Source organism: Nocardioides marinquilinus, assembly GCF_039543705.1.
Classification (GTDB): domain Bacteria; phylum Actinomycetota; class Actinomycetes; order Propionibacteriales; family Nocardioidaceae; genus Nocardioides; species Nocardioides marinquilinus.
On record NZ_BAABKG010000003.1, the window covers coordinates 450469 to 564013 of the forward strand.

The window sequence follows — 113545 nt, forward strand, 5'->3', positions numbered from 1 at the left end:
CGCTGACCGCGGGCATCGCCCACGCCACCATGATCGCGGTGGTCAGCACCCCGCGGCCCCACGGGCCCAGGCGCAGCAGCAGCAGCGCCACCAGGGTGCCGACCACCACGGTGAGCACGACGCACACGACCGCGAAGACCACCGTGTTCGGCAGCGCCGTCTTCCACAGCAGCGGGTCGCCGAGGATCTCGCGGACGTTGTCGAGGCCGGTCCAGTAGAACCCGCCCTCGCGCAGCTCGCGCAGCCCGAAGTCCTGGAACGCCAGGGTGACCACCCAGACCAGCGGGTAGATCAGCAGCGCCGCGAGGACGGCAAGCGCGGGCGCCAGCAGCGCCCACGGCAGCCACCGCGGGGTCAGCCGCCCGCCCCCGGCCCCCCGAGACGGGGCGGGGACGGTCGGCTCGTCCTGGGGCTCCGGTCCCCGCGGCTGCGGGGCCACCTGCTGGGTCGTCATGACCTGGCTGCGCCTCTCTGCGTCCACCCGCCGGCGTCGTCGGTGACGTGACGGCGCGACGAAACTGCGGGTTGTGGGCTGAACCTTCGTAGGAGAACCGGCAGTTTCACCACTTACGTGGTGAAACTGCCGACCCTCAGTCGCCGCGGCTGAAGATCTGGTCCATCTCGTCGGCGGCGGCCTCGGAGGCCTCGGCCACCGTCGCGTCGCCGGAGAGGATGGACTGGAGCATCGCCGAGATCGTCTTCTTGCCCTGCACCTGGCCGTACAGCGGCGTCACCGGCACGCTCTTGCCGGCCTCGGAGGCCTGCTGGGCGAACGGCGCGACCAGCGGGTCGCCCTCCTCCTGGGTCTTCTCGAGCAGCTCGTTGGTGCCCGGGAAGTAGCCGGTCTGGTCGCCCCACTTCTGCGCGAACTCACCGGTGCTCATCAGGCGCACCAGCGCGAAGGCGAGGTCGGGGTTCTCGGTGCTGTTGAAGACGCCGAGGTGCGAGCCGCCGAGGAAGGACGGCGAGAGCCCGCCGTCGGGGCCGGGGATCGGGAAGGCGCCGATCTTGCCCTCGAGGTCGGGGTTGGCCTCGACGAGCGCGGCCGGCGTCCAGCTGCCCGAGATCATCATGGCGACGTCGCCGCGCGAGAAGGCGTCGGACAGGTCGGCCTCGTCCCAGGTGGTGGCGGCCGGCGTCGAGAAGCCGTGCTCGGTGGCCAGGCCGGTGTAGAACTCGATGCCCTCCTGGGCCTCGGGCGAGTCGATGGTGCTCGTCCACGAGTCGCCCTCCTGGACCGCGAGGTCGCCGCCGTTGCCCCAGATGAAGGGGTCGAGGCCGTACTCGCTGTCGCCGGGCACCGGGAAGGTGACGAGGTCGGGGTCGGAGGCCTCGATCTTCTCGCCGACCTCCACCAGCTCGTCCCACGTGGTGGGGGGCTCGACGCCGGCCTTCTCGAACACGTCGGTGCGGTAGACGACCGAGCGGACGCCGGCGTACCAGGGCATGCCGTAGAGCTCGCCGTCCACCGTGCCGGCCTCCTTCAGGCCCTCGACCAGGTCGCTGTCGAGCCCGGCCTCGCTGACGGCGCTGCTCAGGTCGACGAGGCCGCCGGCGTCGGCGAACTCCGGCGTCCAGGTGGTGCCGACCTCGGCGACGTCGGGGGTGGAGCCGGCGGCGATGGCCTTGACGAACTTGTCGTGGGCGTCGGCCCACGGCACGTACTGCACGTCGAGCGTCGCGCCCGTCTCCTCCTCGAAGGCGGCGCCGAGCTCGTCGAAGTAGGGCTTCGCGTCGGGGTTGGTGCCCTCCATGATCCAGACGCTGAGCTCCTTGCCCTCGCCGTCGAGCGCGCTGCTGTCGGCGGTGGCGTTGTCGATCTCGGCGTCGTCGTCCCCGCCGCCGGTGCCGCCGGCGCAGCCCGACGCGAGCAGGCCCAGCGCCGCCACGGCGACCAGCACTCTTCTCTGCCTCATCCTGGGTTCCTTCTTTCCTGGGTTTCCTGGGTCACAGCGGCACAGCGTCACTGCGGTGAGGGGGTGTTGACGGGTGTGGAGCGGTCCCGGGCGGCCCTAGGCCGGCGGGAAGATGTCGACGACGATCCGGTAGCGGTCGCCGCGGTAGTAGGAGCGCACGAACTCGGCGACGCGGCCGTCGGCCACCCGCGAGGTGCGCTCGAAGCAGAAGACCGGGTCGCCCGGCGTGACGCCGAGCAGCTCGGCGTCGCCGGGGGCGGCCAGCGCCGGCTCGACGGTCTGGGTGCCGGCGACCACGGGGTTCTCGAACCGGGTCGCGAGCAGGTCGTAGTACGACGCCCCGTCGAGGTCGGCGCCGGTCAGGCCCGGCACGAGCGTGGTCGGCACGTGCAGGTCCTCCAGCGCCATGGGGACGTCGTCCGCGAGCCGCAGCCGGCGCACGTGCAGCACCGCCGTCTGCGTCGGGACGCCGAGCACCGCGGCCAGCATGACCCCGGCCGGTGCGGTGCGGGTCGAGACGGTGCGGCTGTCGGGGCGCAGCCCGCGCGCCCGCATGTCGGCGCTGAACGACGTCGCCGCGAGCCGCTGCGAGACGACCTGGCCGCCGTCGTCCCGGCCGGCCTTGAAGGTGCCGGCACCCGAGCGGCGCACCAGCCGACCGTCGTCGACGAGACCGTCGAGGGCGCGGCGCAGCGTCATCCGCGCGACGCCCATCGACTGGGCGAGCACCCGCTCGGCCGGCAGCAGGTCGCCGGGGCCGAGGTCGTCGAGCAGCCGCTCGAGGTCGACGCGCAGCTGCTGCTGCTTCGACCCGGAGGGACGGGCGAGCCCGTCGACGGCGGTCATCGCAGCCTCACCGGCCCCGCACGAGGGTGCTGACGGCCTTGCTCTCGCGGTGCGCGCGGTCGAGGGCGGTGACGACGTAGGTGGCCGGGCCGGTGCCGCCGGCCGGGCCGCGCCACGACGGGCCCTCGGTGGTGCCGAGCAGGTGGGTGGCGTCGGCGAGGTCGCACGCGCCGACCCCGCGGCCCGGCAGCCGGTAGACGGCGTACCGCTCGCCCGCCTTGCCCGAGCCGCGCCAGGTCAGGCGCACCTGCTGGCCGCGGCGCTCGGCGTCCAGGCGCTTGACGGCCTTCGGGGCCGTGCCGGGCACGCCGGCGGTCACCGGCAGGAGGGCCGGGCGCTGGTAGTGGTCGAACTGGACGAGGTCCATGTGGCCGAGGCGGTTGGCGCGCACCTGCTTGGCCGAGAAGTAGATGTCGCCGTCGACCTGCGGGTGGTCGCGGTTGAAGAAGAGGTGGTCGGTCATCTCCTCGGGGTCGCGCCAGGCGGGGTCCTGCACCGGCTCGACGCCGACCTTGTAGGTGGCCTGCCCGACGTAGAGCTGCACGTCGGTGCCCGTCACCTGCTCGGACCACCACGGCACGAGGACGCCGTAGTCGGCCGCCGCGAAGCCGATGTTCCAGTAGACCTGCGGCGCGACGTAGTCGATCCACTCCTCGCGCACCCAGCGACGGGTGTCGGCGTAGAGGTCGTCGTAGGTCTCGGCGCCCGCGGTGGTGGCCGAGCCCTGCGGGTCGGTGGCCTGGTTGCGCCAGACGGCGAACGGGCTCACGCCGAACAGCACCCAGGGCTTGGCACGGTGGATGCGCTGGTTCAGCCCCTCGACCAGCCGGTTCACGTTGTCGCGGCGCCAGTCGGCCCGGCCCTCCGGCGTGTCGGGGAAGCCGCCGCCGTAGGTGGCGAAGGTGGCGTCGTCGGGGAACGGCGTCGTGCCGACCGGGTAGGGGTAGAAGTAGTCGTCGAAGTGGACGCCGTCGATGTCGTAGCGGCGCACCGCCTCCATGATCACGTCGGTGGTCAGCTGACGCACCTGCGGCAGGCCCGGGTCGTAGTAGAGCTTGCCGCCGTACTCGACGACCCATTCGGGGTGCTGCGCCGCCGGGCTCTCAGGGTCGAGCGCCGAGCGGTCGGTGGTCTGCGAGACGCGGTAGGGGTTGAACCACGCGTGCAGCTTGAGGCCGCGGGCGTGGGCCTCGCGCACGGCGAACCTCAACGGGTCGTAGCCCGGGCCGGTGCCAGCCTCGCCGGTCAGCCAGGCCGACCACGGCTCGAGGTCGGAGGGCCAGAACGTGTCGGCCGTGGGCCGCACCTGCAGGACGACGGCGTTGAGCCCGCGGCCCACCGCCTCGTCGAGGTAGCGCACCAGCTCGGCGCGCTGCTCGGCCGCCGGCAGCCCGGGCGCCGAGGGCCAGTCGATGTTCGAGACCGACGCGATCCAGTCGGCGCGCAGCTGGCGCTTGGGGTGGTCGGCGTCGGTGGCGCAGCCGGCCGGCGCGGCCCTCTCCTGCTCGACGTCCTGCTCGACCTCCTGCTCGACGCCCCCGGGGACGTCGTCACCGTCGCTCCCGCCGGGGCCGGAGGCCGCGGCGGGCGAGAGGAGCGCCGCGGTGACGGCGGCGGCGAGGCCGGCCGCACAGGCGGCGGGCCACGAGCGGGATCGGGCGGGGCGGGGCAGGCGCATGGGGTCGTCTCCGAGATAGACCAATGGGCTAGCCCAAACCTCTACTCCCTCAGGGTGTGATGTCAACACCCTCGTCCGCCGCGCCGGCCGGCTGCGGCTCGTCGAGCACGGTGCGCGCGGTGGCCGCGCAGACCTCGGCCCAGGGCGTCGGCGCGAGACCGAGCTCGCGCTGCGCCAGGCTCGAGTCCATGACGTAGGGCCGGGCGAACTGGTGCTCGGTCTCGCGCATCTCGCGCAGGAACGGCACCACGACGCCACCGAGCGAGAGCATCGCTCGCGGCCACGCCCGCACGGTCACGGGCTCGCGGCCGGAGGCCCGGCACACGTCGGCCACCGCCTGGGCCTGGGTGACGGCGGGGTTGGACGGCGCGTGCCACACCCGGCCGTGGGTCTCGGGGCGACCGGCGACCGTCACGAGGGCGCGGGCCATGTCGCGCACGTCGGTGAAGGTGTGCGGCACGTCGGGCCGGCCGAAGACCCTGACCGCCTTGCCCTTCAGGGCGCGCCCGGCGACCACGGGCACGTGCGCGTTGGTGACGCCGGGGCCGAGGTAGTCCGACCCGCGCACCTCGACGGCCCGCAGCCGGCCGGCCTCGTGGGCCGAGCGGGCGTCGTCCCACATCTGCGCCCGCAGCCGGCCCTTGCGGCCCTCGGCGGCGTCGGGCATGCCCTCGACCATCGGGCGGTCGACCTCGCCGTAGGGGTAGAGGCACGAGGCGGTGACCAGCACCGTGTCGGTGCGCTCGGCCGCGGCCAGGAACGCCGCCGCCACCGGCGGCCACCAGGTCGGCCATACGCCGTACGACGGCGGGTTCACGCAGTTGTAGAGGGCCTCCGCTCCCCCGTCGGCCGCGACCAGCGCGGTCAGCGCCTCGGCGTCACTGACGTCGAGCGCCACCCGCCGGACGCCGTCGATCCCGGGCCCGCGCCCCGACCGGCTCACCAGGACGACGTCCGCCCCCGACTGCCGCGCCACCAGCTCGCGCGCCGTCGCCGTGCCGACCGGTCCGGACCCCACCACCACGTGCCTGCTCATCCGACTGCTCCTTCGTCTCATAGGTAGCGAGAGCACTGCTCTCGTTTCCCAGCATGCGCCGGCGCAGTACGAAAAGCAAGAGCAGTGCTCTCTTTCGCGACTGGTGCTCTCGCATGCGGCATGATGGAGGCATGACCGCACAGACCGCCCGCGCCACCGCCCGCGCCGAGCTGACCCGCGACATCCTCGCCAGCGCGGCGGCCCAGCTGGCCGAGACCGGCCCGGCCGCCCTGTCGGTGCGGGCCGTCGCCCGCGACCTCGGCATGGCGTCGTCCGCCGTCTACCGCTACTTCCCCAGCCGCGACGCCCTGCTGACGGCGCTGCTCGTCGACGCCTTCGACGACCTCGGGGCGGCCGTCGAGGACGCGGAGGCCCGGGTGCGCCGCGGAGACCTGCGGCGTCGGTGGCGGGCCGCCGCGCACGCGGTGCGCGACTGGGCGCGCGAGCACCCGCACGAGTACGCGCTGGCCTACGGCAGCCCGGTGCCGGGCTACGCCGCGCCCACCGACACCGTCGAGCCGGCGATGCGCGCGGCCCGGGTGGTGCTCGGCGTCGTCGCCGACGCGCAGGCCGCCGGCCGCTCCCCCGCCGCCGGCCCCTCGCGCGTCGCCCGCGGCGAGAAGGCCGCCCTCGAGCCGGTGGCCTCACTGGTCGACCCGCCGCTGAGCCCGGCGTACGCCGTCCGCGGCCTGATGGCGTGGTCGGCCCTGCTGGGCCACGTCTCGCTCGAGCTGTTCGGTCACCTGCACAACGGCGTCCTCGACTACGACGAGCACTTCGCGACGCTCGTCGACCAGCTGGCCGCCGACCTGGGCCTGCGCTGAGTCAGCCGCCGGCGCGCGGCTGCGGGTCGTGCGGGTGCGCGGGGTCGGCGGCGAAGGCCCGCTCGTAGATGTCGTAGACGACCCATGCCTTGGCGTTGTTGTAGAGCATCCCGTCGGTGAACCCGCGGGCGGCGACGCCCCGCTTGACCTCGGCGTAGAGGTCGCGGTCGTCGTCGTGGGTGCGCAGCCAGTCGCGGAAGGCGACGTGCCGGCGCGGCTCGACGGCGTCCGGGGAGAAGACGTGCACGTTGGCGCGGGGGTCGTGGCCGCGCAGGCAGCGGTGCTGCTCCCACTCGGGCTCGCGCACGCGCAGGTCGAACCCGGCCGCCTCGAGGTCGGGCAGCCAGGCCGGCTCGTCACCGGAGTCGGCCACGACGAGGTCGACGTCGATCACCGGCTTGGCCGCGAGCCCCGGCACCGAGGTCGACCCGACGTGCTCGACGCTCAGCGCGCGGCGTCCCAGCGCCGCGGTCAGCTGCTCACGCACCCGCTCGAACCACCGCGGCCACTCCGGGTCGGGCGCCACCACCGTCACCGGCTCGGGCCGGTGCTCCCCCGTCCGCGCCGCCGCGATCTCCGCCTCGTCCGGCACCTCGAACGGCCGCCACCACGGATGCGTCACCACGCCCCCCACCCCACCACGCCGACCCGTCGCTCATGAGTGACGGGTCAGCGTCAGGTTCGTCGACCCGTCAGACATGTCCGACGGGTCAGCGCGAATCCCACGGCGACCCGTCAGACATGTCTGACGGGTCAGCGTGCGTAGGGGGTGAGCAGCTGGTCGACGGGGGCGTGGTCGTCGGTGAGGACGTCGGCGCCGTCGAGCCAGGCGTCGAGGGCGTCGTCGCCGGCGAGCACGCCCCAGTCGAGGTCGCGGTCGGTGAGGCCGGCGGCGAGCGTGGCGGTGTCGAGGGGGCGGTCGGACGCCGCGACGACCAGGTTGCCGCCGTCACCGGTGCCCTCGCCGCCGGCCGCGACGGGCAGATCGACGAGCGGCGCGGTGACCACGACGTGGTCGAAGGCCTCGCGCAGGGTGGCGACCTCGGCGCGCGCGAAGCCGAGCGGCGTGTGGTCGATCAGGTTGGCGACGTACACGCCGTCGTCGGTCAGCACCCGGGCGATCTCGTCGACCGCCTCGAGGGTCGTCAGGTGCCACGGGACGCTGACGCCGCCGAACGCGTCGCCCACCACGAGGTCGCGGCTGGCGTCGTCCAGGCGGCCCAGCCCGAGCCGCGCGTCCTCCACCCGGACCTCGATGCCCTCGCCGGTGCGCAGCCCGAGCCGCTCGCGGTCGACCTCCACGACCCCGCCGTCGATCTCGGAGACCACGCTCGAGGAGCCCGGACGGGTGACGTCGAGGTAGCGCGGGAACGTCAGCCCGCCGCCGCCGAGGTGGTAGGCCACCAGCGGCTCGCTGCCGGGGTGGGCGACGTCGGTGACCGAGGCGACCGCCCGCACGTACTCGAACTCGAGGTGCGTCGGGTCGGCGAGGTCGACGTAGCTGTGGCGCAGGTTGTCGAGCACCAGCGTGCGGCCGCCCGGGCGGTCGGGGTCGGCCTCCACCTGGGCGCAGTGGTACGTCGTCTCGGCGTCGCACGAGCCCGGTCCCACCGCCGAGGCGAGGCCGGCCGCCACCACCACGCCGAACCCGGCGGCCGCGCGGCGCCAGCGCCGCCGGTCGACCTCGACGAGCAGCCCGGCCAGCACCAGCAGCGCCCCGAGCCCGAGCAGGATGACGCTCACCGGCACCAGCGAGACCAGCACGTAGCCGGTGAGCACGGTGCCGGCGATCGCGCCGACCGTGCCGATTCCCGACAGGCGCCCGACGACCGTGCCGGTCTCCTCCAGCGACGACAGCACCAGCTTGGTCACCATCGGCGTCACGGCCGACAGCAGCGCGCCCGGCACGATGATCACGACCGCGGCGAGCAGCAGCGTGATGCTCGGGTCGCCCGCCGAGCCCACCGTGCGCACCAGGAACGGCATCGCCGCCACCACCGCGCCCGAGACGCCGAGCAGCGGTCCGAGCGCGCGGCGCGGGTCGGTGCGGTCGGCGGCGCGACCGCCCCACATCGAGCCGAGCGCGATCGCGGCGAGCGCCGTCCCGATCACCAGGGTCGTGGTCTCGAGGGTCAGGCCGAGGTAGGGCGCGAGCAGCCGCAGCGAGACCAGCTCGACCACGAGCACCGCGGCCGAGGAGCCGAAGACCAGCGCGGAGGCGACGACCGGACGCAGCCCGCCGGCAGCTCCCGCGGCGTCTGACGCAGCAGGCTGGGAGGGCTCGGGCACGTCGCGATCATCGCGGACGCCGCCAAGGTGCGGCCCCGGCCCGCGGTGCCTCGGGGGGCCCAGCGGGGCCTAGCGGGGCGCCAGCACCCGCCGCAGGAACGCGGCCTGCACCGCCACCGACTCCTCGAAGACGGCACCCTCGTAGAGGTCGAAGTGCCCGCAGTCGTACGACGCCACCTCGGCCCGGCCGCCGATGCGCCGGGCCACCTCGCGCACGGCCGCGGCGGGGGCGATCTCGTCGCGCTCGGCCACCACCAGCAGCGCCGGGCACCGCACGCGGTCGGCCACCCGCACCGGGCGGTTGCGCGCGACCCGCGGCACCCCGCGTGCCGCCATCTCGTTGCGGAACGTCGGCCCGGTGAGCCGCTCGAACGCCGTCGCCCCGGCGCCGGTCATCAGCGCGGTCGAGCCCGTGGCTCCGAACAGCGCGAGCGTGCGCGGCGGACGGCGCAGCGCGGCCCGCGCGAGGTCGCCCGCGACCGCCCCGGCCACCTTCGCGTGGTGCGCCGCCCGGGTGCGCGCGCTGCCCGGCCCGGGCGCGACGCCCCGGCCGGTGAGCGCGGCCAGGCCGTCCATCGCCGCGCCCTGGCTCACGAGCGCGGCCACCCGGGGGTCCTCGGCCGCGACCGCGACCACGTGCCCGCCCGAGTACGAGGTGCCCCACAAGGCGACGCGGTCGGCGTCGACGTCCTCGCGCGCCCGGACCGCGGCCAGCGCCGCGTGGTAGTCCTCCCGGTGGCGGCGGTGGTCGACGTCCTGCCGCAGGCCGCCCGGTGCCGAGCCCGACCCACCGAAGCCGCGGTAGTCGAAGACCAGCACGTGCAGCCCGGCCGCCGCGAACCGTCGCGCGAACGGGAGCAGCCCCGAGTCGCGGGTGCAGCCGAACCCGTGCGCCATCACGACCGCCGGTGTGCCGGCCGGCCCGGCCAGCCCGTCGTCCCGCGCCGGCAGCCACCACGCCTCGCAGCGCATGCCGTGGCTGTCGAAGCTCACCGTCTCCACGGGGCCGAGCATGCCGCACCGGGGCTCGACGCCGTCGCACCGTTCGGGCAGCGTCGGGCCCATGAGTCGCTTCGTGCTGGTCTGCGGGATGAACCACGGCGGCTGGTGGTACGAGCCGCTCGCCGAGCGGCTCGAGGCGCACGGCCACACCGCGGTGCCGCTGACGCTCACCGGCCTCGAGCCGACCCCCGACCACGCCCGCACGATCACCCTCGACACCCACGTCGCGGACGTCGTCCGCGCGGTCGACGAGACCGCCGAGCCCGGCGTGCGTGACGTCGTCCTCGTCGGACACAGCTACGGCGGGCTGCCGATCACCGGCGCGGCCGACGCGCGGGCCGACGTCGTCTCGGCGCTGGTCTACCTCGACGCGTTCCTGCCCGAGGACGGCGACTCCGGATGGGCCCTGACGAACGACGACGAGCGCGCCTGGTACGTCGCCGACTCGCGTCGCCTCGGCCACGCCGTCGACCCGCTGCCGTTCTTCGACGAGCGCGCCCGCCCGCACCCGGTCGCCACGCTGCACCAGGCGCTGCGGCTGACCGGTGCCTGGCGGTCGGTGCCGACCAAGGTCTACGTCGAGGCGCTCGACTGGCCCGGGGAGAGCCCGCACCGGCAGAGCATCGACCGGGCCGCCGCCGATCCGCAGTTCGTCTGCCACGCCTGGGACACCCGCCACAACGTCATGCACGACGGCCCCGACCGCGTTCTCGCGCTGCTGCGCGGGCTGGTCTGACGCACCGCGCAACGTTCGCGCAAAACGCGGACAGCCGCGTGGGGCGGGCCCTACTCTCGCGCCGACGCCGACGTGGGGTCGGCCACCACCGAGAGGCTCCCTCGTGCGCGTTGCCCGCTCCCTGCTGCTCCTGCTCGTCTCCCTCCTCGTCGTCTCCACCGGCACGGTCGTCGCCGGCGCCGCGACGTCCCCGCGCCCCATCGGGGCCGTCGACGCCGTGGCCGACACCGCCCGCCCCGCCGGTCTGACCATCAAGCGCGCCAAGCCCGGCCTGGTCGTCACCGGGCAGAGGGTCGGCTTCCTCGGCACCGCACCGAAGGCCAGCGCCGGCCGGCACGCCGTCCTGCAGCGCCGGGTCGGCAAGCGCGGCGCCTGGGTCGTCGTCGCGCGGCCGAAGGTCGCGAGCAACGGCACGATCGCGACGAAGGCCGGGTCGACCGGCGTGGGCACCAACAGCTGGCGGCTCACGCTCAAGACCGGCCGGACGACCCTCGTCTCGCCGGTGGTCACCCACCGTGTCTACGGGTGGTTCTTCCTCGCCGACCGCGACCCGGTCCAGAGCGTCCGCTTCACCGAGGACAGCGTTCGCATCGGCGGCAAGTCGCACCCGAAGTCGGTGCGCAACAGCTACGACTTCTGGTGGGAGAGCGAGCCGTGGGCCGAGTGGAACCTCAGCTACCGCTGCGTGAGGTTCGAGGCCGAGATCGGGCTGACCGACGACTCGGTCAGCGATGGCCAGGTGGGCTTCGTGGCCGCGCTGGACGGCGCACAGACGGACTTCGGCACGAAGACCATCGGTCTGCCGACCCACGTCTCCCTCGACACCACCGGGCGTCTGCGCCTGCGCCTGACCGACCAGTACGTCTCCGGGCCGACCGGCTCCGGGCAGGGCTACTTCTGGGGCGCGTGGGGCAGCGCCCGCGTCCTCTGCGCGGGCGACCCGGGCTGAGCCGCGCTCAGCGCGTGGTGCCGTAGGCGCCGCGGAAGTACAGCAGCGGCCGGTCGGCCTCGGTGCCCACGAGGTCGAGCACACGGCCGATGACCACGTGGTGGTCGCCGGCGTCGTGCACGGCGTGCACGGCGCAGTCGACGTGACCCAGCGTGCCCGGGAAGGTCGGCGAGCCGGTGGCCGCGGACGGCGTCCAGTCGAGGCCGGCGAACTTGTCGGCGCCGCGGCCGGCCATGACGTCGGAGAGGCCGCGCTGGTCGGCGGCGAGCAGGTTGACGCAGAACCGGCCGGCGCGCTCGATGAGCGGCCAGGTGCGCGAGGTCCGCGCCGGGACGAAGAGCACCAGCGGCGGGTCGAGCGAGACGCTCGCGAACGCCTGGCAGGTCATGCCGACCGGCCGGCCGTCGGCCATCGCGGTGACCACGGTGACGCCCGAGGCGAAGCGGCCGAGCACGTCGCGGAAGCGGCGGGCGGCGGCGAGGGCCGCGACGTCGTCCGGGCCGTCGTCCGGACCGAGGTCGCGGTCGAGGTCGCCGAGCCACGAGCTGAGGCCGCCGGGGGTCTCCGGCTCGCGGGCGTGCGACACGACGTCCACGCTAGGGCCTGGCCACCCAACCCCGACGTGTGGCCCGGGCCACGGTCGCCGACACGGATAGGTAAGGCTTGCCTTGGTAGGGTGCCGTTCCATGAGGAGCGTCGCGATGCAGGTCTTCCGCGCCACGGTGGTCGAGGTGCACGACCTCAGCCCGGCCATGCGGCGCGTCGTCCTCGGCGGCCCCGGCCTGGCCGGCTTCGAGACCACCGACATCGGCGACGAGTACGTGCGTCTGCTGTTCCCCGAGCACCCGGACGGCGAGCCCGTCCTGCCGGCCGTGGTCGACGGCAACCTCGACTACGGCTCCATCGACCTCGACCGGCTGCGCACCTACACCGTGCGCGACCACGACCCCGACGCCGGCACCGTGACCATCGACGTCGTCGTCCACGAGGGCGGCGTCGCCGCCGGCTGGGCGCGGCAGGCGCGACCGGGCCAGGTCGTCGGCATCAACAGCCCCACCGGCATGTACGACCCGCCGGCCACCGCCACGTGGCAGCTGCTCGTGGCCGACTACGCCGCGCTCCCCGCGGCGCTGCGCATCGTCGAGGCCACCCCCTACCTGCGCACCCGGCTCGTCGCCGAGGTCGCCGACGAGACCCACCGCCTGCCGCTGCCGGTGCACCCCGACCTCGAGGTCACCTGGCTCACCGGCGGCAACGGCGCCTCGCCCAGCTGCCTGGACGACGTCGTCCGCGCCGCCGGGCGCCCCGACGGCGAGGGTTACGTCTGGGTGGCCGGCGAGTCCAAGACCCTGCGCGGGGTGCGCAAGCACCTGCGCCGCGAGCTCGGCCTCCCCGCCACCGCCTACAAGTCGGTCGGCTACTGGATCGAGGACGCCGAGCGCTGGCGCGAGCGCTACGCCGCCCTCGACGACGCCACCCGCGCCTCCCTCGAGGGCATCTGGGCCAGCGGCCGCGACGAGGAGGAGATCGTCGACGAGTACGACGAGCGCCTCACCGCCCTCGGCCTCTGACGGAGGCCACCTGGTCTCGAGGCTCGGCCGTGGCCGGCCTCGCACCTCGACCATCGAGATGCGGGGTGACGGTGGTCGAGGTGCGAGGAGCCCTGGCGACGAGCCTCGAGACCACTCGCCCGGCACGTGTCCGTCCGCTCAGGGGTGCCCTTCGACAGGCTCGGGGTCCGTGTGGTGCGGTTCGCGTGATCGTTGCGGGGTCTCGACGACGGCCTCGCGCAGACGCTCGGCCTGCTCGACCACCGGTGGTCGTCCGCCGCGGCGTCACCCGAACGCGACGCCGGTGAGGTCGGCGGACGCCGTCCAGAGGCGGGCGGCGTCGGCCTCGTCGCGCAGGGGCTTCCACAGGGCGGTCTCGCCGGGGCGGCCGCCGATGCCGCCGAGACCCTGGGGGCCGTAGAACCGGCCGTCGCCGTCGGGCGCGGTGGCCGCCATCAGCGCCGGCAGGCCCGCCGACTCGACGGTGCCGACGACGATGCCGCGCCGCGACATCCAACGGATCAGGCGCACCTCGCGGGTGTCACCGGTGCGGCCCAGCTCGGGGCGGGCGGCGAGCAGGCTGGTGGGCGCGACGCCGGGGTGCGAGACCGCGCTGGTGATCCCCCAGCCGGCCGCGGCGCTGCGCCGGCTCAGCTCGAGCCCGAACAGCGCGCAGGCCAGCTTGGACTGCCGGTAGGCGGCCATGCTGTCGTAGTCGCGCTCCCAGCCCAGGTCGTCCCAGTGCATCTCGGCGCCGCGGGCGGCCACGCTCCCCTGGCTCACCACGCGCGCCCGGCCGGCCCGCAGCAGCGGCAGCAGGCCGGCCGTCAGCGCCCAGTGGCCGAGGTGGTTGGTGCCCAGCTGCAGCTCGAACCCGTCGGCGGTGACCTGCCGCTCGGGCGGGTTCATCAGCCCGGCGTTGTTGACCAGCACGTGCAGCGGCTCGCCGTCCTCGCGCAGCCGGGCAGTGAGGGCGCCGACCGACTCGAGCGAGGCGAGGTCGAGGTCGTGCAGCACCAGCCGCGCTCGGGGACGGGTCTCGCGGATCCGCGCCACCGCCGCCTCGCCCTTCGCCCGGTTGCGCACCGGCAGCAGCACCTCGGCCCCCGCGCCGGCCAGGCGCTCGGCGATGCCGAGGCCCATGCCGTCGCTGGCGCCGGTGACGAGCGCACGTCGTCCGGTGAGGTCGGGGAGGGGGAGGTCGTACGTGCGTGGCATGGGGTGCTCCGGTTCGAGAGATGGGCGGGACGTCGTCCACGAGGCTGCCGGACCCGGCCGGGCTCAACCACGGCCTGACGATCCGTGGTTGCGCGGTGCGAGGCACGCGACGATGGGGGCATGGCGATCGACCGGGCCGGACTGGCCTCCTTCCTGCGGGTGCGACGCGAGGCGCTGCAGCCCGAGGACGTCGGCCTCCCCCGCGGCCACCGCCGCCGCACCACCGGCCTGCGCCGCGAGGAGGTCGCCGCACTGGCCCACATGTCGACCGACTACTACTCCCGCCTCGAGCGCGAGCGCGGCCCGCAGCCCTCGGAGCAGATGGTGGCCGCGATCGCCCAGGGCCTGCACCTGACCCTCGACGAGCGCGACCACCTGTTCCGCCTCGCCGGCCACCAGCCGCCGGCCCGCGGCGCGAGCGGCGACCACGTCGCACCGGGCATGCTGCGCATCCTCGACCGGCTCGCCGACACCCCCGCCGAGGTCGTCACCGAGCTGGGCGAGACGCTGCGGCAGACGCCGATGGGCGTCGCCCTCGTCGGCGACCTGACCCGCCACACCGGCCCCGCCCGCAGCATCGGCTACCGGTGGTTCACCGACCCCGCCGCCCGCGAGCTGCACCCGCCGGAGGACCACGCGTTCTACTCGCGGCTCTACGCCTCGGGGCTGCGCGGCGTGATCGCCCGGCGGGGCCCGGAGTCGAAGGCGGCCCACCTGGCCGACCTGCTCACGCGGCGGAGCGCGGAGTTCCGCGAGGTGTGGGCGGCCCACGAGGTCGGCGTCGCGCCGCGGGAGGTCAAGCGCTACCGCCACCCCGTGGTCGGGCCGCTCGAGCTGAGCTGCCAGGTGCTGCAGGACCCCGTGCAGTCGCACGCGCTGCTCGTCTACACCGCACCGCCGGGCACCGAGTCCCACGAGCGGCTGCAGCTGCTCGGCGTGGTCGGGGCACCATGACCCCATGGCCCTCGAGCTCCCCACGCTGACCACCGCGCGGCTGCGGTTGCGCCCCGTCACCGCCGCCGACGCCGGCCCGCTGTTCGCGCTGATGAGCGACGCGCACGTGCTGCGCTTCTGGGACTCCCCACCCTGGACCGACCCCGCCCGCGCCGACCGGTTCGTCACCGCCTCGGCGTCGATGGCCGAGGAGGAGGACGGCGTCCGCCTGGCCGTCGACGACGCCGACGGCTTCGCGGGGTGGATCGTGCTCGGCGGCTGGAACCCGACCTACCGCAGCGCCTCGCTCGGGTTCGTCCTCGCGGCCCGCACCTGGGGCCGCGGCTGTGCCACCGAGGCCGCGGGCGCGCTGCTGGCGTGGGCCTTCGACGTCCTGCCGCTCAACCGGGTGCAGGCCGAGGCCGACACCCGCAACGCCGCCTGCGCCCGGGTGCTGCAGAAGCTGGGCTTCCGCCTCGAGGGCACCCTGCGCGAGGACTGCGTCGTCGACGGCGTCGTCAGCGACTCGTGGGTCTTCGGGCTGCTGCGCCGCGAGTGGACGCCGCCCGGCCGGCACGTCGTGGCCGCACAAGGGAGGGCACAAGTCCGTTAGCTCCACCCGCGCACCGCACCGTGGCGCGGTGCACGAAGTGAGGCGGGGGACTTTCGCCATCCCTTGTGCACACGGTCAGCCCGTCCGGCCGGCCGGCCGGTGCCTAGGCTGCCGCCGTGGGCGAGCGGGGGTCGATCTGGCACCAGCCGGGGATGGCGCCGCTGATGGCGATGACGTGCGCGGGGTTCTCCGGGTACGCGCTGCTGCTCACCGTCGCACCGCTGTGGGCGGTCGAGGGCGGGGCGAGCACGGCCGGTTCCGGTCTCGTCAACGGCGTGCTCCTGCTGGCCACGGTGCTCACCCAGGTGCTGGTGCCCCGCGCCCTGCTGAGGTTCACGTGGGGTCCGGTGCTCGCCTGCGGCCTGGTGCTGCTCGGCGTCCCGGGCGTGGCGATGTCGCTGAGCGACGACCTCGGCGTGGTGCTGGCGCTCTCGGCGGTCCGCGGCACCGGGTTCGGCGTCCTGACGGTCGCCGGGAGCGCGGCGGTCGCGGCGCTGGTGGGCGCGGAGCGACGCGGGGAGGCCATCGGCGCGTACGGCCTGGCCGTGGCGGCGCCGAACCTCGTCCTGCTGCCGAGCGGACCGTGGATCGCGGAGCACGTCGGCTACGGCGTGGTGTTCGCGCTCAGCGCCCTGCCCCTGGTCGGTGTCCCCGCGGCGGTGCGTCTCGCGTCCGTGCTCCGGCTCGACGCACCCGACCTGCACCCCGGTGCCACCGACCCGCACGACCCGGGTCCCGCGCCCTACCGACGGCTGCTCCCGCCGATGCTGCTGCTGCTGGCCGTGACGCTGGCCGGCGGGGCGGTGATCACGTTCACGCCCCAGATGATCGAGAGCACCTCCGTCGCGGCGGGGGGCCTGTTCGTGATGGGACTGTCGGCCGCGCTCGCCCGGTGGCGGATCGGGGCGATCGCCGATCGTCACGGTCCTCGACGCTTCCTCGTGCCCCTGGTCATCCTCACCGGCGCCGGTATGGCGCTGGTCGCGTGGTCGGTCGCGGGCCCGGGCGACGTGCGCGTCGGGGTCTTCCTGGCCGCCATGCTGGTCGTCGGCCTGTGCTACGGCGGCCTGCAGAACCTGACGCTCCTGGTCTCGTTCTCCGCCGTCCCACGCCGGCACCACAACACGGCCAGCGCGGTGTGGAACGTCGGCTTCGACGCCGGGACGGCGCTGGGCTCGGTGGCCGTCGGGGTGCTCGCGGGCCTCACGTCCTTCGCGACGGCGTTCCTCGTGGCCGGCGCGATCGCGGTGGCCACGCTCCCGCTCGCGGTCCGGCGTCCGACCGTCGACGCGACGCCAGCAAGAGGGGCGGACCCGGTCGACGGGGCAGGGCCCCGAGGGCCCCGACGGCCCTGACGGCCGGTGTCGTCGACCCCACCCTTTCGGTACTGCAGCGTTGCGCAACTGCTTGGTAGCGTAATGGTCGTGAGCACGACGACCACCGCCGCACGGCCGGGCCGCAAGCCCGACCGCGCGCTCGACGAGGCGCTGCTGCAGGCCACGATCGACGTCGTGGTCGAGGTCGGCTACGAGCGCACGACGATGGACCTCGTCGCCCAGCGGGCCGGGTCGACCAAGTCGGCGCTCTACCGCCGCTGGCGCAGCAAGGGCGCGCTCACCCTCGACGCGATCTCGATGCTGCAGGCCCCCGAGACCGACCTCGAGACGCTCCCCGACCACGGCTCCCTGCGCGCCGACCTGATGGCCCTCACCGAGCCCTACGAGACCGAGGCGGGCCGGGTGAAGCTGCGCCTGATGGCCGGCCTCGCCTCGCTGCTCGACCAGGAGCCCGAGCTCACCGACGCGATCGAGCGGCTCGTCGTCACGCCCTGGATCGAGGTCTGCCGGCGGCTGATCGAGCGGGCCGTCGAGCGCGGCGAGGCGGCCACCGACGACCCCGCCACGGTGGCGCGCGTCGTCCCGGCGATGACCTCGCACCGGCTGCTCGTCGAGCGGGGCGCCGTCGACCGCGTGTTCTTCGTCTCCCTCATCGACACCGTCGTGCTCCCGGCTCTCAGACCGAGCCCCTAGCCCACCTCCCCCACCGCATCCCGCGAACGTCCCCGCGACCTCGGGTCGTACCAGCCTGCCCGCGCACGCCCGCACGGGCCGACACGAGAGGAAGTCATGTCCACGACCCCGTCCACCATCCTGGTCACCGGCGCCACCGGCAGCATCGGCCGCGCCCTCGTCGACCGGCTCACCCGCCCCGACGTGGCCGCCGCGGCCGCCGACGCCGCGCACCCGTACGCCGTCCGCGTGCTGGCCCGGCGTCCCGACCAGGTCACCGCCTTCGCCGAGCGCGGCATCGACGCCGCCCTCGGCAGCCTCGACGACGTCGCGAGCCTCGAGCGGGCGATGCAGGGCTGCGACCAGGTCTTCCTGCTCGCCCCGGTGACCCCCGACATGGAGCAGCTGGCCCGGCAGGGCATCGACGCCGCCCGCAGCGCCGGCGTCCGCCACGTCGTCAAGGTCTCGGCCTCCGACGCCCGCACCGACTCCCCCGTGCCGTGGGCGGCCGCCCACGCGCGCACCGACGAGCACCTGCGCATCAGCGGCCTCGAGCACACCGTGCTGCGCGCCACCGCCTTCATGAGCAACCTGCTCGACCTGTCCCCTGCCCTGCGCCGCGGCCTCCTGCCGGGCACCAGCGGCGCCGGCGCCACCACCTGGATCGCCCCCGAGGACGTCGCCGTCGCGGCCGCCACGGTGCTCACCACCCCCTCGCGCCAGGGCGGCGCCCGCGAGGCCGGCGCGATGCACCTGCTGACCGCCACGCCGTCGCTGTCGTTCCCCGAGGTGGCCGAGCAGCTGACGCCGGCGCTCGGACGCCGGGTGCGCTACGTGCACCTGCCGCGCCCGTTCATGTACCTCGCCACCCGCCTCGGCGGCTCCTCGCACTGGGAGGCCCGCGGGCTGGTGCGCCAGTTCGCCGACGTGGTGCGCCACACCGCCGACGGCGTCGGCGACTACTCCACCGCGCTCGCCGAGCTGATGGGTGAGGAGCCGACGAGCATCGCCGACTACGCCCGCGCGCACCTCGCCGACCTCGCGCCCACGCACGCCCGGCGCCGCTCCACCCTGGTGCCCGGCACGTCGTCGCACTGACGGCGGCCGCGCTGCGCCCACCACCGTGCCGTCGGTGCCGACCACCTAGGTGCGGGTCGTGCCGGTCACCTCGTCGAACCGCTCGAGGTCGTCGGCCAGCGCCGCCGTGCCGCCGCCGTACTCGCCGTCGGCGAGGGCAGCGAACCGGGTGGCGGCCGCGAGGCGCTCCTGGTGCAGGTCGACGGCGCGGTTCTCGGCGTAGGACCGCAGCAGCGGCACCGCCAGCAGCACGAGGACGGCGGCCGCGGTCGAGACCGTCAGCACGAGCAGGTGGCGCCTCACGGCGGGCTCGTAGCGACGTCCGGGCCGTCCGGGCCGTCCCGGCCGTCCGGCGCCGCCACCGGTAGCCGACCCCGCGCACCGTCTCGACGACGCGCTCGCCGACCTTGGCCCGCAGCGAGCCGGCGTGCATGTCGAGGGTGCGCGAGGCGCCCACCCCAGGTGGTGTCCCAGGGCCGGTCGCTCGTCGACGGCCACGACGCTGGGCATGACCCAGGTCGCGTGGCACTCGTCACGCGGGAGGCTCTACGGAGCCTTTACAGACCCGGCGGCCTGCGGGCCGGAGACGAGAGCAGCCGGGCCGGTGGGCCCGCCCTTGGACGTCGGTCGAGGTGCGGAGCTGTCGTTCAGGAACCGGCCGGTCCGAACCCGGTCGAGCGGATCAGCCTGGCCGGCACCCCTCCCACGACGGCGTGCGGCGGCACGTCCTTCGTCACCACGGCGCCGGCAGCCACGACGGCTCCGTCGCCGATCGTCACGCCGGGCAGCACCGTCACCGCCGCCCCCAACCACACGTGGGATCCGAGCACCACGGGCGCCGGGACCATGTCGGCTCGCTTGTGCGGATCCATGGCGTGGTTGAGCGTCGTCAAGGTGCTCCCGTGACCGATGAGGGAGCCGTCGCCGATGGTGATGCCGCCGGTGTCCTGGAACCTGCACCCGATGTTGATGAACACACCCCGACCCAGGGTGAGGTTCTTGCCGAACTCGCTGTAGAACGGGGGGAAGACCGTCACCGACTCGTCGACGGCTCGGCCGGTGAGCCTGCCGAGAAGGGCTCTCACTCGTTCGGGCGTGTGGTAGCCCGTGTTCAGCTCCGCCGTCACTCGCAGCGCTTCCTGGGCCGCGCCGTGCATGAACGCGTGCGCCTCGGAGCCACCTTCGATCACGGAGCCGCGGACGACGTGGTCCAAGAAGGACGAGAGGTCCATCAGTCCCGTCCCTCCCGTGGGCCTCGGGTCTCGACGACGGCGGTGACAGACCCGCCCAGCTCGGCGATCTCCTCGGCGGCGTCGCCCTCGAGACGACCCAGCACCACGATCCCGGGGTAGTACGACTGGTCCCCGTAGTAGAGGACGAGGTCGTTGCCCGGCGCATAGTAGCCGACGTCCCCGACGTCGGGATCGGCCCCTTCGGGCTGACCGTCCAACGACAGCGGAGCCGCGAGCCGTCCCGTCTTCTCGACACCATCGTGGTCGCGCATGTCGATGGTCGCCGGGAGCTGTGCCAGGAGGTCACGCGCCGCGGCGCTGTCCGTGAGCGTGGCGTGGAACCGCCGGCCGTCGATGGTGATCTCGATGTCCATCGTGTTCCTCTGGCTGCTGGTCGGTGCTGTGGCTTCGACGGGCCCCGTGCTCGGCCGACCGGTCCCGGCGGACCCCGGACTGCTGGGTGGGCCGGCGGCGACGCTCGTGCGCTCGGCCCGGGAGTCGTCCGCGGCACATCCGGCGAGGCCGAGGACGACCGGGACGAGGCCCACGACGAGGGCTGGGTGCCGCACGTCGGATCGTGCGCGGGACGCCCCCTCAGCCGCGGTCATACTCGTCATCCGTGACGTGGTCGAGCCACGTGACCACCTCGCCGTCCTCGTCGGCCTCCTGCATGGCGAGGTGCGCCATGAAGCGATCGGCGGTGGCACCGTGCCAGTGCTCCTCACCAGGCTCGATGACGACGACGTCGCCGGGTCGGATCTCCTGCACGCCGCCGTGACGGGTGGCGACCAACCCGATGCCGTCGGTGACGTAGAGGGTCTGACCCCTGGGGTGGTGGTGCCACGCCGTACGGGCACCCGGTGCGAAGCGGACGTGCGCGCAACCGATCGCCGACTGCTGATCGGGGTCTCGCACCGCGTCGATGAACACCGTGCCCGTGAAACAGTCCGCGGGTCCGGAGGCCGTGCGTCCCTCGCTCCTGGTGAACCTCATGCCGACACCTCGCCGAGGTCGCTCACCTTGACCAGGGCCTTGATGGCGCGACGCTCGTCCATGGCTGCGTAGCCCTCGGCGATGTCGTCCAGCGCGACCGTCAGGTCGAAGACCCGGCTCGGGTCGATCTCGCCCCTGAGAACCGCCTCGACCAGCTGCGGCTGGTAGGAGCGTGCCGGCGCCGGCCCGCCGCGCGTACCGACGTTGCGGAAGAACGGCACGGTGGCGTCGACGGTCGCGTCGTGCGGGATTCCGACACGACCGACGACAGCCCCCGGCTTCGCGATAGCGAAAGCGGTGTCGGTGGCGTCCTTGCCACCGACACACTCCATGACGGCGTCGGCGCCGTAGCCGTCGGTGAGGCCCTTGAGCTGCTGGACAGCCTCCTCCCCACGGGCGGTGATGATGTCGGTGGCGCCCCATTCGCGCGCCAGGGCGTGGCGGGACTCGGTCGTGCTGCCGAGCACGATGATCCGCTCGGCGCCGAGCCGCTTCGCCGACAGCACTGCGCACAGGCCGACCGCGCCGTCACCGACCACGGCGACCGTGTCGCCGGAGGTGACCTCGGCGCTGACCGCAGCGTGGTGACCGGTGGCCATGACGTCGGTCAGGGCCAGGAGGGAAGCCAGCGTCTCGTCGTCGAAGTCCGTTCCGGGGATCCTGACCAGGGTGCCGTCGGCCTGCGGGACGCGGACGAACTCGGCCTGACCGCCATCGTCCTCGCCACCCTGGCCGAAGACGCCGCCGTGGATGCAGGCACTGTGGAAACCGGCCGTGCAGATCTCACACGTGCCGTCACTCCACGTGAACGGCGAGATGACGAAGTCGCCCACGCTGAGGTCGGCCACGGCGTCACCGATCTCGTCGACGACCCCGATGAACTCGTGGCCGATGCTGCCGTGAGGCAGGTCGGAGACGCCGCGGTAGAACCAGAGGTCCGACCCGCAGACGCAGGCCAGCACGACGCGGAGCACCGCGTCGGTCGGCTCCTTGATGGTCGGCTTGGGGCGCTCCTCGACCGTGATGGTGCCCTTGCCGTTGAAGATTGCCTGCTTCATCGTGATGTGTCCTCCTGTTGATGGCGCGACTCACCGGCGGAGCCGGATGCCCGGTCCGCTCGCGGCGCCCTTGGTTACGTGGTCCTGGTCCGCTTGAGCTCGTCGGCGAGGACCCGCGCCTCGCCCGACAGCAGCTCGGTCCGGTCGGCGTCGCCCGCCTCGACGGCCTGCCAGTAGTCGATCTTGAGCTGCACGTACCGACGGCGGAGCGCGATGTGCTCGAGCTCCTGGGCGAGCCGCTGGTCCTGGGCGGCGAGCAGCTCGACCTGTTCCCCGGCAGCAGACGGTCCGAGCCGGCCGTTCGCGACGTAGGTGCGCATGTCGCTGACAGACATGCCGGTCGCGGCCAGGCAGGCCACCCACATGATCTGATCGAGGTCACCCTCGTCATAGACCCGGTGCTTGCTGCTCTCACCCCGTCCGACGGGCGAGATGACGCCGCTGGCCTCGTAGTAGCGGAGCGTGCTGGCGGGGAGACCGGTCAGCGCTGCCGCTTCCTTGATCGAGTAGGTGGATCGGGTGGTCCGTGCTGTCACTCCATCCACTATGCGAACTTCAAGTACTTGAAGTCAAAGGTCTCGTGGGTCACACGCCGGTGGTCGACAGCCGTTCTGGACCCATCGTGACCCTGACCGGGTCCACGCACGGGAGGGGTCGGCACACGGGCGGACAAAAAAGCGCTCAGGTCTCCCTGAGCGCCGTTCCTGATGATCTCCCCGTGGTGGCCCTGCTCGATGCGGCTCTGCACACGCAGAGCCCGAGTGGAGCCACCGTGGTGGAGCTGAGGGGACTCGAACCCCTGACCCTCTGCATGCCATGCAGATGCGCTACCAGCTGCGCCACAGCCCCGTGCTCAGCCGCCTCGCGGCGACTCGCCGTACTGTAGCCAACGCCGTCCGGGCACGTGAAATCGGATCCCCTTCCGGGGCTCAGGGGGCGTGGTCGGCGGCGGTGCGGTTGTAGGCCTGCAGACGCAGGCGGCCGCCGTGGGTGTCCTCGGCGAGCACCACCCAGCCGGTGTTGGCCAGGCCGCGCAGGGAGTGGAAGACGTCGTCGGGCCAGCCGAGCAGGGCGCCCACCGCGACCCGGATGGCGCCGCCGTGGCTGACCGCGACGCCGGTCTCGCCCGGGGCGAGCGCGGCGAGCAGGTCGCGCATGGCGGCCACGGTGCGCTCGCGCAGCTGCGCGGTGGTCTCGGCGCCGGGGGCGACGTCGTAGACGCCATGCCTGAACTGCGCGAACTCCTCGGGCGCGAGGACGGCGTACTCGGCGTGGGTCAGGCCCTCCCGCTCCCCCAGGTGCACCTCGCGCAGCCGCCGGTCGTAGGTGACCGGGAGCCCCGTGGCCGCGGCGAGCGGGGCGACGGTCTCACGGGTGCGCTGCAGGTCGGAGCACCAGATCAGCGTGGGCTCGAGCGCGGCCAGCACCGGCGCGACCCGGGCTGCTTGGGCACGCCCTTCGTCGTCGAGGTCGACGTCGATCTGGCCCTGCACGCGCAGGGCGTGGTTCCAGGCGGTGCGGCCGTGGCGCAGCAGGACGAGGGTGCGCCCCTCGCTCACCGCTCGTGCGAGACGACGTCGGCGGGCAGCTCGATGGTCGGGCAGTCGCGCCACAGCCGCTCGAGGGCGTAGAACTGCCGCTCCTCCTCGTGCTGGATGTGGACGACGATCTCGCCGTAGTCGATGAGCACCCAGCGGCCGTCGCGCTCGCCCTCGCGGCGGTTGGGCTTGGCGCCGAGGTCGCGCAGCCGGTCCTCGACCTCGTCGACGATCGCCTTGACCTGGCGGTCGTTGCTCGCCGAGGCGAGCAGGAAGGCGTCGGTGATGGCCAGCTGATCGCTGACGTCGAAGGCGATGATCTGCTGGGCCAGCTTGTCGCCGGCCGCGCGGGCGGCGGCGACGACGAGCTCGACGGCGTGTTCGGTGGCGGTCATGTCGGCTCCAACCTAGCCGGGTCCTCGTAGAGCCGGTGCTTGTGGATGTACTGGACGACGCCGTCGGGCACCAGGTACCAGACGGGACGGCCGAGCCGCTGGCGCTCTCGGCAGTCGGTCGAGCTGATCGAGAGCGCCGGCACCTCGATCAGGGTCAGGCGTTCTGACGGGATGGCCTCGACCACGGACGGCGTCAGCTGGGCGCCGGGCCGCGTGCAGCCCACGAAGTGGGCGAGGTCGAAGAGCTGGTCGGCGTCGCGCCAGCTGAAGATGTCGGCCAGCGCGTCCGCGCCGGTGATGAAGAACAGGTCGGCGTCGGGCAGCTGCGCCGACAGGTCGCGCAGCGTGTCGGTGGTGTAGGTCGGGCCCGAGCGGTCGACGTCCACCCGCGAGACCCGGAAGCGCGGGTTGGACGCCGTGGCGATCACCGTCATCAGGTAGCGGTGCTCGGCGGCCGAGACCTCGCGGTCGGACTTCTGCCACGGCTCGCCGGTGGGCACGAAGACGACCTCGTCGAGGCCGAACCAGCTCTGCGCCTCGGACGCCGCCACGAGGTGCCCGTGGTGGATGGGGTCGAAGGTGCCGCCCATGACGCCGACACGGCGCCGTCCCGGGACGGCGGGGGTGCTCACGGGAGCCGGATCAGCTGTGCTCGCGCCCGCCGCCGAACGCGACCAGCCCGCCGAGCAGCGCGAGCAGGATGCCGAGCGCGATCAGGCCGAAGACCCAGGCCGGGACGGCGGGGTCGCTGTGCTCGGCGCCCTCGGACGCGGCGAGGGTGGCGGACGCGGCGAGGGCGCTCAACGACATGTGCCCAGGGTATCGCCCGGATAGGTTGCCGCGGTGCCCGACCTCGACGCCCTGCGCGACGCCTACGACGACCAGCTGCGCGACGAGGCCGAGACGCCCTCGGCGATCGCGGTCACCCGGCTCGGGCCGCTGCGGATGGCGACCTTCGGCGGCGGTCGCGGCTTCATCACCTACCGCCGGCTGGACGCCGTCCCCGACGGTGGGTTCGAGGCGCTGGTCGCGGGGGCGCTCGAGCACTACCGCGCCGACCCGGTGATCACGCGCGTGGAGTGGAAGACCCGCGGCCACGACCATGCCCCGGGCCTGCACGAGGCGCTGCTGGCCGGCGGCTTCGAGCCCGACGATCCCGAGTCCGTGATGATCGGCGAGGTGCGGCTGCTGGCCGCCGACGTCACGCTGCCCGACGGCGTCACGCTGCGCCGGGTCACCGAGGAGCACGACGTCCGCGCCATGTGCGCGATGCAGGACGAGGTGTTCGGCGGCTCACCGAGCGACGACTACGCCGACGCGATCGTGCGCCGGCTGGCCCGCGACGACGGCATGGAGCTGTGGGTCGCCGAGGCCGACGGCGTCATGGTGAGCGCCGGGCGCATGGAGCCGGTCGAGGACAGCGACTTCGTCGGCATCTGGGGCGGCGCGACCCGCCCGGAGTGGCGCGGCCGCGGCATCTACCGCGCCCTCACCGCCGAGCGGGCGCGCTCCGCGATGGCCCAGGGCAAGACCTACGTGCACAGCGACTCCACCGAGTTCTCCCGGCCCATCCTCGAGCGCGCCGGGCTAGTCAAGGTCACCACCACCACGCCGTACGAGTGGCGGCGGGAGGGCTGACGCGGGCGCAGGAGTCACCGGATCACCGGTGACTCCTGACGTTCTCGGCCGGTGCAACGGCCGAGAACGTCAGGAGCCGGCTGAGAAGGCTGGCCCAGCGAGGCCCGACATCAATGCAAGGCGACGTCGGCGCCGAGGAACAGCAGCCCGAACCGCAGCGAGCGGCCGAGGAAGACGGTGGGCAGGAAGACCCACATCGGCACCCGCAGCAGTCCGGCGACGGCGGCCATGGCGAGCAGCGGCGGGATGCCGACGAACGCCGAGACGAGCATGAGGGCCCCGGAGAAGACCGGGCGGCCCTCCATGCGCGCGCTCCACCGGTCGTAGAACGGCTGGATCTTCGAGCCGGCGAGCTTCTTCTGCGCCCAGTCGGACTGCACGCCGCGGCGGGCCGCCTCGTACCAGATCACCTTGCCGATCGTGGCGCCTGCGCCGGCGGCGATGCCGAGCGAGACGGCCGCTGTCGTCCCGGGCCGGGCGGCCGCGCCGCCGATGATGAACGCCTCGATGGGCAGGAACGGCAGCAGGGCCGAGGCGATGCTGAGGCCGAACATGCTCAGCCAGAGGATCACCACGGGTCGACTACCGGCGCGCCTCGGTGGGCTGGACGCCGACCGCGGACGCCGGCTCCGCGGCCGGGCGGGCCGGCACCGGCAGCCCCATCTGCAGCAGCCAGCGCAGGCAGACGCACTTGAGCGTCAGCAGCGCGAGCGCCACGACGAGCCCCAGCCACCACCAGCCGGTGACGAGCAGCAGCACCGCGAACAGCGAGCTGTTGACCGTCTTGGCCGGGATCGACCAGTTCCAGCGGTACAGGCGCCGGTCGACGAGGTAGAAGTAGTTCGGGCTGCGGATCGGCCAGTAGAGGAAGGCCAGCGACAGGAAGAAGTCGATGACCATGAACTCGAAGAGGTAGACCGCCACCGGCAGCAGCATCGACGGCTCGAGGTAGGCGAAGCCGAGGTAGAACGCCGCGCAGTTGAGCCGGTCGCACAGCATGTCGACGACGCCGCCGATGCGGGTCTCGCAGTTGCGCAGGCGGGCGTAGAGGCCGTCGAGCGAGTCGCCGGCCCAGTAGACGACCAGGCCGATGACCAGCAGGGTCAGCTCGTGCTGCCAGGCCCCGACCAGGCAGAGCGTGAACGAGGAGATCGTGCGTACGAAGGTGATGACCGTCGCGCCGGTCCAGAGCCGCTCGACCGCAGGGTCGATGTAGGGGTCACGCGCCGGCACGCCGGAACCCTACTCGGCGCGGCCCGGCGTCCGTGCACGGCCGGCCGGAGGCCCCCGGTGCTCGTCGCACCTCGGCCAGCACGGTGGGCCCGCCACGGTGGTCGAGGTGCGAGGCCGGCCACGGCCAGGACGACGCGACCGTCCGCGGCGACGGCCGGGCCCTTCGACAGGCTCAGGGTCCGTCGGTCCAGCTCGCCTCGACGGCCCGGCCCCCACGGTGGTCGAGGTGCGAGGCCGGCCATGGCCGAGCCACGAGACCCCGCCAGGACGACGCGAACGTCCGCGCGCCGACGGCCGGCGTCAGGGACGCACGTGGCCGTCGCCGGTGACGACGTACTTGGTGGAGGTCATCTCGGGCAGGCCCATGGGGCCGCGGGCGTGCAGCTTCTGGGTGCTGATGCCGATCTCGGCCCCGAAGCCGAACTCGCCGCCGTCGGTGAACCGGGTGGAGGCGTTGACGACGACGGCCGCGGCGTCGACGGCGGCCACGAACCGGCGGGCGGCGGCCTGGTCGCGGGTGAGGATCGCCTCGGTGTGGCCGCTGGAGAACCGCCGCAGATGGGCGACCGCGGCGTCGAGGTCGGCCACCACGGCCACCGAGATGTCCATCGAGAGGTACTCGGCGGCGTGGTCGTCGTCGGTGGCGGGGACGACGCCCGGCAGCCGCGCCGCCGTCTCGTCGCCGTGGACGACGACCCCGGCGTCCTGCAGGGCCGTCACGAGCCGCGGCAGCAGGGTGTCGACGAGGTCGGCGTGCACCAGCAGCGACTCCGCCGCGTTGCAGACGCTGGTGCGGTGGGTCTTGGCGTTGAGCACCACCTCGACCGCCTGGTCGGGGTCGGCCGCGGCGTCGACGTAGACGTGGCAGTTGCCGACGCCGGTCTCGATGACCGGCACCGTCGACTCCTCCACCACGCTCTGGATCAGCCCGGCCCCACCGCGCGGGATCAGCACGTCGACCAGCCCGCGGGCCCGCATCAGCGCCTTGACGGTGTCGCGGCTGTCGGCCGGCACCAGCTGGACGACGTCGGCCGGCAGCCCGGCGCGGGCCACCGCCTCGCGCAGCACCTCGATGATCGCCGCGTTGGACGACGCCGCGCTCGCGCTGCCGCGCAGCAGCACCGCGCTGCCCGCCTTGAGGCAGATGCCGGCCGCGTCGGCGGTGACGTTGGGGCGCGCCTCGTAGATCATCCCGACCACGCCGAACGGCACCCGCACCTGCCGCAGCTCGAGGCCGTTCGCGAGCGTGGAGCCCCGCACCACCTCCCCCACCGGGTCGGGCAGGCCGGCGACCTCGCGCAGCCCCTGCGCCATGGCGGCGACGCGGTCGTCGGTCAGGCGCAGCCGGTCGACGACGTTGGCGGGGGTGCCGGCGTCCTCGGCGCGGGCGACGTCGTCGGCGTTGGCGGCCAGGACATCGTCCGTGGCGGCGACGAGCGCGTCGGCCATCGCGTGCAGCGCGGCGTCCTTGGTGGCCCGGGTGGCCAGGGCGAGGTCGTGGGAGGCCACCCGGGCCCGCGCGGCGAGGGCGCGCACGTCGTCGTCGGTCGTGGTCACGGCCCGAGCCTAGGACGGCGCCCTTCGCCCGCCGGGTCGGTGGCAGGCCCCTGAGACGGGGTCAGGATGGGGGCATGCCGGTGTGGCTCGAGGCGGGGTTCTGGGGATTGATCGCGGGCGGCGCGCTCGTGGTGGGCGCCGCCGTCGCCTGGTTCGTGCGGGTGCCGCGGCCGGTGGTGGCCGGCGTGATGGCCTTCGGCGCCGGGGTGCTGATCTCGGCGCTCGCCTTCGACCTGGTCGCCGAGGCCGAGGAGGGCGGTGGGCTGGCCGCGACGGCGATCGGCCTGGTGGCGGGTGCGACGGCGTACGTCGGGGCCAACGTCGCGCTCGCCCGGCGCGGGGCCCGGCACCGCAAGCGGGCCGGCGACGAGCAGCCCAGCGAGGACGAGCAGTCGGGCAGCGGCACCGCGATCGCCGTCGGGGCGCTGCTGGACGGCGTCCCGGAGTCGGTCGTGCTCGGCCTGTCGCTGCTCGGCGGCAGTGGGGTCGGGGTGCCGGTGCTGGCCGCCATCGCGATCTCGAACCTGCCGGAGGGGCTGTCGAGCACGGCCGGGATGCGCACCAGCGGACGCAGCGCCCGCTACGTCTTCGGCGTCTGGGGTGGCATCGCGGTGGCCAGCGGCCTCGCCGGGCTGCTCGGGTGCCTGCTGCTGCAGGACGCCTCGGGCGCCACGATCGCCGTCATCACCGCGATCGCGGCGGGCGCCATCCTCGCGATGGTGACCGACACGATGGTCCCGGAGGCCTTCGAGACCGCCCACCTCGGCACCGGCCTGATCGCCACCCTCGGCTTCATCGCGGCGTTCGCCATCCACCGCGCCTGAGCTCCGGATAGATCGTTGCCCGGTCAACGTGGGACGCCGCCCCCGACGTCGATGGGGTAACGATCTGTCCCGGCACGGGGACAGCGCGAGGGCCGGCCGACCTCGACGGTCGACCGGCCCTCGTGAGCTGGTGCGGGTGGAGCGGTCAGCCCTTGCGCTGCGCGACCTGCTCGGTGGCGGCCGGGAGGACCGTGGACAGGTCGCCCACGACGCCGAAGTCGACGAGCTCGAAGATCGGCGCCTCCTCGTCCTTGTTCACCGCGACGATGGTCTTCGAGGTCTGCATGCCGGCGCGGTGCTGGATGGCGCCCGAGATGCCGTTGGCCACGTAGAGCTGCGGCGAGACGGTCTTGCCGGTCTGCCCGATCTGGTAGCTGTGGGGCACCCAGCCGGAGTCGACGGCGGCCCGCGAGGCGCCGACCGCGGCGCCGAGCGCGTCGGCGAAGCCCTCGACCGGCGCGAAGTCGCCGCCGGTGCCGCGGCCACCGGCGACCACGATGGCGGCCTCGGTGAGCTCGGGGCGACCGGTCGACTTGCGCGGCTGCGAGGCCACGATCTGCGCGGCCTTCGCCCGCTCGGAGATGGTCGGCGTGAACTGCTCGACCGTGCCGGCGCCGGCCCCCTCGGTGGGGTTGGCCGAGTTGGGCTTGACCGTGATGATCGGCGTGCCGTGGGTGACCTTCGCCGCGACCGTGTAGTTGCCGGCGAAGACGCTCTGGGTGGTGGTGCCGTCGTCGGCGACGTCGACGGCGTCGGTGATCAGGCCGGAGCCGAGCCGGACGGCGAGGCGGGCGGCGATCTCCTTGCCCTCGAAGTTCGAGACGACCAGGACGCCGCCGAGGCTGTCGGCACCGCCGGCCTGCTCGGCGATCTGCTGCAGGGTCTCGACCTTGGGGGCCACCAGGTAGCCCTTGGTGGCGGCGTCGTCGACGACGTAGACCTTCTCGGCCCCGAACGCCTTGACGCGCTCGGCGGCGTCGCCGGCCTTGTCGGCCGGACCGATGTAGACCGCGGACGGCTCACCCAGCTTCTTGGCCAGGGTGAGCAGCTCGAGGGTGGGCTTGCTGACGGCACCGTCGACGTGGTCGACGAGGACCAGGACCTCGGACATGACTGTTGCTCCTCGCCTTCTCAGATGAACTTCTTGGACGCGAGGAACTCGGTCAGCGCGGTGGCGCCGGAGCCGTCCTCGTCCTTGACGATCTCGCCCGCGGTGCGCGGCGGCCGCTCGGTGGTCTCGGTGACCTCGCTGTAGGCGACCGAGAGGCCGACGTCGTCGGCACCGAGGCCGAGGTCGGCCAGCGAGTAGGTCTCGAGCGGCTTCTTCTTCGCCGCCATGATCCCCTTGAAGGAGGGGTAGCGCGCCTCGCCGGACTGGTCGGTGACCGACATGACCAGTGGCATGGTGGCGCCGATGACCTCGGTGGCGGTGTCGCCGTCGCGCTTGATGCGCACCTGGTCGCCCTGGGTCTCGATGACCGAGGCGAGCGTGACCTGCGGCAGGTCGAGACGCTCGGCCAGCATGGCCGGGACGACGCTGCCGGCGGCGTCGGTGGACGCCATCCCGCACATCACGAGGTCGACGCGGCCGTCGCCGAGCGACTCGCCGACCTTCTCGACCGCCTTGGCCAGCACCAGCGAGGTGCCGAGGTAGTCGGAGCCGGCGATGGCGTCGTCGGTGACGTGGACGCCCTGGTCGGCGCCCATCTGCAGCGCCTTGCGGACGGCGTCGACCGCCTTGTCGGGGCCGACGGTGAGCGCGATGACGGTGACGTCGTCGGGCGCGTCGGCCTTCTCCTTCAGCTGCAGCGCCTGCTCGACGGCGTACTCGTCGAGCTCGGAGAGGAGGCCGTCGACGCCGACGCGGTCGACGGTGTTGTCCTCCTCGAAGCGCCGGTCGGCGGTGGCGTCGGGGACGTGCTTGACACAGACGAGGATGTTCAGCTTGGTCATGTGGTGGTACGGCCCGCTCGGGCCCCTCCTGATGGACTCGGTCGGGCCGCAGACCGGCCCGGACTGACTCGACGGCCACGCCGTGGAGCGCGGCTCGCCGCCAGGTTACCGGTGCGTACCCACGCCCGGTACGCCCGTGTGGTGAGGGTTACGCCACGTGCCCGGCGCGCCCCCCACCCGGGGCCTCAGGACGTCAGGGGCGCACGACGCGGTCGACGATGCGACCGATGACCAGCCAGACGACCGCGGCGATGCCGTAGTTGAACAGCGCCGTCTTGGTGTCCTGGTACTGACCCTTCTTGGAGTCGAAGTCCTTGATGGGGCTGGTGAGGTCGAAGAAGCCCAGGTCGACCCGGTCGGCGAACTTGAACAGGAAGTCGACCAGCTCGTTCTGCCGGTTCGCGTCGATGGCGATGAGCAGCACCGAGGCCGCCAGCACGAAGGCGAAGACCAGGCAGACGGTCCAGAGCAGCCGCGCGATCGCGGTGCGGATCTTCTTGAGGTCGACCTTCACCGGCGACCGCTTCGCGCGCTTCTCGGTGTGCACCTCGGTCGTCTTCGTGCTGCCGGACGCACCGGTCGTCTCACCGTCCGCCTTCTTGGTCGTCGTGGTCTTGCCGGACGTGCCGGACGTGCCGGACGACGTGCCGGTGGACGTGGTCTCGCCCGCGCTCGTCGTGTCGCCGGCCGGCTTCGTGCCCGGCTCGTCGGTGGACTTCTCCGCCATCATCGCCCCTTGAACTCGGCCTTGCCCGGCCCGTTGTCGATGAAGGATCGCATACCGACGGTCCGGTCGTCTGTGGCGAACAGGGCCGCGAACTGCTGGCGCTCGATCTCGAGGCCGGTGTCGAGGTCGACCTCGAGCCCGCGGTCGATGCTCTCCTTCGCCGCGCGCAGCGCCCAGGGCGCGGCGGTGGCGAACCGGGCGGCCCAGGCGACGGCGGCGTCGTACAGCTCGGCGGCCGGGACGACGCGGTCGACCAGGCCGATGGCGAGCGCCTCGTCGGCCTTCACGAACCGGCCGGTGAAGATGATGTCCTTGGCCTTGCTGGGGCCGACCAGCCGCGAGAGCCGCTGGGTGCCGCCGGCGCCGGGGATGATGCCGAGGAGCACCTCGGGCTGGCCGAGCGTGGCGTCGTCCGCGGCGAAGCGGACGTCGGCCGCCAGCGCCAGCTCGCAGCCGCCGCCGAGCGCGTAGCCGGCCACGGCCGCCACCACCGGCTTGGGGATGCGGGCCACCGCCGTGACCGCCGACTGCACCGAGCTCGAGATGCGCACCATGTCGGTGTAGGAGAGGTCGGCCATCTCCTTGACGTCGTTGCCGGCCGCGAAGACCCGCTCGCCGCCCCACAGCACCACGGCGCGGACGTCGTCGCGCTCGCTGGCCTCGGCGGCCGCCTCGCGCAGCTCGCCCTGCACCTGCACGCTGATCGCGTTCATCTTGGGCCGGTCGAGCCGGATCGTCCCCACGCCGTCGGCCACCTCGAGCCGCACGAACTCCGCCATCGCTCCTCCGCCTCGTCCCGCGCGTCTCGCGCGACCGTGTCGTCGCCCGGTCGGGTGACGGCCCCTCCCTATCATTCCCGGCGTGGCCCTGGGCGTGTGGCGTGAGCTCGGCGAGCGTGCGGCGGTGTGGCCGGGACGCTTCGAGCCGCGTGGCGCCACCTGGAGGCCGGAGGCGACCAACTTCGCCGTCCACGCCCCACGGGCCACCGCCGCGTGGGTGTGCCTGTTCGACGAGGCCGGCACCGAGACCAGGCACCAGCTGACCGAGCGCACGCTCGGCACCTGGCACGGCGCGCTGCCCGGGGTCGAGCCCGGCACCCGCTACGGCTTCCGGGTCGACGGCCCGTGGGACCCGGCCCAGGGCGCCCGGTTCAACCCGCACAAGCTGCTGGTCGACCCCTACGCCCGCGCCGTCAGCGGCGGGCTGACCCCGCACCGGGCGATCTACGGCTTCGACGTCGACGACGCGACGCGGCGCAGCGAGCTCGACTCGGCGCCCTACGTGCCGCGCTCGGTCGTGGTCGCCCCCGACGACTTCGACTGGGGCGGGCAGCGGCCCGAGCGGCGGCGCTGGCGCGACACCGTGATCTACGAGCTGCACGTCAAGGGCACCACGCAGCTGCACGACCGGGTGCCCGAGCACCTGCGCGGCACCTACGCCGGGCTCGGCACGCCGGCGGTGACCGACTACCTGCGCGACCTCGGCGTCACGGCCGTCGAGCTGCTGCCCGTGCACCAGTTCGCCTCCGAGCCCGCCGTCACCGGCCGCGGGCTCACCAACTACTGGGGCTACAACAGCCTCGGCTTCCTGGCCCCGCACGGCGCCTACAGCGCCGCGGGCGACCGCGGCCAGCAGGTCGCCGAGTTCAAGACGATGGTGCGCGCCTTCCACGACGCCGACATCGAGGTCTTCCTCGACGTCGTCTACAACCACACCGCCGAGGCCGGCTCCGACGGCCCCACGCTCAGCCTGCGCGGCCTGGACGACGCCGCCGCCTACACCCGCACCGGCGCGGCGACGCCGGGCGCGCCCGGGTGGAGCGACACCTACTGGGACGCCACCGGCTGCGGCAACACCGTCGACACCGACGACCCCGCCGCGCTGCGGCTGATCCTCGACTCGCTGCGCTACTGGGTCACCGAGATGCACGTCGACGGGTTCCGCTTCGACCTGCTCTCGGCGCTCGCCCGCACCGAGCGCGAGGTCGACATGCGCTCGCGGTTCATGACCGCCATCGGCCAGGACCCCGTGCTGCGCGGCGTGAAGCTCATCGCCGAGCCGTGGGACGCCACGATGGACGGCTACCTCGTCGGCCAGTGCCCGCCGCCGTGGGTGGAGTGGAACGACCAGTTCCGCGACACCATCCGCGACTTCTGGCGCGGGCAGAGCGCCGGCGTCCGCGACGTCGCGACGCGGCTGGCCGGCTCGGCCGACCTGTACGCCGACGACGGGCGCTCGCCGTACGCCTCGGTCAACCTGGTCAGCGCCCACGACGGCTTCACCGTGCGCGACCTCGTCAGCTACGCCACCAAGCACAACGCCGCCAACGGCGAGGACGGCCGCGACGGCACCGACGGCAACCGCTCCGAGAACCACGGCGTGGAGGGCGAGACCGACGACGCGGAGGTCGTGGCGCGGCGCCGGCGCACCGCGGCCAACCTGATGGCCACGCTGTGCCTGGCCAACGGCGTCCCGATGATGGTCGCCGGCGACGAGCGCGGGCGCACCCAGCGCGGCAACAACAACGCCTACTGCCAGGACAACGAGATCTCGTGGATCGACTGGCGCGGCGACGACGCGTGGCTCGACGTCTACGAGACGACGAAGGCGGCGCTGCGGCTGCGGCGCAGCCACCCCGCCCTGCGGCAGCGACGGTGGTTCGAGGGGCAGCCGACCATCGTCGGCGGACCCAAGGACGTCGCCTGGCTGCACCCGGCCGGGCGCGAGATGACCGCCGCCGACTGGCACGACGCCGGCCTCGCCACGCTGGGCATGTTCGTGCTCGGCACCCCGCTGCGCTCCCCCGGCCGGCACGGCGAGCAGCTCGCCGACGCCTCGTTCCTGATGTGGTTCCACGCCGGCTCCGGGCCGGTCGACGTCGTCCTGCCGCCCGACCCGTGGGGCCGCCCGAGCGAGGTCGTGCTCTCCACCGAGCCCGGCGTGGTCGCCGGGTCGCCCGTCGCGGACGGCGAGGTGCTCACGCTGGGCGGCCCGGCCGTCGTCGTGCTCCGCGAGACCTGACCGACCGTCGTCCGCGCGCCGGGTCTCGAGGCTCGGCCGTGGCCGGCCTCGCACCTCGACCATCGTCAGAGCGAACCCACGGTGGTCGAGACGGCCGGGCGATGGACGACGCGACCACACGGACCCTGAGCCTGTCGAAGGGCCCCGACGCAAGGGTTCTCCCCGACGCACCCCGCAGGGTGGTCGTGGTCGCATGGAGCATGCCTCCCGCCACCTTCTCCCCGGGCCGCCGCCGGGTGCTCGCCGGGCTCGGCGCCCTCGCCGCCGCGCCGGCCGTGCTCACCGTCGCCGGCACCGCAACGGGCACGGCCGCCCCCGCGGCCGCCGCCGACGACTTCGACTACGAGTGCATGGCCGACCTCGTCGAGACCGGGGAGGTGACCCGTGCGGATCTCGTGGCTCGGTGACGTCCTGCGCGGTGCCGGCCTCTCGGTGGTCGAGGAGGGTGACTGGCTCAACCGCAGCGCCGGCTCGACGTTCGAGCCGATCGGCGTGCTGTGGCACCACACGGCCGCGCCGTCGAGCTCGGCGAACCCCGCGCCCGCGCTCAACGTGTGCATCAACGGCCGCTCCGACCTGCCGGGACCGCTGTGCCACGCGCTGGTCGACTACTTCGGCGTCTTCCACCTGATCTCGGCCAACCGCGCCAACCACGCGGGCAACGCCCGGGCCAGCGGGCCCATCCCGGCGGGGTCGGGCAACACGATGCTGGTCGGCTGGGAGATCGACTACGCCGGCGACGGCGGGGGCGGTCAAGTGCAGGAGATGACCCAGGCGCAGTACGACGCCTCGGTCACCGCCACCGCGGCGGTGCTGAACCAGCTCGGCCGCGACGCGTCGTACGCCCGCGGCCACCGCGAGACCAGCACCACCGGCAAGATCGACCCGTCGTTCATCGACCTCGACTCGATGCGCGCCGACGTGGCCGCGGCGATGGGCGGCGGCAACCCGAACCCTCCGGCGGGCACGCCGCTGAAGGTGACGGTGGGCAACCTCAACGTGCGGCCCACCCCGGCCACCACCGGCGCGCCGGTGGGCACCCTGGCCAACGGCACCACCGTCTACGTGCAGTGCCAGGCGGTCGGCGAGGCGGTCACCATCGGCGGCAACACCAGCCACAACTGGGCCAAGATCACCTCGCCCGTCGCGGGCTACATCACCTGCCACTACGTGACCGGCGGACCCAACCTGAGCGTCCCGAGCTGCTGACCCGGCGCCTTGGCGCCCGCCTGCGGCCCCACCGTCCGCACCTCCCCCGAGCGGATGCCGTCCGCGACTGCCTCACCCTCGTCGTCACCTACCCGCCCTCCTACGGGCGGGTGAGTGGGTCGGAGGGTGAGGCAGTCGCCGTGGTGAGCGGGGACGGGGCAACCGCACGCGACCGCCCCACCACCGTTCCCACTCCCCCGCCTGACGGCGGCGGGTCGGTGGGGCGGACGGTGGGGCGGTCGCGGCGTGGCGGCCGGCGTTGACGTGCCGGCCGGTCTCGGGGGCCGCGAGGGCCGGGTGCGAGCCGGGGGTCAGGCGGTGGTGACGACGCCCAGCTCGGCGAACGAGGTCAGCAGGCCGTTGCTCGGGACGACGCGCACGGTGTAGCCGAACGGACCGCTGCGGTCGAGCGCGACCTCGCCGTCGAAGCAGTAGCGGCCGCCCTCGTAGGTCTCGCCGAGCCGCAGCGGCACCGCGGTGGTGTCGGTGAGGGTGTCGTCGGCGAGCGCGCGGCCGTGCACCAGCTGCACCTCGACGTCGTCGGGCGAGAGCGGGCCGAGCCCGACGAACGCGCGAACGGTCAGGGTGACCCCGACCTCGGCGGCGTCGCCGACGCCGGCGCTCTCGACGTGCTCGACGCGCACCTGCGGCCAGCCGGCCCTGACCCGCGCCTTCCACTGCGCGAGCTCGCGCGCACCGGCGTAGTCGGAGTTCAGCGCGCGGGCGTTGCCGGCCGCGGGCGTGTAGAGCTGGCGCGTGTAGTCGCGCACCATGCGGGTGGCCAGCACCTTCGGGCCGAGCGACTTCAGCGTGTGCCGCAGCATCTCGACCCAGCGGGTCGGGACGCCGTCGGCGTCGACGTCGTAGAAGCGCGGGGCGACCTCGCGCTCGATGAGGTCGTAGAGCGCGGCGGCCTCGAGGTCGTCACGCTTGTCGGGGTCGTCGAGACCGTCGGCCGAGGGGATCGCCCAGCCGTTCTCGCCGTCGTACCACTCGTCCCACCAGCCGTCGAGGATCGAGAGGTTGAGGCCGCCGTTGAGCGCCGCCTTCATGCCCGAGGTGCCGCACGCCTCGTAGGGACGCAGCGGGTTGTTGAGCCAGACGTCGCAGCCGGGGTAGAGCGGCTGGGCCATCGCGATGTCGTAGTTGGGCAGGAACACGATCCGGTGGCGCACGCCGGCCTCGTCGGCGAAGCGCACCATCTCCTGTATCAGCCGCTTGCCGCCCTCGTCGGCGGGGTGCGACTTGCCGGCGATGATCAGCTGCACCGGCCGCTCGGGGTGCAGCAGCAGGGCGCGCAGCCGCTCGGGGTCGCGCAGCATCAGGGTCAGCCGCTTGTACGACGGCACGCGCCGCGCGAAGCCGATGGTCAGCACGTCGGGGTCGAGCGCCTCGTCGATCCAGGCGAGCTCAGCGCGCGAGGCGCCGCGCTTGGTCCACGAGCGGGCCAGGCGCCGGCGGGCGTCGTCGACCAGCCGCTGCCGCAGCGTGCGCTTGACCGACCAGATCTCGCCCGCGGGCACCTTGTCGACGGCGGCCCAGAAGCCGTCGGTGTCGTCGCCGTCGGCGTCGGCGCCGTGGGAGGCCGCCAGCGCGAAGACCTCACGGGCCACCCAGGTGGGGGCGTGGACGCCGTTGGTGATCGAGCCGATCGGCACCTCGGCCTCGTCGAAGGCCGGCCACAGGCCGTTGAACATGCCGCGGCTGACCTCGCCGTGCAGCAGGCTGACGCCGTTGGCGCGCTGCGCGAGGCGGAAGCCCATGACGGCCATGTTGAACACGCTGGTGTCGCCACCGGCGTAGTCCTCGGTGCCGAGCGCGAGCACCCGCTCGGTGGGGACGCCGGGCGTGGCGCCGCCGTCGGTGGCGAGGTACTGCTCGACCAGCGACCGCGGGAAGCGGTCGATGCCGGCCGGCACCGGGGTGTGGGTGGTGAAGACGGTGGAGGCGCGGCCGACCTCGAGCGCGGTGTCGAAGTCGAGGCCGGGGCCGCCGTCGGCGACGGTGAGCTCACGGATGCGCTCGACGCCGAGGAAGCCGGCGTGGCCCTCGTTGGTGTGGAATACCTCGGGCTCGGGGGCGCCGGTGATGCGGCAGTAGGCGCGCAGCGCCCGCACGCCGCCGACGCCGAGCAGCAGCTCCTGGCGCAGCCGGTGCTCCGACGTCCCGCCGTAGAGGCGGTCGGTGACGTCGACGTAGTGGTCGGGGTTGCCCTCGACGTCGGTGTCGAGCATCAGCAGTGGCACGCGGCCGACGCTGGCCACCCAGATGCGGGCGACGAGGTCGGGGCCGTCGGGCAGCTGGATCGAGATGGTCGCGCGGGAGCCGTCGGCCTCGCGCAGCAGCGAGATCGGCAGCTCGTCGGGGTCGAGCACGGGGTAGGTCTCCTGCTGCCAGCCCTCGCGCGAGAGCGACTGCTTGAAGTAGCCGTGCCGGTAGAGCAGGCCGACGCCGACGATCGGGACGCCGAGGTCGCTGGCGGCCTTGAGGTGGTCGCCGGCGAGGATGCCGAGGCCGCCGGAGTACTGCGGCAGGACGGCGGTGATGCCGAACTCGGGCGAGAAGTAGGCCACCGTGCGCGGGCCGGAGCCGTCGCCCTGACGGGCCTGCTGCCGCTGGTACCAACGGTCGTGGGTCAGGTAGCGCTCGAGGTCGTCGCGGGCCACGCGCAGCCGCTCGAGGAAGCCCTCGTCGGCGGCGAGCTCGTCGAAGCGCTCGCGTCCGACGGCGCCGAGCAGGCGCACCGGGTCGCGACCGGTCGAGACCCACAGGTCGGGGTCGACCTCGGCGAAGACGTCCTGCGTCTCGGGGTGCCACGACCAGCGCAGGTTGTGCGCCAGCTCGCCCAGGGCGGTCAGCGCCGGGGGCAGCACGGGACGGACGGTGAAGCGACGGATGGCACGCACGGGAGGACGCTAGCGCCGTTTCTTGGATCGATCCAAGGATTCGGCCAACTGGGTTCACGCCGAGGGCGTGCGTAACGCCTCGCCGCACCGGCCGTTGTGGGGGCCATGACCTCCTCCCGGATCCGCCGGCGCCGCTCCCTCGCCGTCGCGACCGCTCTGCTCAGCGCCACGCTGCTGCCCGGCCTGAGCCAGCTGCCCGCCCTCGCCGACGACGCTCCTGCGGGCGCCGGCGACCCGGCGGCCTCGGCGGTGCCCGACCTCTCGACGACCTTCCGCGGCATCGGCGACGCCGTGCCCGGCCTCGCCCCCGTCGACGTCCGCGGCCGGGTGCTGCCCACCGCGGCGCAGCGCACGGCGGCGTCCCGGCTCGGCGCGGTCGACCTGCGCTGGAACCGGTTCGGCACGCCGTCCTCGATCCTCCCGGCGGACGGCGTCCTCGCCCCCGCCCGGGGCCAGGACCCGGTCGCCGCCGCCCGCCGCTGGGTGGCCGACAACGCCGGCGTCTTCGGCATCAGCCGTGACCAGGTGGCCGACATGCAGGCCATCGACCAGCCGCTCGTCGGCAGCGAGGGCCACGCGGTCTTCCTGCGGCAGCGCTTCGACGGGCTGCTGCCCGCCATCGGCAGCGCGGTGACCGTCGGCGTGGTCGACGACGAGATCGTCTACGCGTCCTCGTCGATCACCCGCAGCCGCGGCCGCGTGCCGGAGGCCACCCTCTCCCCGCTCGACGGCTGGCTCGCCGCCGCGGGCGACGTCGGGCTCGACGTCCCCGTCGCCGACCTGACCTCGGTCGTGCGCCAGGGCTGGACCCGCCTCACCTCCCCCGACCTGGCGCAGGAGCAGCAGGCCCGCCTGCGGGCCCTCGCCCTGGCCGACGGCTCGGTGCGGCCGGTGATCGAGGCCAACGTGGTCGACGTCGCCGGCGGCGAGTCGCTCGCCTACACCGTGCTCGTCGACGCCGTCGACGGCCGCGTGCTGCACCGCCAGAACAAGGTGCTCAACCACAGCGACGCGTTCTCCTCCCCGGTCACGACCCTGCCGCGGAGCGAGGGCACGACCCCGTTCACCGGCTCGATCACCCCGCCCGCCGGCTGCGGCCCGCGCCACGAGCTCGAGCTCACCGACGGCGCCACCCGCTCGATCACCGTGGTCGCCGCGATGGCCAACAGCCTCAACGACATCTCGGTCAACCTGCGCGACGACGAGGGCCAGGTGATCGCCTCGATGGACCTGGCCACCAGCCCCGAGGTGCTCACCTACGCACCGGGCGGCACCATCCCGGCCGGCACCTACCAGGCCGAGGTGTGCCCCTTCGAGGCGCCCACGGTGCCGTTCACGCCGCCGTACGACTACGTGATGACGGTGACCACCAGCGACAGCGAGACCACGGTGCCGGGCGCCGAGGCCTACAACCCGCGCTGGCGCTTCTTCACCGCCAACCCGACGCTCGACTCCCCCACCCAGACGCCCACCAACTCCGTGGTCGGCTGCTGGCTGCGCGCCTCGGGCTGCACGCTGCCCACCGGCCAGCTGAACAACGTCGCGGCGTTCGCGCCCTGGGACGTGCTGCCCGCCACCGGCGTCTCGACCAACACCACGGCCGGCAACAACGCACTGACCCGTGAGGCGTGGCTCAGCCCGCTCACGCCCGGCGGCCTCGGCCAGGCGCCCATCTCGCCGGTCGGCGACTACCGGCTGCCGTTCACCGACGCGTGGAACAACGAGCGCTGCAACCCCGCCCAGCTCGTGCCGGGCGGCAACGACATCAACTTCGCGGTCGGCGACCTGTTCGTCTCGCACAACCGCATGCACGACTACTCCTACTACCTCGGCTTCACCGAGCGCCGCTACAACCTGCAGCTCGACAACGTCGCCCGCGGCGGCGTCGACGGCGACCCCGAGATCGGCAACGCGCAGGCCGGTGCCATCGGCGGCCTCCAGTCGGGCCTGGGCCGCGACAACGCCAACCAGATCGCGCTGCAGGACGGCATCCCCGGCATCACCAACCAGTACCTGTTCCAGCCCATCGCCGGCGCCTTCTACGCCCCGTGCACCGACGGCGGCCTCGACATGGGCATCGTCGGTCACGAGTACACCCACGCCATCAGCAACCGCATGGTCGGCGGGCCCGACGAGGGCCTGACCAGCGAGCAGGGCGGCGCCATGGGCGAGGCGTGGAGCGACCAGGTCGCGGGCGAGTACATGTTCAGCCACGGCTACAGCAACGGCGGCAACGTGTGGGCGATCGGCGCCTACGCCACCGGCAACCTGCAGACCGCCATCCGTGACTACGCGATCGACAAGAACCCGCTGAACTACTCCGACTACGGCTTCGACACCACCGGGCCCGAGGTGCACGCCGACGGCGAGATCTGGAACGGCACCCAGTGGGAGGTGCGCCAGGCGCTCGTCCGCAAGTACGAGAAGCGCTACCCCTACCGCGACCGCAAGGTGCAGCTCGAGTGCGCCCAGGCCAGCGCCATCAAGGGCGTGCTGCGGCCCTACAAGTGCCCGGGCAACCGCCGCTGGGTGCAGCTGGTCTTCGACTCCTTCCTGCTCCAGCAGGGCGCCACGAGCATGCTCGACGCCCGCGACGCGATGATCGCCGCCGACCGCATGCGCTTCGGCGGCGCCAACCGCACCACGCTGTGGGACGCCTTCGCCCGCCGCGGCATGGGCGTCGGCGCCAAGGTCAAGGACGGCGAGGACACCAACCCGGTGCCCAGCTTCACCTCGGTGGGCGGCCAGGGCCGCAACACCCGGGTCACCTTCGCCGCCGCCCCCGGCCAGGTCTTCGTGGGCGACTACGAGGCCCGGGCCACGCCGGTCGCCGACACCTTCGGCAGCACCAAGCGGCGCGCGACGGCGTCGTTCACCCCCGGCACCTACGACATGCTCTACGTCGGCCGCACCCACGGCGCCATGCGCTTCCAGCTCGTCGTCCAGCCCGGCCAGCGGGCCAAGACGGTGCGGGTGCGCACCACCGAGAACCTGGCCGGGGCCAAGACGGGCGCGAAGGTGCTGCGGGCCCCCGCCGGCTCCCGCGACCCGCAGCAGCTCATCGACGGCACCGAGAACGGCGGCTGGGGCGTGGCCACCGAGGGTGACGTCGACGCCGTCAAGCCGTCCATCGACGTCGACCTCGCCGGCGGCGTCCGCACCGTGCGCACCGTCTCGGTGAGCGCCATGCTGCGCCCGGCCACCGGCACCAACGCCGACGCCGGCTCGCGGTTCACCGCGCTGCGGAAGTTCGCCATCTCGGCCTGCACCAGCGCGTGCGGCTCGGCCGAGGCCACCTGGAAGCGCGTCTTCGTCTCGCCCGACAACGCCTTCCCGGCCAAGCGGCCGCGGCCGGTCGCGCCCGACCTGATCATGCGGGCCTTCCGCATCCCGGCCACGAAGGCGGCCGCGCTGCGGCTGACGGTGCTCGAGAACCAGTGCACCGGCTACGCCGGCTACGCGGGCGACCAGGACGACGACCCGCTCAACGTCACCGACTGCAAGGCCGGCTCCGACCGCGGCACGATCGCCAACGTCGCCGAGCTGCAGGCCTTCTCCTCCGAGATCGGCAGCTGGCGCTCGTCGTTCGGCATCCAGAGCCCGCAGCGGTCGTTCCGCTGATCGGCCACTGACCAGCCCGGGCCCCCGGACAGGGCTCGGCGCCTCGGGGACCACCCGCGGGTCCACCTCCGCCTCGCTACCGTCGCGGAGGTGGACCCGCTCGTGGTGACGCTCGTGCTCGACGCGGCCACCACCGCGCGCCTCGACGCCGAGCGCCGGGCCCTCTTCCCGCCCGGGCGCACCGCCGTCGGGGCGCACCTGACCCTGTTCCACGCCGTCCCGGGCGAGCGCACGGCGCAGGTGCTCGCCGACGTCGCCGAGCAGGCCCGGCGTCCGCCGTTCGACGTGGAGGTGACCGGTGTCGTGCGGTTCACCCGCGGCGTGGCCTACCGGGTGGCGTCGTCCCAGCTGGTGGGCCTGCACCGCGAGCTGCAGCGCGCCTGGCGCGCCGACCTCACCGCCCAGGACCGTCGCCGGCTGCAGCCGCACGTGACGGTGCAGAACAAGACCACCCCCGAGGACGCCGCCGCCACGGCCGCGCGGCTGAGCGCCGCCTTCGCGCCCTCCTCGGCCCGCGCCGAGGCGCTCGCGGTGTGGCGCTACGTCGGCGGGCCGTGGCAGCCCGTCGAGCGCTTCGCCTTCCACCCGGGAACCACCCGCCCGGGCTGAACTGGTGCGCCCAGGGGTGCTGCGCGGAGGGCCTCCGGCGTGCTGGACTTCCACCATTGCGCCGGCGACGAAACGGAGGGTCCGGTGACCACCCCCTTCGAGCCGGTCGACCCGGCCGCCGACGCAGTCCCGTCTCGTCCCGAGCTCGCCCACGTCATCGGCGACGCCCCGGCCGCCGTGCTGGTCGTCGACCTCGGCTCGCAGCAGGTGCTGCACGCCAACGAGGTGGCCGCCGAGCTCGCGCCCGAGCTGACGCTGCCGGTCGCCGTCGACGCCTGGTCGGACGTCGCGGTGCTGCACGACCTCGACGGATCGCGCCTCTCGGGCACCGCGCACCCGCTCTCGCGGCTCGCCCGCCGCGAACCGGTCGAGGGCCAGGCCGTCTCGGCCGAGCGCCGCAGTGCGCTGGGCGCGGCCCGCGAGACGCTGTGGGTCGTCGGCGTCCCGATGACCGGCGCGCCGGCGCTGGAGGACCACGCGCTCGTGGTGTTCCTGCCCATCCGCGAGCACGAGGCGGCGCGCGCCATCGAGGCGCTGCGCGAGATCGACGCGACGGTGCTCGAGGACCCCGACGACCCGCGCCACACCTTCTACCAGCGCGCCGTGCTCGCCACGGGTCTGTCGTTCACGGTCGCCGACGCCACGAGCGACGACCTCGAGCTGGTGTGGGTCAACCCGGCCTTCACCGCCACGACGGGCTACTCGTTCGACGAGGCCGTCGGGCGCAACTGCCGCTTCCTGCAGGGGCCCGGCTCGGCGCCGGCGTCGACCGCCCGCATGCGGCAGGCGCTGCGCGACGGCGCGGCCATCACCGAGACGCTGCTGAACTACCGCAAGGACGGCCTGGCGTTCTGGAACCAGGTCACGATGAGCCCGATCTTCGACGGTCGCGGCGAGGTCACCCACTTCGTCGGCGTGCAGACCGACGTCAGCGGACGCATCGAGGCCGACCGGGCCCGCGACGACGCCCTCGACGCGGCCGAGCAGGCCCGCAACCAGGCCGTGCAGGCCCAGGACCGGCTGCAGCTGCTCACCGACGCCGCCGACCAGCTGAGCGACCAGCTGAACCCCGACGAGCTGCAGCACCGGCTCACCGAGATCCTCACGCCCGGGTGGGCCGACCTCGTCGCCGTCCTGCACCTCGACCGCGCGGCCGAGCACACCTCCGCGGTGGTGCGCCACTCCGACGACGCCCAGCAGGGCGACGCCGAGCACTGGGCCGCCGGCGCCGCCGCGGCGCTCACGTCGGGCGCCGAGCTCGACGCCGCCTTCGGCCTCGGCTCGGCCTCGCTGCTGCTCGACCTCACCGGGCCCGCGCCGCGCCAGGGCGAGGACGCACCGGCCTCCCTCGGCGCCATCACCGACGGCCTGGCCGAGCTCGGCATGGCCTCGGCCGGCGTGGTCGGCGTCCGGGGTCGGCGCGGCGGCGGCGTGGGCGACCTGCTCGTGCTGGGTCGGGGCGACGACCTGCCGGCCTTCGACAGCAGTGACATGGCCCTGGCCGGCGACCTCGGACGACGGGCCGGCCTGCTGCTCGAGAACGCCCGGCTCTACCAGGAGCAGCGCCACATCGCCGAGACGCTGCAGCGCAGCCTGCTGCCGCAGCTGACCGACCTGCCCGGCATCACCGTGGCCTCGCGCTACCTGCCCGGCAGCACCGCCGAGATCGGCGGCGACTTCTTCGACGTCTTCACCCTGCCCGACGGCGCGGTCACGCTCGTGGTGGGCGACGTCGTCGGTCACGACATCTACGCCGCGGCCGCCATGGGGCACCTCAAGGGGCTGATCTCGGCCGTCGCGCACGACCCGTCGCTGCGGCCGGCCGCCATCATCGAGCGCGTCGACCAGCTGCTGCTGGCCCAGCGCGTCGACACCCTCGCCACGATCCTCGTCGCCCAGCTGTGGCGCTCGGAGTCCGACTCGATGGCCCGCACCTCGGGCCCCGGCGAGCGCTCCGGCGTCTGGCAGGTGACCTGGGCGAGTGCGGGCCACCCCCCGCTGCTACTGCGTCACCCCGACCGCACCGTGCAGACCCTCGAGCTGGGTCGCGGACGCCGCTCGATGCTCGGCGTCGACGCCACCGGGCACCACCTCGCGCCGCGCCTCGACAGCCACGTCACCGTGCCCGACGGGTCGACCCTGGTCGCCTACACCGACGGCCTCATCGTGCGGCGCGGCGGCGAGGCCGTCGACACCGCGCTCGACCGGCTCGCCGAGGTGCTGGCCGAGGCGCCCGACGACCTCGAGCAGATGTGCGACCGCATCGTGCACGGCGCCGAGTCCGAGGCGCAGGACGCCGGGCTCGACCCCCGCGAGGACGACACCGCGCTCGTCGTCCTGCGCGTCGACAGCCAGGGCGGCGACCAGCACCCGGACCGGCGCTGAGTCCGCCTCACCCAGGGCGAGGTTGCATCGCCTTGGCGCGACCCGCAAGGGTGGCGGACATGGTCGGACGCATCCCCGTAGTCGATGTGACGCCCGTGGTGGACCTCGGGCGGCTGCCCGCCAAGGCGACCGTCGGCGAGCCCTTCCCCGTCTCCGCGACGATCTTCCGCGAGGGACACGACAGGCTCGGCGCCGAGGTGGTGCTGGTCTCGCCCACGGGCGAGCGACACCCGCCGGTGAGGCTGGAGAAGCTCGACGAGCCGGTCGACCGGCACCGCGCCTGGGTCACCCCCGACGCCGTCGGCGCCTGGACCTTCGAGGTGCACGCCTGGTCCGACCCCGTGGCCACCTGGAAGCACGCCGCCGGCATCAAGGTGCCGGCCGGCCTCGACGTCGAGCTGATGTTCACCGAGGGCCGGCTGCTGCTCGAGCGGGTGCGCGCCGGCCTCGACGCCACCGGCACCGACGCCGACGCGCGCGCCGTCCTCGACGGCGCGATCGCGGCGGCCGACGACCGCACGCGGCCCGCCGAGGCCCGGCTCGCGCAGCTGCTCTCCGACGAGGTGGGCGAGGTGCTCACCGCGCACCCGCTGCGCGACCTGCTCACCATCGAGGGCCCCTACCGGGTCTTCGCCGACCGCGAGCGCGCGCTGTTCGGCAGCTGGTACGAGTTCTTCCCGCGCTCCGAGGGCGCCACCGTCGACCCCGAGACCGGCGCGGTCACCAGTGGCACGTTCCGCACCGCCGCCGAGCGGCTCGACGCCGTCGCCGCGATGGGCTTCGACGTCATCTACCTGCCTCCGATCCACCCGATCGGCGAGGTGAACCGCAAGGGCCCGAACAACACCCTCACCCCCGGCCCCGACGACCCCGGCTCGCCGTGGGCCATCGGCAGCAAGGACGGCGGCCACGACGCCGTCCACCCCGACCTCGGCACGCTCGAGGACTTCGACGCCTTCGTCGAGCGGGCCAACGGGCTCGGCCTCGAGGTGGCCCTCGACCTCGCGCTGCAGGCCGCGCCCGACCACCCGTGGGTCACCAGCCACCCCGAGTGGTTCACCACCCGCGCCGACGGCACCATCGCCTACGCCGAGAACCCGCCGAAGAAGTACCAGGACATCTACCCGGTCAACTTCGACAACGACCCCGCCGGCATCTGCCGCGAGGTGCTGCGCGTGGTCAAGCACTGGATGCGCCACGGCGTGCGGGTCTTCCGCGTCGACAACCCCCACACCAAGCCGGTCGCCTTCTGGCAGTGGCTGCTGGGCGAGGTGCGGCGCACCGACCCCGACGTCGTCTTCCTCTCCGAGGCCTTCACCAAGCCGCCGATGATGCACGCCCTCGGCGCCGTCGGGTTCCACCAGAGCTACACCTACTTCACCTGGCGCACCGCGGCCTGGGAGCTCGCGGCCTACCTGCGCGAGGTGAGCTCGGAGTCCGACCACACCATGCGGCCGAACTTCTTCGTCAACACCCCCGACATCCTCCACGAGTACCTGCAGTACGGCGGCCCGGCGGCCTTCAAGATCCGCGCCGTGCTGGCCGCGCTGACCGTGCCCAGCTGGGGCGTCTACGCCGGCTACGAGCTCTACGAGCACGTGGCCGTGCGCCCGGGCAGCGAGGAGTACCTCGACTCGGAGAAGTACCAGGTGCGGGTGCGCGACTGGGACGCCGCCGAGGCCGAGGGGCGCTCGCTCGCGCCCTACATCACCACGCTCAACCACCTGCGCCGCGAGCACGTGGCCCTGCAGCGGCTGCGCAACATCACGATCCACCACGCCGACGACGAGAACTTCCTCGTCTTCTCCAAGCGTGCGGCCCTTCGACAGGCTCAGGGACCGTCGGACCAGGACGACGTCGTCCTCGTCGTGGTCAACCTCGACCCGCACGCCGCCCGCGAGACCACCGTCCACCTCGACATGCCCGCCCTCGGGCTCGAGTGGGGCGACCAGTTCGTCGTCCACGACGAGATCACCGGGGCCGAGTTCACCTGGGGCGAGCACGACTACGTGCGCCTCGACCCCTTCCACGAGCCCGCGCACGTGCTGACCGTCCGGAGGCCCGCATGAGCCAGCAGACCCCCGACACGACCGAGCCCACCGCGAGGACCGCGAAGGCCGAGCGCAGCGTCGCGATCAGCGAGCAGCCCGACTGGTTCAAGACGGCCGTCTTCTACGAGGTGATGGTCCGCAGCTTCCGCGACTCCAACGGCGACGGCACCGGCGACTTCCGCGGCCTCACCGAGAAGCTCGACTACCTGCAGTGGCTGGGCGTCGACTGCCTCTGGGTGCCGCCGTTCTTCTCCTCGCCGCTGCGCGACGGCGGCTACGACGTCGCCGACTACACCGACATCCTCCCCGAGGCCGGCACCGTCGAGGACTTCCACCAGTTCCTCGACGAGGCGCACGCCCGCGGCATCCGGGTGATCATCGACTTCGTCGCCAACCACACCAGCGACCAGCACCCGTGGTTCCAGGCCAGCCGCAGCGACCCCGACGGCCCCTACGGCGACTTCTACGTCTGGTCCGACACCGACGAGAAGTACGCCGACGCGCGCATCATCTTCGTCGACACCGAGCCGTCGAACTGGACCTGGGACCCGGTGCGCCAGCAGTACTTCTGGCACCGGTTCTTCAGCCACCAGCCCGACCTCAACTACGAGAACCCGAAGGTCCACGACGCGATCATCGAGGCGCTGTCGTTCTGGTTCGACATGGGCCTCGACGGCTTCCGGCTGGACGCCGTCCCCTACCTCTACGTGCGCGAGGGCACCAACGGCGAGAACCTGCCCGAGACGCACGACTTCCTCAAGAAGGTGCGCTCCTACGTCGACGAGCACTACCCGGGCAAGATCCTGCTCGCCGAGGCCAACCAGTGGCCGGCCGACGTCGTCGACTACTTCGGCGACTTCGAGAGCGGTGGCGACGAGTGCCACATGTGCTTCCACTTCCCGGTGATGCCGCGCATCTTCATGGCGGTGCGGCGCGAGTCGCGCTTCCCGATCTCGGAGATCCTCGAGCAGACGCCGCCGATCCCCCACAACTGCCAGTGGGGCATCTTCCTGCGCAACCACGACGAGCTGACGCTCGAGATGGTCAGCGACGAGGACCGCGACTACATGTGGGGCGAGTACGCCAAGGACCCGCGCATGAAGGCCAACATCGGCATCCGCCGCCGCCTCGCGCCGCTGCTCGACAACGACGTCAACCAGATCGAGCTGTTCACCGCGCTGCTGCTCTCGCTGCCCGGCTCGCCCGTCCTCTACTACGGCGACGAGATCGGCATGGGCGACAACATCTGGCTCGGCGACCGCGACGGCGTCCGCACCCCGATGCAGTGGACGCCCGACCGCAACGCCGGGTTCTCCTCCGCCACCCCCGGCAAGCTGTTCCTGCCGGCCATCCAGGACCCCGTCTACGGCTACCAGAGCGTCAACGTCGAGGCGCAGCTGGAGAACCCGTCGTCCCTGCTGCACTGGACCCGGCGGATGATCCACGCCCGGCGCCAGCACTCGGCGTTCGGCCTGGGCTCCTTCCACGACCTCGGCGGGTCGAACTCCTCGGTGCTCAGCTACGCCCGCGAGCACGACCCGGCCCCCGGCGAGGACGGCGCCCCCGGCCCCGACCGCGACGTGATCGTCTGCGTCAACAACCTGTCCCGGTTCCCGCAGCCGGTCGAGCTGGACCTGCGGCGCTTCGAGGGGATGGTGCCCGTCGAGATGCTCGGCGGCGTCCGGTTCCCCCGCATCGGCGAGCTGCCCTACCTGCTGACCCTCAGCGGCTACGGCTTCTACTGGTTCCGGCTCGTCGCCGACGACCACCACGACGAGGGGCCCCTCCTGTGAGCGCCCCCCGCCCGCGCCCGGCTCCCCCGCCGCGCTCCTCCGCGACCACGACCTGGGGGACCCCCACATGACAGACCCGAACGAGTCCACCCCGCGCGAGGCCATCGCGCCCTACCTGGCCAAGACCCGGTGGTTCGGGGGCAAGGGCCGCGACTTCGAGGTCGGCGAGGTGCGACGGGTCGCCACCCTCGGTGACGGCGACCCGTGGGTCGACGTCCTCGTGGTCGAGCTGCGCTACGCCGACGGCGACGTCGAGCACTACCAGGTGCCGCTGACCCTCTACACCGACCCCGAGCGCCGCCTCGACCACGCCTTCCTGGGCTGGTGGGAGGACGCCGAGCGCGGCTGGGTGCACGCCTACGACGCGCTGCACGACCGCGAGGCCACCCGGCTGTGGCTGCTGGGGTTCGTGGCGGCCCGCGAGGCCGACAGCGGTGCAGGCGGGACCGCCGAGGTCGGCGGGCTGACGTTCCACCGGCTGCCGGGCTACGACCTCGACGTCGAGGCGGTCGGCTCGCTGTTCAGCGGCGAGCAGTCGAACTCCTCGGTGCTCTTCGGCGAGGACTCCATCCTCAAGCTGTTCCGCAAGGTCACGCCGGGCGCCAACCCCGACGTCACCGTCCACGACGTGCTGACCCGCGCGGGCTCGACGCACGTCGCCCACCTCTACGGCTGGGTCGCGGCCGGCGAGGGCGCCGACGAGGTGCACCTCGGCATGCTGCAGCAGTTCCTGCGCACCGCCACCGACGGCTGGGACCTCGCGCTGTCGAGCATCCGCGACCTGTACGCCGACCCCGAGATGGCGGCCCGCGAGGCCGGCGGCGACTTCTCCGGCGAGGCCGGACGGCTCGGCGAGGCGCTGCGCGAGGTGCACGACACGCTGCGCGCCGAGCTGCCGGTCGACACCTCGTCCGCACCGTCGCCGGCGGCCGTCGCAGCCGCCATGAACCGCCGTCTGGACGCCGCCCTCGGCGTCGTCGAGGGCCTCGGCGCCCACGCCGAGACGCTGCGCTCGGTCTACGACGCGCTCGCCCGGCTCGACCACCTCGAGGTGCAGACCGTGCACGGCGACCTGCACCTCGGGCAGACGCTGCGCACGGCCCTGGGCTGGAAGATCGTCGACTTCGAGGGCGAGCCGGCCAAGACGCTCGCCGAGCGGCTCGAGCCCGACTCCCCCTGGCGCGACGTCGCCGGCATGCTGCGCTCCTTCGACTACGCCCCACACGTCGTCGAGCAGCAGCAGGCCGACTGGACGCAGTCAGACGACGAGTCGCTGGACGAGCGCCGGGCCCGCGGCCTGGAGTGGGCCGAGCGCAACCAGCGCTACTTCCTCGCCGCCTACGCCGGCGGCGACCTCAGTGACGAGCAGGACCTGCTCGTGCACGCCTACCTGGCCGACAAGGCCGTCTACGAGGCCGTCTACGAGGCCCGCAACCGACCCGACTGGGTCGGCATCCCCCTCGCGGGCGTGGCCCGGATCGGAGCCCGATGAGCACTCCCGCCACCCCCGGCCAGCCCGGCACGCCCACCAGCACCGGCGAGCCCACCAGCACCGGCGAGCCCACCAGCACCGGCACGCCCGCCCCCGCCGAGACCCCCGCGCCGCGGCCGATGGACGTGCCGCGCGGCGAGCTCGACCAGGTCGTGCGCGGCGAGCACGGCCACCCGCACGCCGTCCTCGGACCGCACGCGCACGACGGGACCGACGGGACCGAGGGGCCCCAGGTCACCTGGCGGGTGCTCAAGCCGCTGGCCGAGCGGGTCGCCGTCCGCTTCGGCGACGACGAGGTGACGCTCGAGCACGAGCACGGCGGCATCTGGGCCGGCGCGGCCGCCCTGCCCGACGTGCCCGACTACCGCGTGGTCGTCGACTACGGCCAGGGCGAGCTGGTGCTCGACGACCCCTACCGCTTCCTGCCCACGCTGGGCGAGGTCGACCTGCACCTGGTCAACGAGGGCCGCCACGAGAACCTGTGGCAGGTGCTCGGCGCCCGCGTGCACCACTACGACGACCCGTGGGGCGGCACCGTCTCCGGCACCTCGTTCGCGGTGTGGGCGCCGTCCGCTCGGGCCGTGCGGGTCAAGGGCGACTTCAACTCCTGGGACGGGCGCGAGCACCCCATGCGGCAGCTCGGACGCTCCGGTGTCTGGGAGCTGTTCGTCCCCGACGTCGGCACCGGCACCGCCTACAAGTACGCCGTCCTCGGCGCCGACGACCAGTGGCGCGAGAAGGCCGACCCGATGGCCTCCCACGCCGAGGTGGCCCCGGCGACGTCGTCGCGGGTCTTCGAGTCGACCCACCGCTGGAACGACGACGACTGGATGGCGCGCCGCGCCGAGCGCTCCCCGGTCGCCGAGCCGATGTCGGTCTACGAGCTGCACCTCGGCTCGTGGAAGCGCCACCCCGGCGGCGGGTTCTGGTCCTACGACGAGCTCGTCGACGACCTCGTGCCCTACGTGGCCGACCTCGGCTTCACCCACGTCGAGCTGATGCCGGTGATGCAGCACCCGTTCGGCGGGTCGTGGGGCTACCACGTGACCTCGTACTTCGCCCCCGACTCCCGCTTCGGCGACCCCGACGGGTTCAAGCGGCTCGTCGACGCCTTCCACCGGGCCGGCGTCGGCGTCATCCTCGACTGGGTGCCCGGTCACTTCGCCACCGACGAGTGGGCGCTGGTGCGCTTCGACGGCACGCCGCTCTACGAGGACCCCAACCCCCAGCGCGGCTGGCACCGCGAGTGGGGCAGCCACATCTTCAACTTCGGCCGGCGCGAGGTGCGCAACTTCCTCTACGCCAACGCGCTCTACTGGCTCGAGGAGTTCCACGCCGACGGCCTGCGCGTCGACGGCGTCGCCTCGATGCTCTACCTCGACTACGCGCGCGAGGAGGGCGAGTGGACGCCGAACGTGCACGGCGGGCGCGAGAACCTCGAGGCCGTGCAGTTCCTGCAGGAGATGAACGCCACCGTCTACAAGCGGGTGCCGGGCATCTGCACCATCGCCGAGGAGTCGACGTCGTGGCCCGGCGTCACCGGCCCGACGTCCGGCGGCGGTCTGGGCTTCGGCTTCAAGTGGAACATGGGCTGGATGCACGACACGCTCGACTACCTCGCGCGCGAGCCGGTGCACCGCCAGTGGCACCACCACGACCTGACGTTCGCGATCACCTACGCGTTCACCGAGAACTTCGTGCTGCCGCTGAGCCACGACGAGGTCGTGCACGGCAAGGGCTCGCTGCTGCGCAAGATGCCGGGCGACCGGTGGCAGCAGCTGGCCACGCTGCGCGCCTACTACGCCTTCATGTGGGCCCACCCCGGCAAGCAGCTGCTGTTCATGGGCGGTGAGATCGGCCAGGAGTCGGAATGGGCCGAGTCGCGCGAGCTTGACTGGTGGCTGCTTGCGCACCCCGAGCACCGCGGTCTGGCCGACCTGGTGCGCGACCTCAACGCGGTCTACCGCGCGACACCGGCCGCCTGGTCGCTCGACGCCTCGGCCGCGGGGTTCGAGTGGGTCGACGCCGACGACGCCGGGCGCAACACGTACTCGTTCGTGCGGCGGGCCGGTGACGCTGCCGGCGGTGGTGCCGACGAGCCCGATCTGGTGTGCGTGAGCAACTTCGCCGCTGTCCCCCACGACGGCTACCGCGTCGGCCTGCCGTCGGCGGGGCTGTGGACCGAGGTGCTCAACACCGACGCCGGCACCTACGGCGGCTCGGGCGTGGGCAACCTCGGCTCGGTGCTGGCCGTCGAGGGCGAGCACGGCGGCATGCCGGCGCACGCCGACATGGTGGTGCCGCCGCTGGCTACGGTCTGGCTGCGCAAGCAGCGGTAGCGGGCTCCACGACGGCCGCCGCGTCGAGCCCCGTGGGCCTGCGCGGCGGCCGCAGCGCGACGAGCACGCCGAGCACCATGACGACCCCGCCGGTGGCCTCGGCGGCGTTCGGCACCTCGTCGAGCAGCAGCGCCGCCGAGAGCATCGCGACGACGGGGGCGAGCAGCACCCACGGCACCACCGCTGCCGAGGCGTTGCGGCCCAGCAGCGTGGTGAAGACGCCGTAGCCGACCAGCGAGGCCAGCACCACGGTGTAGGCGGTCGAGGCCGCCGCGGCCCAGCCGAAGGCGGCGAGGCCGTCGGCGACGGCGTCCGGTCCGTCGACCAGCAACGAGAGCGCCAGCAGCGGCACCGGGACGACGACCGCCGACCACACCGTGAGCGCGACGCCGCCGCGCGCGCCCGAGGCGCGGGCGAGCACGTTGCCGCAGCCCCACGACAGCGCCCCGAGCAGGCACAGCACCAGCGCGGCGAGCGGGACGTCGCCCCCGCGGCCCGCGCCGACCACGACCAGCCCGGCGGTGCCGAGGCCGACACCGGCCAGCTGGGCCGCGGTGGGTCGCTCGCGCAGCACGCCGGCGGCGATGGCGACGGTGAACAGCACCTGCGCCTGCAGCACGAGGGCGGCCAGGCCGGGCGGGAGGCCGGCGTCCATGGCGACGTAGAGGAAGCCGAACTGGCCGAGCGACATGAACGCGCCGACGCCCGCCAGGGTGCGCCACGGCAGGTCGGGGCGCGGCAACAGGAACACCGCCGGCACCACGACGAGCGTGAACCGGATCGCGGCGAACAGCAGCGGCGGCACGCCCGTCATCCCCCAGTCGATGACGACGAAGTTGAAGCCCCAGATCGAGGCCACGAGGGCGGCGAGGAGGCAGTCGCGGCGGCTCACGGGTCCACAGTCGCCGACGACGACCGTGCAGCACCAGCGATGGTCTCTGCCGGAATCGATGTAGCGTCGCTGCATGATCGACCTCCAGGCCGTGGTCGCGCTGCGCGCGGTCGACCAGCACGGCTCCGTGGTCTCCGCCGCCGAGGCGCTCGGGTTCACCCCCAGCGCGGTGAGCCAGCAGGTCAAGCGGCTCGAGCGGCAGACCGGGGTGGCGCTGCTCGAGCGGGTGGGACGCGGCGTCGTGCTCTCGATGCCGGGGCGGCTGCTCGTCGAGGCCGGCACCGCGGTGCTGCGCGACCTCGAGCAGGTGCAGGCCGACCTGCACCGCGCCGCCGGTGGTGTGGCCGGCCACCTGCGCCTCGGCGCGTTCTCGACCGCGATGCGCGGCCTGGTCGCGCCCGTGGCGCGCGAGCTGCTCGCCGCCCACCCCGACCTGACGCTGCGGCTGGTGGAGCGCGAGCCGTGGGACACCACCGCCGAGGTCGCCGCCGGGCGGCTCGACGTCGGCCTGGTGCACACCTGGGGCGACGTGCCGATCGACGTGCCCGACCACCTCGAGCGGGTCGCGGTCGGCGCCGACGTCGCCGACGTGGTCGTGCACCGCGACCACCGGCTCGCCGACCGTGAGCGCGTCACGCCCCACGACCTGGTCGACGAGGGCTGGGTCGCCACGCCCGAAGGCACCATCTGCCGCCAGTGGCTCGGCCGCATGTACGACGGCACCGGACGGCGTCCGCGCATCGCCCACGAGTCGATGGAGTTCGAGTCGCACCTCGCGCTCGTGGCGGCCGGCCTCGGCATCGCGCTGGTGCCGCGCCTCGGCCGTGCGCCGCTCGGCCCCGACCTGGTCGCCGTGCCCGCCGTCGAGCCCGTGCCGACGCGCTCGATCCTGGCCCTGCACCGCCGCAGCATGGCCGGCTCCCCCGCCGTCGCCGCGGTCGTGGCGGCGCTGCGGGCCGGGTGCTCCGAGGCCGTCGGTAGCCTGACGCGGTGACCGACGTACCGACCCTGACCGACGGCACGGTGGTCGTACGGGCGTGGCGCGACGGCGACGTCGAGCCCTCGGTGGCCGGCCAGGACGCCGAGGTCGACCACTGGTTCGGCCAGCCCGGCGGGCTGACGGTCGAGCACCAGCGCGAGGTGGTCGAGCGGTGGCGGGCCGAGGCCCGCGAGGGACGCCGGATCAGCTTCGTCGTGGCCCTGGCCGACGACGAGACGGTGCCGGTCGGCAACGTCGAGCTGCGCCGCATCGACGAGCACCAGGCCGAGCTGTCGTGGTGGCTCTACGCCGGCCAGCGCGGCCGCGGCAGCGCCACCCGGGCCGTGCGGGTCGTCGTCGACTGGGCTCTCACCGAGGCCGCGCAGGGCGGCGCCGGCTACTCCCGCGTGCAGGCCCGCGTCGAGCCCGAGAACCAGCGCTCGATGCGGGTGGCCACCCGCAGCGGCCTGCGCCGCGAGGGGGTGCAGCGCGTGGCGCTCGGCACCGGTGACCGCGCCGAGACCGAGGCGTACGTCGTCCTGGCGCGGTTGGCGAGCGACCCGCCGCTGAGCGAGCCCGGCGCCTTCCGGGCGCTGCTCAACTCTTTCCTGCCGCGCAAGCGCGCCATCGCGCAGATGCTCGTTCGTGACGAGTCGACGCCCGAACCGCGGGTCCTGCTCTGCGGCCTGACCTACAAGCAGGACTGGGACCTGCCCGGCGGCGTCGTCGAGGTCGGCGAGTCGCCGCACGTCGCCGTCGCCCGCGAGGTCACCGAGGAGCTCGCGCTCGACATCCCCGCCGGCCCGCTGCTGCTCACCGACTGGCTGCCGCCGTGGGGCGGGTGGGACGACGCGCTCTGCCTGGTCTTCGACGGCGGCACCCACCCCGCCGCCCTCCTCGAGCAGGTGGTGCCACAGGCCCGCGAGATCCGCGAGGCCGCCTTCCTCACCCTCGACGAGGTCGCCGAGCGGGCAGCCGACTTCACGACCCGCCGCGTCGCCGCGGCGCTCGCCCGGGTCGGTGCCGCCGGCGACGGGCCGGGCTACAGCGAGTCGGGCCGCCCCGTCTGAGGCTTGACGTCGTCCCAGCCCGGGGGCGGCGTGCCGTCGAGGATGTCGCGGGCCATCGCGGTGGCGCCGGCGACGGCGACCGGCATCACCAGCACGCCGCCGAGCGGCACCAGGAAGCAGAGCTGGGTGACCACGCCGTAGCCGTGGACGGCGCGGCGGTGGGGGTCGAGCAGCGCGCGCTGGGCGTGACGGTCGAGGTCGCGGCCCTCGAGGGGGCGTGAGAGCACCTCGCGGCCCAGCGCGCGGCCCGACAGCGTGACGCCGAGCAGCAGCCCGAGCACCGGGCCGATGACCGGCAGCAGCCCGCTCAGCAGCACGATGAGCGAGGTGAGGATGCCGAGCGCGGTGAGCTTGAGCCCGTCGACGGCCGAGCGCCAGAAGCCCAGGCCGTCACCGAGCTCGGTGGGCCCGAGCATGGCCTCGCACTCCCGCCAGATCTTCTCGTAGAACGGGTCCCCGACCGTGAGCGTGAGGGCGGTGAAGGTGGCGATCCAGAGCAGCACCGAGGCGACCACCAGCACGACGGCGGCACCGAGGCGGACGACGGCCCGCAGCGGCGTCCACCAGTCGTCGGCGAACGGGGTGACCCAGGCCGCGACGCCGCCGAGGTTCAGCAGCAGCAGCACGAACGCCGCGGCGAGCACGACGAAGACGACGAGCGCCGGCACCATGCCGAGCAGCAGCAGGCGCGGCCGCTGCCGCATCAGCTGCCAGCCGCGTCCGAGGTAGGACGCACCGTGGGCGTAGCCGCCGTCCACGCGCGGCCCGCTCAGAAGAGGGCGGACGCGAGGTTGCGGCGGCCGGCGAGCACGCGGGGGTCGTCGTTGCCGACGGCGGCGAACAGGCCGATGAGGTGCTCGCGCGCGGTGTCGCGCTCGGCGCCGGCGGTGCGGCGGACGAGCTCGACGAGGCGGTTGAAGGCGTCGTCGACGTGGCCGCCCAGGAGGTCGAGGTCGGCGACGAGGGTCTGGGCGTCGACGTCGTCGGGGTTCTCGGCGGCGGCGGCGCGCGCGGCGCCGAGGTCGGCGCCCCGGGTGCGCTGCAGCACCTTCGCCATCGCCAGCCCCGCGGCCGCCTCGGCGTCGGCGGGGTTGGCGTCGACGAGCCGCTGGTACTCCGCCACGGCGCCGTCGATGTCGTCGTTGGCGAGGGCGTCCTGGGCCGCGGCGTAGCGCGGGTCGGCGGCGGGCTCGTCGTCCTCGCCCTCGACGGGGGCGGCGGCCGACTGCGGCTGGTGGCGGCCGGTGACGCCCTGCGCGGTCAGCTGCTGGCCGAGCTGGTTGAGCAGGGTGCTCAGCTCGTCGGAGGGGACGACGCCCGGGATCGGCTGGGTGACCGGCCGGCCGTCGAGCAGCACCAGCAGCACCGGCACCTGCTGGATCTGCAGCGCCTGCCCGATCTGCGGCTCGGCGTCGAGGTCGACCAGCGCGGCCAGGAAGCGGCCCTCGTACTGGCCGGCCAGCGCGGCGACGTCGTCGGCGTACTGCACGCTCTCGGGCACGCGCGAGGTCGAGTAGACGACCAGCAGCACCGGCGCGGTCATCGACGACTCGACGACCTGCTGGAAGTTCTGCGTCGTCACGCTCACGGCGTACGACGACCCGCCCGCCGGCGCCGCTCCCCCGGACGCCCCGGGCGCCCCGGCCCCACCGCCCCCGGCCCCGGCCGGCGGCTGGGCCGGCCGCTTGAGCGACGACAGGTCGATGGCGCCACGACGGGTGAACGGCTGCTGCGACATGCCGTCGATCCTAGTGAGCACCGCGGAGCAGCGTGACCGCCCGCCCCGGCCTCGGAAGGCCAGCGGTCTCGAGGCTCGTCGCCAGGGCTCCTCGCACCTCGACCATCGTGGAGCCAACCCGACGATGGTCGAGGTGCGAGGCCGGCCACGGCCGAGCCTCGAGACCGCGCACGGACCACGCGAACGCCAGCGACGGAGAGCGCGGATCTCAGGGGCTCCTCGCACCTCGACCATCGTCGAGCCGACCTGACGATGGTCGAGGTGCGAGGCCGGCCACGGCCGAGCCTCGAGACCGCGCACGGACCACGCGAACGCCAGCGACGGAGAGCGCGGATCTCAGAGGCTCCTCGCACCTCGACCATCGTCGAGCCGACCTGACGATGGTCGAGGTGCGAGGCCGGCCACGGCCGAGCCTCGAGACCGCGTAGGGCTCACGCCCACGCATCCACACCCAGGCGAGCGTTCACCCGCCGTTGGTCGGCGGCGGGGGTCGTCCGTGGCAGGGTGGCGGGCATGTCGACGCTTTCTCGGGCGCGCCTGGTCGCCGTCCCCCTCGTCCTGCTCGGTGGCCTGCTGGCCGCACCGCTCACCACCCCGGCCGACGCGACGGCCCCCGCCGCGAAGGGTCCGGGACACGGGCCGGGCCACGGCCACGGCCACGGCCACGGCCACGGCACGGAGCAGGAGGTGCGGTTTCAGACGTTCAACGCCTCGCTCAACCGCGCCGCCGCGGGCGAGCTGGTCGCCGACCTGTCGACGCCCGACGACCCGCAGGCGGCGGCCGTGGCCGAGATCGTGCAGCGCACCCGTCCCGACGTGCTGCTGCTCAACGAGTTCGACTACGTGCCCGGCGGCGAGGCCGTCGACCTGTTCCGTGAGAACTACCTCGAGGTCGGCCACCACGGCGCCGCGCCCATCGAGTACCGCTACGCCTACGTGGCGCCGTCCAACACCGGCGTGCCCAGCGGCTACGACCTCGACAACAACGGCACGGTCGGCGGCGGCAACGACGCGTTCGGCTTCGGCGAGTTCGAGGGCCAGTACGGCATGGCCGTGCTCAGCCGCTTCCCGATCGAGACGAAGCAGGTGCGCACCTTCCAGAAGTTCCGCTGGACCGACATGCCCGGCAACCTCATCCCGCGCGACTTCTACTCGCCCGAGGAGCAGCGGGTGCTGCGCCTGTCGAGCAAGTCGCACTGGGACGTGCCGATCAAGGTCGGACGACGCACCGTCCACTTCCTCGTCTCGCACCCGACCCCGCCGACCTTCGACGGCCCCGAGGACCGCAACGGTCGCCGCAACCACGACGAGATCCGGTTCTGGGCCGACTACGTCTCCGGCGGCCGCGACGCCCGCTACGTCTACGACGACCGCGGCCGGCGCGGGGGCCTGCCCGGTGGCGCCTCGTTCGTGATCGCCGGCGACCAGAACGCCGACCCGCTCGACGGCGACTCGGTGGCCGCGGCGGTCGACCAGCTGCTCAAGCACCCCGACATCACCGACCCGCTGCCGACGTCCGACGGCGGCCCCGAGGCCTCGCAGCGGCAGGCCGGCGCCAACCTGACCCACCGCGGCGGCTCGGCCTACGACACCGCCGACTTCAACGACAACCCCGCCCCCGGCAACCTGCGCGCCGACTACGTGCTGCCCTCGCGTCGCGGACTCCGCGTCGAGAACGCCGGCGTCTTCTGGCCCACCCAAGCCGACCCGCTCTCGCGGCTAACCGGCACCTTCCCGTTCCCGTCGTCCGACCACCGCGCCGTCTGGGTCGACCTGCAGGTGCGCTGACGCGAGCCCTCAGCACCGCGTTTGTCCACCGCCCCGCGCGGCGCCATGCGACTGGCTCACCGTCCGGAGCTCTCACCCGCCCGTACACGGGCGGGGAAGAGCCCACAGCGGTGAGCCAGTCGGGTGGTGGCCCACCGTCCCCGGCCCGCCGGCGTCACAACCGTCAGGCGCCACCGGCAAGTCGGTCGGCAGCGGTGTAGGGGTCGAGCTCGCCGGCCACGACGGCGGCGGCGAGGGCGTCGAGGTCGCCGGCCGAGCCGCCGAGGCCGCCCCAGCGGGCTCGGAGGGTGGCGAGGGCGACGGCCTCGATCTCGGCACGGGCGCGGCGGGCGCGGCGGCGGGTGAGCGCGCCCGACTCCCCCACCCACGACCGGTGGTCGCCGATCGCCGCGACCACCTCGGGCACGCCGTCGCCGCTCTGGGCGGTGGTGCGCAGCACCGGCGGACGCCACGCGTCGTCGGGGCGCTGGGCCAGGGCGAGCATCGCGCGCAGCTCGCGGGCCACCTGGTCGGCGCCGTCGCGGTCGGCCTTGTTGACGACGTAGACGTCGCCCACCTCGAGGATGCCCGCCTTGGCCGCCTGGACGCCGTCCCCGAGCCCGGGCGCGAGCAGCACGACGGTCGAGTCGGCCAGGCCGGCCACCTCGACCTCGCTCTGCCCGACGCCGACGGTCTCGACGACGACCACGTCGAAGCCGGCGGCGTCGAGCACGCGCACCGCCTGCGGCGTCGACCACGCGAGCCCGCCGAGGTGCCCGCGGGCCGCCATCGAGCGGATGAAGACCCCGTCGTCGGTGGCGTGGTCGCCCATGCGCACCCGGTCGCCGAGCAGCGCGCCGCCCGAGAACGGCGACGACGGGTCGATCGCGAGCACGCCGACCCGCAGGCCGGCCTCGCGCCAGGCGCGCACCAGCGCACTGACCGACGTCGACTTGCCGACGCCGGGTGCGCCCGTCACGCCGACCACGTGGGCGCCGCCGGTGTGCGGCGCGAGCGCGGCGGCGACGTCCCGCAGCGCCGGCGACTCGTCCTCGACGAGCGAGATCAGCCGCGCGACCGCCCGGCGCTCGCCGTCGCGGGCCCGCGCGACGAGCCCGGGGACGTCGGCGTCAGGCCGTCGGGACACGCACGATCAGGGCGTCGCCCTGGCCGCCGCCACCACACAGCGCGGCCGCGCCGACGCCGCCACCGCGACGCTGCAGCTCGAGCGCGAGGTGCAGCACGATGCGGGCGCCCGACATGCCGACGGGGTGGCCGAGCGCGATGGCGCCGCCGTTGACGTTGACCTTCTCGGGGTCGAGGCCGAGCTCACGCGCGGAGTCGATGCCGACGGCGGCGAACGCCTCGTTGAACTCGACGAGGTCGAGGTCCTTCGGCTCGATGCCCTCCTTGGCGCAGGCCTTGGCGGTGGCGTTGGCCGGCTGCATCTGCAGCGTGGTGTCGGGGCCGGCGACCATGCCGTGGGCACCGATCTCGGCGAGCCAGGTGAGGCCGAGCTCCTCGGCCTTGGCCTTGCTCATCACCACGACCGCGCAGGCGCCGTCGGAGATCTGGGACGCCGAGCCGGCGGTGATGGTGCCGTCCTTGGCGAAGGCCGGGCGCAGGCCCGCGAGCGACTCGGCGGTGGTGTCGCCGCGCACGCCCTCGTCCTGGCTGACCACGACCGGGTCGCCCTTGCGCTGCGGGATCGAGACCGGCACGACCTCGTCGTCGAAGACGCCGTTCTTCCAGGCGGCGGCCGCGCGCTGGTGCGAGGCGGCGGCGAACTCGTCCTGCTCCTGGCGGGACAGCTGCGTGGTGCCGCTGTTGCGCTGCTCGGTGAGCGCGCCCATCGCCTGGCCGGTGGCCTGGTCCCACAGGGCGTCGTAGGCCATCGAGTCGACCAGCGTGGTGTCGCCGTACTTGAAGCCCTCGCGCGACTTCGGCAGCAGGTGCGGGGCGTTGGTCATCGACTCCATGCCGCCGGCCACGACGATCTCGGCCTCGCCGAGACGCACCATCTGGTCGGCGGTGGCGATGGCGTTCAGGCCCGAGAGGCACACCTTGTTGATGGTGATCGAGGGCACCGAGAGCGGCAGGCCGCCCGCGATGCCGGCGGCGCGGGCAGGGTTCTGCCCGGCGCCGGCGAGGATGACCTGGCCCATGATCAGGTAGTCGACCTGGTCGGCCCCGACGCCGGCCTTCTCGAGCGCACCCTGGATGGCGACGCCGCCGAGGTCGGCGGCCGACATGGTCTTCAGCCCCCCGAGCAGGCGGCCGATCGGGGTGCGTGCCCCCGCGACGATGACGGACGGGGAACCGGACATGGACTGCCTCCAAGGTCGAGCGGGGTCGCTTGCGACGATACCGACATGGACACCGCGCTGCCTGTGACGCTCTTCACGGCCATCGACCACGTGGGCATGGCCGTGCCCGACCTCGACGAGGCGATCGCCTTCTATCGCGACGTGCTCGGCATGACGCTCGCGCACGAGGAGGTCAACGAGGAGCAGGGGGTGCGCGAGGCGATGATGGCCGTCGGCGACTCCGGGTCGTGCGTGCAGCTGCTCGCCCCGCTCTCCCCCGAGTCGACCATCGCGAGGTTCATCGACCGCAACGGCCCGGGCTGCCAGCAGGTCGCCTACCGGGTCGACGACGTCGAGGCGGTCTCGGCGACGCTGCGCGAGCGCGGCCTGCGGCTGCTCTACGACGAGCCCCGGCGCGGCACCAGCGACTCGCGCATCAACTTCGTGCACCCCAAGGACGCCGGCGGGGTGCTGGTCGAGCTGGTCGAGCCGGCCGCCTCGCACTAGGACGTCGTCCCGGGGGGCCCTTCGACAGGCTCAGGGTCCGTGGGGTCGGGTCGGCGCGCTGCTCGACCATCGTGGGGCGGGTCCAACGATGGTCGAGGTGCGAGGAGCCCTGGCGACGAGCCTCGAGACCACGAGGCCCCCGGCCCTGAACGCCGACGCGGTTGGATGACGGCATGAGCACCCGGCCGGCCGACCTCGACGCCGTCCTCGCCACGCTGGTGGACGGCGTCCGCGACGTCCTCGGTGAGCGGCTGGCCGGCGTCCACCTGGTGGGGTCGTGGGCGCTGGGGTGCGCCGACGAGTGGAGCGACGTCGACGTCGTGGTCGTCACCGACGGCCGTGCCGACGAGACCCAGGTCGCGGGACTGACCGACCTGCACACCCGGCTGCACGGCCTCGGCGGCTGGGGCGCGCACCTCGAGGTCGGCTACGCCCCCTTGTCCGACCTGCGCAGCCCGATGACCCTCGGCCGCCGGTGGTGGTACGTCGACCACGGCTCGACCGTCGTCGAGGAGTCCGACCACGACAACACCGCCCACGCCCGGTGGGTGCTGCGCGAGCGAGGCGTCGCCCTGCACGGCCCGCCGGCGCGCGACGTCGTCGCCGAGGTGACGCCGGAGGCGCTGCGGGCCGAGGCGCTCGGCGACGCCCGCGCCCGCGCCGAGCGGCTCGAGGACGACCCGTCGGCCTACCAGGACGCCTGGTTCCAGCCGCACTGCGTGCTGACCTCCTGCCGCGTGCTGTTCACCGCGACCCGCGCCGAGGTCACCGGCAAGCTCGCCGCCGCCCGCTGGGCGCTCGAGACCCTCACCGGGCCCGACGTGCGCCACCGACCGCTGGTCGAGCGGGCGGTCGCCGACCGGCCGCACCCGTGGGAGCGGGTCGGACGGCCCGCCGACCCCGCGCTCGTCGCGCCCACCCGGGCGTTCGTGTGGGACGTCGTCCGCCTGGCCGGCACGGCCGCGCTCGAGGCCCGCCCGCCGGGCACCTGACACCCACCCCTTGGCACGCGGCGGCCGGGCTAGGTTCGACTTGCAAGCACCCACTCGACCCGAAGGAACCGACATGCCCACTCGCACCGCCCGCACCGCCTGGAACGGCACCCTGCAGGAGGGCTCCGGCCAGGTCGAGCTCAGCAGCTCGAAGGTCGGCACCTACGACGTCTCGTTCCCCAAGCGCGCGGCCGAGGACGCCGGCGGCACCACCTCGCCCGAGGAGCTCGTCGCCGCCGCCCACTCCTCCTGCTACGCCATGCAGCTCTCGGCCCTGATCGCGGGCGCCGGCGGCACCCCGCAGTCGCTCGAGGTCACCGCCGACGTCTCGCTCGGCGAGGACCCCGCCGGCGGCTTCCGCCTCACCGGCATCAAGCTCACCGTGCGCGGCGAGGTCGAGGGCCTCGACGAGGCCGGCTTCAAGGAGCAGGCCGAGGCCGCCAAGGCCGGCTGCCCGATCAGCAAGGCCCTCACCGGCGTCGACATCACCCTCGACGCCGCGCTGGAGGCCTGAGTCACACGGCCTGAACGGCGGATCCCAGGCTCCTCTCATCCGGTCCTCATCCAGCCCTCCTAGCCTCGCTGCATGACGACCGACACCGGGGAGACCCGCCTGCCGACCGCTCCGTCCGTCCCGCTGGCCGAGGTGGCGCTCGTCGTCAACGGCGCCTCCCGGCGCGGGCGGGCGGCGCTCGGCGCCGTCCACGAGCGGCTGCTGGCCGCCGGGGCCGGCACGGTCCGGTCGTTCCCGTCCGAGGACGGCGCGGGCCTCGGCGCCGCGCTCGACCGGGCCCTCGAGACCCAGCCCGACCTGCTCGTGGTGGGGGGCGGCGACGGCACCATCGGCGCGGCCGCGGGCCGCGTGGCGGGCACCGACACCGTGCTCGGGGTGCTGCCCCTCGGCACCGCCAACGACTTCGCCCGCACCCTCGAGATCCCCGCGGCCACCGGCCCGGCCGGGCTCGAGGCCGCCGTGGACGCCGTCGTGGCCGGCCGGGTCGTCGACGTCGACCTCGGGCGCGCCGGACCGCGCCCCTTCCTCAACGTGGCCTCGATGGGCCTCTCGGTCGCGGTGACCGCGCGGCTGACGCCCGGCATGAAACGACGCCTCGGCCCGCTGGCCTACCCGGCCGCGACCGCGCTCGCCTACCGCAACCACCAGCCGTTCTCGGCCCGCCTGGAGTTCCCCGACGGCGACCACCCGACGCTCGAGGTCAGTGACCTGCTGCAGGTCGCGGTCGGCAACGGCCGCCACTACGGCGGCGGCTACACCGTCGCGCCCGGCGCCGGCCTCGACGACGGCACCCTCGACGTGTACTGCATCGAGAAGGGCCGGGTGCGCGACCACGTCTCGATCGCGCGGCTGTTCAAGCACGGTGAGTTCGTCGAGCACGAGCGGGTGCACCACGCGGTGACCACCTCGGTGCGCGTGGTCACCTCGCCCTCGGTGCCGGTCAACCTCGACGGCGAGGTCGTCACCACCACCCGGCTGTCCTTCCGCCTCGAGCGCAACGCCCTCAACGTCGTCGTCCCGGCCGACAGCCGCGCCGCCCGCTGGGACGGCGACGTCCCGGACGACGTCGCCTGACCGCCGCGCCTCCGCACTGACTCACCCGTAGCCGCACTCACCCGCCCGAACACGGGCGGGTGAGTGGGTCCGACGGTGAGTCAGTGCGCGCGAGCGGGCGGCCTACAGCTTGTAGTCCTTCAGCAGCGACCGGCCGATGATCATCTTCTGGATCTCGCTGGTGCCCTCGCCGATGAGCATGAACGCGGCCTCGCGGTAGAGGCGCTCGATCTCGTACTCCTTGGAGTAGCCGTAGCCGCCGTGGATGCGGAACGAGGCCTCGACGACCTCGTTGCAGTACTCCGAGGCGAGGTACTTGGCCATGCCGGCCTCGACGTCGTTGCGCTCGCCGCGGTCCTTGATGCGCGCCGCGCGCACCATCATCGCGTGGGCGGTCTCGACCTTGGTGGCCATCTCGGCGAGGCGGAACAGCACCGACTGGTGCTCGACGATCGGCTTGCCGAAGGTCTCGCGCTGCTGGGCGTAGTCGATGCCGAGCTCGAAGGCGCGGTTGGCGATGCCGCAGGCGCGGGCGGCGACGTTGACGCGGCCGACCTCGACGCCGTCCATCATCTGGTAGAAGCCCTTGCCGGGCTCGCCGCCGAGCACCTGGTCGGCCCGCACCCGGTGGCCCTCGAGCACCATCTCGGTGGTCTCGACGCCCTTGTAGCCCATCTTGTCGAGCTTGCCGGGGATGGTCAGGCCGGGCGCGGTCTCGCCGAAGCCGGCCTCCTTCTCCAGCAGCAGGGTGGTCATGTTGCGGTAGACCGAGTCGGCGCCCTCGTCGGTGCGCACGAGCGTGGCCACCAGCGTCGAGGTGCCGCCGTTGGTCAGCCACATCTTCTGGCCGTCGACGGTGTAGCCGCCGTCGTCGGTGCGGGTGGCCTTGGTCTTGATGGCGCTGACGTCGGAGCCGAGGCCGGGCTCGGACATCGAGAACGCGCCGCGCACCTCGCCGGCCGCCATCGCCGGCAGGTACTTCCTCTTCTGCTCCTCCGTGCCGTGCTGCATCAGCATGTAGGCGACGATGAAGTGGGTGTTGATGACGCCGGAGACGCTCATCCAGCCGCGCGCGATCTCCTCCACGCACAGGGCGTAGGTCAGCAGCGACTCACCGAGGCCGTCGTACTCCTCGGGGATGGTCAGGCCGAAGACGCCGAGCTCCTTGAGGCCGTCGACGATCTCCTGCGGGTACTCGTCGGCGTGCTCGAGCTCGGTCGCCACGGGCAGGATCTGCTCGTCGACGAACGTGCGCACCGCCTTGAGGATCTCGGTCTGGTCGTCGGTGAGGCCCTCGGTCTGGCACAGGCGCGGCATCGGTATGGCTCTCCTCTTGGGCGGCGGCAGGACGGCGATCGGCGCGCCCGGGGGCACGCCGTGCACGACGCCGACGCGGCGTGCGGTTCAATCCTGCGACATGAGCAGCGAACCGAGCCCGCGGACCGTCGTGACCTTCGGCACGTTCGACGTCTTCCACTACGGTCACCTGCGCGTGCTGGAGCGCGCCGCCGAGCTCGGCGACCGGCTGCTGGTCGGCATCTCCTCCGACGAGCTGAACGCCAGCAAGAAGCAGCGGGCGCCGATCTACCCGCTGCAGGAGCGCATGGCCATCGTGGCCGGCCTCAAGGTCGTCGACGGCGTCTTCGTCGAGCACTCCCTCGACCTCAAGCGCGACTACCTGCGCGAGCACCACGCCGACGTCCTGGTGATGGGCGACGACTGGGAGGGTCGCTTCGACGAGTTCAACGACACCTGCGAGGTCGTCTACCTGCCGCGGACGCCGGCCATCTCGACCACCGAGCTGATCGAGCGCATCTCGTGGGGCAGCTCGTGAGGTCCTGACCGGCCGCTACCAGCGCCGGACGCCGTCCAGCCCCTCCTCGCGCAGCGCCTTGAGCCGCCACTTCAGGGCCGAGCCGACGCGGCGGGCCACCCGGCGCGCGTCCTCGGCGACCGGCGGCGGGACGGCGTGCGCGGCCAGCTCGTCCTCGAGCCGCACGCACTCCTCGATCAGGGCGGTGATGGCGACGACGGCGGCGTCGGCCACCTCGGCGTCGCGGCCGGTGTCGGGGTCGACCCACGGCAGCGCGTCGCTGCCGCGCAGGTCGGCCAGGTCGCCGTGCACGCGGTAGCCGCGGGCGTCGAGCTCGGCGATCCACGCCTCCTCGTGCTCGTGCACCCAGGCGGCGAGGTCGTCGGGCAGCCCGATGCGCGCCGACGACGGGACCCGGGCCAGCGTCTGGTGGGCCAGCAGCTCGCGGACGTAGTGGCGGTAGCGGGGCGGGGCGAGCCGCCCCTCGACGGCGGTGTTGATGCGCCGCAGCAGCGCGGTCTCGGCCACGCCGAGCGAGGGGTTGGGGCGGGCGACGTCGAGGTTGAGGTCGAGCTCGCTGAGGCCGAGCGCCTCGACGTAGCGGCCCCACAGCGCCAGCGGTCCCCCGCCGCGCCCGCGCGGCACGGTCACGACGTGCACCCGCTCGGGCGGCATCGCCTGGCCGCCGAGCGTCCAGCGGTCGAGGATGTCGGGCAGCTCCTGCACGCTCCAGAACCAGCGGCCGATGCCGCCGCGGCGCCGCGGGTCGCGGATCTGCCCGAGGAACGCCTCGTAGCCGAGCGTGCGACGGTGCTTGACGTTCTCCTGCCACTCCGCCGGCACCTGGCGGGTCAGGTCGCGGGCGGTGAGGACGACGTGCACCTCGGGCTCGACGCCGTCGACGGCGAACGACTCGAGCGCCCGGGCCACGTGGCTGCGCGAGGCGCGCGCGAGGATCTCGTGGCTGATCACGACGGTCTCGTCGCGGCCGGCGCGGCGGCGCACCACCCGCGCGACGTCGTCCCACGCCCCGACGGCCTCGTCCTCCAGGCCGCCCCAGTTCAGGCGCATCAGGTCGAGCGCGGCCAGGAAGTGGCTGTCGAACCGCTCGGCCGGGTAGACGACCCCGTGCTCCTGCAGGCGGGCGCGGTTCTCGAACAGCACGCTCTGCAGGAAGGTGGTGCCGGTCTTCGGCGTGCCCACGTGCACGACCACCTTGGTCACGCCGTGCCCTCCCTCTCTCCAGCCGACTGCCCGTCGCTCGCGCCGTCGAGCGCGAGCAGCGCCCGCGCCAGGGTGGCGAGCACCGGCCGCGGGCGCGGGTCCGAACCTATCCGCAGGGCGTCGGCGTCGAGGGCCAGGGCGGCGGGCGTGCCGTCGCGGACGTCGGTGCCCGGCAGGACGGCGGCCAGGTCGGCCCGGGCGCGGGGGCCGTGCTCGGCCAGCCACGCGGCCCCGACCTCGGTGGTCAGCCCGCGCAGCCCGGCGTCGTCCGCACCGCGCTCGAGCAGGGGCAGCAGCACGGTGGTCAGCAGCCGCCGGCGCCGGCGACGCGGCACGAGCACCCGCAGCGGCGAAGCGACCCGCCGCAGGGCCTCGACCTCCACGGGCGACAACGCGGGCGACCGCGCCGGGACGACGACCACCCGGCCGGCGCCCACCTCCGCCACGGCCTCGCCCACCAGCCGGGCGGCGTCGGCGGCCCGCGGCGGCCGCGACCGGCCCGCCAGTCGCTGCCACCAGGCCTCGAAGCCGAGCCGCGAGCCGTCGAGCGCCCGCGTGGTCCACAGGTGGTCGGCCATGGTGGCGGGGTCGGCCACCGCGACGACGACGGCGTCGGCGTCAGCACCCGCCGCCGCGCCGGCCCACAGCGCGGGCCGCAGCAGCGGCGGCGCCACCAGCCGGGCCGCGCCGGTGGGCACCCGGGCCGGACGACGCCCGGCCAGCGTCTCGGCCGTCACCCCCGCCAGCACCCCGAGCAGCTCGCGCACGGGCAGCCGCGCGGGGTCGTCGTCGCCGAGGACGTGCTCGACGGAGCCCCGGCCGGTGGGCACGGCCGTCAGCACCCGCTCGGCGAGCGCCGGCGAGACCGCGCCGCCCGCGTTGAGCCGGCGCAGCACCTCCAGCTGGGCCGCCCCGGGCAGCGCGCGGCCCCGCGCCGCGGCGTCGGCGCCGTCGTCGAGCCAGACGGGCCAGGGCGTCGTCGCGCCGTCGCGCAGCGCGGCCACCCAGCCCCAGGCGCGGGCGGGGTGCGGGTCGGTGGGCCGGGGCACGGGCCTACGGGGCCTGCTGGCGGCGTGCGCCGAGCCGTCGTCCGGCTGCACGCCGCGGCGCGGACCCGTCGGTGCCGGCCGTGCGTGCGACGGTGCGCATCACCCGCTCGGCCGGCCCGGCCGGCACGCCGGTGCGCTCGAGCAGGGTCTGCAGCACGTCGTAGCCGCCCGCGGGGTGGTCGAGGGTGAGGCTCTCGTGGTCGCACCCCGCCGCGGCGTCGAGCAGCGCGGCGAGGGCGCCCAGGTCGTCGGACGGCGGTGTCTCGGGCCGGTGCGTGCCGGCGTCGGGGTCGACGTGCTCGAGCAGGCCGAGGTCGTCGAGGGTCTCGAGGTCCTCGGCCGTCGTGAGGTCGTAGAGGCGGCGCAGGTAGCGCTCGCGGGTCTCGTCGGGCAGGTCCATCGTCGAGAGGGTGCGCAGCGCGCGGACGACGGGGATCCAGGTCTTGCGGTAGACCGCCCGCGAGCCCGAGCCGGCGAGGGTGCTCCACTTGCGGATGAACTCCTCGACGGTGGCGGCGTCGAGGTGCAGCATGCGCAGACCGGGATCGGTGTGGCCCTTGAGGAAGCGCCCGTTGCCGGCCTTGACGGTGTGCAGGCCGATGCGCACGTCGGTGCGCAGCCGCACCCCGCGCTTGCCGCGCACGTGGCCGTGGAAGTACGCCTTGTTCGACGGCTCGCCGATCAGGCCGAGCACCGTCAGCAGGTTGAGCTCGCCGTCGTCCAGCAGCCGCTTGTAGTGGGTGACCTCGCCCGGCCACGTCGCCCGCGAGACCGCCTCGAGCGGCTCGAGCTTGAAGGTGCGGACGTCGTCGGGCAGCCCGGCGACGACATCGCGGTCGAGCAGCGCCACCTCGTCGCCGTCGACGTGCACCAGCCACTCGGCCCAGCCGAACGGCGCGAGCGCGACCCGGGCCAGGTTGGCCGCCTGCCGCTGCCGCACGTTGAGGTCGTCGGAGCGGTCGGCGCCCCACCAGCCGCGGCCGGTGGGCACGTGGGTGACCGCCGGGTGGGCGTCGAGCACCGCCTCGGCGTCGGCCCCGGTCTGCTCGGTGAAGACCACGAGGTGGTCGACGCCGTGGCCGAGGTTGCGTGCGACGAACCTCTCCACGTTCGCCGCCGTGTCCTTGACGGTGCTGACGGCCACGATCATGGCGCGATCCAATCACGCCCCGCTCAGACGACCAGGGCCGGCCGCGGAGCACCCGCGACCGGCCCGGTGTCGTCGTCCCGACCCGGGTCTCAGCTGTCGACGGGCGGCTCGGGCACCGGCGTGCACACCGGCACCAGGCCGGGCGGCACGGTGGCCGTGGCCAGCACGAGCGGGTGGTCGGTGCTCTTGCGGATCTTGTAGCGCGCGTCGAGGCTGTAGTCGCTCCAGGCGGTCTCGGAGGAGCCGAAGATCCAGTCGACCGCCATGGGCTTGGTCGGCAGGCAGCGGCCGCCGGCGTTGGTGCCACCGCTGGCCGAGACGAGGTCGCTGTTGCGCGTGATGTCGCAGAACGCCTTCTCGCGGTCGTTGAAGTCGCCGGTCCAGAAGACCGGGAGGCCGCTGGTGACGCGCAGCCGGTTGACGAGGTCCATCTGCATCGAGCGGCCCTGCGCACGCCACCGGTCGGCGTTGCCGCGGGCGTTGGCCGGGTTCTGGAAGTTCATGAAGTAGGCCTGCTGGCCGGTCACGTTGTGCTGCAGCAGCACCACCGGCATCCGCAGCATGTCGCCCTTGAAGTAGGGCACCTTGATCCAGCTGGTGTCGACGAGCGTCCACGTGGCGGTGCGCCAAGCGATCGAGTTGCGCAGGAAGCTGCGGCCGCCGATGTTGCCGGGCCAGGTGGCGAACTGGCCGGCGGTGGCGGCGCGGAAGACGTCGTACTGCGGCTTCTGCAGCTCCTGGAAGCCGATCACGTCGACCTTCTCGGCGAGCAGGACGTCGAGCTGCATCCGCATCCGCTCGGGGCCCTGCCGCCAGCCCTTGCGGTTGCCGCCGGGCGCGGTGTGCCCGTGGCCGAGCACGTTGAGGGAGGCGATGCGGAAGGTGGTGCCCGGCTCGTCCTTGCGGGGTCCGGCCGCGAGGCTGCTGACGGTGCTGACGGTGCTGAGCGACGCCGAGACCACCGGCGCGTCGCCCGGCGGCGCCGGGGCGGCGCCGAGGGCCTGCAGGCCGAGGACGCCGGCGGCGGCGCCGGCCACGAAGACGGTCAGCGCGGTGACGCGCCGGCGCAGCACGCTCGAGACGGACGCACGCGCCGAGAGGGAGACGGGGTCGGGCATCTCGGACATCGGGGGGCTCCTCGGTCGGTCGGGGGGCGACCGCTGTCCCACCGGACGGGGGTCACACCTGCCCTATCGGTCCCAGGAGTGCTCAACTGAACCGCCGCGGCGAAAATCTCGCGGGGCGGCCGGGCGCCGGCGGCTCAGCGGCCGGCGCGGTAGGCGGGGTCGCGGGTGATGGCGACGCCGAGCATGGTGGCGAGCCCGGTCACGGCGCGGTCGAGGTCGTCGGGCGCCTCGGCCGGCAGGTCGGCCGGCAGCGCCAGCCCCTCCTCGGCGCACAGCTCGGCGCCGCCGCGCCAGGCGGTCTGCGCGGCCAGCCGCACCTCGTCGTCCGGCGGCAGGCCGGGCGACGTCCCGGGATCGAGCTCGACGTCGGCGGCCAGCCCGACCGGCAGGTCGGCCGGGTCGCCGACCAGCGTGGCCCACCGCCCGACGGCGTCGAGGGTGCGGGCGTTCAGCCCGACGGCGGCCTCGGCGGTGGCCCGGTCGGGTCGCGGCCGGGTCTGCCGGTCGCGCAGCGGCAGCAGGTGCCCGCGGGCGAGCCGGCGCATCACGCGCCGGTAGTCGCCCGCCTTGAGCCCGGCCAGGCCGGCGCCGTTGACGCGGCGCAGCAGCTCGCACGAGCCGTAGCCGAGCTGCGGGTTGCTGAACGGCGACTCCGGCGTCGTGGCGGCCGGGTCGACACCGAGGACGCCGAGCAGGCGCGTCCACAGCAGGTCGCGCGGCTGGTCGGACCCGGGGACGGTGACCACGCTGAACCGCTCGCGCGGCACCGCCTCGCCCCACGCCTCGACCATGCGCGGCAGGTCCTGGGTGCGCCGGAACGCCTTGACGCCCGGGCGCGACCCCGGGCGACCGCCCGCCCCGGCGAGCCGGGCGGCCTCCGCGAACTCCGGCCAGGCCAGGCTCGAGCGGTTGCGGGTGAGGCTCTGCCACTGCGAGGGCAGCGCGCCGACGGCGTCGCGGGCGGTCAGCACGACGTGCACGTCGAGCCCGGACGCCGACGCGACGACCTGGCGGGCGCGCGCACGCTCGGCGAAGCTGAGGAACTCCATGGAGACGACCGTGTGGGGCTCCGGGCGCTCGCGGGCCTCGGCCAGCAGCTTCTCCCAGCGCGGCGAGGTCGCCGACGGACGGCCGCGCAGGCCACGGCGTCCGCGTCCGGCGTCGTCGGTGAGCGCGAGCAGCTCACGGGTCGCCCGGACGACGCGACGCTGGTCGGGGGCCCACCACCCCTGCGAGGCGAGCGCCTCGCGGTTGACCTCGAGCAGGTTCTGCACGTAGGTCGTGCCGGTCTTCATCGCCCCGACGTGCAGGACGAGGCGCCGGCTGGCGGCCACGTCGAGGTGGCCGCCCCCGGCGCCGTCGGTCAGTCGTCCTCCCAGGTCGGCCCGTCGGTGCCCAGACCGTCGGGCAGGTTCAGCTCGACCTGACGGGTCTTGACCACGACGCGCTGGCCGTAGGTGCCGTCGGCGCGGCGGTAGCTCTCGGTGGTGCGGTAGGCCGCCGAGGTGGTCGTGTAGGCGTTGCGCGTGTGCTTGTTCCACATGAAGCGGAAGTTGTCCATGTACTGCGCGAAGACGCCCGGACCGCGGAAGCTGTAGATGATCTCGTCGCCCGAGGTGCCGCGCGAGCTCCAGTTCGAGGAGCCGGTGAAGATCGTCTTGCCGATGCGGCCGCCGTACATGCCGCCGATGAGCACGTACTTCTGGTGCGTGTAGCGGTTCACCTGGCCGTCGCCGTCGTAGTCGAAGCCGGCCGAGCGGAGCGGGACACGGCCACGGGCGGTGGCGGCGCCGAGCTTGCGCTTGGTCTTGGCGCCCATGAGGCCGTAGATGACGCGGACGTCGCAGCCGCGGGCCCACAGGTTGCGCCAGGCCTCGGCGAGGTAGTCACCGCGCGGGCCGCGCATGGCGTGCATCGACATGCGCACCACGGTGCGGCGCATCTTGCCGCCGGAGCGGTACTTGCAGTCGATCGGGTTCAGGATCGCCAGCGCCGCGTCGTTGCGCGGGGTGGCCTTGCGCGGGAAGACCCGCAGGAACTGGTTGCTGGCGGTGGGGCCGCAGCCGTCCTTGGTGCCGACGCAGTAGGTGCGGAACGGCTGGTCGGTGCTGTAGTCCTTGCGCATGTCGTCGAAGACCTCGCGCAGGTCGTCGTGCAGCTTGTCCTGGCGGGTCAGCGACAGCAGGTCGTTCCACTGCCACTTCACCGCGTTGAGGGTGAAGTTGACCGAGCCCATCATGACGACGTTCTTGATGCCACCGGTCTTGGTGAACAGGAAGAACTTCGAGTGCAGGTTGTCGCGGCTGGCGCGGCAGGAGGCCTTGCACTCGTAGGCGAAGTTGCGCTGCTTGGGGTTGCGGCCGATCTTGCGGTAGAGCCGGCGCTGCGCCCGGGTGACCTGGTGGTTGTTCATCAGGATCTGCACCCGCACGCCGCGCTTGCGCGCGTTGATCAGCGCGTCGGCGACCTCGTTGCGGTCGAAGGAGTAGACCGAGATGCGGATGGTCTCGCCCTTCGGCGTGTTGCGGATCGCCTTGATGAGGTAGTTCTGGATGGCGAAGCGCGCCGCCGGCTTCTTGGCCGCGTAGGGGTTGTTGAAGAACGCCCGCTTGTTGGCCGGGTGCCACCGCTTGCTCCACGGCTTGCGCTGCCGGTTGGCGCTGTTCTTGCGCTCGTTGCCGACCTTCTTGCCGTCACGATCGGCTGCCACCGCGGTGACGGTCGAGGAGACCGAGGAGACCGCTGACGACGAAGGGGCGGGGGACGCCTGCGCGCCCGTGGAGGCGGGCACCACGAGCAGGCTCGCGGTGAGCAGCCCGCCGACGGCGAGCGCGATGGTCCGGACCTTCATCAGTTGGAGCTCCCTGATCAGGTGGGGAAGTCGGATGCGGTACGAGACTGGGAAGTGGCACCGATGGGACCGCGACCCGAGTCGCGAACGGCGGCGAGCATAACAGCGACGAGCGCCCCGGAAGCATCGACGAGCTCCGCGTCGCCGACCTGTTCCGGCGTGCGCCGGGCGGGCATTTCGTCGGGCACCGAGAGCCGGCGGACGTCGCCGACCACGTCGAACGGCTGCTCGCGCAGCAGCCGGCGGGCCCGTCGTCCGCGCGTGCGGCACTGCTCGACCAGCTCGGCGGGCATGGTGAACGGCTCGCCGCCCTGCTCGGCCAGGAACCGCTCGGCCAGCTGCCCGCGGATCCAGGTGCCGCGGTCGGTGGGCGAGTGGAAGGCGTCGAGGTGCTCGTTGACGCGGCGCAGCAGCTCGACCTGCACGACGCCGAGCGAGGGGTTGGCCGCGCGGTCGGGCAGCGGCAGGTCGGGCCGGATGCCGACCGTGGCGGCGAAGTTGCGCCAGTGCTGCTCGGGCGGCTCGTCGCGGCCGGGCAGCACCAGCACGTGCACCTGCTCGGGCGGGACGACGGCGCTCCACCGCCGCAGGACGCCGTGCAGGTCCCAGGTGCGCCAGCTGAACTCGGGCGAGGCGGCGCGCGGGCGGCCGGCGTCGCGGGCGGCCACCGTGCTGCCGTTCTTGACCAGCTCCTGCCAACCGGCGGTGAGCATGGCGAGGGGGTCACGGGCGGTGACGACGACCTCGACGCGGGCGGGCGCGACCTGCTCGACGAGGCGGGCGACGTCGTCCTCGCCGGCGGCGCAGAAGAACTCGTGGGTGACGAGCGCGTCGCCGTCCCACCGGCGGATCTCGTCGGCCAGGCGGTCCCACGCCTTCGGCGCGTCGGGGTGCCGGCGCTTCAGGCCGCGGCGGCCCTGCGCGGCCAGCGCCGCCCAGAGGTGGTCGCGGTGACCGCGGCCGGGCACCAGCATGCCGTCGTCGAGCAGCCGGTCGCGGTGGGCCCACACGACCTGCTGCAGGTAGGTGGTGCCGGTCTTCGGCAGGCCGATGTGGAGGTGGAGCCGTCGGGCCACGTCGGGCTCAGACGCCCTCGTGGTAGCGGGCCAGCAGGGCCTGCAGCTTCTCCTCGTCGCGCTGGGCCAGCGGCACGAGCAGCTCGGTGACCAGGTCGGTGAGCTCGGCGACGCGCACGTTCAGGGCGCGCGCCTCCTGCATCTCCTCCTCGAGCTCGGCCACCCGACGACGCAGGTCGGCCGACGCCGCGTCGCCGGCGCGCCGCCGTACGGAGCCGGCCACGTCCTTCAGCTTTCCCATCGCACCACCATTCGACAGATCCGGGTGCGCCCGGCCCCCGGGCGTGAGGGGCGGCGGCGCGTCAGCACACGCTGCGCCACGATAGTGGCACCGCTGGCCTCGAGCTCGCGGGCCACCAGCGCGGGACGGCGGGGCCGCACCTTGTGCTTGCGGCCGTAGCGGCCGGAGGCGTCGCGGGCCAGGAACTCGAGGTAGAGGGTGCCGCCGTCGGCGAGCAGCAGCCGCGCGAGGCGGTAGAGCTCGTGACGGCCGGGGGTGCCGAGGGCGTCGACGAGGTGGCGGGCCAGCAGCACCCGCGGCCGCGGCTCGGCGGCCAGCAGCGCGGCGGTGGCCAGCGTGGAGCGCAGCGAGACCAGGTTGAGCTCGAGGAAGCGCACCGGCAGGCCCTCGCGCTCGGCGACCTCGCGGGCGGTGGCGTAGCCCTTCGGCACCAGGTCGAGGCCCACGGTGGGGACGCCGCGGCGGGCGAAGAACAGCGCGTCACCACCGGTGCCGCAGCCGAGGTCGACCACCTCGGCCGGCCCGGCCTCACGGCGCGCCACGAACCTGGCCAGCCCGGTGGGCTTCTCGGCCGGGCCGGGGCGCGAGGCGTAGCGGCGGTCCCACAGGGCGCGGCCGACGCGGATGCCGCGGAACCAGCCGTTGAACCGGCGGTGCGTCGAGCGGGGGGTGGTGAAGTGGAAGGCCGGGTCGGGCACGCGCCACGACGGGCCGTAGGTGATGGTGAGGAACCGGTCGGTGTCGGCCGGCACCGGGAAGCGGTGCCCCTCGAGGGTGGCCTCCCCCAGCGGCAGCACCCACTCGCGCCGGAACGGCTCGATGATCTCACCCATCAGGTGCAGCAGGCCCTCGCGCATGAAGCCGCCGAAGACGTCGAGCCCGCGCACGGTGCCGTCGCTCTCGGCCACCTCGACCTTGAAGGCGGCGGTGGAGTAGCGGGTGACGGTGTGGCCGCGGTCGGTCAGCGCGCGCTGCAGCCGGAACGACTCGCGGGCGACGTCGACGGGGTGGTCGTGGTCGCTGACGTAGCCGAGGTCGGCGTCGGCGTCGTGCCCGATGAGGGCGCCGTTGCGCACCGCGCCCAGCAGGGTGCCGTAGGCCAGGAAGGCGTGGACGCCGGCCTCGGCGAGGATGCCGAGCACCTCACCGATGGCGTGCATGAGGGGCTCGACCTCGGCGGCGGACTTCGCCTCGAAGGCCACCACCCGGCGCAGCGAGCGGTCGAGGGTGATCGGCCGGCCGTCCGGCGTCGCGATCTCGATCGGGCCCTCGCCCGAGCCGAGCGGGACGTCGTCCTCGAACAGCGGCGGGCCGCTGCCGTCGTGCACGTGCACCGACATACGCGCGGTGCCGTCGAGGAAGCCGCGCAGCGTCTTGGGCCACTCCACCAGCCGCAGGCCGCGGGCACCGGGCACCGGGGTGCCGTCGCGGTGCAGCCAGAACGACCACACCCGGCGGCCGTCGACGTGCAGGTCGAGGATCACCTCGCGGCGGGCGCGGGCGCGCACCCCGTCGCCGTCGACGGTGACGTCGCGCACCTGCGGGCTGCGACCGCCGCCGAGGCGTCGGTTCACGCGGTTCTCCTCATCAAGTCGGCCGGCCCGGAACGGGCGGCAGCCACCCTACTGCGGCCCCGACGGCTCAGCCGCGCCGCCACATGCGGAAGAAGCCGCGCACGTACTGGCGTCCGACCTCCTGGTCGTCGATGCGCACCACGAGGTCGTCGCGCTTGGCCGCGCGCGTCGTCCAGTTCTGGCTGCCGGTCCACACGCGGATGGTGTCGGGACGACGTCCGACGTGGCCGTGGGCGATCAGCAGCTTCTGGTGGGTACGGACGCCGCGGTGGGTGCCGGGCCGCAGCACCGCGCCGCCGTCGGTGAGGATGCGGCGCACCGCCGGGCCGACGCCCTGGCCGTAGAAGACCCGGGCGGTGCAGCCCGAGCGCACCATCTGCGCGACCCGGCGGGCGAGCCGCTTGCCGCGGGCGCCGTTCCACGCGTGCTGGGCGAGCAGCAGGTTGGTCGGGACCTGCGTGTCGGGCCGCGGGGCGTCGGGGTCGATCGCCCCGGCGCGGGTCAGGCAGGTGACGCTGTCGAGGGCGTCGTCGAGCGGGTCGCGGTGGCGGGCGAGGTCGACCGGCGTGATCATCACGCGGTGCGAGCCGATCTCGCGGTTCACGTAGGGGTCGCGCAGGGGTCGGTCGCGCTTGGCCTGGGCGAACCAGGCGCCGAAGGTGTCGTAGTAGCGCTTGTCGCCGACCCGCACGTAGAGGTCGCTCCACTGGTCGTGGGAGTTGTGCCGGGTGATGTTGTTCGAGCCGACCATCGTCACCGCCCGGGCCTCGCCGACGCGGGAGAAGCTGAAGAACTTCGCGTGCATCTGGCCGCGCTCGCCGCGGCAGCTGCTGTCGCAGAGCACGGCGAAGGAGTCGCGGCGGGGGTTCTTGCCCAGCGCCCGCTGCAGGCGGGTCATCGGCTTGTAGACCTCGTCGCCGGCGAAGACGAGCTTCACCTCCACGCCGCGGCGGTCGGCCCGCAGCAGCGCGTCGGCCATCGGCCGGTCGGCGAAGGACAGCACGGCGAAGCGGATGACGGCGCCCGCCGGCGTGGCGTCGATGGAGCGGATGAGGTGCTCGAAGATGCGGCGCTTGGCCCGCTCCTTGCCGAGCGGGTCGTTGAACCAGACCCGGGTGACCGGGGTGTAGGGCCGGCCCGGCTCCGCGCTCGCGGCGACGGGCGCGACGTACGCAATGGGCGCGGCGGGCGCGGTGGCCGGGCTCGCGCCGGACGGCGCGGGGGCGAGCGCGGCGAGCACGCCGGCGACGAGGGCGAGGACCAGCAGGGCGGTGCGCACGCGGGGTGCGGGGGTCGAGGGGCGCATGGGAGCACGACTCCTTCGTCCGGGGGCGTTCGGAGGGCGGTCCCTATGGTCACACGAGTCACACGCGTCTCGGCAACACCACGGGACGCCGCGCCGGGGCGCCGGCCCGCCGGCTCGCCGTCCGTGACCGGCGGACGGCGTCAGCCGAGCTCGGTGGGCCCGGTGGGCTCGTAGGTGAGCAGCGTGCGCACGACCGCGAGCACAGTGGCCTGGTCGGGGCCGGTGGCGACGACACCGCCGTCGGGCAGGTCGGTGGCGAGCACCGCCCCCTCGGCGCCGGCGTAGCGCTGCCAGGTGCCGAGCCCGAACGGCTCGAGGTCGGTGGTGCCCTTCGGCCTCGAGCCGGCGGCGAAGCGCTCGACCAGCGCGTCGGCCGCGCCGGCGTCCTGCCGGACGACGACCTCGCCGGTCTCGGTGGTGACGGTCAGCTGCCAGAGCCCGTCGGTGAAGTCGGCGGCGGTGACCACCCCGACGCGGTCGCCGAACGCGTCGGGCACGAGGGCGGGCACGCCGGCCTTCACGGCCTGCTTGGCCGCCTTGGCGAAGCCGACCTCGGGCGGCAGCGACGGGGCCGGCTGCTCGGTGGTGGCGTCGCTGGTGGGCGTCTCGCTCGTGGGGTCGCTCGCACCGGACGCCGCGGACGAGGCCGCGGGCTGCGTCGGCGCGGGCTCGTCGCTCGAGGCGGGCTTGGCGTCGGCGCCGCCTCGCAGCGAGAGCCAGGCCACCAGGGCGGCGACCAGCAGGACGGCGGCGACGCCGGCGACGATCGGGCCCGCTCCCCCGGCCCGGCGCGTGGGCTCGGTGCCCTCGGTCGGCTGCGACGGCTCGGGGGTGCTCACGAGGCGGAGTCGCTGTCGAGCGGCGGCGGGATGAAGGCGTCGGCAACGATCATCGGGTGGTCGGTGGTGCGGTCGATGAGACCGTCGATCACCCGGATGTGCTGGGTGAACTGGATCGGCGGCGAGCCGAAGATCCAGTCGACGTCCATCTTCGCCGGCGGGGCGCAGCCGCCGTCGGCGCTGCCACCCTGCGAGGCCTCGAGCGCGGTGTTGGCCACGATCGGGCAGAAGTACTGCTCGCGGTCGTTGAAGTCGCCGGTGAAGACGACCGGCGTGCCGTCGGCGCCCAGGTTGTTGGCCAGCTGGATCTGGATGGCGGTGGCGGCTTTGCGCCACCGCTGGGCCGGGCCGTGGGCGTCGGCGGGGTTGTGGAAGTTGGCGAACCAGACCTGCTGGCCGCTGGCGAGGTTGCGCAGCAGCACGTAGGGCATGGCGCGACGGTTGCCGCCGAAGTAGGGGATCTGCACCGTCGAGCCCTCGACGAGCTCCCACACCCGGGTGTCCCAGATGATCGAGTTGGCCATCACCTCACGGCCGAAGCCCGGGCCGTAGTGGCCCCAGTTGGGCAGCCGGTTGGCGAGCACGCCCCACTGCGGGGCCTGCAGCTCCTGCAGGCCGGCGACGTCGACGTCCCACGAGGCGATCAGCTGCGCCACGAAGCCGGCGCGGGTGGGGCCGGAGGGGTAGCGACGCGCCCGGGGTCCGCTGACGGTGTGGGAGTGGCCGAGGATGTTGAGCGAGGTCACGCGGAACTCGGTCGGCGAGGGCGGCGGCACCTCGGCGAGGTCCTCGACGCGGTCGGCGAGGCTGCGGTCGCTGCCGACCTTCTGGCCGTCGGTGCCGTCGGAGGTGCGAGGCGCGCTCGGCTCGTCGGTGCGCTCGGTGCGCTGGGGGCGCTGCGTGGGGGCGCTGGTCTGCGGCGCTGACGGCGTGGGGCTCGGCGTGCTCGACGTCGACGGGCTCGTGGGCGGGTCGGAGACCGCGGTGCTCGCCGCGGCGTCGGAGACGTCGTCGGTGGTGGAACCGCCGGCGTTGGCGCGTTGGCCGAGGACGGCGAACAGGGCCACCACCACGACGAGCGCGACGCCGACCGAGACGGTGCCGACGAGGGTCGCGCGCGGCGTGTCGAGCGCGTGCTTGCCCATGCACCGTCCTCCCGTCGCGAATCGGTCCGGTGGCAGATTGTAGTCGCTCCGGCACGGGCCCACGACTCCCCGGCGCCGACCGTCGGGCGGGCGGCGGGGAGCGGCGCGGACTCGCGGGACGCGTGGGGTGGTTGAATCGCTGCGCCGGGAGCGCCGCAGGCGCCGGCACCGGAGGAGCGGACGGGAGGGTCGGGTCGATGAGCAGCAGCGCGAAGCGGGTCTACGCGGCCCGTCTGGCCGGACTCCCCCTGTTCGACCCCGCCGGCGACCAGGTGGCGAAGGTGCGCGACCTCGTGGTCTCGATGCGCTCCGAGGCGAGCCCGCCGCGGGTGCTCGGCATCGTGGCCGAGGTGCCCGGGCGGCGCCGGATCTTCGTGCCGATGACCCGGGTGACGAGCATCGACAGCGGCCAGGTGCAGACCACCGGGCTGCTCAACATGCGCCGCTTCGAGCAGCGCTCCACCGAGACGCTCGTCATCGGGCAGATGCTCGACCGTGAGGTGACCATCGTCGGGCCGGGCGGCCGCGACGAGCCGATCAACGCCACCGTCTACGACGTGGCGATGGAGCAGGGCCGCACCCGCGACTGGGTGCTCACCCGGGTCGCGGTCCGCGAGAACGCCAAGCGGCTGCGCCGCCGCGGGCAGACCTACGTGGTCGAGTGGCGCGACGTGCGTGGCCTGGCCGCCACCGAGGGCGCCGACACCCAGGGCGCCACGGCCCTGGTGCACGCGCTCAACGAGATGCGGCCGGCCGACGCCGCCTCGATGCTGCACGACCTGCCCGAGGAGCGCCGCACCGCGGTGGTCGCGGCGCTGGACGACGAGCGCCTGGCCGACGTCCTGGAGGAGCTCTCGGAGGAGGACCAGGTCTCGATCATGGCGCAGCTCGACACCGAGCGGGCCGCCGACGTCCTCGAGGAGATGTCGCCCGACGACGCCGCCGACCTCGTGGCCGACCTGCCCCCCGAGACCGCCGAGATCCTGCTCGACCTCATGGAGCCCGAGGAGGCCGAGGACGTGCGGCGGCTGATGTCGTACGTCGCCGACACCGCCGGCGCGATGATGACCTCCGAGCCGGTGATCGTGGGGCCCGACGCCACCATCGCCGACGCGCTGGCCCTGGTGCGCAACCCCGACCTCACCCCGGCGCTCGCGGCCCTGGTGTGCGTGTGCCGCCAGCCGCTCGAGACGCCCACCGGCCGGCTCCTCGGCGTCGCCCACATCCAGCGGCTGCTGCGCGAGCCGCCGTCCGAGCTGGTCGCCGGCGTCCTCGACGACACCATCGAGAACCTGCGTCCCGAGGACACCATCGACGACGTCGCGATGCACCTGGCCACCTACAACCTGGTCGCGGCGCCGGTGGTCGGCGAGAACGGAAACCTGCTCGGCGTCGTCAGCGTCGACGACCTGCTCGACCACATGCTCCCCGCCGGCTGGCGCGACCGCGCCCTGCAGCAGGACGCCGGCCGTGGCTGAGCGCGAGCGGCGCGACCGGCTCGACACCCCGCGCGAGCAGCGTCAGCACCTCATCGGCCGCCCCACCTTCGACCCCGACTCCTTCGGCAGCTTCGCCGAGCAGTTCGCGCGCTTCATGGGCACCGCCCGGTTCCTGCTGTACATGACCGGGTTCGTCGTGGTGTGGATCGTGTGGAACTCCGTGGCGCCCGCCGACGCGCGCTGGGACCCCTACGCCTTCATCTTCCTGACGCTGATGCTGAGCCTGCAGGCCTCCTACGCCGCGCCGCTGATCCTGCTGGCCCAGAACCGGCAGGAGCAGCGCGACAAGGTGCTGGCCGAGCAGGACCGCCAGGTCAACGCCCGCACCCGCGCCGACATGGAGTTCCTCGCGCGCGAGGTCGCCTCGCTGCGGATGTCGGTCGGCGAGGTCGCCACCCGCGACTACGTGCGCTCCGAGCTGCGGGCCCTGCTCGCCGAGCTCGACGAGCGGGCGCTCGAGACGGCCGAGCGCGTGGCGCGCGACACCGCGGCCGAGGTCGCCCGCGACCGGGCCGGCTCGCACGACGGCAGCGACGACCGGCCGGCACCGCCGGGGTCCTGAGCCCGCGTCGGGCGTGCCGCACCGGGTCCTAGACTGGTGGCCATCATGACTTCTCCCTCCCGCGAGCAGCTCGACGCGGCCCTGGCCACGGTCAACGACCCCGAGATCAAGCGACCCATCACCGAGCTGGGGATGGTCGGCTCGGTCGAGGTCGACGACGCCGGCGTCGTGCACCTGACCGTGCTGCTCACCGTCGCCGGCTGCCCCCTCAAGGACACCATCGAGCGCGACGTGACCGCCGCGCTGACCCGCGTCCCGGGCGTCACCGGCGTCGACCTCACGCTCGGCGTGATGGACGCCGGGCAGCGCTCCGGCCTGCAGGAGAAGCTGCGCGGCGGCCAGGCCCAGCGCGAGATCCCCTTCGCCCAGCCCGGCTCGCTCACCAAGGTCTTCGCCATCGCCAGCGGCAAGGGCGGCGTCGGCAAGTCGTCGGTCACGGTCAACCTCGCGCTCGCGATGGCCAAGCGCGGCCTGAAGGTCGGCGTGGTCGACGCCGACATCTACGGCCACTCGGTGCCGGCGATGCTCGGTGTCGCCGACTCGCGCCCCACCCAGGTCGACGAGCTGATCATGCCGGTGCCCACGCCGTCCGGGGTCTCGGTCATCTCGATCGGCATGCTCAAGCCGCGCCGCGACCAGGTCGTCGCCTGGCGCGGCCCGATGCTCGACCGGGCCCTCGTCCAGATGCTCTCCGACGTCTACTGGGGCGACCTCGACGTGCTGCTGCTCGACCTGCCGCCCGGCACCGGTGACATCGCCATCTCGCTCGGGCAGCACCTGCCCGGCGCCGAGGTCGTCGTGGTCACCACGCCGCAGGAGGCGGCCGCCGAGGTCGCCGAGCGCGCGGGCACGATGGCCTCGATGATGCACCAGCGGGTCGTCGGCGTCGTGGAGAACATGAGCTGGCTGCCCTGCCCGCACTGCACCCCCGAGGGTCGCGAGCACCGCATCGAGGTCTTCGGCAGCGGTGGCGGCGACCGGGTCGCCGAGACCCTCGGCCAGCGCTTCGGCTACGAGGTCAGGGTGCTCGGCCGCGTGCCGCTCGACCTCTCGCTGCGCGAGGGCGGCGACGCCGGCAAGCCGATCGTCGACTCCGACCCGACCGCCCCCGCGGCCGTCGTCCTCACCTCGATCGCCGACGGGCTGGCCGGCCGCGGCCGGGGCCTGGCCGGCATGCAGCTCGGGCTCTCGCCCGCCGGCCGCTAGGGTCACGGGGTGTTCGGGGTCGGACTGCCGGAGATGGCGGTCATCGCACTGGTGGCCGTCATGGTCTTCGGGCCGGACAAGCTGCCCGACCTCGCCAAGCAGGCGGGCGCCATCCTGCGCCGGCTGCGCGAGTTCGCCAACAGCGCCCGCGACGACCTGCGCAACGAGCTCGGCCCCGAGTTCGCCGACCTCGAGCTGCGCGACCTCGACCCCCGCGCCATCGTGCGCAAGCACATCGTCGAGGCCATGGAGGACGCCGGCGACGAGGCCGAGCGGCCCAAGCGGCGCGGCCTGCGCCCGCTGCGCGAGGGCGAGCGCCCGCCCTTCGACGCCGAGGCCACCTGACGGGGGTCGGCCCTCGGCCCGGCCTCGGCGGACCTGTGGTCTCGACCCGCCCGTTGCGACCTCGTTCCTCGGTCGCGACTGCTCACTCCGACCGCACGGCCGCGAGCGCGTCGAGAGCGATCAGCACCGGCCGGGGCGGGTCGCCCTGGTCGAGCTCGACGAAGTCCTGCCCGACCCGGCGGACGACGCCGTCGTGACGCCCGCCGTCCAGACGGTGCGCGACGCACCGCTCCCCCTCGTCGGCCAGGCGCCGCAGGGCCGAGCCGACCCCGAGCCGGGTGACCGGTGACCACGCCACCTCGGGGACGGCGCGCGGCGAGGCGCCCTCGACGGCCGCGATCGCGGCCAGCCTGACCACCCAGTCGCGGCCGGCCCCGCCGACCACGCACCAGGTGGCCGCGACCCGGTCGAGCCGCCCGGCGACCCGGCCGACGCCGGTGACGCCCAGCGCCACCTCGAGGTCGACGGAGGCCATCAGCCGCGCGACGAGCGGCACGGTCTGGTACTCCGCGCGCGAGCGGTCGGCGAGCTCGGGCGCCCGCTCGGCGTCGTAGAGCGCCTCGGCCTGCTGCTCGAGCTCGTCGAGGACGCCGAACAGCTCCTCCTCCCACGCCATGCCCCGACCCTAGTCAGCCGCGTCGCGGGCGGATTCTTCCTGTGCACGAACGGTTGACGATCGCCTCACCCGAGCGTTGACTGACGCAAACGGAAGCAAACGCAAGGATCAGTAGGCCCCGGGATGATACGAACGACGATGCGCGCCCTCGCGGTGTGGAGCGTGGTGACGACGGTGTCCGCCGCCACCGGCGGCTGGGCCGCCGCCGGGGTACGGCCCGCTGACCTCGCCGACCCGCACTTCGAGGTGCTGCTGCCGGCCCTGGCGTCGCTGGTCGTCTGCGGCTGCGCCGTGTGGGCGTGGCTGTGCACCACGGTCGTCGTGGTCGCGGCGCTGCGCCGTCCGGGCCGACCCGCCACCGTGCGCGGCGTGCCCCGGTGGCTGGCGCGGGCGCTCCTCGCAGCCTGCGGCGTCGCCGTCCTGACCGCCGTCCCCGGTCACGCCACCACCTCCGGCACGACACCCGGCGAACCCGGGCTCGACGGACTCCCCTACCCCGACCGCGCGACCGGCGCGGCCGGCCGGCCCCACCGGCCCGACCGGTCCGGGAGCACCGCCGCGCCGCTCCCCCGCGCCGAGGCCGCCCCCACGCCGGTCGACGCCGTGCGCGTCCGGCCCGGTGACTCGCTGTGGTCGATCAGCACCGACCGGCTGGGCCACGACGCCGACGCCGCCGAGGTCGCGGCGCACACCGCCGCGCTCCACGCCCTCAACCGGCCCGTCGTCGGCCCCGACCCCGACGTCATCCACCCCGGGCAGCGGCTGCGCCTGCCGCCCCGCGAGAGCCCCGACCCCTAGCCCGCGACGCCCCACCTACTCACCCACCCACCACCGTCACGCGAGAGGAACCGCCATGTCCCCCCAACCCACCGCCCCGGTCGCCAGCCCGTTCCACGCCAACGTGGTGCCGCTGCGGCCGCCCGCCCCCATCGCCGCCACCCAGGGCACGCTGGCGCTCGAGCTGCAGCCCCGGCTCGAGCCGCCGCAGCCGGCGGCCCGGCCGACGCCGCCGCCCGCCGCGGCCACCGACCTGCGCCGACGGCGCAGCGTCGACCGCTGGGCGCACCGCTTCGCCCAGGCCGCGGTCGAGATCGTCGGCGGCGACCGGCCGGTCACCCAGCTGCTGCGGCACACCAGCGCCGAGGTCTACGGCGACCTCGAGCGGCGCGCCGTCCTGGTCGCCCGCGCCGGCCAGCACCAGCCCGGACAGGCCCGGGTCGCCCCGGTGCGGCCACGCGTGCTGTCGGTGCACAGCAGCTTCACCGACGGCGGAGCCGTCGAGTCGAGCGTGCACGTGCGCTACGGCGAGCGCTCCCGGGCAGTGGCCGCCCGGTTCGAGCGACGCCGCGACCGGCACACCACCGACACCCGGTGGGTCTGCACCGCCCTCGAGTTCGCCTAGACCGCCCACCGACCGACCGGAGAGACCCGATGCGCTCGATCCCCCTGCTGCTGGCCGGCGCCCTCGCCGGCGCCGCCCTCACCGCGACGGCCGTCGCCGACGTCGGTCACCGGGCCGGCGACGACCCGGTGCCCGACGGCTTCATCCCGAAGTCCTTCCAGCCGTGCCGCCACGAGGACGGTCCCGGCCCCTGCTTCTGGGACGCCGGTGAGCGCGGCAACGGCCGTGGCAGGTCCTACGTGATCCGCCACGGTCGCACCTACTACGTCGACGGCTCCGAGCGGGTCGACCGCTGAGCCGCCGCCACGATCATCCGAGCCGAGCGGTGACCCCCGTGGGGCCGCCCGGGGCGCCGTGGCACTGCTTGAACTTCTTGCCCGAGCCGCAGGGGCACTTGGCGTTGCGGCCCACCCCGGCGAACTCGTCGCCGCCCGCGTCGTCCGCGGTCTCGACGACCTCGCCCTGCTCGCTGGGGGCGGAGAGCTTCAGGTTGGCCGGCACGGTCTTCTTCTCCAGGCCCTTGGCCCGGATCTGCGGCGCCTTCGGCTCCTTGGTCAGCACGGTGCTGCTCGAGCCGCCCGCGCCGCCCGCCTCGGTCGGCGCGGTCTCCGACGGCAGCTCACGCCGCATCGGCTCCTCGACCTCGGCCTCGGCCTCGGGCTCGCCCTCGACCTCGGGGTCCTCGTCGACCTGCACCTCGAGGTTGAACAGGAAGCCGACCGCCTCCTCCTTGATGCCGTCCATCATGGCGTTGAACATGTCGAAGCCCTCGCGCTGGTACTCCACGAGCGGGTCGCGCTGGGAGTAGGCGCGCAGGTAGATGCCCTCGCGCAGGTAGTCCATCTCGTAGAGGTGCTCACGCCACTTGCGGTCGAGGACCGAGAGCAGGACGCGGCGCTCGAGCTCGCGCATGACCTCCTCGCCGACCTCCTCCTCGCGGTTGTTGTAGGCGGTCTGAGCGTCCTTCTGCAGCGCGACGATCAGGTGCTCCTTGTCGAGCCCGTCCTGCCCGCCGACCTCGTCGGCGAGCTCCTGCCACGAGATGCTGATCGGCCAGAACTGACCGAGGTCGGTCCACAGCTGGTCGAGGTCCCACTGCTCGGCGAACTCCTCGAGCGAGCCCCGCACGGTGCCCTCGACGACGTCGTCGACGAAGCCGCGGATCTGCTCCTCGACGTCGGCGCCCTCGAGCACCTCGCGCCGCTCGGCGTAGATCACCTTGCGCTGGCGGTCCATGACGTCGTCGTACTTGAGCACGTTCTTGCGCGACTCGAAGTTCTGCGACTCGACCTGGCCCTGCGCGTTCGCGATGGCGCTGGTGACGCGCTTGTTCTCGATCGGGACGTCGTCGGGGATCTTCAGCATCGTCAGGACGCGGTCGACCCACTCCGACTTGAACAGCCGCATCAGCTCGTCCTCGAGCGAGAGGTAGAACCGCGACTCGCCGGGGTCGCCCTGACGGCCGGAGCGACCGCGCAGCTGGTTGTCGATGCGGCGCGACTCGTGCCGCTCGGTGCCGACGACGTACAGGCCGCCGAGCTCACGCACGTCGTCGTGCTCGGCCGCGACCTGCTTCTTGACCGCCTCGAGCGTCTCGGGCCAGGCGGCCTCGTACTCGTCGGCGGTCTCGCCGGTGGGCTCGAGGCCCTTCTTGCGCAGCACCTCGTCGGCCAGGAACTCCACCGAGCCGCCGAGCATGATGTCGGTGCCTCGACCGGCCATGTTGGTGGCCACGGTGACCGCGCCCTTGTGACCGGCCAGCGCGACGATCTTCGCCTCGTCGGCGTGGTACTTGGCGTTCAGGACCGTGTGCGGGACGCCGCGCGCGGTGAGCTTCTCGGCCAGGTGCACCGACTTCTCGACCGAGACGGTGCCGACCAGCACCGGCTGACCCTTCTCGTGGCGCTCGACGATGTCGTCGACGACGGCGTCGTACTTGGCCTCCTCGGTGCGGTAGACCAGGTCGCTCTGGTCCTTGCGGACCATCGCGCGGTTGGTCGGGATCGGCACCACGCCGAGGCTGTAGATCTTGTCGAACTCGCTGGCCTCGGTCATGGCCGTGCCGGTCATGCCCGAGAGCGTGTCGTAGAGACGGAAGTAGTTCTGCAGCGTGATCGTGGCCAGCGTCTGGTACTCCTCGCGGACCTGGACGCCCTCCTTGGCCTCGATCGCCTGGTGCAGGCCGTCGTTGTAGCGGCGGCCCGAGAGCATGCGGCCGGTGTGCTCGTCGACGATGAGCACCTCGCCGTTCATGACGACGTACTCCTTGTCGTTGCGGAACAGCTCCTTGGCCTTGATGGAGTTGTTCAGGAACGAGATGAGCGGGGTGTTGACCGACTCGTAGAGGTTCTCGATGCCGAGGTGGTCCTCGACCTTGGTGATGCCGGGCTCGAGCACCGAGATGGTGCGCTTCTTCTCGTCGACCTCGTAGTCGACGTCGATGGTGAGCTTCTTGGCGATCTTGGAGAACTCGCCGTACCACTTCACCTCGTCCTGCGTGGGACCGCTGATGATCAGCGGGGTGCGGGCCTCGTCGATGAGGATCGAGTCGACCTCGTCGACGACGGCGAAGTTGTGGCCGCGCTGGACGCACTCCTCGATGGAGCCGGCCATGTTGTCGCGCAGGTAGTCGAAGCCGAGCTCGTTGTTGGTGCCGTAGGTGATGTCGCAGTTGTAGGCCTCGCGCCGCTCCGCCGGGCGCATCTGCGGCAGGATCACGCCGGTCGTCAGGCCGAGGAAGTGGTGCACGCGGCCCATCCACTCGGCGTGGTACTTGGCGAGGTAGTCGTTGACGGTGACGACGTGGACGCCCTTGCCCGACAGCGCGTTCAGGTAGGCGGGCAGGGTGGCGACCAGCGTCTTGCCCTCACCGGTCTTCATCTCGGCGATGTTGCCGAGGTGCAGGGCCGCGCCGCCCATGATCTGGACGTCGTAGTGGCGCTGGCCGATGACGCGCTTCGCGGCCTCGCGGACGGTCGCGAACGCCTCCGGCATGATGTCGTCGAGGGTCTCGCCCTCGGCGAGGCGCTCCTTGAACTCGCCGGTCATCTTCTGCAGCTCGGCGTCGCTCATCTTGACGAAGTCGTCCTCGATGGCGTTCACGGCCTTGGCGATGGCCTCGAGCTGGCGGAGGGTCCTGCCCTCGCCGATGCGGAGCAGCTTGTCGATGATCGCAGGCACGGGGGTGTGACTCCTGAAGTAGGGACGCGGTCCGAACGCGGACCGACGTTCATCCTAACGAGCGGCGGCGAAGACCCGTTCCTCGTGGGCGAGCTCATCGGCCAACGAGCCCCGCGGGCCCACCACCACCTCGTCGAGACCGAGCCACGACGCCAGCCGGTGCAGCTCGGCGGCGAGCTCGTGGGCGGTGTCGTCGGGGGCGCCGTCCTCGCGGTGCGCGGAGTGCACCAGCAGCCGGCCGGTGGCGCGGTCGGCCTTGAGGTCGACCCGGCCCACGAGCGCGTCGCGCAGCAGGAACGGCAGCACGTAGTAGCCGTGCACCCGCTTCTCCTTGGGCACGTAGATCTCGATGCGGTAGAAGAAGTCGAACAGCGCCTCGGCCCGCTCGCGCTCCCAGACCACCGGGTCGAAGGGGCTCAGCAGCGTGCGGACGCCGTCGAACGCCGCCGCCCGCGGGCGCCGGGCGTCGCGGTGCAGGTAGGCCGGCCGCTTCCAGCCCTCGACCGTCACCGGCTCGAGCTCGCCGGACTCGACCAGGCGGTCGACGGCGCGGGCGGTGTCGGCCACGCCCATGCGGTAGTAGTCGGCCAGGCAGCGCACGCTGGCCACGCCGTGGGACGCCGCCGCCCGGCTCACCAGCGCGAGGTGCTGCTCCTCCAGCGGTGGCGTCGGCAGGGCCAGCACGCGGTCGGGCAGCACCCGCTCGGGCACGTCGTAGACCACCTCGAACTGGCTGGTGCGGCCGGCGACGGCCAGCTCGCCGATGAGGAAGAGCCAGTCCATCGCCTTGCGCGCCTCAGACCAGTTCCAGCCCCAGTGCTCCTTCGTGCGCGGCAGGCCGTCGTCGAGGTCGCGGGCGGTGCTGGGGCCGCGGGCCGCGACCTCCTGCCGGATGCGCTCGATGTGGTCGTCGGGCGGCAGCTCCATCCACTTGCCGCGCTCGGCCCGGTAGCGGTCCATGCGGTGCTGCATCGCCGGCCACAGCTCGACCGGCATGAAGGCCTGCACGTGCGCCCAGTACTCGACCAGGCGCCGCTCCCGGCGTCCGCTGCTCGCCCGGGTCAGCAGGTCGGGGTCGTAGGGCCCCATGCGGGAGTACAGCGGCATCAGGTGGGCCCGCGCCAGCACGTTGACCGAGTCGACCTGCAGCACCCCCGTGCGCTCGACGGTGCGGTTCAGCGTGCGCAGCGTCGGCGGCGCGTGCGCCGGGTCGAGGAACCCCTGCGCCGCCAGCGCCACACGCCGCGCCTGCGCGCGGGAGAGGGACGTCGGCCGGCTCACACGAGCACCCTGCCAGACCCCACCGACAGCCGGGGGTGCACGCACGGCGTCGTCCACGATGGTCGAGGTGCGAGGCCGGCCACGGCCGAGCCTCGAGACCACGGAGCGTCCAGAGGGTCGGGACCACAGACCACACGGACGCCGACGCAACGGAGCACCCGCGGGGGTCGGGACCCCGGACGGTCACGCAACAGAGCACGCACGGGGTCCGGTCCACACGGACCCTGAGCGCCGTCGTTGGGCCCTGACAGGTCAACGGGCCCGGCCTGGCGGGAGATCTCGACCGCTGTGTTCGATTGCGCCTCCGCTCGTACCTCGCTTCGGCGCGTGTTCGCGGCGCCATCGGCGACCGTGTGCCCTCCTGCGCGCGCAAGGGCTTGCTCCTTCGTCGCATCGCCCTTCCGTGCTCGTCGGTTACACGGTCGCGCGCCGCGAACGGGGTTCTTCGCTGCCTCGATGCCCAGCTCCGCCGCCAGGCCCGGTCGGGACATCGCACCGCCGTGGGGGCGGGCCCTGCTTCGCTGCGGTCGGTCTCGCTGGCGCTCGGTCCGGAGCCCGCCACTGACGGGACGGCGGATGCGTTGGTCTGTCCGGCCGCCGGGTCATGGGTTGGGTTCGCGGCGCGCGATCGCCGTGGAGGAGGAGCACGGGAGGCGGAGCGAGGAACGAGCGGAGCCTCCCGCGCGCACGGGGGAACGACGATCGCCGACGGCGCCGCGAACACGCGCCACAGCGACGAAGGAGCGGAGGCGCAATTCAATACAGGCGGTCAGCTACCTCATCACGCCGCGCCCCGTGCTCCCGTCAGGGCCCTTCGACAAGCTCAGGGTCCGTGCAGAGACCTGGGCACGGAGGGCCGGTGGTCTCGAGGCTCGTCGCCAGGGCTCCTCGCACCTCGACCACCGTCAGGGCAGCTCGAGGAGGTTCTCGCGGACGGCGTACATGACGGCCTCCATGCGCGAGTGCAGCTGCAGCTTCTCGAGCATGTTGCGCACGTGGTTCTTGACGGTGTTCTCACTGATGAACAGCCGGGCCGCGATCTCCTTGTTGGAGTGGCCCTGGGCGACGAGGCGGAGGACGTCGAGCTCGCGCTCGGTGAGGCGGAGGCCGGTGCCGGTCTCGCGCTCGGGGCGCGACATCGACTTGAACTCGTCGATGAGCTTGATGGCCATCGAGGGGCTGATGAGCGACTGGCCGTCGGCGACGACGCGGATGGCCTGGGCGACCTCCTCGATGGAGGAGTCCTTGAGCAGGTAGCCCGACGCGCCGCTCTTGACGGCCTCGTAGAGGTCGGCCTCCTCGTCGGAGACCGTCAGCATGATGATCTTGGCCGAGGGCACGGCCTCCTTGATGGCCAGGCACGCCTCGATGCCCGACTTCTTCGGCATCCGCACGTCGAGCAGGACGACGTCGGGCGCGGCGGTCTCGGCGAGCGCGACGCCCTCGACGCCGTCGCCGGCCTCGCCGACCACCTCGAGCCCCGGCTCGACGGCCAGGAGCATGGTGAGTCCGCGACGGAACAGCTGCTGGTCGTCGACCACGAGGACGCGGATGGGCTCGCGCTCGCCGGACGGGGCGCGACCCGGGGCCTCGGTCATGGCCGCATCATGGCAGATGCGTCCGGCCCCGGGCTGCCCGCGCCGTTCCTCTCACCCCTCCAGGTCGAGGGAGATGACGCCGTAGTCGTAGCCGCGGCGCCGGTAGACGACCGACGGCTTCTCGCTCTCCTTGTCGACGAAGAGGTAGAAGTCGTGGCCCACCAGCTCCATCTCGTACATCGCCTGGTCGAGGGTCATCGGGCTCGCGGCGTGGCTCTTCTCGCGCACCACCAGCGGGCCGTCACCGGTGACGTCGATGGGTCCGACGGCGCGGTCCTGGCCGTCGGCCCGGGCCTCGTCGTCCTGCGTCGGGGTCTCGAGGTCGAGGTCGACCGGCACGTCGGCGAGCGCCTGGCCGACCGAGATCGGCGCGCGTCGTCCGCGGTGCACCCGGCGCCGGTCGGCGGCGCGGCGCATCTGCGCGGCCATCTTGTCGACGGCGAGGTCGAGGGCGCCCATCTGGTGGTCGGCGGCGGCCTCGGCGCGGATCACCGGGCCCTTGGAGATGGCGGTGAGCTCGACGTGGATCGACTGGTCGTGCTGGCGCGGGTTGGGCTCGCAGTCGACCTCGACGTGCACCCGGATGATGCGGTGGTCGTGCTTCTCGAGCTTGGACAGCTTCTCGGCCGCGTGGCCTCGGAACGAGTCGCTGATCTCGCAGTGACGCCCGGTGACGACGACATCCATGGGGTGAACCTCCCGCTAGCAGTTGGCTTCCGGTCGAGCCGCCCACGCGTCACGCCCTGCGGCGCGACCCGGGGCGACAGGCATGGAGTCCGCCCGGCCGACCTGGTCTTCGACCCCACAACCGCCTGCTGAGGCTTCCGCGGCTTCACTGCCATCCCTGGCGCCACTACCGGCCTTCTCCCGGGTCCGGTCACCTGGTGCGACCGGGTCGGGGCAGGACTTACCTCTAAGCCGCACCGTGATCCCCGAGCCGCCTCGCGACGGACGTCGGGTTACGTGGACCGTTTCGCCTGCGACTGGCATCGGCTTGCCGGCCGGGCTGCTCGCCCGACCGACGCAACCACGGACCCGGGCGGACTCCATGCAGCGACGTTACTGGTGCGGTGGGGGCGACGGAACCTCACCGCGCGGGTTTGTGCGCGCCCGGCGCAGCGGGGTGGCAGCCACCGTGGCCACCGCGAGCGTCGGGAGGCCCACGGCGGCGAGCGCGCGCTGGGCCTCCCGCGCGGTGCTGCCCGTGGTGAGGACGTCGTCGCACACGACCACGTGGACGGCGGCGTGCGCGGCACCCAGTCGGCGCAGGCCGCGGGCGGGGCAGGTCATCGAGCCGGTCAGGTTGGCCCGGCGGGCGGCGCTGTCGAGGCCGGCCTGGTCGACGACGCCGCGGCGGCTGGTCAGCAGGGGCGCCACGACGACGTCGCACCCCGCCGCCCGCAGCAGCCGCGCCGCCTCGGTCACGAGCGCCAGCGTGGCGTCGTGCCCGCGGGCCCGGACGACACCGCGGCGCGAGGGCACCGGCACCAGCGCGAGCGTGGCGCCGTCGTCCGCGCCGGCCGTGGTGGCGTGGACGGCGAGGGCCAGCAGCCGCCCGAGGTCGGGCCGCAGGGCCAGCAGCCGCCGCTCCTTGTGGCCGAGCACGAGCGCCCTCACCAGGCCCTCGTAGGGCGCGGTGGTGAACGGCGGGGCCAGACCGGGCGGGTGCGGCACGGGCACGTGGACGTCGTCCGGGCCGGGGAGCGTCGCCCGGCAGGGCTCGCACAGCACCCGCCCCGGCCGCTCGCACCCCACGCACCGTCCGCCGAGCAGCAGGTCGGCCCCGGCCGCCCGCAGCGTGGTGGGGTCGGGGTGGGTCATGGCGGCGTCCATCGCAGCAGGCCGCGGCGGCCGGGGGAAGGGCCGCCACGCACGCTGTGGACGGGCCCGGCGCTATCCGACGTAGCCGAGGGTGGTGGGGGGCGGGCCGATGAAGCCGTAGGTGCCGCCCTGGGTGAGGTCGCGCAGGCTGGTGCGGGTGACGGCGTAGGTGGGCAGCTCGGGCGAGGGGGCGCCGGCCAGCGAGAGCACCGGCTCGGTGATGAAGGTCGAGACGGCGTCGTCGGTGACCGGCGAGCCGTCGACGCCGATGGACCGGACGTCGAAGACCTCGCCCGGCTCGGTGGGGACGAGCATCGCGATGGTGGTGGGCGAGGTCCACACGATGTCCTTGACCCGCCGCTGCAGCTCGGACTGCAGCACGATCGGGCGCGTGGAGGCCACCGCGGCCGGGCGTCCGCTGTCGTCGACCGCGATGCGGCCGACGCGCACCTCGTCGCCCAGGTCGCGCGGGTCGCCGACGTCACGCACCGCGGCCACGAAGCGGGTGGCGTCGCGCGAGACCAGGAACGAGGAGACCAGGCGACCGGAGATCCCGGGCACCTCGACGCGACGGACACGGTCGCCGTCGAGGTAGCGGACGACGGCCCCGCTCTTGGTCCGGTCGACCACCCACACCCGCCCCGCGTGGTCCCACACCGGCGTGAGCAGGTCGGTGCCGCGGAAGGCGACGGGCCTGGCGGCCGCCGGGTCGCCGCCGACGTCGCGCAGCGGGGCGCGGTAGAGCGTGCGGCCGTCGGCCGAGACCGCCGCGGCCTCGCCGGCGTCGAGACGCACGCCCACCGACCGCAGGGGCAGGTCGCCGTCGCCGAGGACGCCGTCGACCGGCAGCAGCTCGGTGTCGTCGAGCCGCGACAGGACGCCGTCGCGCAGGCCGTAGAGCTGGGTCGAGGCGGCGGGCACGCTGGGGTCGAGACCGGCGGCGCGGTCGACGTCGTACTCGTCGTCGCCGTCGGGCCCGAGCACCGGGTCGCCGTCGACGGTCAGCCGCAGCACCCGCACCGAGGGGTCCTGGGCGAGCGTCCAGCCGACCTGGGCGAGCATCTTCTCGCCGGCGTCCTGGCCGAGGCGGCCCGGCTCGCCGGTCAGCTCGACCACCGCGACGCCGTCGGAGGTCACCGGCACCGACAGGGCGGCGTCGAGCCCGGTGGGCACGAACGAGCGGGCCACGCCGTCCAGCTCGGTGCCGGGCCCGGCCACCAGCCGCGAGACCAGCGTGCTCACCAGCCGCTCGCCGCGGGGCACGAAGACCGGCTGCGGGACGAGGATGCGGCCGCCGGGGTCGAAGAAGTAGAGCGACGCCGCGCGGTAGCGCTGCTCGAACCAGCGCTGCGGCACGACCAGCGCGTCGGGCGGGTTGGCGACGCGGTACTCGCCGTTCTCGATGACGACGTCGAGGTCGAGGCGCTGCTGCTCGGGTGAGAGCCGCCCGCGCCACTCCCCCGCCGAGCCGAGCCGCTCGCCCTGCACCAGGTCGACCGTCACCGACTGCGGGCTCTCGGTGAGCAGCGAGAAGTCGGTGTAGGTGATGGTGGCGGCGTCGGGGTCCCAGGCGGCCGCGGCGGCGGTGGTGAGGTACTGCCGCACGACGTCGACGCGCGGCGGGGAGGCCGTCATCGCGTCGAGGAAGCCGTCGACGACGTCGACCGCCTCCGCCCCGGGGGCGGGCGGGACGGCGTTGATGGCGAAGGCCTGGTCGTCGTCGACGCTGCCGCCGGCGTCGGAGTCGACGACCGGGCCCGCGTCGGGCATGCCGGTGCACCCGGCGAGGGCGCCGCCGAGCAGGACGCCGACCGCGGCCGCCGCGGCGGCGACGCGCCGCCTCACCGCAGCACCTCGTCGGCGTGGCGCGACTCGGCGTCGGCGGGCTCGAGCGGCAGCGGGCTGCGGCGCAGCGAGCCGCCGGCGTGCCGGGGCAGCGTGAGGCGGAACTGGGCGCCGCGGCGCGGCCGGCCCCACGCCTGCAGCCAGCCACCGTGCAGGTGGGTGTCCTCGAGCGCGATCGAGAGGCCGAGCCCGGTGCCGCCGCTGGTGCGGGCACGGGCGGGGTCGCTGCGCCAGAACCGGTTGAAGACCATGGCCGACTCCCCCGGCTCGAGCCCGACGCCGTAGTCGCGGACGGCGACGGCCGCGGCGTTCTCGTCGCTGCCGAGCAGCACCACCACGCCCGGGTCGCGGCCGCCGACCTCGGCGTGGTCGATCGCGTTGGTGAGCAGGTTGCGCACGACCCGCTCGACGCGCCGCGGGTCGCCCTCGGCCAGGCAGGGGCGGTCGGCGTCCACGACGGCCACGCGCACCCCGCGCTGCTCGGCCAGCGGGCGGGTCGACTCCACCACGCGCCGCACGATGTCGCCCAGGTCGAGCTCCTCGACGTCGAGGACGGCGGCGCCGGCGTCGAAGCGGCTGATCTCGAGCAGGTCGGCCAGCAGGGTCTCGAAGCGGTCGAGCTCGGTCTGCAGCAGCTCGGCCGCGCGCGCCGTCCCCGGGTCGAAGCGGCCGCGGGCGTCGTGCAGCACGTCGCCGGCCATGCGCACGGTGGTCAGCGGCGTCCGCAGCTCGTGGCTGACGTCGGAGACGAAGCGCCGCTGCACGCGGCTGAGCTCCTCGAGCTGGCGGATCTGGCGCTGCAGGTTGCTGGCCATCTGGTTGAAGGAGGTGGCCAGGCGCGCGAGGTCGTCCTCGCCGGTGACGCGCAGCCGCTCCTGCAGCCGACCGGCCGCGAGCCGCTCGGCGACCCGGCGGGCCAGGCGCACCGGCGTGACCACCTGGCGCGTCACGAGCCAGGCCAGGCCCGCCACCAGCAGCAGCAGGACGACGGCGGCGGTGAGCAGGCCCTGGGTGACCAGGCCGAGCGTCTCCTCCTGCTCGTCGAGCGGGTAGAGGAAGTAGACGGCATAGGTGCGGCCGTCGGCCGGCAGCTGGATCTGCGCGCCCACCACGATGCCGGGGCCGCTCGGGATGTCGGCGCTGTCGTCGGCCTCGACGTGGGTGTAGGTCCACGCCAGCGGCGCCCCCACGGTGGCCAGCCGCGCCTCGAGGGACGCCGGGATGCTGCGGTCGAGGTCGAGACCCGGCGTGAAGCTGGCGACGCCGTCGGCGGCGCGCCGGCGGTCGTCGACCGGGCCGGCCAGCACCACGCCGTAGCCGCGGGTCTCGCCGCGCGTGATCAGCGGCTCGGCCAGCTCGCGCAGCTGCTTGGACTCGTCGCTCTCGGTGCCGGCGCCCGCGAGCGCCACCTCGGCGTCACGCACCTCGGTGGCCGACTCGGCCAGCACGGAGTCGACCCGGTTCTCCAGCAGGCCGTCGCGGGTCTGGCGCAGCAGGTACCAGCCGACGGCGGTGATGACGACGGTCGAGAGCACCAGCGTGCTCACCACGACCCGGGCCTGGATCGAGCGGCGCCAGAAGGTGAGCGCGCGGCGCAGCGACGGGCGCACCCGGGGCCGTCCCCCGCCGGCGTCCACGGGGGCTAGGCCCGGCCGGCCTTGTAGCCGACGCCGCGCACGGTGACGACCACCTCGGGGTGCTCGGCGTCGCGCTCGACCTTGGAGCGCAGCCGCTGCACGTGCACGTTGACCAGGCGCGTGTCGGCGGCGTGGCGGTAGCCCCACACCTGCTCGAGCAGCATCTCGCGGGTGAAGACCTGCCACGGCTTGCGGGCCAGGCAGACCAGCAGGTCGAACTCCAGCGGGGTCAGTGCGATCGGCTCCACGCCGCGGGTGACGACGTGGCCGTCGACGTCGATGTGGACCTCGCCGATCGTCAGCGACTCCTGCTGCTCGACCTCGGGGCCGTCGTGGCGACGCACCCGCGCGCGGATGCGGGCGATGAGCTCCTTCGGCTTGAACGGCTTGACGACGTAGTCGTCGGCGCCGGACTCCAGGCCCACCACGACGTCGACCGTGTCGCCCTTCGCGGTCAGCATCACGATCGGCACGCCCGACTCGCCCCGGATCTCCTTGCACACGTCGATGCCGTCGCGCCCGGGCAGCATGAGGTCGAGCAGGACGACGTCGGGCTTGTAGCCGCGGAACGCCTCCAGCGCGTCGTCGCCCCGCGCCACCGTGCGCGAGTCGAACCCCTCCTGCCGCAGCACGATCGAGAGCATCTCGGCCAGCGCGGCGTCGTCGTCGACGACCAGCACGCGACCGTGGGTCGCGAGGTCGGACGACGGCTCGCTCATGGGATCCAGTGTAGGTGCGGGGTCTCGGGCGATCCGGACCCTCACGGTGGTCGAGGTGCGAGGAGCCCCGGCGACGAGCCTCGAGACCCCCGCACGGTCGATGCGAACGCCCCCGCACGGACCCTGAGCCTGTCGAAGGGCCCTGACGCGACCACGGGCCCGCCACCCCGCAGGATCCGGACCGAGCGCCAGCGAGACCGACCGGAGCGACGCCCGGTCAGCCCGCGCGAGGGGTCGATGACCACACCGGGCTGCCGGCGGTGCTGGGCATCGAGGCAGCGAAGAACCCGTTCGCGGCGCGCGACCGTGCAACCGACGAGCACGGAAGGGCGCAGCGAGGAACGAGCGAGCCCTTCCGCGCGCAGGAGGGCACACGGTCGCCGATGGCGCCGCGAACACGCGCCGAAGCGAGGAACGAGCGGAGGCGCCAGGGAGCACAGCGGTCGATGTCTCCCGCCACCCCTGCCCCGTTGACCTGTGGTGGCCCTTCGACAAGCTCAGGGTCCGTGCGAGGGCCTGGGCACCGAGGGCCAGTGGCGGGGGTCATGAAAGACGGACGCCGCCCCGTCTGATGACGGGGCGGCGTCCGGTGGCTACGGGAGCGGGATCAGTAGCGGTACTGGTCGCTCTTGTAAGGGCCCTCGACCGGGATGCCGAGGTAGCCGGCCTGGTCGTCGGAGAGGGTGGTGAGCTTCACGCCGAGGGAGGCGAGGTGGAGGCGGGCGACCTCCTCGTCGAGGTGCTTGGGCAGCACGTAGACGCCGGTCGGGTACTCCTCGGTCTTGGTGTAGAGCTCGATCTGCGCCAGGACCTGGTTGGTGAAGGAGTTCGACATCACGAACGAGGGGTGGCCGGTGGCGTTGCCCAGGTTCATCAGGCGGCCCTCGGAGAGCACGATCACCGAGGTGCCGGCGCCCTCGCCCTCGTTGAAGGTCCACACGTCGACCTGCGGCTTGACGTTCTTGCGGGTCGCGACGCCCTCGGTCTCGAGGCCGGCCATGTCGATCTCGTTGTCGAAGTGGCCGATGTTGCCGATGATCGCCTGGTGCTTCATCGACCGCATGTGGTCGACGGTGACGACGTCCTTGTTGCCGGTGGCCGTGATGATGATGTCGGCGGTCGGCAGGGCCTCCTCGAGCGTGGTGACCTGGTAGCCGTCCATGGCCGCCTGCAGCGCGCAGATCGGGTCGATCTCGGTGACGACGACCCGGGCACCCTGGCCGCGCAGCGACTCGGCGCAGCCCTTGCCGACGTCGCCGTAGCCGCAGACCACGGCGACCTTGCCGCCGATGAGGACGTCGGTGGCGCGGTTGATGCCGTCGATCAGCGAGTGGCGGCAGCCGTACTTGTTGTCGAACTTGCTCTTGGTGACCGAGTCGTTGACGTTGATGGCCGGGAAGAGCAGGGCGCCGTCGCGCATCATCTCGTAGAGACGGTGCACGCCGGTGGTGGTCTCCTCGGTGACGCCCTTGACGCTGTTGGCGATCGGCGTCCAGTAGTCGCTGTTCTCGGCGAGCACGCTGTTGAGGACCTCGAAGATGATCCGCTGCTCACCGCTCGTGGCGGTGGCCGGGTCGGGCGCCTGGCCGGTCTTCTCGGCCTGGACGCCGAGGTGGACCAGCAGCGTGGCGTCGCCGCCGTCGTCGAGGATCATGTTCGGCTGGCCGCCGTCCCAGTCGAGGATGCGCTGGGTGCACCACCAGTACTCCTCGAGGGTCTCGCCCTTCCACGCGAAGACCGGCGAGCCGGCGGGGGCGTCGGCGGTGCCCTTGGGCCCGACGACGACCGCGGCGGCGGCGTGGTCCTGGGTGGAGAAGATGTTGCAGGAGGCCCAGCGGACCTCGGCACCGAGCGCGGTGAGCGTCTCGATGAGCACGGCGGTCTGGATGGTCATGTGCAGCGAGCCCGCGATGCGAGCGCCAGCGAGCGGCTTGGAGTCGCCGTAGCGCTCACGCATCGCCATCAGGCCGGGCATCTCGTGCTCGGCGAGGCTGATCTCGGTGCGTCCGTAGTCGGCCAGGGACAGGTCGGCGACCTTGAAGTCCATCTGTTCTCTCCTCGAAAGAGCGTGGCCCGCGCTGCGCATCTGCGCCTTCGACGGGATCTCCCGCGCAGGCTCTTCCAGCGTAGGACGGGCCGGCGCCGATTCAGGAATCCGCGCCGCGCACCCGGTGCACCACCTGCAGGACGGCGACGACGACCGCGCCGACCACGAGCCCGACCACCGCGGAGAGGGCGGTGTTGACCAGCCAGCCCAGCACCGCGCCGATCGACTCGACGGCGTGGTGCACCTCCTCCTCGAGGTGGTGCACGAGGTCGTAGGGCGGGTCGAACCCGAGCTCGTGCAGCTGCACGAGCAGGATGTGGCCGCCCACCCACAGCATGGCCGCGGTGCCCACCACGGAGATGACGGTGAGCAGCTTGGGCATCGCGCGCACCATCGCGAGTCCGACGCGCTGGGCGGCCGCCGAAGAGCGCTGGGCCAGCGCGAGCCCGATGTCGTCCATCTTCACGATCAGCGCCACGACGCCGTAGACGAGGATCGTGATGGCGATCGCGACGACGACCAGCACCGCCGCGCGGGTCAGGAACGGCTCGTCGGCGACGCTGTCGAGGGCGATGACCATGATCTCGGCGGAGAGGATGAGGTCGGTGCGGATGGCGCCCGCCACCATCGTCTTCTCCTGCTCGGGCCCGATCTCGCCCGTCGTCTGCTCCTCGGCGTGGCCGTGGCCGCTGAGCTTGCCCCACACCTTGTGGGCGCCCTCGTAGGCCAGGAACGTGCCGCCGGCGACGAGGATGACGGGCAGCACCCAGTCGGGGGCGAACTGGCTGAGCAGCAGCGCCGCCGGGAGGATGATGAGCAGCTTGTTGCGCAGCGAGCCGACCGCGATCTTCTTGATGATCGGCAGCTCGCGCTCGGCCGCGACGCCCTGCACGTACTGCGGGGTGACGGCGGTGTCGTCGACCACGACGCCGGCGGCCTTGGCGCTCGCCCGCCCGGCGGCGGCGCCGACGTCGTCCACGGAGGCCGCGGCCAGCTTGGCGAGCGCGGCGATGTCGTCGAGGAGTCCGAAGAGGCCAGCGCTCACCGGGCGATCCTAAGGGCGCGGGACGCCGGCCCGGACCAGCCCGTCAGGCGAGCGGACGCGGCACCCGGTCGTCGAAGGTCTCGCGGGCGGGTCGGGGCGGGGCCGGCGCCGCGGACACCGGCACCCGGGTGGGCCGGGCCGCCTTGGCCCGCAGGTGCCCGATCGGGTCGACCACCGGCGTGAACAGCCGCACGGCCGGCGGCGAGGCCAGAGTGACGGCGAGGGCGATGGAGCCGCCGACCACCGCCACCGGCGCGAGCCGCGGGTGGTCGAGGGCCCACTGCTCGAAGCCGAGCTCGCCCAGCACGCGCAGCACGAAGCCGTGCACCAGGAAGACCACCATGGTGGCGCCGCCCATGCGGGTCCACCACCGCTCGGTGGCCGGCACGAGCGCGAGCGCGCCGACGGTGCAGCACAGGCCGACGAGCAGCAGGAACGCGCGCACCTCGATGCCGCGGCCGTCGTCGACGCCGAGGTAGTCGTAGCCCTTGAAGTACAGCCACTGGGTGCCGGCCCACTCGTCGATGCCGTCGACGACGACGTAGAAGGTGTAGGCGAGCGCGGCGAGGCCGAAGGCGCGGACGGCGGGCAGCCGCACCTTCGCCAGCAGCTCGGGGGTGAGCACCACGCCGAGCACGAAGAACGGGAACAGCCCGGTGACCCGGGTGACGTCGAGGTAGGGGTACTCGAGGGTGCCGCCGAGCAGGCTGACCGCCACGGCCGCGGCCACGGCCAGCGGGGCCGGCAGCCACGTGACGGCGGGGGTGGCGAGCCGCCAGAAGAACAGCGACATCAGGTACCACAGCGGCCACATCGGCACGAGGAACATGTGCTCAGGGCGCTCGTAGCCGAGCAGCACGGTGAAGGCCGCCAGCAGCGTCGAGAACAGCAGGTAGGGCACGACGACGGTCTCGGCCAGCGACCGCAGCCGCGGCCCGGACCAGCTGAAGTGGCGCGAGAGGTAGCCGGTGACCAGCACGAGCGCCGGCATGTGCCAGGTGTAGAGGAAGTCGTAGACCCGCTCGCTCTCGAGCGTCTGCGGCAGCAAGCTCCACCAGTGCCCGATCACGGCCAGGGTGACCAGGACCACCTTGGCGTTGTCGAGGTAGGGGTCACGGGCCGGCACGCCGACCGACGATACGGACGGCGTCCGAGGGGCGGCCAATCCCCGTCGGGGTGAGTCGTGTCGCTCCGGGAGGGGCCGGGTGGGGCCGGGAACGATCGGGACAGGCCGGGTCAGTCGACCAGGCCGAGCCGCAGGTACTCCGCGGCGTAGGTGCCGGTGAGCAGCAGCGAGGCGTAGCGCGCCACCTCGCCGCCGGCCTCGATGTCGTCTGCGCCGACGGTCTCGACGCGCACCCCACGCTCGGCGGCGGCCGCCTGCAGGCGCCCGCGGTGCTCGCGGACGACGGGATCGTCGGCGCCGTCCTCGAGGACGACGAGCACCGGGCGCAGGTCTCCCCCGCCGCCGTCGGCGAACGGGTCGTCGAAGACGTCGTGGGGGCGGGTGGCCTCGATCACCGGCAGCAGGTGCTCGGCGTCGCCCGCGAGCGCGGTGCGGCCGGTGGCGCGCCGGATCGACTCGGCGACGCGGCGCGCCGCGCGGGCGGCCAGCACCGAGCCGCCCCACACCAGCGGGTTGGCGTCGGCCAGCGAGATGGCGAGCATCTTGGCCGGGTTGATCGAGATGTCACGGTGCGGCGAGCAGGCCAGCGCCACCTCGTCGAGGGCGGCCGCGACGCGGTCGGGCTCGGAGCGCGGCCCGAGGCCCACCTGGTGGAGGAACGACAGCATGACGACCGCGATGGCGAGCTGGTCGTCGGTGACCGCGGGCAGGATCGTGCTGTAGCGACCCTCGGCGTGCTCGGCCACCATCGAGCCGGGCCGGCACGCCACCACGACCTGGCAGCCGCGCCGATTGGCCTCGGCGACGGCCGAGGCGGTGCCCGAGTCGGAGCCCGCCGGCGCCAGCACGACCACCAGGTCGAGGCTGCCGGCCCAGCCGGGCAGCGCGGGCCCGGGCCAGGCCACGAACGGCACGGGGCACCACGGCTCGAGGACGGCGCGCAGCAGCCGCGAGTCGGGGCCGGCCGCGATCACGGCGCGGGGTCGCGCGTCGCGCGCCCGCTCGACCGCCGCGGCGATCGCCTCGGTGGCCTCGCCGGCCTCGCGGCGCACCCGGGCGCCCGACTCGGCCAGCGTGCGCAGGCGCAGGTCGGCCGCGCCGAGCGCGCGCTCGTCGTCCAGTCGGGACTCGTCGAACCAGCTCATGCGGCGTCGTCCCTCAGCCGGGCCGGCGGGCCTCGTCGACCAGCAGCACCGGGATGCCGTCGCGCACCGGGTAGGCCAGGCCGCACGACCGGCACACCAGCTCGGCGCCGACGAGGTCGAGGTCGCCGTGGTCGGCGGGGCAGACCACGATCTCGAGCAGCGCGGGGTCGACGCCGGCGCCGGTGTCGGGGGTCTCAGCCATCGGTGGTGCCTCCGCGGATCAGGGCGAGGGTGCGGTCGCGCATGGTGGTCGTGGTGGCCTCGTCGCGCCCCTCGACGTTGAGCCGCAGCAGCGGCTCGGTGTTGGAGGCGCGCACGTTGAGCTGCCAGTCGGGGTGGCTGACGGTGAGGCCGTCGAGGTGGTCGACGGTGACGCCGTCGAGGTCGGCGTAGGCCGCCTCGACCGCGGCCTGCACCGCCTGCGGGTCGTCGACGGTGGAGTTGATCTCGCCCGAGAGCGGGTAGCGCTCGTAGCGGGCCAGCAGGCCCGAGAGCGGGACGTCGCCCTCGGCCAGCGCCGCGAGCGCGTGCAGGCCGGCGAGCATGCCGGAGTCGGCGCGCCAGAAGTCGCGGAAGTAGAAGTGGCCGCTGTGCTCGCCGCCGAAGACGGCGTCGGTCTGCGCCATCTGCTCCTTGATGAAGCTGTGGCCGACGCGGGTGCGCACGGGCGTGCCGCCCAGCTCGGCGACGATCTCGGGGACGGCGCGGCTGGTGATCAGGTTGTGGATGATCGTGCTGCCCGGCACCCGCGCCAGCTCGCGCTCGGCGATGAGGGCGGTCAGGGCCGACGGCGAGACCGCCTCGCCGCGCTCGTCGACGAGGAAGCAGCGGTCGGCGTCGCCGTCGAAGGCCAGGCCGATGTCGGCGCCCTCGGCCACCACGGCCGCCTGCAGGTCGCGCAGGTTGGCGGGGTCGATCGGGTTGGCCTCGTGGTTCGGGAACGTGCCGTCGAGCTCGAAGTAGAGCGGCACCAGGTCGACGACGTCGGTGAGCCGGCCGAAGACGGCGGGCGCGGTGAGGCCGGCCATGCCGTTGCCGGCGTCGACCACGACCTTGAGGCGGCGCCCCGCGACCGGCGCGAGGGTCAGCAGGTGGGCGGCGTAGGCCACGAGGACGTCGTGCTCGGTGATCGCGCCGGGGACGGCGGCGGGCGGCGGGGGGTTGCCGGCGACCACGAGGTCGCGGATCTCGCCGAGACCGCTGTCGGTGCCGATCGGACGGGCGTGGGAGCGGCAGAGCTTCACGCCGTTGTACTGCGCCGGGTTGTGGCTGGCGGTGAACATGGCTCCGGGCACGCCGAGGTGGCCGGAGGCGAAGTAGAGCTGGTCGGTGGAGGCCAGGCCGATCATGACGACGTCCGCCCCGGCCGCGGAGGCGCCGTCGGCGAACGCGCCGGCCAGTCCGGGCGAGGTGGGTCGCATGTCGTAGCCGACGACGACCTCGGGGGCGCCCACGACGGCCACGTAGGCGCGGCCGAGGTCGCGGGCCAGGGCCTCGTCGAGCTCGTCGGGCACCACGCCGCGCACGTCGTAGGCCTTGAAGACCGACGAGACAACGTCGGGGTCGCGGGCCATGGCGGTGACCCTAGTGGGCGACACGGGACCGCCGGTCAGTCGGTGGTCAGTCGGTGGTGAGGACGCGCAGGTGTCCGCGGTAGGGACCGCGCTCGCCCGGGTGCCCGGGGCGGGGTGACTGGCCGGGGCCGTCGTGCCCGGGAGGGGCGTCGGCGTGGGCCGTCGTGCGCGGGCGAGCGGCGTCGCGGACGGCGTCCGCGAGCGCGAGCAGGTCGTCGCCGGACGGGCCGCGCGGGTCGAGGTCGGTGGCCAGGCGCAGCACCTCCCAGCCGCGCGGGGCCGAGAGCCGCTCGCCGTGCACCTGGCACAGGTCGTAGGCGTGCGGCTCGGCGTAGGTGGCCAGCGGGCCGAGGACGGCGGTCTGGTCGGCGTAGACGTAGGTGAGGGTCTGCACGGCGGGGCGGTCGCAGGCGGTGCGCGAACAGCGCCGGGACAGACTCACGCCGCAGACGCTACCCGTCGTCGTCCTCCTCGCGGCCTAGGCTCGCGGTCGTGGCGGACGCACCGACGGGTGAACAGCGCGGGGTGCGGCGGCGCACCCGCGACCGGCACGGCCGCGGGATGCGCGGGCCGGCCGTGATGCCCCGGGTGCCCGGCACCCCCGAGCTGCGCACGGCGCGCGACCGCTTCGACGACCTCGTGCTGGCGGTGGTCACCGAGGTCGAGGAGCGGTGGAAGGAGCGGCTCGGCCTGGTCGAGTACGCCGTCGAGGAGACCCCGCAGCTGCCCGACGACTGGGGCGAGGCCTCGGTGCCGCTGTCGTCGCTGGTGCGCGGCAGCGGCTCGCGTCCGACGCGGATCGTGCTGTTCCGGCGTCCGATCGAGCACCGCGCCGAGACCCGCACCGACCTCGAGGCCATGGTGCTGACCGTGGTGGTCGAGCAGGTCGCCGAGCTGCTCGGCATCGCCCCCGAGGACGTCGACCCCCGCGTGGCCGACGATCCCGACGACTGACCCACGGGTCGCCAGGGCTCCTCGCACCTCGACCAGCGTCACAGCGGGTCCACGATGGTCGTGCCGCGGCCAGCGTCACGGCGCATCGACGATGGTCGAGGTGCGAGCGCAGCGACCCTCGAGACCACCGCAGCAGGGACGTCAGCTCAGCGCAGGCCGGTTCCTCTGGCGAGGGCGAGCTCGAGCAGCCGGTCGACGAGGGCCGGGTAGTCGAGGCCGGTGGCGGCCCACATGCGGGGGTACATCGACAGCGGCGTGAAGCCGGGCATCGTGTTGATCTCGTTGACGACGGCCCGGCCGTCGGGCAGCACGAAGAAGTCGACGCGGGCCAGGCCCTCGCCGCCGACGGCCTCGAACGCGCGCACCGAGAGGGCGCGCAGCTCGTCGGCCCGGTCGGCGGGCAGGTCGGCCGGCACGTCGAGGACGGTCGCCTCCTCGGGCAGGTACTTGGCCGCGAAGTCGTAGAACTCGTGCTCGCCGGTGACGGTGATCTCGGCCGGCACGCTGGTCTCGGCACCGCCGTCGAGGGTGCCGAGCACGCCGCACTCGATCTCGCGGGCGCCCTCGGCCGAGACCTCGACCAGCGCCTTGGGGTCGTGCTCGAAGGCGGTGGCCAGGCAGCCGGCCAGCTCGTCGTCGTGGTGGGCCTTGGAGATGCCGATGCTCGAGCCGCCGCGGGCGGGCTTGACGAACAGGGGGTAGCCGAGGCCGGCGAGACGCTCGCGGACGGCGTCGGGGTCGGCGTCCCACTCGCGGGCGGTGACGGTGGTGCCGGGCATCACGGGCAGGCCGGCGGCGGCGAGCACGACCTTCATGTAGGACTTGTCCATGCTGACCGCCGAGGCGAGGACGCCGGCACCGACGTAGCGCACGCCGGCCATCTCGAGCATCCCCTGGATCGTGCCGTCCTCGCCCCACGGCCCGTGCAGCACCGGGAAGACGACGTCGACCTCGCCGAGGGTCTCGGGCGGGCGACCGGCGTCGGAGACGACGAGGTCGGTGCCGCGCTCGACGCGGGCGAGCGCGACGGCGGCGCGGTTGCCGTCGACGCTGGGCAGCGCCTCGGGGCCGGTGATGCGCAGCGCGTCGGGGTCGCCCGACTCGAGCACCCACCGTCCGTCGCGGGCGATGCCGATGGGGACGACGTCGTAGCGCTCGCGGTCGATCGCGGCGAGGACGCTGCCGGCGGTGGCGCACGAGACGGCGTGCTCGCTGGAGCGCCCCCCGAAGACGACGGCGACACGGGGCTTGCGGCTGCCGGTCACGGCGCGACCCTATCCTCGCCGGTATGGCTGATCTGGGAGGTCCGCGCGCTCGCGACGACCTGGCGCCCGCGACCGTCGCCGTCACCGCGGGCCGGCCGCCCCACGAGCCCGACCAGCCGCTCAACACGCCGATCACGATGGCGGCGACCTACGTGGCCGGTGGCGACCTCGAGTACGGCCGCTACGCCAACCCGACGTGGACGGCGTTCGAGGAGACCCTCGGCCGCCTCGAGGGCGGGCGCTGCCTGTCGTTCGCCAGCGGCATGGCCGCGGTGACGTGCGTGCTCGACCTGGTGGCCCAGGGTGCGCGGGTCGTGATGCCGCGGCACGCCTACCTGGGCAGCGTGATGAGCCTGGCCGACCTCGAGGCCCGCGGCCGGCTGACGGCCTCGCTGGTCGACATCAGCGACACCGACGCGGTCGTCGCGGCCTGCGACGGCGCCGCGCTGGTGTGGGTCGAGACACCGACCAACCCCGCGCTCGAGGTGGCCGACGTGGCCGCCATCGCCGAGGCGGCGCACGCCGCCGGCGCCTACGTGGTGGTCGACAACACCTTCGCCACGCCGGTCCTGCAGCGGCCGCTGGACGACGGCGCCGACGTCGTCCTGCACTCGGCGACGAAGTACCTCGGCGGCCACAGCGACCTGCTGCTCGGCGCGGTGGTCACCCGTGACGACGAGCTGCACGACGTCCTGCTCTCACGGCGCTCGCTGACCGGTGCGGTGCCCGGCGCGTTCGAGGCGTGGCTCGCGCTGCGGGGGCTCCGCACGCTGACGCTGCGCGTCGAGCGCGCCCAGGCCAACGCCCGCGAGCTGGCCGAGCGGCTGCGCGGCCACGACGCCGTCAGCGAGGTGCGCTACCCCGGCTTCGGCGGCATCGTCGCGATCGTGCTCGAGCAGGGCCCGATGGCCGCCGACCTGCTGTGCCGCACGACGTCGCTGTGGGTGCACGCCACCTCGCTCGGCGGCGTCGAGTCGAGCCTCGAGCGCCGTCGTCGCTGGAAGACCGAGGCCCCCACCATCCCCGAGGCGCTGGTGCGGCTCTCGGTCGGCGTCGAGGACGTCGACGACCTCTGGGCCGACCTCTCCGGCGCGCTCGACCGGCTGGGCGCGTAGGGCCCTTCGACAGGCTCAGGATCCGTCGGGCCGGGTCGGCACCCCACGGTGGTCGAGGTGCGAGGCCGGCCACGGCCGAGCCTCGAGACCCCCCCGACCACCGGCGTCAGGTCACGTGAGCTCGGGCTTGGGGGTGCGGGCGAGGGCGGCGTCCATCATCTCGCGCGCGGTCATGCGGCCGGCGACGACGTCGTCGACGTAGGTGGCGAGCGGGGCGTCGCAGCCCGACTGCTCGGCGAGCGCGCGCAGCGACGAGCACGACTTGGCGCCCTCGGCGACCTGGCGGGTGGAGGCGTAGATCTGCTCGCTGGTCTGACCGCGGCCGAGCCGCTCGCCGAAGCTGCGGTTGCGCGAGAGCGGCGAGGAGCAGGTGGCCACGAGGTCGCCGAGGCCGGCGAGGCCCATCAGCGTCAGCGGGTTGGCGCCCAGCGCGGTGGCCAGACGCGCCGTCTCGGCCAGGCCGCGGGTGATGAGCGAGGCGGTGGTGTTGTCGCCGAACCCCAGGCCGACGGCCATCCCGACGGCGAGCGCGACGACGTTCTTGTAGGCCCCGCCGACCTCGCAGCCGACGACGTCGACGCTGGTGTAGGGCCGGAACGACGGGGAGTGCACGCGCGCCTGCAGCGAGCGGGCGACGTCCTCGTCGGCGCAGGCGACCACGGAGGCGGCCGGCTCGCGGCGGGCGATCTCCTTCGACAGGTTGGGTCCGGTGACGACGGCGATGCGCTCGGGTCCGGCGCCGGTGACCTGGTGGATCACCTCGCTCATGCGGTTGAGCGTGCCGAGCTCGACGCCCTTCATCAGCGAGACCATCACCGCGTGGGGCTCGATGTGGGGCGCCCAGGCGGTCAGGTTCTCGCGCAGCGTCTGGGACGGCGGCGCCATCACCACGAGGTCGACGCCGTCGAGCGCACGCTCGATGTCGTGGGTGGCGCTCACGGCGTCGGGCAGCGCGATGCCGGGCAGGTAGTCGGCGTTCTCGCGGTCGGCGTTGACGGCGGCCGCGAGCTCCTCACGGCGCGCCCAGAGCGTGACGTCGTTGCCGGCGTCGGCCAGGACGATCGAGAACGACGTGCCCCACGAGCCCGCGCCGAGGACGGCGACCCGCTCGCGCCCGCTCACCCGGCGTCCCGCGTGCGGGGCTGCTGCGTGGGGTTGCCGATCTCGGCGACGCCGGCGCGCCGCGGGTCGAACCGCTCGGCGGGCGGATCCTCGTCGCGCAGCCGCGCGACGAGCTCGGTGACGGCGTCCATGATGCGGTCGGTGGCCTGCGCGATGACGGCGGCGTCGAGCGGCTTCGCGGCGAGGTCGGCGAGGTCGACCGGGTCGCCGACGAGCACGTGGATCGTCTTGCGCGGGAACAGATGAGGCTTTGTCGAGTACGGCGCGAGCAGCTGCTGCGCGCCCCACTGGCCGACCGGGACGACGGGGGCACCGGTGGCCAGGGCGATGCGGGCCGCCCCCGACTTGCCCTTCATCGGCCACAGGTCGGGGTCACGCGTCAGCGTGCCCTCGGGGTAGACGACGACGCACTCCCCCGCGTTGACCGCGGCGACGGCGGCGTCGTAGGCACCGACGGCGCCGGCGGTGGCGCGCTCGACGGGGATCTGGCCTGCGCCGCGCAGGAAGAACCCGAGCACCTTGTTGCGGAACAGGCCCGACTTGGCCAGGTAGCGCGGCAGCCGGCCGTGGTCGTAGCAGAAGTGCGCGGCGGTGAGCGGGTCGACGTAGGAGAGGTGGTTGATCACCACGATGCAGCCGCCGGTGGCCGGGATCTTCGTGCCGTCGACCCAGTCGGGCCGCGTGGTGAGGAAGAACAACGGCTTGAGGATCATCGCCCCGACCGTGAAGGCCCACCCCCGGGGTTGCTGCAGCTTGCGGACTCGCACCGGGGCAGGCTATCCAGTCCGGCCGTGCGGCGCGGTGCCGCGACGCCGCGGGGCGGCTGGTTGGATCGGGACGTGGAGCCCGCGGACGCCGTCGACCCCGCCGACCCCGCCGACCCCGCCGGCTCCGTCGCCCCCGCCGGCTCCGCCGACTCCGCCGACTTCGTGGTCGTCCTGCCGGCCAAGCCCCCCGCGGTGGGCAAGAGCCGGCTCGGTGCGGCCGCCGGCGAGCGCCGCCACGCCCTGGCCGAGGCGTTCGCCCTCGACACCGCGGCGGCGTGCCTGGCGGCCCGCCGGGTGCGCGGCGTCCTGGCCGTCACCGACGACGCCGCGCTGGGGTCGCGCCTGGTGGCGAAGGGTTGTGGCGCCATCCCCGACGGTGACGCCTCCGGGCTCAACCCGGCCCTGCGGCAGGGGGCGGCCGAGGCCGTGCGCCGCTGGCCGGGCGCGCGACCGGTCGCCGTCCTCGCCGACCTGCCGGCGCTGCGTCCGGCCGACCTCGACGCGGCGCTCGGCGCCGTCGCCGAGCACCTACGACGGCAGCCGGACGCCGCGGCGTACGTCGCCGACGCCGCGGGCACCGGCACGGTGCTCTACACCGCGAGCGCCCACCGCTTCGACCCCGCGTTCGGTGCGGGGTCGGCGGCGGCGCACCGCGCGGCCGGGGCGTGGCCGGTGCCGGGCGAGCTGCGCACGCTGCGCCACGACGTGGACGACGGCGACGACCTCGCGGCCGCCGTGCTGATCGGCGTCGGCCCGGCGACGGCGCGGATCGCCAGCGGCTGAGCCGCGCACGACGACGGGCCGCCCTCCGCGAGGAGGACGGCCCGTCGGGGCGCTCGGTGGTCAGGACTTCTTGGCCGCGGCCTTCTTCGTGGTCGCCTTCGTGGCGGGGGCCTTCTTGGCGGCGGTGGTCTTGGCCGCACTGGTCTTGGCGGCGGTCTTCTTGGCCGGGGCCTTCTTGGCGGTCGCCGACGTCGCCGTCGTCTTCGCGGCGCTGGTCTTCTTCGCGGCGGACTTCGTGGCCGGGGACTTCTTCGCCGGGGCCTTCTTCGCCGGGGCCTTCTTGGCCGCCGTCTTCGTGGCCGTCTTCTTCGCCGTCGTGGTCTTCGCCGTCGTCGTCTTCGCGGCGCTGGTCTTGGCGGCGCTCGTCTTGGCCGGGGTCGTCGCCGCCTTCTTCGTGGCGGGCGCCTTGGTGGCCGACTTCTTCGCGGTCGTGGCGGTCTTCTTCGTCGCGGGCTGCGTGTCGGGCAGGACCTTGGTCGTGGTGCCGGCCTTCTTCGCGGCCGCGACCGTGGTCTTCTTGGCGGCGCTCGCCGCCTTCTTGGCCGGCGCGGCGGCGGCCGCGACGGTCAGCTTGGGCAGCTTCTTGGCCCCGGAGACGACGTTCTTCAGGTCGGCGCCGGCGGTGAACTTGGGCACCGAGGTCTTCTTCGCCTTGATGCGGTCGCCGGTCTGCGGGTTGCGCACCCACCGGGCCTCGCGCACCCGCTTCTCGAACGAGCCGAAGCCGGTGATGGCGACCTTCTCGCCCTTGGCGACCTCGCGGGTGATCGTGTCGAGCACGGACTCGAGCGCGTGCGCAGCCTGCTTGCGGTTGCCGTCGAACCGCGCCGCCAGCGCGTCGACGAGCTGTGACTTGTTCACTGTCTTCCCTCTCGGAGCTGCATCGTCGCCGAGCCGGTGCCCGACTTTCCTCAGCACGCTAGGCACAAGTGAGGGGCGCCACAATCGCCACGCCGGGGGTAACGGCGGTTTTTCCCCGCCGTTGAGGCAGATCAGCCCTCGGCGTGACGACGTGGCGCACCGGCTCATGCGGCGAGAGCAGTGCTCTCGCTAAGGGTCAGCGGCCCAGGAAGTCGAGCAGGGCGGCGTTGAACTCGTCGCGGTGGCTCACGTTGAAGCCGTGCGGCGCGCCCTCGACCACGACCAGCGTCGAGCTCGCGATCGCCTCGGCCGAGCGGCGTCCCGACACCTCGATCGGCACGATCGCGTCGCTGTCGCCGTGGATCACCAGCGTGGGCACGGAGACCTTCGCCAGGTCGCCGCGGAAGTCGGTGCGCCCGAAGGCGTCGATGCAGCCGACCAGGGCGGCGTCCGAGGCGGGCTGCTGCAGGGCGAGGGCCTGCTGCCGCTGGTCCTCGGTGACCTTGAGCTCGCCGTCGACGGAGAAGAAGTTCGTCGTGAAGCCGTCGAGGAAGCCCGCGCGGTCGGCACGAGCGCCGTCGATCATGCCCTGCACGTCGTCGTCCCCGAGACCGCCGTCGGGGTTGTCGTCGGTCTTGAGCAGGTAGGGCGGGACGGCGCCGGCCAGCACGGCCGAGCGCACCCGCCGGTCGCCGTGCGTGCCGAGGTAGCGGGCCACCTCGCCGCCACCCATCGAGAACCCGACGAGGGTGACGTCGGTGAGGTCGAGCCCGTCGAGCAGGCCCGCGAGGTCGGCCGCGAAGGTGTCGTAGTCGTAGCCCGACTCGGGCTTGTCGGAGGCACCGAACCCGCGGCGGTCGTAGGCGACCACGCGGTAGCCGGCCTCGATGAGGGCGCCCTCCTGGTCGGCCCAGGAGCGGCCGCTGAGCGGCCAGCCGTGGATGAGGACGACGGGACGCCCGCCGCCCCCGGTGTCGGTGTAGTGCAGGGAGATGCCGTTGCTGGCGATGTCGGGCACGGGGTTCCTCTCGAAGGTGCGGAGCGTGGGGGCGCTCCCCCATCGTCCTGCGCCCCCGTCGCCGCGATCACCCGCGGAGGGGTGAACCTCGGTCCCGGGTGTCGGGGCCGGTGGTCTCGAGGCTCGCCGCCAGGGCTCCTCGCACCTCGACCGGCGTCCGACGACGATGGTCGAGGTGCGAGGCCGGCCACGGCCGAGCCTCGAGACCCCGCATCGACCACGCCGACCTGGGTCGACGTCAGGTCAGGCGGTGGCGGGCTTCCACGACGGTCGCGACGTCTCGTACTCGGAGATGTCGGCCTCGTGGCCGAGCGTGATGCCGATGTCGTCGAGACCCTCCAGCAGCCGCCAGCGGGTGTAGTCGTCGATGTCGAAGGAATCCTCGATGGCGTCGACGCCCTCGCCCGCGCGCACCGTGCGCGACTCGAGGTCGACCGTGATCGTGGCGCCCGGGTGCTCGGCGAGGTGGTCCCACAGCCGCTGGACGACCTTCTCGTCGACGCGGGCGGCCAGCAGGCCGGCCTTGCCCGCGTTGCCGCGGAAGATGTC

107 protein-coding genes and 1 tRNA gene (2 of these 108 running past the window's edge) are annotated in these 113545 nt (G+C 73.8%); 39 read left to right on the forward strand and 69 right to left on the reverse strand.

Annotated elements, in window-relative coordinates; all coding sequences use genetic code 11:
* From ABEA04_RS13255 to ABEA04_RS13275, 5 genes are all read right to left on the reverse strand, one after another.
* Positions 1-454, reverse strand: the 5' portion of a protein-coding gene (locus tag ABEA04_RS13255) for a carbohydrate ABC transporter permease (RefSeq protein WP_345459123.1). Its footprint begins 536 nt before the window's first position; the window shows 454 of its 990 coding nt (coding positions 1-454); its start codon is at positions 452-454; its stop codon lies beyond the left edge, outside the window.
* Between the two features lie 136 nt (positions 455-590).
* On the reverse strand, positions 591-1916 hold the full coding sequence (locus ABEA04_RS13260) for a sugar ABC transporter substrate-binding protein (RefSeq protein WP_345459126.1): 1326 nt from the start codon (positions 1914-1916) through the stop codon (positions 591-593).
* Positions 1917-2012: 96 nt separating this feature from the next.
* Complete coding sequence (locus tag ABEA04_RS13265; protein WP_345459129.1) at positions 2013-2762, reverse strand: GntR family transcriptional regulator; 750 nt, start codon at positions 2760-2762, stop codon at positions 2013-2015.
* Positions 2763-2769: 7 nt separating this feature from the next.
* Positions 2770-4440, reverse strand: a complete 1671-nt coding sequence (locus ABEA04_RS13270; protein ID WP_345459132.1) for a glycoside hydrolase family 10-like protein — start codon at positions 4438-4440, stop codon at positions 2770-2772.
* Positions 4441-4489: 49 nt separating this feature from the next.
* Positions 4490-5476, reverse strand: a complete 987-nt coding sequence (locus tag ABEA04_RS13275) for an NAD-dependent epimerase/dehydratase family protein (protein WP_345459135.1) — start codon at positions 5474-5476, stop codon at positions 4490-4492.
* A gap of 131 nt (positions 5477-5607) precedes the next feature.
* Between ABEA04_RS13275 and ABEA04_RS13280 the strand changes: the two genes are divergently transcribed.
* A complete protein-coding gene (locus ABEA04_RS13280; protein WP_345459138.1) occupies positions 5608-6300 on the forward strand; it encodes a TetR/AcrR family transcriptional regulator in 693 nt (230 codons plus the stop codon).
* Between the two features lies 1 nt (position 6301).
* Here the strand turns inward: ABEA04_RS13280 and ABEA04_RS13285 are convergent, their stop codons facing one another.
* The 3 genes from ABEA04_RS13285 to ABEA04_RS13295 form a co-directional block, all read right to left on the reverse strand.
* Complete coding sequence (locus tag ABEA04_RS13285) at positions 6302-6925, reverse strand: GrpB family protein (RefSeq protein ID WP_345459141.1); 624 nt, start codon at positions 6923-6925, stop codon at positions 6302-6304.
* Between the two features lie 128 nt (positions 6926-7053).
* A complete protein-coding gene (locus tag ABEA04_RS13290) occupies positions 7054-8589 on the reverse strand; it encodes a fused MFS/spermidine synthase (protein WP_345459144.1) in 1536 nt (511 codons plus the stop codon).
* A 69-nt stretch (positions 8590-8658) separates the two neighbouring features.
* On the reverse strand, positions 8659-9591 hold the full coding sequence (locus tag ABEA04_RS13295) for an alpha/beta hydrolase (protein ID WP_345459147.1): 933 nt from the start codon (positions 9589-9591) through the stop codon (positions 8659-8661).
* A 61-nt stretch (positions 9592-9652) separates the two neighbouring features.
* Here ABEA04_RS13295 and ABEA04_RS13300 point away from each other — a divergent pair, with 61 nt between their 5' ends.
* Together ABEA04_RS13300 and ABEA04_RS13305 are read left to right on the forward strand one after the other, a co-directional pair.
* The gene (locus ABEA04_RS13300) at positions 9653-10327 is read left to right on the forward strand and encodes an alpha/beta fold hydrolase (RefSeq protein ID WP_345459150.1); all 675 of its coding nucleotides are present in this window, start codon (positions 9653-9655) and stop codon (positions 10325-10327) included.
* A 103-nt stretch (positions 10328-10430) separates the two neighbouring features.
* The gene (locus ABEA04_RS13305; protein WP_345459153.1) at positions 10431-11276 is read left to right on the forward strand and encodes a hypothetical protein; all 846 of its coding nucleotides are present in this window, start codon (positions 10431-10433) and stop codon (positions 11274-11276) included.
* Positions 11277-11283: 7 nt separating this feature from the next.
* On the opposite strand, the gene ABEA04_RS13310 is transcribed toward ABEA04_RS13305, so the two are convergent.
* The gene (locus ABEA04_RS13310) at positions 11284-11862 is read right to left on the reverse strand and encodes a flavin reductase family protein (protein ID WP_345459156.1); all 579 of its coding nucleotides are present in this window, start codon (positions 11860-11862) and stop codon (positions 11284-11286) included.
* A 100-nt stretch (positions 11863-11962) separates the two neighbouring features.
* Between ABEA04_RS13310 and ABEA04_RS13315 the strand changes: the two genes are divergently transcribed.
* Entirely contained in the window at positions 11963-12847 is an 885-nt protein-coding gene (locus ABEA04_RS13315; RefSeq protein ID WP_345459159.1) for a siderophore-interacting protein, read from the forward strand.
* A 264-nt stretch (positions 12848-13111) separates the two neighbouring features.
* On the opposite strand, the gene ABEA04_RS13320 is transcribed toward ABEA04_RS13315, so the two are convergent.
* The gene (locus ABEA04_RS13320) at positions 13112-14044 is read right to left on the reverse strand and encodes an SDR family oxidoreductase (protein ID WP_345459162.1); all 933 of its coding nucleotides are present in this window, start codon (positions 14042-14044) and stop codon (positions 13112-13114) included.
* Between the two features lie 120 nt (positions 14045-14164).
* Between ABEA04_RS13320 and ABEA04_RS13325 the strand changes: the two genes are divergently transcribed.
* From ABEA04_RS13325 to ABEA04_RS13345, 5 genes are all read left to right on the forward strand, one after another.
* Positions 14165-14998, forward strand: coding sequence for a helix-turn-helix transcriptional regulator (locus ABEA04_RS13325; protein ID WP_345459165.1), 834 nt, complete (start codon positions 14165-14167; stop codon positions 14996-14998).
* Between the two features lie 4 nt (positions 14999-15002).
* Positions 15003-15590: a GNAT family N-acetyltransferase gene (locus ABEA04_RS13330; protein ID WP_345459168.1), complete on the forward strand. Its 588-nt coding sequence runs from the start codon at positions 15003-15005 to the stop codon at positions 15588-15590.
* A 116-nt stretch (positions 15591-15706) separates the two neighbouring features.
* Positions 15707-16945 (forward strand): MFS transporter, encoded by a 1239-nt coding sequence (locus ABEA04_RS13335; RefSeq protein ID WP_345459171.1) that lies wholly within the window; start codon positions 15707-15709, stop codon positions 16943-16945.
* Positions 16946-17014: 69 nt separating this feature from the next.
* On the forward strand, positions 17015-17620 hold the full coding sequence (locus tag ABEA04_RS13340) for a TetR/AcrR family transcriptional regulator (RefSeq protein WP_345459174.1): 606 nt from the start codon (positions 17015-17017) through the stop codon (positions 17618-17620).
* A gap of 96 nt (positions 17621-17716) precedes the next feature.
* Positions 17717-18697 carry an NAD(P)H-binding protein gene (locus ABEA04_RS13345; protein ID WP_345459177.1) on the forward strand — a complete coding sequence of 327 codons (981 nt, stop codon included), beginning with the start codon at positions 17717-17719 and terminating at the stop codon, positions 18695-18697.
* Between the two features lie 45 nt (positions 18698-18742).
* On the opposite strand, the gene ABEA04_RS13350 is transcribed toward ABEA04_RS13345, so the two are convergent.
* The 11 genes from ABEA04_RS13350 to ABEA04_RS13400 all read right to left on the reverse strand — a co-directional run bounded on the left by ABEA04_RS13350 (position 18743) and on the right by ABEA04_RS13400 (position 24702).
* Positions 18743-18979 carry a hypothetical protein gene (locus ABEA04_RS13350; protein WP_345459180.1) on the reverse strand — a complete coding sequence of 79 codons (237 nt, stop codon included), beginning with the start codon at positions 18977-18979 and terminating at the stop codon, positions 18743-18745.
* A 344-nt stretch (positions 18980-19323) separates the two neighbouring features.
* Positions 19324-19908, reverse strand: coding sequence for a DapH/DapD/GlmU-related protein (locus ABEA04_RS13355; RefSeq protein WP_345459183.1), 585 nt, complete (start codon positions 19906-19908; stop codon positions 19324-19326).
* Positions 19908-20282, reverse strand: a complete 375-nt coding sequence (locus ABEA04_RS13360) for a cyclophilin-like fold protein (RefSeq protein ID WP_345459186.1) — start codon at positions 20280-20282, stop codon at positions 19908-19910. The genes ABEA04_RS13355 and ABEA04_RS13360 overlap by 1 nt, the downstream gene beginning before the upstream one ends.
* Before the next feature lie 220 nt (positions 20283-20502).
* Positions 20503-20901: a (R)-mandelonitrile lyase gene (locus ABEA04_RS13365; RefSeq protein WP_345459189.1), complete on the reverse strand. Its 399-nt coding sequence runs from the start codon at positions 20899-20901 to the stop codon at positions 20503-20505.
* Positions 20898-21959, reverse strand: coding sequence for a zinc-dependent alcohol dehydrogenase family protein (locus ABEA04_RS13370; protein ID WP_345459192.1), 1062 nt, complete (start codon positions 21957-21959; stop codon positions 20898-20900). Before ABEA04_RS13370 ends, ABEA04_RS13365 begins: the two co-directional genes overlap by 4 nt.
* Before the next feature lie 74 nt (positions 21960-22033).
* On the reverse strand, positions 22034-22495 hold the full coding sequence (locus tag ABEA04_RS13375) for a MerR family transcriptional regulator (protein WP_345459195.1): 462 nt from the start codon (positions 22493-22495) through the stop codon (positions 22034-22036).
* 237 nt (positions 22496-22732) lie between these two features.
* Positions 22733-22808 (reverse strand) — tRNA-Ala (locus ABEA04_RS13380).
* An 80-nt stretch (positions 22809-22888) separates the two neighbouring features.
* Entirely contained in the window at positions 22889-23518 is a 630-nt protein-coding gene (locus tag ABEA04_RS13385; protein WP_345459198.1) for a histidine phosphatase family protein, read from the reverse strand.
* Positions 23515-23892 (reverse strand): ribosome silencing factor, encoded by a 378-nt coding sequence (rsfS, locus tag ABEA04_RS13390; protein WP_345459201.1) that lies wholly within the window; start codon positions 23890-23892, stop codon positions 23515-23517. The genes ABEA04_RS13385 and rsfS overlap by 4 nt, the downstream gene beginning before the upstream one ends.
* Positions 23889-24524: a nicotinate-nucleotide adenylyltransferase gene (nadD, locus tag ABEA04_RS13395; protein WP_425577029.1), complete on the reverse strand. Its 636-nt coding sequence runs from the start codon at positions 24522-24524 to the stop codon at positions 23889-23891. Before nadD ends, rsfS begins: the two co-directional genes overlap by 4 nt.
* A 10-nt stretch (positions 24525-24534) precedes the next feature.
* The gene (locus tag ABEA04_RS13400) at positions 24535-24702 is read right to left on the reverse strand and encodes a hypothetical protein (RefSeq protein WP_345459204.1); all 168 of its coding nucleotides are present in this window, start codon (positions 24700-24702) and stop codon (positions 24535-24537) included.
* A 33-nt stretch (positions 24703-24735) separates the two neighbouring features.
* Between ABEA04_RS13400 and ABEA04_RS13405 the strand changes: the two genes are divergently transcribed.
* Positions 24736-25530, forward strand: coding sequence for a GNAT family N-acetyltransferase (locus ABEA04_RS13405; RefSeq protein WP_345459206.1), 795 nt, complete (start codon positions 24736-24738; stop codon positions 25528-25530).
* 110 nt (positions 25531-25640) lie between these two features.
* Here the strand turns inward: ABEA04_RS13405 and ABEA04_RS13410 are convergent, their stop codons facing one another.
* The 3 genes from ABEA04_RS13410 to ABEA04_RS13420 all read right to left on the reverse strand — a co-directional run bounded on the left by ABEA04_RS13410 (position 25641) and on the right by ABEA04_RS13420 (position 28320).
* The gene (locus ABEA04_RS13410; protein ID WP_345459209.1) at positions 25641-26102 is read right to left on the reverse strand and encodes a hypothetical protein; all 462 of its coding nucleotides are present in this window, start codon (positions 26100-26102) and stop codon (positions 25641-25643) included.
* A 10-nt stretch (positions 26103-26112) separates the two neighbouring features.
* On the reverse strand, positions 26113-26763 hold the full coding sequence (locus tag ABEA04_RS13415; RefSeq protein ID WP_345459212.1) for a CDP-alcohol phosphatidyltransferase family protein: 651 nt from the start codon (positions 26761-26763) through the stop codon (positions 26113-26115).
* A gap of 300 nt (positions 26764-27063) precedes the next feature.
* Positions 27064-28320 (reverse strand): glutamate-5-semialdehyde dehydrogenase, encoded by a 1257-nt coding sequence (locus ABEA04_RS13420; protein WP_345459215.1) that lies wholly within the window; start codon positions 28318-28320, stop codon positions 27064-27066.
* 74 nt (positions 28321-28394) lie between these two features.
* Between ABEA04_RS13420 and ABEA04_RS13425 the strand changes: the two genes are divergently transcribed.
* Positions 28395-29144 (forward strand): ZIP family metal transporter, encoded by a 750-nt coding sequence (locus tag ABEA04_RS13425; RefSeq protein ID WP_345459218.1) that lies wholly within the window; start codon positions 28395-28397, stop codon positions 29142-29144.
* A 145-nt stretch (positions 29145-29289) separates the two neighbouring features.
* On the opposite strand, the gene ABEA04_RS13430 is transcribed toward ABEA04_RS13425, so the two are convergent.
* The 4 genes from ABEA04_RS13430 to ABEA04_RS13445 form a co-directional block, all read right to left on the reverse strand.
* Positions 29290-30255, reverse strand: a complete 966-nt coding sequence (locus ABEA04_RS13430; protein WP_345459221.1) for an electron transfer flavoprotein subunit alpha/FixB family protein — start codon at positions 30253-30255, stop codon at positions 29290-29292.
* A gap of 20 nt (positions 30256-30275) precedes the next feature.
* Positions 30276-31097 carry an electron transfer flavoprotein subunit beta/FixA family protein gene (locus tag ABEA04_RS13435; protein WP_345459224.1) on the reverse strand — a complete coding sequence of 274 codons (822 nt, stop codon included), beginning with the start codon at positions 31095-31097 and terminating at the stop codon, positions 30276-30278.
* A gap of 193 nt (positions 31098-31290) precedes the next feature.
* Complete coding sequence (locus ABEA04_RS13440) at positions 31291-31824, reverse strand: hypothetical protein (RefSeq protein ID WP_345459227.1); 534 nt, start codon at positions 31822-31824, stop codon at positions 31291-31293.
* Positions 31824-32603, reverse strand: a complete 780-nt coding sequence (locus ABEA04_RS13445) for an enoyl-CoA hydratase/isomerase family protein (RefSeq protein WP_345459229.1) — start codon at positions 32601-32603, stop codon at positions 31824-31826. Before ABEA04_RS13445 ends, ABEA04_RS13440 begins: the two co-directional genes overlap by 1 nt.
* Before the next feature lie 82 nt (positions 32604-32685).
* On the opposite strand from ABEA04_RS13445, the gene glgX reads away from it, so the two are divergent.
* The 3 genes from glgX to ABEA04_RS13460 all read left to right on the forward strand — a co-directional run bounded on the left by glgX (position 32686) and on the right by ABEA04_RS13460 (position 36054).
* A complete protein-coding gene (gene glgX, locus ABEA04_RS13450; protein ID WP_345459232.1) occupies positions 32686-34845 on the forward strand; it encodes a glycogen debranching protein GlgX in 2160 nt (719 codons plus the stop codon).
* Between the two features lie 200 nt (positions 34846-35045).
* Positions 35046-35252: a hypothetical protein gene (locus tag ABEA04_RS13455; protein ID WP_345459235.1), complete on the forward strand. Its 207-nt coding sequence runs from the start codon at positions 35046-35048 to the stop codon at positions 35250-35252.
* Positions 35230-36054, forward strand: coding sequence for an N-acetylmuramoyl-L-alanine amidase (locus ABEA04_RS13460; RefSeq protein WP_345459238.1), 825 nt, complete (start codon positions 35230-35232; stop codon positions 36052-36054). The genes ABEA04_RS13455 and ABEA04_RS13460 overlap by 23 nt, the downstream gene beginning before the upstream one ends.
* Before the next feature lie 311 nt (positions 36055-36365).
* On the opposite strand, the gene glgP is transcribed toward ABEA04_RS13460, so the two are convergent.
* Positions 36366-38960: an alpha-glucan family phosphorylase gene (gene glgP / locus ABEA04_RS13465; RefSeq protein ID WP_345459241.1), complete on the reverse strand. Its 2595-nt coding sequence runs from the start codon at positions 38958-38960 to the stop codon at positions 36366-36368.
* Between the two features lie 105 nt (positions 38961-39065).
* On the opposite strand from glgP, the gene ABEA04_RS13470 reads away from it, so the two are divergent.
* From ABEA04_RS13470 to glgB, 7 genes are all read left to right on the forward strand, one after another.
* Positions 39066-42581: a M36 family metallopeptidase gene (locus tag ABEA04_RS13470; protein ID WP_345459244.1), complete on the forward strand. Its 3516-nt coding sequence runs from the start codon at positions 39066-39068 to the stop codon at positions 42579-42581.
* 90 nt (positions 42582-42671) lie between these two features.
* Positions 42672-43190 (forward strand): 2'-5' RNA ligase family protein, encoded by a 519-nt coding sequence (locus ABEA04_RS13475; RefSeq protein ID WP_345459247.1) that lies wholly within the window; start codon positions 42672-42674, stop codon positions 43188-43190.
* Between the two features lie 84 nt (positions 43191-43274).
* Positions 43275-45575 carry a SpoIIE family protein phosphatase gene (locus ABEA04_RS13480; RefSeq protein ID WP_345459250.1) on the forward strand — a complete coding sequence of 767 codons (2301 nt, stop codon included), beginning with the start codon at positions 43275-43277 and terminating at the stop codon, positions 45573-45575.
* 59 nt (positions 45576-45634) lie between these two features.
* Positions 45635-47644, forward strand: coding sequence for an alpha-1,4-glucan--maltose-1-phosphate maltosyltransferase (locus tag ABEA04_RS13485; RefSeq protein WP_345459253.1), 2010 nt, complete (start codon positions 45635-45637; stop codon positions 47642-47644).
* Positions 47641-49419: a maltose alpha-D-glucosyltransferase gene (gene treS, locus ABEA04_RS13490; RefSeq protein WP_345459256.1), complete on the forward strand. Its 1779-nt coding sequence runs from the start codon at positions 47641-47643 to the stop codon at positions 49417-49419. Before ABEA04_RS13485 ends, treS begins: the two co-directional genes overlap by 4 nt.
* Positions 49420-49486: 67 nt before the next feature.
* Positions 49487-50911, forward strand: coding sequence for a maltokinase N-terminal cap-like domain-containing protein (locus tag ABEA04_RS13495; RefSeq protein ID WP_345459259.1), 1425 nt, complete (start codon positions 49487-49489; stop codon positions 50909-50911).
* Positions 50908-53250, forward strand: a complete 2343-nt coding sequence (gene glgB / locus ABEA04_RS13500; RefSeq protein WP_345459262.1) for a 1,4-alpha-glucan branching protein GlgB — start codon at positions 50908-50910, stop codon at positions 53248-53250. Before ABEA04_RS13495 ends, glgB begins: the two co-directional genes overlap by 4 nt.
* On the opposite strand, the gene ABEA04_RS13505 is transcribed toward glgB, so the two are convergent.
* Positions 53222-54142, reverse strand: coding sequence for an EamA family transporter (locus ABEA04_RS13505; protein ID WP_345459265.1), 921 nt, complete (start codon positions 54140-54142; stop codon positions 53222-53224). The genes glgB and ABEA04_RS13505 overlap by 29 nt on opposite strands.
* A 73-nt stretch (positions 54143-54215) precedes the next feature.
* Here ABEA04_RS13505 and ABEA04_RS13510 point away from each other — a divergent pair, with 73 nt between their 5' ends.
* Positions 54216-55136: a LysR family transcriptional regulator gene (locus tag ABEA04_RS13510; protein ID WP_345459268.1), complete on the forward strand. Its 921-nt coding sequence runs from the start codon at positions 54216-54218 to the stop codon at positions 55134-55136.
* The gene (locus ABEA04_RS13515) at positions 55133-56191 is read left to right on the forward strand and encodes an NUDIX hydrolase (protein ID WP_345459271.1); all 1059 of its coding nucleotides are present in this window, start codon (positions 55133-55135) and stop codon (positions 56189-56191) included. Before ABEA04_RS13510 ends, ABEA04_RS13515 begins: the two co-directional genes overlap by 4 nt.
* On the opposite strand, the gene ABEA04_RS13520 is transcribed toward ABEA04_RS13515, so the two are convergent.
* Together ABEA04_RS13520 and ABEA04_RS13525 are read right to left on the reverse strand one after the other, a co-directional pair.
* The gene (locus ABEA04_RS13520) at positions 56164-56949 is read right to left on the reverse strand and encodes an EI24 domain-containing protein (protein WP_345459274.1); all 786 of its coding nucleotides are present in this window, start codon (positions 56947-56949) and stop codon (positions 56164-56166) included. The genes ABEA04_RS13515 and ABEA04_RS13520 overlap by 28 nt on opposite strands.
* 11 nt (positions 56950-56960) lie before the next feature.
* Positions 56961-57929: a tetratricopeptide repeat protein gene (locus tag ABEA04_RS13525; protein WP_345459277.1), complete on the reverse strand. Its 969-nt coding sequence runs from the start codon at positions 57927-57929 to the stop codon at positions 56961-56963.
* Positions 57930-58442: 513 nt separating this feature from the next.
* Between ABEA04_RS13525 and ABEA04_RS13530 the strand changes: the two genes are divergently transcribed.
* Complete coding sequence (locus tag ABEA04_RS13530; protein WP_345459280.1) at positions 58443-59717, forward strand: endonuclease/exonuclease/phosphatase family protein; 1275 nt, start codon at positions 58443-58445, stop codon at positions 59715-59717.
* A gap of 163 nt (positions 59718-59880) precedes the next feature.
* Here ABEA04_RS13530 and meaB read toward each other — a convergent pair whose 3' ends face one another.
* Both meaB and ABEA04_RS13540 read right to left on the reverse strand, forming a co-directional pair.
* A complete protein-coding gene (meaB, locus tag ABEA04_RS13535; RefSeq protein ID WP_345459282.1) occupies positions 59881-60843 on the reverse strand; it encodes a methylmalonyl Co-A mutase-associated GTPase MeaB in 963 nt (320 codons plus the stop codon).
* Positions 60827-62023: an acetyl-CoA C-acetyltransferase gene (locus ABEA04_RS13540; RefSeq protein ID WP_345459285.1), complete on the reverse strand. Its 1197-nt coding sequence runs from the start codon at positions 62021-62023 to the stop codon at positions 60827-60829. The genes meaB and ABEA04_RS13540 overlap by 17 nt, the downstream gene beginning before the upstream one ends.
* 45 nt (positions 62024-62068) lie before the next feature.
* On the opposite strand from ABEA04_RS13540, the gene mce reads away from it, so the two are divergent.
* From mce to ABEA04_RS13560, 4 genes are all read left to right on the forward strand, one after another.
* A complete protein-coding gene (gene mce, locus ABEA04_RS13545; protein ID WP_345459288.1) occupies positions 62069-62509 on the forward strand; it encodes a methylmalonyl-CoA epimerase in 441 nt (146 codons plus the stop codon).
* 173 nt (positions 62510-62682) lie between these two features.
* A complete protein-coding gene (locus tag ABEA04_RS13550) occupies positions 62683-63501 on the forward strand; it encodes an aminoglycoside adenylyltransferase domain-containing protein (protein ID WP_345459291.1) in 819 nt (272 codons plus the stop codon).
* A gap of 73 nt (positions 63502-63574) precedes the next feature.
* Positions 63575-64015 (forward strand): OsmC family peroxiredoxin, encoded by a 441-nt coding sequence (locus ABEA04_RS13555; RefSeq protein WP_345459294.1) that lies wholly within the window; start codon positions 63575-63577, stop codon positions 64013-64015.
* A 72-nt stretch (positions 64016-64087) separates the two neighbouring features.
* Positions 64088-65089, forward strand: a complete 1002-nt coding sequence (locus tag ABEA04_RS13560; RefSeq protein WP_345459297.1) for a YegS/Rv2252/BmrU family lipid kinase — start codon at positions 64088-64090, stop codon at positions 65087-65089.
* 102 nt (positions 65090-65191) lie between these two features.
* On the opposite strand, the gene ABEA04_RS13565 is transcribed toward ABEA04_RS13560, so the two are convergent.
* The gene (locus tag ABEA04_RS13565) at positions 65192-66385 is read right to left on the reverse strand and encodes an acyl-CoA dehydrogenase family protein (RefSeq protein ID WP_345459300.1); all 1194 of its coding nucleotides are present in this window, start codon (positions 66383-66385) and stop codon (positions 65192-65194) included.
* Positions 66386-66485: 100 nt separating this feature from the next.
* Between ABEA04_RS13565 and ABEA04_RS13570 the strand changes: the two genes are divergently transcribed.
* Positions 66486-66902 carry an FAD synthase family protein gene (locus ABEA04_RS13570; protein ID WP_345459303.1) on the forward strand — a complete coding sequence of 139 codons (417 nt, stop codon included), beginning with the start codon at positions 66486-66488 and terminating at the stop codon, positions 66900-66902.
* Between the two features lie 15 nt (positions 66903-66917).
* Here the strand turns inward: ABEA04_RS13570 and ABEA04_RS13575 are convergent, their stop codons facing one another.
* The 12 genes from ABEA04_RS13575 to ABEA04_RS13630 all read right to left on the reverse strand — a co-directional run bounded on the left by ABEA04_RS13575 (position 66918) and on the right by ABEA04_RS13630 (position 80463).
* Complete coding sequence (locus ABEA04_RS13575; protein ID WP_345459306.1) at positions 66918-68105, reverse strand: hypothetical protein; 1188 nt, start codon at positions 68103-68105, stop codon at positions 66918-66920.
* Entirely contained in the window at positions 68102-69154 is a 1053-nt protein-coding gene (locus ABEA04_RS13580) for a hypothetical protein (RefSeq protein WP_345459309.1), read from the reverse strand. The genes ABEA04_RS13575 and ABEA04_RS13580 overlap by 4 nt, the downstream gene beginning before the upstream one ends.
* A 4-nt stretch (positions 69155-69158) precedes the next feature.
* On the reverse strand, positions 69159-70304 hold the full coding sequence (locus ABEA04_RS13585; RefSeq protein ID WP_345459312.1) for a glycosyltransferase family 2 protein: 1146 nt from the start codon (positions 70302-70304) through the stop codon (positions 69159-69161).
* A gap of 89 nt (positions 70305-70393) precedes the next feature.
* On the reverse strand, positions 70394-71431 hold the full coding sequence (locus tag ABEA04_RS13590) for an endonuclease/exonuclease/phosphatase family protein (protein ID WP_345459315.1): 1038 nt from the start codon (positions 71429-71431) through the stop codon (positions 70394-70396).
* A 134-nt stretch (positions 71432-71565) separates the two neighbouring features.
* Positions 71566-72726, reverse strand: coding sequence for a hypothetical protein (locus ABEA04_RS13595; RefSeq protein ID WP_345459318.1), 1161 nt, complete (start codon positions 72724-72726; stop codon positions 71566-71568).
* Between the two features lie 68 nt (positions 72727-72794).
* Positions 72795-74282 carry a phospholipase D-like domain-containing protein gene (locus tag ABEA04_RS13600; protein ID WP_345459321.1) on the reverse strand — a complete coding sequence of 496 codons (1488 nt, stop codon included), beginning with the start codon at positions 74280-74282 and terminating at the stop codon, positions 72795-72797.
* 17 nt (positions 74283-74299) lie between these two features.
* On the reverse strand, positions 74300-75358 hold the full coding sequence (locus ABEA04_RS13605) for a hypothetical protein (RefSeq protein WP_345459324.1): 1059 nt from the start codon (positions 75356-75358) through the stop codon (positions 74300-74302).
* 7 nt (positions 75359-75365) lie between these two features.
* Complete coding sequence (locus ABEA04_RS13610) at positions 75366-75599, reverse strand: DUF6752 domain-containing protein (protein ID WP_345459327.1); 234 nt, start codon at positions 75597-75599, stop codon at positions 75366-75368.
* A complete protein-coding gene (locus ABEA04_RS13615) occupies positions 75587-77173 on the reverse strand; it encodes a methyltransferase domain-containing protein (RefSeq protein WP_345459330.1) in 1587 nt (528 codons plus the stop codon). The genes ABEA04_RS13610 and ABEA04_RS13615 overlap by 13 nt, the downstream gene beginning before the upstream one ends.
* A gap of 67 nt (positions 77174-77240) precedes the next feature.
* Positions 77241-78479: a phospholipase D-like domain-containing protein gene (locus ABEA04_RS13620; protein ID WP_345459333.1), complete on the reverse strand. Its 1239-nt coding sequence runs from the start codon at positions 78477-78479 to the stop codon at positions 77241-77243.
* A gap of 140 nt (positions 78480-78619) precedes the next feature.
* Positions 78620-79318 carry a hypothetical protein gene (locus tag ABEA04_RS13625; protein WP_345459336.1) on the reverse strand — a complete coding sequence of 233 codons (699 nt, stop codon included), beginning with the start codon at positions 79316-79318 and terminating at the stop codon, positions 78620-78622.
* Positions 79315-80463 (reverse strand): endonuclease/exonuclease/phosphatase family protein, encoded by a 1149-nt coding sequence (locus ABEA04_RS13630; protein WP_345459339.1) that lies wholly within the window; start codon positions 80461-80463, stop codon positions 79315-79317. The genes ABEA04_RS13625 and ABEA04_RS13630 overlap by 4 nt, the downstream gene beginning before the upstream one ends.
* Positions 80464-80660: 197 nt before the next feature.
* Here ABEA04_RS13630 and ABEA04_RS13635 point away from each other — a divergent pair, with 197 nt between their 5' ends.
* From ABEA04_RS13635 to ABEA04_RS13650, 4 genes are read left to right on the forward strand one after another with little or no spacing between them, the layout of a single operon-like run.
* A complete protein-coding gene (locus ABEA04_RS13635; protein ID WP_345459342.1) occupies positions 80661-81941 on the forward strand; it encodes a magnesium transporter MgtE N-terminal domain-containing protein in 1281 nt (426 codons plus the stop codon).
* On the forward strand, positions 81934-82524 hold the full coding sequence (locus ABEA04_RS13640) for a DUF1003 domain-containing protein (RefSeq protein ID WP_345459345.1): 591 nt from the start codon (positions 81934-81936) through the stop codon (positions 82522-82524). Before ABEA04_RS13635 ends, ABEA04_RS13640 begins: the two co-directional genes overlap by 8 nt.
* Positions 82525-82569: 45 nt before the next feature.
* On the forward strand, positions 82570-83730 hold the full coding sequence (locus ABEA04_RS13645) for an Mrp/NBP35 family ATP-binding protein (RefSeq protein ID WP_345459348.1): 1161 nt from the start codon (positions 82570-82572) through the stop codon (positions 83728-83730).
* A 9-nt stretch (positions 83731-83739) separates the two neighbouring features.
* Complete coding sequence (locus ABEA04_RS13650) at positions 83740-84075, forward strand: sec-independent translocase (protein ID WP_345459351.1); 336 nt, start codon at positions 83740-83742, stop codon at positions 84073-84075.
* An 82-nt stretch (positions 84076-84157) separates the two neighbouring features.
* Here ABEA04_RS13650 and ABEA04_RS13655 read toward each other — a convergent pair whose 3' ends face one another.
* Positions 84158-84691: a hypothetical protein gene (locus ABEA04_RS13655; RefSeq protein ID WP_345459354.1), complete on the reverse strand. Its 534-nt coding sequence runs from the start codon at positions 84689-84691 to the stop codon at positions 84158-84160.
* A gap of 138 nt (positions 84692-84829) precedes the next feature.
* Between ABEA04_RS13655 and ABEA04_RS13660 the strand changes: the two genes are divergently transcribed.
* The 3 genes from ABEA04_RS13660 to ABEA04_RS13670 are packed head-to-tail and all read left to right on the forward strand — an operon-like array spanning position 84830 to position 86389.
* Positions 84830-85489: a LysM peptidoglycan-binding domain-containing protein gene (locus ABEA04_RS13660; protein ID WP_345459357.1), complete on the forward strand. Its 660-nt coding sequence runs from the start codon at positions 84830-84832 to the stop codon at positions 85487-85489.
* A 55-nt stretch (positions 85490-85544) separates the two neighbouring features.
* Positions 85545-86093 (forward strand): Rv3235 family protein, encoded by a 549-nt coding sequence (locus ABEA04_RS13665; RefSeq protein WP_345459360.1) that lies wholly within the window; start codon positions 85545-85547, stop codon positions 86091-86093.
* A gap of 29 nt (positions 86094-86122) precedes the next feature.
* Complete coding sequence (locus tag ABEA04_RS13670) at positions 86123-86389, forward strand: hypothetical protein (protein WP_345459363.1); 267 nt, start codon at positions 86123-86125, stop codon at positions 86387-86389.
* A gap of 13 nt (positions 86390-86402) precedes the next feature.
* Here the strand turns inward: ABEA04_RS13670 and secA are convergent, their stop codons facing one another.
* The 15 genes from secA to ABEA04_RS13745 form a co-directional block, all read right to left on the reverse strand.
* On the reverse strand, positions 86403-89273 hold the full coding sequence (gene secA / locus ABEA04_RS13675) for a preprotein translocase subunit SecA (RefSeq protein ID WP_345459366.1): 2871 nt from the start codon (positions 89271-89273) through the stop codon (positions 86403-86405).
* Between the two features lie 54 nt (positions 89274-89327).
* The gene (locus ABEA04_RS13680) at positions 89328-90554 is read right to left on the reverse strand and encodes a winged helix-turn-helix domain-containing protein (RefSeq protein ID WP_345459369.1); all 1227 of its coding nucleotides are present in this window, start codon (positions 90552-90554) and stop codon (positions 89328-89330) included.
* A gap of 905 nt (positions 90555-91459) precedes the next feature.
* On the reverse strand, positions 91460-92152 hold the full coding sequence (locus ABEA04_RS13685) for a response regulator (RefSeq protein ID WP_345459372.1): 693 nt from the start codon (positions 92150-92152) through the stop codon (positions 91460-91462).
* A gap of 51 nt (positions 92153-92203) precedes the next feature.
* Complete coding sequence (gene hpf / locus ABEA04_RS13690) at positions 92204-92839, reverse strand: ribosome hibernation-promoting factor, HPF/YfiA family (protein WP_345459375.1); 636 nt, start codon at positions 92837-92839, stop codon at positions 92204-92206.
* 372 nt (positions 92840-93211) lie between these two features.
* A complete protein-coding gene (locus ABEA04_RS13695) occupies positions 93212-93985 on the reverse strand; it encodes a ComF family protein (protein ID WP_345459377.1) in 774 nt (257 codons plus the stop codon).
* 60 nt (positions 93986-94045) lie between these two features.
* Entirely contained in the window at positions 94046-95818 is a 1773-nt protein-coding gene (locus ABEA04_RS13700) for an LpqB family beta-propeller domain-containing protein (RefSeq protein ID WP_345459380.1), read from the reverse strand.
* Positions 95815-97455: an MtrAB system histidine kinase MtrB gene (gene mtrB, locus ABEA04_RS13705; RefSeq protein WP_345459383.1), complete on the reverse strand. Its 1641-nt coding sequence runs from the start codon at positions 97453-97455 to the stop codon at positions 95815-95817. The genes ABEA04_RS13700 and mtrB overlap by 4 nt, the downstream gene beginning before the upstream one ends.
* A 5-nt stretch (positions 97456-97460) precedes the next feature.
* Positions 97461-98174, reverse strand: coding sequence for an MtrAB system response regulator MtrA (gene mtrA / locus ABEA04_RS13710; RefSeq protein WP_345459386.1), 714 nt, complete (start codon positions 98172-98174; stop codon positions 97461-97463).
* Positions 98175-98781: 607 nt separating this feature from the next.
* The gene (gene ahcY, locus ABEA04_RS13715; protein ID WP_345459389.1) at positions 98782-100221 is read right to left on the reverse strand and encodes an adenosylhomocysteinase; all 1440 of its coding nucleotides are present in this window, start codon (positions 100219-100221) and stop codon (positions 98782-98784) included.
* A gap of 100 nt (positions 100222-100321) precedes the next feature.
* Complete coding sequence (locus ABEA04_RS13720) at positions 100322-101266, reverse strand: DUF808 domain-containing protein (RefSeq protein ID WP_345459392.1); 945 nt, start codon at positions 101264-101266, stop codon at positions 100322-100324.
* Between the two features lie 43 nt (positions 101267-101309).
* Positions 101310-102392, reverse strand: coding sequence for an acyltransferase family protein (locus ABEA04_RS13725; RefSeq protein ID WP_345459395.1), 1083 nt, complete (start codon positions 102390-102392; stop codon positions 101310-101312).
* 110 nt (positions 102393-102502) lie between these two features.
* Positions 102503-103537: an SIS domain-containing protein gene (locus ABEA04_RS13730; protein ID WP_345459398.1), complete on the reverse strand. Its 1035-nt coding sequence runs from the start codon at positions 103535-103537 to the stop codon at positions 102503-102505.
* 13 nt (positions 103538-103550) lie between these two features.
* Positions 103551-103739 carry a Trm112 family protein gene (locus ABEA04_RS13735; protein WP_345459401.1) on the reverse strand — a complete coding sequence of 63 codons (189 nt, stop codon included), beginning with the start codon at positions 103737-103739 and terminating at the stop codon, positions 103551-103553.
* Positions 103732-105111 (reverse strand): phosphomannomutase/phosphoglucomutase, encoded by a 1380-nt coding sequence (locus ABEA04_RS13740; RefSeq protein ID WP_345459404.1) that lies wholly within the window; start codon positions 105109-105111, stop codon positions 103732-103734. Before ABEA04_RS13740 ends, ABEA04_RS13735 begins: the two co-directional genes overlap by 8 nt.
* A gap of 46 nt (positions 105112-105157) precedes the next feature.
* On the reverse strand, positions 105158-105553 hold the full coding sequence (locus ABEA04_RS13745; RefSeq protein ID WP_345459406.1) for a DUF3499 domain-containing protein: 396 nt from the start codon (positions 105551-105553) through the stop codon (positions 105158-105160).
* Between the two features lie 50 nt (positions 105554-105603).
* On the opposite strand from ABEA04_RS13745, the gene ABEA04_RS13750 reads away from it, so the two are divergent.
* Entirely contained in the window at positions 105604-106065 is a 462-nt protein-coding gene (locus ABEA04_RS13750; protein WP_345459409.1) for a metallopeptidase family protein, read from the forward strand.
* A gap of 146 nt (positions 106066-106211) precedes the next feature.
* On the opposite strand, the gene ABEA04_RS13755 is transcribed toward ABEA04_RS13750, so the two are convergent.
* A complete protein-coding gene (locus ABEA04_RS13755) occupies positions 106212-107330 on the reverse strand; it encodes a D-alanine--D-alanine ligase family protein (protein ID WP_345459412.1) in 1119 nt (372 codons plus the stop codon).
* Positions 107331-107353: 23 nt separating this feature from the next.
* On the opposite strand from ABEA04_RS13755, the gene ABEA04_RS13760 reads away from it, so the two are divergent.
* Positions 107354-108445: a trans-sulfuration enzyme family protein gene (locus ABEA04_RS13760; protein ID WP_345459415.1), complete on the forward strand. Its 1092-nt coding sequence runs from the start codon at positions 107354-107356 to the stop codon at positions 108443-108445.
* A 111-nt stretch (positions 108446-108556) separates the two neighbouring features.
* Here the strand turns inward: ABEA04_RS13760 and ABEA04_RS13765 are convergent, their stop codons facing one another.
* Together ABEA04_RS13765 and ABEA04_RS13770 are read right to left on the reverse strand one after the other, a co-directional pair.
* A complete protein-coding gene (locus ABEA04_RS13765; protein WP_345459418.1) occupies positions 108557-109567 on the reverse strand; it encodes an NAD(P)H-dependent glycerol-3-phosphate dehydrogenase in 1011 nt (336 codons plus the stop codon).
* Positions 109564-110334 (reverse strand): lysophospholipid acyltransferase family protein, encoded by a 771-nt coding sequence (locus ABEA04_RS13770; protein ID WP_345459420.1) that lies wholly within the window; start codon positions 110332-110334, stop codon positions 109564-109566. Before ABEA04_RS13770 ends, ABEA04_RS13765 begins: the two co-directional genes overlap by 4 nt.
* Positions 110335-110406: 72 nt before the next feature.
* Here ABEA04_RS13770 and cofC point away from each other — a divergent pair, with 72 nt between their 5' ends.
* Positions 110407-111117, forward strand: coding sequence for a 2-phospho-L-lactate guanylyltransferase (cofC, locus tag ABEA04_RS13775; RefSeq protein ID WP_345459423.1), 711 nt, complete (start codon positions 110407-110409; stop codon positions 111115-111117).
* 60 nt (positions 111118-111177) lie between these two features.
* Here the strand turns inward: cofC and ABEA04_RS13780 are convergent, their stop codons facing one another.
* From ABEA04_RS13780 to leuD, 3 genes are all read right to left on the reverse strand, one after another.
* On the reverse strand, positions 111178-111978 hold the full coding sequence (locus tag ABEA04_RS13780) for an HU family DNA-binding protein (protein WP_345459425.1): 801 nt from the start codon (positions 111976-111978) through the stop codon (positions 111178-111180).
* Between the two features lie 196 nt (positions 111979-112174).
* Positions 112175-112996: an alpha/beta fold hydrolase gene (locus ABEA04_RS13785; protein ID WP_345459427.1), complete on the reverse strand. Its 822-nt coding sequence runs from the start codon at positions 112994-112996 to the stop codon at positions 112175-112177.
* A 243-nt stretch (positions 112997-113239) separates the two neighbouring features.
* Positions 113240-113545 carry the 3' portion of a 3-isopropylmalate dehydratase small subunit gene (gene leuD, locus ABEA04_RS13790; protein WP_345459429.1) on the reverse strand. Its footprint extends 294 nt past the window's final position, so only the last 306 of its 600 coding nucleotides appear in the window; the start codon falls outside the window, past its right edge; its stop codon occupies positions 113240-113242.

What these genes read in the sequence shown, in the direction of transcription:
- ABEA04_RS13260 (WP_345459126.1), bottom strand. Translation starts at nt 1,916, where the DNA reads ATGAGGCAGAGAAGAGTGCTGGTCGCCGTGGCGGCGCTGGGCCTGCTC.
- ABEA04_RS13265 (WP_345459129.1), bottom strand. Translation starts at nt 2,762, where the DNA reads ATGACCGCCGTCGACGGGCTCGCCCGTCCCTCCGGGTCGAAGCAGCAG.
- ABEA04_RS13270 (WP_345459132.1), bottom strand. Translation starts at nt 4,440, where the DNA reads ATGCGCCTGCCCCGCCCCGCCCGATCCCGCTCGTGGCCCGCCGCCTGT.
- ABEA04_RS13275 (WP_345459135.1), bottom strand. Translation starts at nt 5,476, where the DNA reads ATGAGCAGGCACGTGGTGGTGGGGTCCGGACCGGTCGGCACGGCGACG.
- ABEA04_RS13280 (WP_345459138.1), top strand. Translation starts at nt 5,608, where the DNA reads ATGACCGCACAGACCGCCCGCGCCACCGCCCGCGCCGAGCTGACCCGC.
- ABEA04_RS13300 (WP_345459150.1), top strand. Translation starts at nt 9,653, where the DNA reads ATGAGTCGCTTCGTGCTGGTCTGCGGGATGAACCACGGCGGCTGGTGG.
- ABEA04_RS13315 (WP_345459159.1), top strand. Translation starts at nt 11,963, where the DNA reads ATGAGGAGCGTCGCGATGCAGGTCTTCCGCGCCACGGTGGTCGAGGTG.
- ABEA04_RS13320 (WP_345459162.1), bottom strand. Translation starts at nt 14,044, where the DNA reads ATGCCACGCACGTACGACCTCCCCCTCCCCGACCTCACCGGACGACGT.
- ABEA04_RS13325 (WP_345459165.1), top strand. Translation starts at nt 14,165, where the DNA reads ATGGCGATCGACCGGGCCGGACTGGCCTCCTTCCTGCGGGTGCGACGC.
- ABEA04_RS13330 (WP_345459168.1), top strand. Translation starts at nt 15,003, where the DNA reads ATGGCCCTCGAGCTCCCCACGCTGACCACCGCGCGGCTGCGGTTGCGC.
- ABEA04_RS13345 (WP_345459177.1), top strand. Translation starts at nt 17,717, where the DNA reads ATGTCCACGACCCCGTCCACCATCCTGGTCACCGGCGCCACCGGCAGC.
- ABEA04_RS13355 (WP_345459183.1), bottom strand. Translation starts at nt 19,908, where the DNA reads ATGGACCTCTCGTCCTTCTTGGACCACGTCGTCCGCGGCTCCGTGATC.
- ABEA04_RS13360 (WP_345459186.1), bottom strand. Translation starts at nt 20,282, where the DNA reads ATGGACATCGAGATCACCATCGACGGCCGGCGGTTCCACGCCACGCTC.
- ABEA04_RS13365 (WP_345459189.1), bottom strand. Translation starts at nt 20,901, where the DNA reads ATGAGGTTCACCAGGAGCGAGGGACGCACGGCCTCCGGACCCGCGGAC.
- ABEA04_RS13370 (WP_345459192.1), bottom strand. Translation starts at nt 21,959, where the DNA reads ATGAAGCAGGCAATCTTCAACGGCAAGGGCACCATCACGGTCGAGGAG.
- rsfS (WP_345459201.1), bottom strand. Translation starts at nt 23,892, where the DNA reads ATGACCGCCACCGAACACGCCGTCGAGCTCGTCGTCGCCGCCGCCCGC.
- ABEA04_RS13400 (WP_345459204.1), bottom strand. Translation starts at nt 24,702, where the DNA reads ATGTCGTTGAGCGCCCTCGCCGCGTCCGCCACCCTCGCCGCGTCCGAG.
- ABEA04_RS13425 (WP_345459218.1), top strand. Translation starts at nt 28,395, where the DNA reads ATGCCGGTGTGGCTCGAGGCGGGGTTCTGGGGATTGATCGCGGGCGGC.
- ABEA04_RS13430 (WP_345459221.1), bottom strand. Translation starts at nt 30,255, where the DNA reads ATGTCCGAGGTCCTGGTCCTCGTCGACCACGTCGACGGTGCCGTCAGC.
- ABEA04_RS13435 (WP_345459224.1), bottom strand. Translation starts at nt 31,097, where the DNA reads ATGACCAAGCTGAACATCCTCGTCTGTGTCAAGCACGTCCCCGACGCC.
- ABEA04_RS13440 (WP_345459227.1), bottom strand. Translation starts at nt 31,824, where the DNA reads ATGGCGGAGAAGTCCACCGACGAGCCGGGCACGAAGCCGGCCGGCGAC.
- ABEA04_RS13445 (WP_345459229.1), bottom strand. Translation starts at nt 32,603, where the DNA reads ATGGCGGAGTTCGTGCGGCTCGAGGTGGCCGACGGCGTGGGGACGATC.
- ABEA04_RS13455 (WP_345459235.1), top strand. Translation starts at nt 35,046, where the DNA reads ATGCCTCCCGCCACCTTCTCCCCGGGCCGCCGCCGGGTGCTCGCCGGG.
- ABEA04_RS13470 (WP_345459244.1), top strand. Translation starts at nt 39,066, where the DNA reads ATGACCTCCTCCCGGATCCGCCGGCGCCGCTCCCTCGCCGTCGCGACC.
- ABEA04_RS13485 (WP_345459253.1), top strand. Translation starts at nt 45,635, where the DNA reads ATGGTCGGACGCATCCCCGTAGTCGATGTGACGCCCGTGGTGGACCTC.
- treS (WP_345459256.1), top strand. Translation starts at nt 47,641, where the DNA reads ATGAGCCAGCAGACCCCCGACACGACCGAGCCCACCGCGAGGACCGCG.
- ABEA04_RS13495 (WP_345459259.1), top strand. Translation starts at nt 49,487, where the DNA reads ATGACAGACCCGAACGAGTCCACCCCGCGCGAGGCCATCGCGCCCTAC.
- glgB (WP_345459262.1), top strand. Translation starts at nt 50,908, where the DNA reads ATGAGCACTCCCGCCACCCCCGGCCAGCCCGGCACGCCCACCAGCACC.
- ABEA04_RS13510 (WP_345459268.1), top strand. Translation starts at nt 54,216, where the DNA reads ATGATCGACCTCCAGGCCGTGGTCGCGCTGCGCGCGGTCGACCAGCAC.
- ABEA04_RS13525 (WP_345459277.1), bottom strand. Translation starts at nt 57,929, where the DNA reads ATGTCGCAGCAGCCGTTCACCCGTCGTGGCGCCATCGACCTGTCGTCG.
- ABEA04_RS13530 (WP_345459280.1), top strand. Translation starts at nt 58,443, where the DNA reads ATGTCGACGCTTTCTCGGGCGCGCCTGGTCGCCGTCCCCCTCGTCCTG.
- ABEA04_RS13540 (WP_345459285.1), bottom strand. Translation starts at nt 62,023, where the DNA reads ATGTCCGGTTCCCCGTCCGTCATCGTCGCGGGGGCACGCACCCCGATC.
- mce (WP_345459288.1), top strand. Translation starts at nt 62,069, where the DNA reads ATGGACACCGCGCTGCCTGTGACGCTCTTCACGGCCATCGACCACGTG.
- ABEA04_RS13550 (WP_345459291.1), top strand. Translation starts at nt 62,683, where the DNA reads ATGAGCACCCGGCCGGCCGACCTCGACGCCGTCCTCGCCACGCTGGTG.
- ABEA04_RS13555 (WP_345459294.1), top strand. Translation starts at nt 63,575, where the DNA reads ATGCCCACTCGCACCGCCCGCACCGCCTGGAACGGCACCCTGCAGGAG.
- ABEA04_RS13560 (WP_345459297.1), top strand. Translation starts at nt 64,088, where the DNA reads ATGACGACCGACACCGGGGAGACCCGCCTGCCGACCGCTCCGTCCGTC.
- ABEA04_RS13565 (WP_345459300.1), bottom strand. Translation starts at nt 66,385, where the DNA reads ATGCCGCGCCTGTGCCAGACCGAGGGCCTCACCGACGACCAGACCGAG.
- ABEA04_RS13570 (WP_345459303.1), top strand. Translation starts at nt 66,486, where the DNA reads ATGAGCAGCGAACCGAGCCCGCGGACCGTCGTGACCTTCGGCACGTTC.
- ABEA04_RS13585 (WP_345459312.1), bottom strand. Translation starts at nt 70,304, where the DNA reads ATGATCGTGGCCGTCAGCACCGTCAAGGACACGGCGGCGAACGTGGAG.
- ABEA04_RS13590 (WP_345459315.1), bottom strand. Translation starts at nt 71,431, where the DNA reads ATGTCCGAGATGCCCGACCCCGTCTCCCTCTCGGCGCGTGCGTCCGTC.
- ABEA04_RS13595 (WP_345459318.1), bottom strand. Translation starts at nt 72,726, where the DNA reads ATGAAGACCGGCACGACCTACGTGCAGAACCTGCTCGAGGTCAACCGC.
- ABEA04_RS13600 (WP_345459321.1), bottom strand. Translation starts at nt 74,282, where the DNA reads ATGAAGGTCCGGACCATCGCGCTCGCCGTCGGCGGGCTGCTCACCGCG.
- ABEA04_RS13610 (WP_345459327.1), bottom strand. Translation starts at nt 75,599, where the DNA reads ATGGGAAAGCTGAAGGACGTGGCCGGCTCCGTACGGCGGCGCGCCGGC.
- ABEA04_RS13620 (WP_345459333.1), bottom strand. Translation starts at nt 78,479, where the DNA reads ATGCGCCCCTCGACCCCCGCACCCCGCGTGCGCACCGCCCTGCTGGTC.
- ABEA04_RS13630 (WP_345459339.1), bottom strand. Translation starts at nt 80,463, where the DNA reads ATGGGCAAGCACGCGCTCGACACGCCGCGCGCGACCCTCGTCGGCACC.
- ABEA04_RS13635 (WP_345459342.1), top strand. Translation starts at nt 80,661, where the DNA reads ATGAGCAGCAGCGCGAAGCGGGTCTACGCGGCCCGTCTGGCCGGACTC.
- ABEA04_RS13645 (WP_345459348.1), top strand. Translation starts at nt 82,570, where the DNA reads ATGACTTCTCCCTCCCGCGAGCAGCTCGACGCGGCCCTGGCCACGGTC.
- ABEA04_RS13655 (WP_345459354.1), bottom strand. Translation starts at nt 84,691, where the DNA reads ATGGCGTGGGAGGAGGAGCTGTTCGGCGTCCTCGACGAGCTCGAGCAG.
- ABEA04_RS13660 (WP_345459357.1), top strand. Translation starts at nt 84,830, where the DNA reads ATGCGCGCCCTCGCGGTGTGGAGCGTGGTGACGACGGTGTCCGCCGCC.
- ABEA04_RS13665 (WP_345459360.1), top strand. Translation starts at nt 85,545, where the DNA reads ATGTCCCCCCAACCCACCGCCCCGGTCGCCAGCCCGTTCCACGCCAAC.
- ABEA04_RS13670 (WP_345459363.1), top strand. Translation starts at nt 86,123, where the DNA reads ATGCGCTCGATCCCCCTGCTGCTGGCCGGCGCCCTCGCCGGCGCCGCC.
- ABEA04_RS13685 (WP_345459372.1), bottom strand. Translation starts at nt 92,152, where the DNA reads ATGACCGAGGCCCCGGGTCGCGCCCCGTCCGGCGAGCGCGAGCCCATC.
- hpf (WP_345459375.1), bottom strand. Translation starts at nt 92,839, where the DNA reads ATGGATGTCGTCGTCACCGGGCGTCACTGCGAGATCAGCGACTCGTTC.
- ABEA04_RS13695 (WP_345459377.1), bottom strand. Translation starts at nt 93,985, where the DNA reads ATGGACGCCGCCATGACCCACCCCGACCCCACCACGCTGCGGGCGGCC.
- mtrA (WP_345459386.1), bottom strand. Translation starts at nt 98,174, where the DNA reads ATGAGCGAGCCGTCGTCCGACCTCGCGACCCACGGTCGCGTGCTGGTC.
- ahcY (WP_345459389.1), bottom strand. Translation starts at nt 100,221, where the DNA reads ATGGACTTCAAGGTCGCCGACCTGTCCCTGGCCGACTACGGACGCACC.
- ABEA04_RS13730 (WP_345459398.1), bottom strand. Translation starts at nt 103,537, where the DNA reads ATGAGCTGGTTCGACGAGTCCCGACTGGACGACGAGCGCGCGCTCGGC.
- ABEA04_RS13735 (WP_345459401.1), bottom strand. Translation starts at nt 103,739, where the DNA reads ATGGCTGAGACCCCCGACACCGGCGCCGGCGTCGACCCCGCGCTGCTC.
- ABEA04_RS13740 (WP_345459404.1), bottom strand. Translation starts at nt 105,111, where the DNA reads ATGGCCCGCGACCCCGACGTTGTCTCGTCGGTCTTCAAGGCCTACGAC.
- ABEA04_RS13760 (WP_345459415.1), top strand. Translation starts at nt 107,354, where the DNA reads ATGGCTGATCTGGGAGGTCCGCGCGCTCGCGACGACCTGGCGCCCGCG.